109 protein-coding genes, 1 tRNA gene, 2 pseudogenes and 1 other annotated feature (1 of these 113 running past the window's edge) are annotated in these 115,343 nt (G+C 36.6%); of the genes and pseudogenes, 29 read left to right on the forward strand and 83 right to left on the reverse strand.

Annotation, left to right across the window (positions count from 1 at the left end):
• Window positions 1-108: 108 nt before the first annotated feature.
• Window positions 109-1,076: pseudogene (locus ACHUE4_RS06675) on the forward strand (IS3 family transposase); the annotation flags it as partial.
• Window positions 1,077-1,216: 140 nt separating this feature from the next.
• On the opposite strand, the gene ACHUE4_RS06680 reads toward ACHUE4_RS06675, so the two are convergent.
• The 9 genes from ACHUE4_RS06680 to ACHUE4_RS06720 all read right to left on the reverse strand — a co-directional run bounded on the left by ACHUE4_RS06680 (window position 1,217) and on the right by ACHUE4_RS06720 (window position 13,659).
• Entirely contained in the window at window positions 1,217-3,817 is a 2,601-nt protein-coding gene (locus tag ACHUE4_RS06680; RefSeq protein ID WP_394188599.1) for a VWA domain-containing protein, read from the reverse strand.
• Window positions 3,801-5,570, reverse strand: coding sequence for a vWA domain-containing protein (locus tag ACHUE4_RS06685; RefSeq protein WP_394188600.1), 1,770 nt, complete (start codon window positions 5,568-5,570; stop codon window positions 3,801-3,803). Before ACHUE4_RS06685 ends, ACHUE4_RS06680 begins: the two co-directional genes overlap by 17 nt.
• A 12-nt stretch (window positions 5,571-5,582) precedes the next feature.
• Complete coding sequence (locus ACHUE4_RS06690; RefSeq protein WP_394188601.1) at window positions 5,583-6,458, reverse strand: DUF58 domain-containing protein; 876 nt, start codon at window positions 6,456-6,458, stop codon at window positions 5,583-5,585.
• On the reverse strand, window positions 6,455-7,447 hold the full coding sequence (locus ACHUE4_RS06695; RefSeq protein WP_394188602.1) for an AAA family ATPase: 993 nt from the start codon (window positions 7,445-7,447) through the stop codon (window positions 6,455-6,457). The genes ACHUE4_RS06690 and ACHUE4_RS06695 overlap by 4 nt, the downstream gene beginning before the upstream one ends.
• A 10-nt stretch (window positions 7,448-7,457) precedes the next feature.
• A complete protein-coding gene (locus ACHUE4_RS06700) occupies window positions 7,458-8,924 on the reverse strand; it encodes a hypothetical protein (protein ID WP_394188603.1) in 1,467 nt (488 codons plus the stop codon).
• Between the two features lie 13 nt (window positions 8,925-8,937).
• Window positions 8,938-9,792, reverse strand: a complete 855-nt coding sequence (locus ACHUE4_RS06705; protein WP_394188604.1) for an ABC transporter permease — start codon at window positions 9,790-9,792, stop codon at window positions 8,938-8,940.
• Window positions 9,789-10,724 carry an ABC transporter ATP-binding protein gene (locus tag ACHUE4_RS06710; RefSeq protein ID WP_394188605.1) on the reverse strand — a complete coding sequence of 312 codons (936 nt, stop codon included), beginning with the start codon at window positions 10,722-10,724 and terminating at the stop codon, window positions 9,789-9,791. The genes ACHUE4_RS06705 and ACHUE4_RS06710 overlap by 4 nt, the downstream gene beginning before the upstream one ends.
• Complete coding sequence (locus tag ACHUE4_RS06715) at window positions 10,724-13,138, reverse strand: DUF7408 domain-containing protein (protein ID WP_394188606.1); 2,415 nt, start codon at window positions 13,136-13,138, stop codon at window positions 10,724-10,726. Before ACHUE4_RS06715 ends, ACHUE4_RS06710 begins: the two co-directional genes overlap by 1 nt.
• A gap of 113 nt (window positions 13,139-13,251) precedes the next feature.
• Window positions 13,252-13,659, reverse strand: coding sequence for a phage holin family protein (locus tag ACHUE4_RS06720; RefSeq protein WP_394188607.1), 408 nt, complete (start codon window positions 13,657-13,659; stop codon window positions 13,252-13,254).
• 365 nt (window positions 13,660-14,024) lie between these two features.
• Between ACHUE4_RS06720 and ACHUE4_RS06725 the strand changes: the two genes are divergently transcribed.
• The 3 genes from ACHUE4_RS06725 (at window position 14,025) to ACHUE4_RS06735 (ending at window position 16,104) form a co-directional block, all read left to right on the forward strand.
• Entirely contained in the window at window positions 14,025-14,390 is a 366-nt protein-coding gene (locus ACHUE4_RS06725) for a hypothetical protein (RefSeq protein ID WP_394188608.1), read from the forward strand.
• 258 nt (window positions 14,391-14,648) lie between these two features.
• Window positions 14,649-15,026, forward strand: a complete 378-nt coding sequence (locus ACHUE4_RS06730) for a hypothetical protein (RefSeq protein ID WP_394188609.1) — start codon at window positions 14,649-14,651, stop codon at window positions 15,024-15,026.
• A 298-nt stretch (window positions 15,027-15,324) separates the two neighbouring features.
• A complete protein-coding gene (locus ACHUE4_RS06735; RefSeq protein ID WP_394188610.1) occupies window positions 15,325-16,104 on the forward strand; it encodes a hypothetical protein in 780 nt (259 codons plus the stop codon).
• 56 nt (window positions 16,105-16,160) lie between these two features.
• Here the strand turns inward: ACHUE4_RS06735 and ACHUE4_RS06740 are convergent, their stop codons facing one another.
• The 9 genes from ACHUE4_RS06740 to ppx all read right to left on the reverse strand — a co-directional run bounded on the left by ACHUE4_RS06740 (window position 16,161) and on the right by ppx (window position 26,838).
• A complete protein-coding gene (locus ACHUE4_RS06740; protein ID WP_394188611.1) occupies window positions 16,161-17,279 on the reverse strand; it encodes an N-acetyldiaminopimelate deacetylase in 1,119 nt (372 codons plus the stop codon).
• Between the two features lie 8 nt (window positions 17,280-17,287).
• Window positions 17,288-18,001, reverse strand: a complete 714-nt coding sequence (gene dapD / locus ACHUE4_RS06745; RefSeq protein WP_394188612.1) for a 2,3,4,5-tetrahydropyridine-2,6-dicarboxylate N-acetyltransferase — start codon at window positions 17,999-18,001, stop codon at window positions 17,288-17,290.
• A 72-nt stretch (window positions 18,002-18,073) separates the two neighbouring features.
• Entirely contained in the window at window positions 18,074-18,964 is an 891-nt protein-coding gene (locus ACHUE4_RS06750; protein WP_394188613.1) for a LysR family transcriptional regulator, read from the reverse strand.
• An 87-nt stretch (window positions 18,965-19,051) separates the two neighbouring features.
• Window positions 19,052-19,495 (reverse strand): cyclic-di-AMP-binding protein CbpB, encoded by a 444-nt coding sequence (gene cbpB / locus ACHUE4_RS06755; RefSeq protein WP_394188614.1) that lies wholly within the window; start codon window positions 19,493-19,495, stop codon window positions 19,052-19,054.
• A 135-nt stretch (window positions 19,496-19,630) separates the two neighbouring features.
• On the reverse strand, window positions 19,631-19,867 hold the full coding sequence (locus ACHUE4_RS06760) for a hypothetical protein (RefSeq protein ID WP_394188615.1): 237 nt from the start codon (window positions 19,865-19,867) through the stop codon (window positions 19,631-19,633).
• 61 nt (window positions 19,868-19,928) lie between these two features.
• Window positions 19,929-20,699, reverse strand: a complete 771-nt coding sequence (gene fadH, locus ACHUE4_RS06765) for a 2,4-dienoyl-CoA reductase (protein WP_394188616.1) — start codon at window positions 20,697-20,699, stop codon at window positions 19,929-19,931.
• 278 nt (window positions 20,700-20,977) lie between these two features.
• The gene (locus ACHUE4_RS06770; RefSeq protein WP_394188617.1) at window positions 20,978-23,038 is read right to left on the reverse strand and encodes a putative bifunctional diguanylate cyclase/phosphodiesterase; all 2,061 of its coding nucleotides are present in this window, start codon (window positions 23,036-23,038) and stop codon (window positions 20,978-20,980) included.
• Window positions 23,039-23,186: 148 nt separating this feature from the next.
• Window positions 23,187-25,295: an RNA degradosome polyphosphate kinase gene (locus ACHUE4_RS06775; protein WP_394188618.1), complete on the reverse strand. Its 2,109-nt coding sequence runs from the start codon at window positions 25,293-25,295 to the stop codon at window positions 23,187-23,189.
• Window positions 25,296-25,299: 4 nt separating this feature from the next.
• Window positions 25,300-26,838 (reverse strand): exopolyphosphatase, encoded by a 1,539-nt coding sequence (gene ppx / locus ACHUE4_RS06780; protein WP_394188619.1) that lies wholly within the window; start codon window positions 26,836-26,838, stop codon window positions 25,300-25,302.
• Between the two features lie 138 nt (window positions 26,839-26,976).
• On the opposite strand from ppx, the gene ACHUE4_RS06785 reads away from it, so the two are divergent.
• Complete coding sequence (locus ACHUE4_RS06785; RefSeq protein ID WP_394188620.1) at window positions 26,977-27,444, forward strand: YkyB family protein; 468 nt, start codon at window positions 26,977-26,979, stop codon at window positions 27,442-27,444.
• 55 nt (window positions 27,445-27,499) lie between these two features.
• Here the strand turns inward: ACHUE4_RS06785 and ACHUE4_RS06790 are convergent, their stop codons facing one another.
• From ACHUE4_RS06790 to ACHUE4_RS06825, 8 genes are all read right to left on the reverse strand, one after another.
• Window positions 27,500-28,405 carry a chemotaxis protein gene (locus ACHUE4_RS06790; protein ID WP_394188621.1) on the reverse strand — a complete coding sequence of 302 codons (906 nt, stop codon included), beginning with the start codon at window positions 28,403-28,405 and terminating at the stop codon, window positions 27,500-27,502.
• 58 nt (window positions 28,406-28,463) lie between these two features.
• Window positions 28,464-29,783: an MFS transporter gene (locus ACHUE4_RS06795; protein WP_394188622.1), complete on the reverse strand. Its 1,320-nt coding sequence runs from the start codon at window positions 29,781-29,783 to the stop codon at window positions 28,464-28,466.
• A gap of 24 nt (window positions 29,784-29,807) precedes the next feature.
• Window positions 29,808-30,680, reverse strand: a complete 873-nt coding sequence (locus ACHUE4_RS06800) for an NAD(P)-dependent oxidoreductase (protein WP_394188623.1) — start codon at window positions 30,678-30,680, stop codon at window positions 29,808-29,810.
• 326 nt (window positions 30,681-31,006) lie between these two features.
• Entirely contained in the window at window positions 31,007-32,254 is a 1,248-nt protein-coding gene (locus ACHUE4_RS06805) for a hypothetical protein (RefSeq protein ID WP_394188624.1), read from the reverse strand.
• Window positions 32,224-33,408, reverse strand: coding sequence for a DUF58 domain-containing protein (locus ACHUE4_RS06810; RefSeq protein ID WP_394188625.1), 1,185 nt, complete (start codon window positions 33,406-33,408; stop codon window positions 32,224-32,226). Before ACHUE4_RS06810 ends, ACHUE4_RS06805 begins: the two co-directional genes overlap by 31 nt.
• On the reverse strand, window positions 33,405-34,343 hold the full coding sequence (locus tag ACHUE4_RS06815) for an AAA family ATPase (protein ID WP_394188626.1): 939 nt from the start codon (window positions 34,341-34,343) through the stop codon (window positions 33,405-33,407). Before ACHUE4_RS06815 ends, ACHUE4_RS06810 begins: the two co-directional genes overlap by 4 nt.
• Window positions 34,344-34,501: 158 nt before the next feature.
• Window positions 34,502-34,690 carry an aspartyl-phosphate phosphatase Spo0E family protein gene (locus ACHUE4_RS06820; RefSeq protein WP_394188627.1) on the reverse strand — a complete coding sequence of 63 codons (189 nt, stop codon included), beginning with the start codon at window positions 34,688-34,690 and terminating at the stop codon, window positions 34,502-34,504.
• 97 nt (window positions 34,691-34,787) lie between these two features.
• On the reverse strand, window positions 34,788-34,976 hold the full coding sequence (locus ACHUE4_RS06825) for a hypothetical protein (protein ID WP_394188628.1): 189 nt from the start codon (window positions 34,974-34,976) through the stop codon (window positions 34,788-34,790).
• 184 nt (window positions 34,977-35,160) lie between these two features.
• Between ACHUE4_RS06825 and ACHUE4_RS06830 the strand changes: the two genes are divergently transcribed.
• Together ACHUE4_RS06830 and ACHUE4_RS06835 are read left to right on the forward strand one after the other, a co-directional pair.
• Window positions 35,161-35,775, forward strand: a complete 615-nt coding sequence (locus tag ACHUE4_RS06830; RefSeq protein ID WP_394188629.1) for a CPBP family intramembrane glutamic endopeptidase — start codon at window positions 35,161-35,163, stop codon at window positions 35,773-35,775.
• A 48-nt stretch (window positions 35,776-35,823) separates the two neighbouring features.
• Window positions 35,824-36,525, forward strand: coding sequence for a hypothetical protein (locus ACHUE4_RS06835; RefSeq protein ID WP_394188630.1), 702 nt, complete (start codon window positions 35,824-35,826; stop codon window positions 36,523-36,525).
• A gap of 738 nt (window positions 36,526-37,263) precedes the next feature.
• Here the strand turns inward: ACHUE4_RS06835 and ACHUE4_RS06840 are convergent.
• Together ACHUE4_RS06840 and ACHUE4_RS06845 are read right to left on the reverse strand one after the other, a co-directional pair.
• Window positions 37,264-37,710 carry a MarR family winged helix-turn-helix transcriptional regulator gene (locus tag ACHUE4_RS06840; protein ID WP_394188631.1) on the reverse strand — a complete coding sequence of 149 codons (447 nt, stop codon included), beginning with the start codon at window positions 37,708-37,710 and terminating at the stop codon, window positions 37,264-37,266.
• 104 nt (window positions 37,711-37,814) lie between these two features.
• Window positions 37,815-39,257 (reverse strand): ATP-binding protein, encoded by a 1,443-nt coding sequence (locus ACHUE4_RS06845; protein ID WP_394188632.1) that lies wholly within the window; start codon window positions 39,255-39,257, stop codon window positions 37,815-37,817.
• Between the two features lie 188 nt (window positions 39,258-39,445).
• On the opposite strand from ACHUE4_RS06845, the gene ACHUE4_RS06850 reads away from it, so the two are divergent.
• Entirely contained in the window at window positions 39,446-41,197 is a 1,752-nt protein-coding gene (locus ACHUE4_RS06850) for a B12-binding domain-containing radical SAM protein (protein ID WP_394188633.1), read from the forward strand.
• A gap of 22 nt (window positions 41,198-41,219) precedes the next feature.
• Here ACHUE4_RS06850 and ACHUE4_RS06855 read toward each other — a convergent pair whose 3' ends face one another.
• The 11 genes and pseudogenes from ACHUE4_RS06855 to ACHUE4_RS06905 all read right to left on the reverse strand — a co-directional run bounded on the left by ACHUE4_RS06855 (window position 41,220) and on the right by ACHUE4_RS06905 (window position 57,459).
• Entirely contained in the window at window positions 41,220-42,569 is a 1,350-nt protein-coding gene (locus ACHUE4_RS06855) for a TrkH family potassium uptake protein (protein ID WP_394188634.1), read from the reverse strand.
• A 215-nt stretch (window positions 42,570-42,784) separates the two neighbouring features.
• Window positions 42,785-43,900, reverse strand: a complete 1,116-nt coding sequence (locus ACHUE4_RS06860; protein ID WP_394188635.1) for an anti-sigma-I factor RsgI family protein — start codon at window positions 43,898-43,900, stop codon at window positions 42,785-42,787.
• A gap of 2 nt (window positions 43,901-43,902) precedes the next feature.
• Window positions 43,903-44,658: an RNA polymerase sigma-I factor gene (sigI, locus tag ACHUE4_RS06865; RefSeq protein WP_394188636.1), complete on the reverse strand. Its 756-nt coding sequence runs from the start codon at window positions 44,656-44,658 to the stop codon at window positions 43,903-43,905.
• A gap of 99 nt (window positions 44,659-44,757) precedes the next feature.
• Window positions 44,758-45,534 (reverse strand): hypothetical protein, encoded by a 777-nt coding sequence (locus tag ACHUE4_RS06870; RefSeq protein WP_394188637.1) that lies wholly within the window; start codon window positions 45,532-45,534, stop codon window positions 44,758-44,760.
• A gap of 257 nt (window positions 45,535-45,791) precedes the next feature.
• Window positions 45,792-46,469, reverse strand: a pseudogene (locus ACHUE4_RS06875) (TerC family protein); the annotation flags it as partial.
• Between the two features lie 229 nt (window positions 46,470-46,698).
• Window positions 46,699-47,784, reverse strand: coding sequence for an SDR family oxidoreductase (locus ACHUE4_RS06880; RefSeq protein ID WP_394188638.1), 1,086 nt, complete (start codon window positions 47,782-47,784; stop codon window positions 46,699-46,701).
• 343 nt (window positions 47,785-48,127) lie between these two features.
• Window positions 48,128-51,196: an efflux RND transporter permease subunit gene (locus ACHUE4_RS06885; protein WP_394188639.1), complete on the reverse strand. Its 3,069-nt coding sequence runs from the start codon at window positions 51,194-51,196 to the stop codon at window positions 48,128-48,130.
• A gap of 196 nt (window positions 51,197-51,392) precedes the next feature.
• Entirely contained in the window at window positions 51,393-52,415 is a 1,023-nt protein-coding gene (locus ACHUE4_RS06890; protein WP_394188640.1) for an EAL domain-containing protein, read from the reverse strand.
• 809 nt (window positions 52,416-53,224) lie between these two features.
• The gene (locus ACHUE4_RS06895; RefSeq protein ID WP_394188641.1) at window positions 53,225-54,799 is read right to left on the reverse strand and encodes a peptide chain release factor 3; all 1,575 of its coding nucleotides are present in this window, start codon (window positions 54,797-54,799) and stop codon (window positions 53,225-53,227) included.
• A 108-nt stretch (window positions 54,800-54,907) separates the two neighbouring features.
• Window positions 54,908-56,392: a UDP-N-acetylmuramoyl-L-alanyl-D-glutamate--2,6-diaminopimelate ligase gene (locus tag ACHUE4_RS06900; RefSeq protein WP_394188642.1), complete on the reverse strand. Its 1,485-nt coding sequence runs from the start codon at window positions 56,390-56,392 to the stop codon at window positions 54,908-54,910.
• Between the two features lie 11 nt (window positions 56,393-56,403).
• Entirely contained in the window at window positions 56,404-57,459 is a 1,056-nt protein-coding gene (locus ACHUE4_RS06905; protein WP_394188643.1) for a M42 family metallopeptidase, read from the reverse strand.
• 102 nt (window positions 57,460-57,561) lie between these two features.
• On the opposite strand from ACHUE4_RS06905, the gene ACHUE4_RS06910 reads away from it, so the two are divergent.
• Entirely contained in the window at window positions 57,562-59,163 is a 1,602-nt protein-coding gene (locus ACHUE4_RS06910; protein ID WP_394188644.1) for a two-component system sensor histidine kinase NtrB, read from the forward strand.
• A gap of 538 nt (window positions 59,164-59,701) precedes the next feature.
• Here the strand turns inward: ACHUE4_RS06910 and ACHUE4_RS06915 are convergent.
• The gene (locus tag ACHUE4_RS06915; RefSeq protein ID WP_394188726.1) at window positions 59,702-61,093 is read right to left on the reverse strand and encodes an aldehyde dehydrogenase; all 1,392 of its coding nucleotides are present in this window, start codon (window positions 61,091-61,093) and stop codon (window positions 59,702-59,704) included.
• A gap of 85 nt (window positions 61,094-61,178) precedes the next feature.
• A complete protein-coding gene (locus ACHUE4_RS06920) occupies window positions 61,179-62,117 on the reverse strand; it encodes a Gfo/Idh/MocA family protein (protein WP_394188645.1) in 939 nt (312 codons plus the stop codon).
• Between the two features lie 118 nt (window positions 62,118-62,235).
• Between ACHUE4_RS06920 and ACHUE4_RS06925 the strand changes: the two genes are divergently transcribed.
• Complete coding sequence (locus tag ACHUE4_RS06925; protein ID WP_394188646.1) at window positions 62,236-62,379, forward strand: hypothetical protein; 144 nt, start codon at window positions 62,236-62,238, stop codon at window positions 62,377-62,379.
• Between the two features lie 46 nt (window positions 62,380-62,425).
• Here the strand turns inward: ACHUE4_RS06925 and ACHUE4_RS06930 are convergent, their stop codons facing one another.
• Window positions 62,426-63,703: an MDR family MFS transporter gene (locus ACHUE4_RS06930; protein WP_394188647.1), complete on the reverse strand. Its 1,278-nt coding sequence runs from the start codon at window positions 63,701-63,703 to the stop codon at window positions 62,426-62,428.
• Between the two features lie 173 nt (window positions 63,704-63,876).
• A complete protein-coding gene (locus ACHUE4_RS06935; RefSeq protein WP_394188648.1) occupies window positions 63,877-64,722 on the reverse strand; it encodes a DNA-3-methyladenine glycosylase family protein in 846 nt (281 codons plus the stop codon).
• A 60-nt stretch (window positions 64,723-64,782) separates the two neighbouring features.
• Between ACHUE4_RS06935 and ACHUE4_RS06940 the strand changes: the two genes are divergently transcribed.
• The 6 genes from ACHUE4_RS06940 to ACHUE4_RS06965 all read left to right on the forward strand — a co-directional run bounded on the left by ACHUE4_RS06940 (window position 64,783) and on the right by ACHUE4_RS06965 (window position 67,736).
• Window positions 64,783-65,481 carry a thermonuclease family protein gene (locus ACHUE4_RS06940; RefSeq protein ID WP_394188649.1) on the forward strand — a complete coding sequence of 233 codons (699 nt, stop codon included), beginning with the start codon at window positions 64,783-64,785 and terminating at the stop codon, window positions 65,479-65,481.
• Between the two features lie 276 nt (window positions 65,482-65,757).
• Window positions 65,758-66,291: a 2'-5' RNA ligase family protein gene (locus tag ACHUE4_RS06945; protein ID WP_394188650.1), complete on the forward strand. Its 534-nt coding sequence runs from the start codon at window positions 65,758-65,760 to the stop codon at window positions 66,289-66,291.
• A 76-nt stretch (window positions 66,292-66,367) separates the two neighbouring features.
• Window positions 66,368-66,440: transfer RNA gene (locus ACHUE4_RS06950), tRNA-Val, on the forward strand.
• Window positions 66,441-66,646: 206 nt separating this feature from the next.
• On the forward strand, window positions 66,647-66,802 hold the full coding sequence (locus ACHUE4_RS06955; protein WP_394188651.1) for a hypothetical protein: 156 nt from the start codon (window positions 66,647-66,649) through the stop codon (window positions 66,800-66,802).
• A 113-nt stretch (window positions 66,803-66,915) separates the two neighbouring features.
• A complete protein-coding gene (locus ACHUE4_RS06960; protein ID WP_394188652.1) occupies window positions 66,916-67,098 on the forward strand; it encodes a hypothetical protein in 183 nt (60 codons plus the stop codon).
• Between the two features lie 515 nt (window positions 67,099-67,613).
• Window positions 67,614-67,736, forward strand: a complete 123-nt coding sequence (locus tag ACHUE4_RS06965; RefSeq protein WP_394188653.1) for a hypothetical protein — start codon at window positions 67,614-67,616, stop codon at window positions 67,734-67,736.
• A 34-nt stretch (window positions 67,737-67,770) separates the two neighbouring features.
• Here ACHUE4_RS06965 and ACHUE4_RS06970 read toward each other — a convergent pair whose 3' ends face one another.
• The 3 genes from ACHUE4_RS06970 to ACHUE4_RS06980 form a co-directional block, all read right to left on the reverse strand.
• Window positions 67,771-69,309 carry an AMP-binding protein gene (locus ACHUE4_RS06970; RefSeq protein ID WP_394188654.1) on the reverse strand — a complete coding sequence of 513 codons (1,539 nt, stop codon included), beginning with the start codon at window positions 69,307-69,309 and terminating at the stop codon, window positions 67,771-67,773.
• On the reverse strand, window positions 69,296-70,156 hold the full coding sequence (locus ACHUE4_RS06975) for an SDR family NAD(P)-dependent oxidoreductase (RefSeq protein WP_394188655.1): 861 nt from the start codon (window positions 70,154-70,156) through the stop codon (window positions 69,296-69,298). Before ACHUE4_RS06975 ends, ACHUE4_RS06970 begins: the two co-directional genes overlap by 14 nt.
• Window positions 70,157-70,301: 145 nt before the next feature.
• On the reverse strand, window positions 70,302-70,496 hold the full coding sequence (locus tag ACHUE4_RS06980; RefSeq protein ID WP_394188656.1) for a hypothetical protein: 195 nt from the start codon (window positions 70,494-70,496) through the stop codon (window positions 70,302-70,304).
• A gap of 263 nt (window positions 70,497-70,759) precedes the next feature.
• Here ACHUE4_RS06980 and ACHUE4_RS06985 point away from each other — a divergent pair, with 263 nt between their 5' ends.
• Both ACHUE4_RS06985 and ACHUE4_RS06990 read left to right on the forward strand, forming a co-directional pair.
• Window positions 70,760-70,930 (forward strand): hypothetical protein, encoded by a 171-nt coding sequence (locus ACHUE4_RS06985; protein ID WP_394188657.1) that lies wholly within the window; start codon window positions 70,760-70,762, stop codon window positions 70,928-70,930.
• Between the two features lie 120 nt (window positions 70,931-71,050).
• On the forward strand, window positions 71,051-71,218 hold the full coding sequence (locus ACHUE4_RS06990; protein WP_394188658.1) for a hypothetical protein: 168 nt from the start codon (window positions 71,051-71,053) through the stop codon (window positions 71,216-71,218).
• A gap of 24 nt (window positions 71,219-71,242) precedes the next feature.
• Here the strand turns inward: ACHUE4_RS06990 and ACHUE4_RS06995 are convergent, their stop codons facing one another.
• From ACHUE4_RS06995 to ACHUE4_RS07025, 7 genes are all read right to left on the reverse strand, one after another.
• A complete protein-coding gene (locus ACHUE4_RS06995) occupies window positions 71,243-71,368 on the reverse strand; it encodes a hypothetical protein (RefSeq protein WP_394188659.1) in 126 nt (41 codons plus the stop codon).
• 642 nt (window positions 71,369-72,010) lie between these two features.
• A complete protein-coding gene (locus tag ACHUE4_RS07000; protein WP_394188660.1) occupies window positions 72,011-72,253 on the reverse strand; it encodes a hypothetical protein in 243 nt (80 codons plus the stop codon).
• Window positions 72,254-72,463: 210 nt separating this feature from the next.
• Window positions 72,464-72,835, reverse strand: a complete 372-nt coding sequence (locus ACHUE4_RS07005; RefSeq protein ID WP_394188661.1) for a hypothetical protein — start codon at window positions 72,833-72,835, stop codon at window positions 72,464-72,466.
• Between the two features lie 154 nt (window positions 72,836-72,989).
• A complete protein-coding gene (locus ACHUE4_RS07010) occupies window positions 72,990-75,020 on the reverse strand; it encodes a TRAP transporter permease (protein ID WP_394188662.1) in 2,031 nt (676 codons plus the stop codon).
• Window positions 75,013-75,525: a DUF1850 domain-containing protein gene (locus ACHUE4_RS07015; RefSeq protein ID WP_394188663.1), complete on the reverse strand. Its 513-nt coding sequence runs from the start codon at window positions 75,523-75,525 to the stop codon at window positions 75,013-75,015. Before ACHUE4_RS07015 ends, ACHUE4_RS07010 begins: the two co-directional genes overlap by 8 nt.
• 133 nt (window positions 75,526-75,658) lie before the next feature.
• Entirely contained in the window at window positions 75,659-76,606 is a 948-nt protein-coding gene (locus ACHUE4_RS07020; RefSeq protein ID WP_394188664.1) for a TAXI family TRAP transporter solute-binding subunit, read from the reverse strand.
• A 110-nt stretch (window positions 76,607-76,716) separates the two neighbouring features.
• Entirely contained in the window at window positions 76,717-77,301 is a 585-nt protein-coding gene (locus tag ACHUE4_RS07025; protein WP_394188665.1) for a phosphatidylglycerophosphatase A family protein, read from the reverse strand.
• Between the two features lie 109 nt (window positions 77,302-77,410).
• Between ACHUE4_RS07025 and ACHUE4_RS07030 the strand changes: the two genes are divergently transcribed.
• The 3 genes from ACHUE4_RS07030 (at window position 77,411) to ACHUE4_RS07040 (ending at window position 79,165) form a co-directional block, all read left to right on the forward strand.
• Window positions 77,411-78,133: an alpha/beta hydrolase gene (locus tag ACHUE4_RS07030; RefSeq protein ID WP_394188666.1), complete on the forward strand. Its 723-nt coding sequence runs from the start codon at window positions 77,411-77,413 to the stop codon at window positions 78,131-78,133.
• Between the two features lie 81 nt (window positions 78,134-78,214).
• The gene (locus ACHUE4_RS07035) at window positions 78,215-78,733 is read left to right on the forward strand and encodes a YjcG family protein (protein WP_394188727.1); all 519 of its coding nucleotides are present in this window, start codon (window positions 78,215-78,217) and stop codon (window positions 78,731-78,733) included.
• Window positions 78,734-79,165: a GNAT family N-acetyltransferase gene (locus ACHUE4_RS07040; protein ID WP_394188667.1), complete on the forward strand. Its 432-nt coding sequence runs from the start codon at window positions 78,734-78,736 to the stop codon at window positions 79,163-79,165.
• Window positions 79,166-79,350: 185 nt separating this feature from the next.
• Here ACHUE4_RS07040 and ACHUE4_RS07045 read toward each other — a convergent pair whose 3' ends face one another.
• The 7 genes from ACHUE4_RS07045 to ACHUE4_RS07075 all read right to left on the reverse strand — a co-directional run bounded on the left by ACHUE4_RS07045 (window position 79,351) and on the right by ACHUE4_RS07075 (window position 82,415).
• The gene (locus ACHUE4_RS07045) at window positions 79,351-79,656 is read right to left on the reverse strand and encodes a hypothetical protein (RefSeq protein ID WP_394188668.1); all 306 of its coding nucleotides are present in this window, start codon (window positions 79,654-79,656) and stop codon (window positions 79,351-79,353) included.
• A gap of 70 nt (window positions 79,657-79,726) precedes the next feature.
• Window positions 79,727-79,984, reverse strand: coding sequence for a stage VI sporulation protein F (locus ACHUE4_RS07050; protein WP_394188669.1), 258 nt, complete (start codon window positions 79,982-79,984; stop codon window positions 79,727-79,729).
• Window positions 79,985-79,995: 11 nt separating this feature from the next.
• Entirely contained in the window at window positions 79,996-80,109 is a 114-nt protein-coding gene (locus tag ACHUE4_RS07055) for a YjcZ family sporulation protein (protein WP_394188670.1), read from the reverse strand.
• A 70-nt stretch (window positions 80,110-80,179) separates the two neighbouring features.
• Window positions 80,180-80,542 (reverse strand): stage V sporulation protein AE, encoded by a 363-nt coding sequence (spoVAE, locus tag ACHUE4_RS07060; protein ID WP_394188671.1) that lies wholly within the window; start codon window positions 80,540-80,542, stop codon window positions 80,180-80,182.
• Between the two features lie 9 nt (window positions 80,543-80,551).
• A complete protein-coding gene (locus ACHUE4_RS07065) occupies window positions 80,552-81,553 on the reverse strand; it encodes a stage V sporulation protein AD (protein WP_394188672.1) in 1,002 nt (333 codons plus the stop codon).
• Entirely contained in the window at window positions 81,550-82,008 is a 459-nt protein-coding gene (gene spoVAC / locus ACHUE4_RS07070; RefSeq protein ID WP_394188673.1) for a stage V sporulation protein AC, read from the reverse strand. The genes ACHUE4_RS07065 and spoVAC overlap by 4 nt, the downstream gene beginning before the upstream one ends.
• On the reverse strand, window positions 82,008-82,415 hold the full coding sequence (locus ACHUE4_RS07075) for a hypothetical protein (RefSeq protein WP_394188674.1): 408 nt from the start codon (window positions 82,413-82,415) through the stop codon (window positions 82,008-82,010). The genes spoVAC and ACHUE4_RS07075 overlap by 1 nt, the downstream gene beginning before the upstream one ends.
• A gap of 129 nt (window positions 82,416-82,544) precedes the next feature.
• Here ACHUE4_RS07075 and ACHUE4_RS07080 point away from each other — a divergent pair, with 129 nt between their 5' ends.
• Complete coding sequence (locus ACHUE4_RS07080; RefSeq protein ID WP_394188675.1) at window positions 82,545-83,069, forward strand: CotY/CotZ family spore coat protein; 525 nt, start codon at window positions 82,545-82,547, stop codon at window positions 83,067-83,069.
• A 559-nt stretch (window positions 83,070-83,628) separates the two neighbouring features.
• Here the strand turns inward: ACHUE4_RS07080 and ACHUE4_RS07085 are convergent.
• From ACHUE4_RS07085 to mgtE, 3 genes are all read right to left on the reverse strand, one after another.
• Window positions 83,629-84,009: a hypothetical protein gene (locus ACHUE4_RS07085; protein ID WP_394188676.1), complete on the reverse strand. Its 381-nt coding sequence runs from the start codon at window positions 84,007-84,009 to the stop codon at window positions 83,629-83,631.
• 43 nt (window positions 84,010-84,052) lie between these two features.
• Window positions 84,053-84,823, reverse strand: coding sequence for an enoyl-ACP reductase FabI (fabI, locus tag ACHUE4_RS07090; protein WP_394188677.1), 771 nt, complete (start codon window positions 84,821-84,823; stop codon window positions 84,053-84,055).
• A 408-nt stretch (window positions 84,824-85,231) separates the two neighbouring features.
• Complete coding sequence (mgtE, locus tag ACHUE4_RS07095; RefSeq protein WP_394188728.1) at window positions 85,232-86,569, reverse strand: magnesium transporter; 1,338 nt, start codon at window positions 86,567-86,569, stop codon at window positions 85,232-85,234.
• 152 nt (window positions 86,570-86,721) lie between these two features.
• On the opposite strand from mgtE, the gene prpE reads away from it, so the two are divergent.
• On the forward strand, window positions 86,722-87,468 hold the full coding sequence (gene prpE / locus ACHUE4_RS07100) for a bis(5'-nucleosyl)-tetraphosphatase PrpE (RefSeq protein ID WP_394188678.1): 747 nt from the start codon (window positions 86,722-86,724) through the stop codon (window positions 87,466-87,468).
• Here the strand turns inward: prpE and ACHUE4_RS07105 are convergent.
• Genes ACHUE4_RS07105 through ACHUE4_RS07120 form a run of 4 tightly spaced genes read right to left on the reverse strand, consistent with a single transcriptional unit; the run spans window position 87,453 to window position 90,221 of the window.
• Entirely contained in the window at window positions 87,453-88,340 is an 888-nt protein-coding gene (locus ACHUE4_RS07105; RefSeq protein ID WP_394188729.1) for an RluA family pseudouridine synthase, read from the reverse strand. The genes prpE and ACHUE4_RS07105 overlap by 16 nt on opposite strands.
• A complete protein-coding gene (locus tag ACHUE4_RS07110) occupies window positions 88,333-89,130 on the reverse strand; it encodes an NAD kinase (protein ID WP_394188679.1) in 798 nt (265 codons plus the stop codon). Before ACHUE4_RS07110 ends, ACHUE4_RS07105 begins: the two co-directional genes overlap by 8 nt.
• On the reverse strand, window positions 89,127-89,804 hold the full coding sequence (gene yjbM, locus ACHUE4_RS07115) for a GTP diphosphokinase (RefSeq protein WP_394188680.1): 678 nt from the start codon (window positions 89,802-89,804) through the stop codon (window positions 89,127-89,129). The genes ACHUE4_RS07110 and yjbM overlap by 4 nt, the downstream gene beginning before the upstream one ends.
• 30 nt (window positions 89,805-89,834) lie before the next feature.
• A complete protein-coding gene (locus tag ACHUE4_RS07120) occupies window positions 89,835-90,221 on the reverse strand; it encodes a UPF0738 family protein (RefSeq protein WP_394188681.1) in 387 nt (128 codons plus the stop codon).
• 106 nt (window positions 90,222-90,327) lie between these two features.
• Between ACHUE4_RS07120 and ACHUE4_RS07125 the strand changes: the two genes are divergently transcribed.
• The 4 genes from ACHUE4_RS07125 to ACHUE4_RS07140 all read left to right on the forward strand — a co-directional run bounded on the left by ACHUE4_RS07125 (window position 90,328) and on the right by ACHUE4_RS07140 (window position 93,151).
• On the forward strand, window positions 90,328-90,906 hold the full coding sequence (locus tag ACHUE4_RS07125; protein ID WP_394188682.1) for a CYTH domain-containing protein: 579 nt from the start codon (window positions 90,328-90,330) through the stop codon (window positions 90,904-90,906).
• 5 nt (window positions 90,907-90,911) lie between these two features.
• Window positions 90,912-91,553 carry a lytic transglycosylase domain-containing protein gene (locus tag ACHUE4_RS07130; RefSeq protein ID WP_394188730.1) on the forward strand — a complete coding sequence of 214 codons (642 nt, stop codon included), beginning with the start codon at window positions 90,912-90,914 and terminating at the stop codon, window positions 91,551-91,553.
• Window positions 91,554-91,940: 387 nt separating this feature from the next.
• Window positions 91,941-92,339, forward strand: a complete 399-nt coding sequence (locus tag ACHUE4_RS07135; protein ID WP_394188683.1) for a globin domain-containing protein — start codon at window positions 91,941-91,943, stop codon at window positions 92,337-92,339.
• Entirely contained in the window at window positions 92,336-93,151 is an 816-nt protein-coding gene (locus tag ACHUE4_RS07140; protein ID WP_394188684.1) for a ClpXP adapter SpxH family protein, read from the forward strand. The genes ACHUE4_RS07135 and ACHUE4_RS07140 overlap by 4 nt, the downstream gene beginning before the upstream one ends.
• Window positions 93,152-93,559: 408 nt before the next feature.
• On the opposite strand, the gene pepF is transcribed toward ACHUE4_RS07140, so the two are convergent.
• The 10 genes from pepF to ACHUE4_RS07190 all read right to left on the reverse strand — a co-directional run bounded on the left by pepF (window position 93,560) and on the right by ACHUE4_RS07190 (window position 106,104).
• The gene (pepF, locus tag ACHUE4_RS07145; protein ID WP_394188685.1) at window positions 93,560-95,377 is read right to left on the reverse strand and encodes an oligoendopeptidase F; all 1,818 of its coding nucleotides are present in this window, start codon (window positions 95,375-95,377) and stop codon (window positions 93,560-93,562) included.
• 55 nt (window positions 95,378-95,432) lie between these two features.
• Window positions 95,433-96,539: a competence protein CoiA gene (locus tag ACHUE4_RS07150; RefSeq protein ID WP_463510138.1), complete on the reverse strand. Its 1,107-nt coding sequence runs from the start codon at window positions 96,537-96,539 to the stop codon at window positions 95,433-95,435.
• Window positions 96,540-96,693: 154 nt separating this feature from the next.
• The gene (mecA, locus tag ACHUE4_RS07155) at window positions 96,694-97,362 is read right to left on the reverse strand and encodes an adaptor protein MecA (RefSeq protein WP_394188686.1); all 669 of its coding nucleotides are present in this window, start codon (window positions 97,360-97,362) and stop codon (window positions 96,694-96,696) included.
• Window positions 97,363-97,623: 261 nt separating this feature from the next.
• Entirely contained in the window at window positions 97,624-98,019 is a 396-nt protein-coding gene (gene spxA / locus ACHUE4_RS07160) for a transcriptional regulator SpxA (protein WP_162920212.1), read from the reverse strand.
• Window positions 98,020-98,429: 410 nt separating this feature from the next.
• Window positions 98,430-99,644 (reverse strand): putative glycoside hydrolase, encoded by a 1,215-nt coding sequence (locus tag ACHUE4_RS07165; protein WP_394188687.1) that lies wholly within the window; start codon window positions 99,642-99,644, stop codon window positions 98,430-98,432.
• 579 nt (window positions 99,645-100,223) lie between these two features.
• Complete coding sequence (locus ACHUE4_RS07170; RefSeq protein ID WP_394188688.1) at window positions 100,224-101,165, reverse strand: ABC transporter ATP-binding protein; 942 nt, start codon at window positions 101,163-101,165, stop codon at window positions 100,224-100,226.
• Window positions 101,165-102,220: an ABC transporter ATP-binding protein gene (locus ACHUE4_RS07175; RefSeq protein ID WP_394188689.1), complete on the reverse strand. Its 1,056-nt coding sequence runs from the start codon at window positions 102,218-102,220 to the stop codon at window positions 101,165-101,167. The genes ACHUE4_RS07170 and ACHUE4_RS07175 overlap by 1 nt, the downstream gene beginning before the upstream one ends.
• A gap of 15 nt (window positions 102,221-102,235) precedes the next feature.
• A complete protein-coding gene (gene opp3C / locus ACHUE4_RS07180) occupies window positions 102,236-103,261 on the reverse strand; it encodes an oligopeptide ABC transporter permease (protein ID WP_394188690.1) in 1,026 nt (341 codons plus the stop codon).
• Window positions 103,261-104,193 carry an oligopeptide ABC transporter permease gene (opp3b, locus tag ACHUE4_RS07185; protein ID WP_394188691.1) on the reverse strand — a complete coding sequence of 311 codons (933 nt, stop codon included), beginning with the start codon at window positions 104,191-104,193 and terminating at the stop codon, window positions 103,261-103,263. The genes opp3C and opp3b overlap by 1 nt, the downstream gene beginning before the upstream one ends.
• A gap of 204 nt (window positions 104,194-104,397) precedes the next feature.
• Window positions 104,398-106,104, reverse strand: a complete 1,707-nt coding sequence (locus tag ACHUE4_RS07190) for a peptide ABC transporter substrate-binding protein (RefSeq protein ID WP_394188692.1) — start codon at window positions 106,102-106,104, stop codon at window positions 104,398-104,400.
• Between the two features lie 243 nt (window positions 106,105-106,347).
• Here ACHUE4_RS07190 and ACHUE4_RS07195 point away from each other — a divergent pair, with 243 nt between their 5' ends.
• Entirely contained in the window at window positions 106,348-106,692 is a 345-nt protein-coding gene (locus ACHUE4_RS07195) for a DUF3899 domain-containing protein (RefSeq protein WP_394188693.1), read from the forward strand.
• 57 nt (window positions 106,693-106,749) lie between these two features.
• Window positions 106,750-106,972 (forward strand) — a binding site (T-box leader).
• A gap of 44 nt (window positions 106,973-107,016) precedes the next feature.
• Entirely contained in the window at window positions 107,017-108,003 is a 987-nt protein-coding gene (gene trpS, locus ACHUE4_RS07200; RefSeq protein WP_394188694.1) for a tryptophan--tRNA ligase, read from the forward strand.
• A 528-nt stretch (window positions 108,004-108,531) separates the two neighbouring features.
• Here trpS and ACHUE4_RS07205 read toward each other — a convergent pair.
• The 6 genes from ACHUE4_RS07205 to fabF form a co-directional block, all read right to left on the reverse strand.
• Window positions 108,532-110,352, reverse strand: coding sequence for an oligopeptide ABC transporter substrate-binding protein (locus ACHUE4_RS07205; RefSeq protein ID WP_394188695.1), 1,821 nt, complete (start codon window positions 110,350-110,352; stop codon window positions 108,532-108,534).
• Between the two features lie 74 nt (window positions 110,353-110,426).
• Complete coding sequence (locus tag ACHUE4_RS07210) at window positions 110,427-111,338, reverse strand: ABC transporter permease (protein WP_394188696.1); 912 nt, start codon at window positions 111,336-111,338, stop codon at window positions 110,427-110,429.
• A gap of 31 nt (window positions 111,339-111,369) precedes the next feature.
• Window positions 111,370-112,332, reverse strand: a complete 963-nt coding sequence (opp4B, locus tag ACHUE4_RS07215; protein ID WP_394188697.1) for an oligopeptide ABC transporter permease — start codon at window positions 112,330-112,332, stop codon at window positions 111,370-111,372.
• 1 nt (window position 112,333) lies between these two features.
• Window positions 112,334-113,281 (reverse strand): ABC transporter ATP-binding protein, encoded by a 948-nt coding sequence (locus ACHUE4_RS07220; protein ID WP_394188698.1) that lies wholly within the window; start codon window positions 113,279-113,281, stop codon window positions 112,334-112,336.
• On the reverse strand, window positions 113,278-114,291 hold the full coding sequence (locus ACHUE4_RS07225) for an ABC transporter ATP-binding protein (RefSeq protein WP_394188699.1): 1,014 nt from the start codon (window positions 114,289-114,291) through the stop codon (window positions 113,278-113,280). Before ACHUE4_RS07225 ends, ACHUE4_RS07220 begins: the two co-directional genes overlap by 4 nt.
• Window positions 114,292-114,609: 318 nt before the next feature.
• Window positions 114,610-115,343: the 3' portion of a beta-ketoacyl-ACP synthase II gene (gene fabF, locus ACHUE4_RS07230; RefSeq protein WP_394188700.1), read on the reverse strand. It continues 502 nt past the right edge of the window; only the last 734 of its 1,236 coding nucleotides appear in the window; the start codon falls outside the window, past its right edge; the stop codon is at window positions 114,610-114,612.

Genomic DNA, 115,343 nt, shown 5'->3' on the forward strand with positions numbered 1-115,343 from the left:
CATTTGGATAAAGAAAACGAGTAATTTTGTGCATCTTTAAACAAGCGAAAGTGTACATGTTTAGATTGACATTTACACATGGAAAAAGAAGTGAAGAAAATGACATTTGTAGAGGATTCAAAAGAAGCGTTATTAGCCGAAAATGAACGTTTACGTATGGAAAATGACTATCTAAAAAAGTTGAATGCCTTAGTTCAAGAAAAGGAGAGATTACAGAACAAGACAAAGCACAAGTGATTCTTGAATTAAGGCATAAGTATAAAATTATTAACTTAGTCAAGGTCGCGGACCTTCCTCGCAGCACGTACTATTACTGGGTCGAGAAAATGAAGCGTCCTGACAAGCACAAGCTAGTTAAGAGTGTAATAAAACAAATATTTCACGAACACCAAGGGAGATATGGATACCGCAGAATTACGATGGAGTTACGAAATCAAGGTTATTTACTTAATCATAAAACTGTCCTTAAGTTAATGAATCAACTTGGACTAAAATGCCTGGTACGGATGAAGAAGTACCGTTCCTACAGAGGAAATGTCGGAACGGTTGCACCAAACATATTGGAGCGTGATTTCAAGGCTTCTAAACCGAATGAAAAGTGGGTTACTGATGTGACAGAATTCCACCTCCATGGTGAAAAGCTGTATTTATCACCTATTTTAGACCTATACAATGGGGAAATCATTGCCTATAATCTAGAGAATCGTCCAGTATATCAATTAGTATCCAAGATGTTAGATAAAGCATTAGAGAGAATCAATGACGGAGACTCTCCTATCCTCCATTCAGATCAAGGATGGCATTATCAGATGAAAAAATATAATCACGTATTAAAAGAAAACAATATTGTACAAAGCATGTCCCGTAAGGGAAATTGTCTTGATAACGCGGTTATAGAGAGTTTCTTTGGTTTATTGAAATCTGAGTTATTATATCTCAAAGAGTTTGAAAGTATCGGTCATCTCAAGCAAGAATTAGAACAATATATTGATTACTACAACCACAAGCGGATTAAGGCAAAATTAAAAGGCATGAGTCCGGTTCAATACCGAATTCATACCTTATCAGCCGCCTAATATTCGTGTCTAACTTTTTGGGTTCAGATCAATTGCAGTGCCAATTTAATGCTATTAATAAGCGTTTTATTGTGTTATTTCGTTTTTTGTACTTCAAAACAGAACCCGTTACCGATTCGGATCTACCTTTTTTTCTTATTTCAGCGTTTCCGCTTTCCTTTTAAAAGCTGTGAGACATTTGTTTGAACAGGTGTTTCTAATTCATTAGACTTTTGTTTGATTAACATGAAAGGAATTCTTGATAACATGCGATAGCCGAATCTTCTTAACGTTATATCGATAAAAAATAGCAACATGGCAAGGAGTATTAACCATTGTTGAATACTCTTAGACTCTGTACTCACGTATTGAATATCTCGCATAGCTTGTTCCGGTGACGATACGACTTCTCCTCCCGTGCGGTTTGCTATATCTGACAAGAGTCCTGCGTTTGGAGGTTGAATTTTATATTCGTCGCTATATGGAATTGAAATGCCTGCTTGATACAAACCATTTTGTTCATTGGAAATACGAAGGAATATGAGCCCTGGATCTGCTTTAAAAGATACCCGACTTTTTCCTGGTGCAATCGGTTCAGACAAACTCTCTATTTCCTCACCCGATTCATTCACAGCGACAATATCCAAAAAGGCTGATTGTCCTGAAGGATCTAATACCGTATAGGAACCATCTTCAGATTTTCGAATATCAAACGGAACTTCACTATAGGATGGCAATAATCGAGATACGGACGTATTCCAAAAGTTCCCCCACTGATCGAAGCGTGCAAAATCTCCGCTCCATGCACCGCTTGAATCCGATGTATAAGCAATTGTTCTTCCGAGTCCATACATCCATTCAGCTAGAACGGGATCTTCTTTCGTACTTTCTGCAATAACAGATGCTGTTTGTTTTGCAGTAGTTGCAATGTAGGCATTTATTTGTGGAACTCCTTTCTCAAATAAACTCATCCACGCTGGATCGCCTTGAATCGTAGGATAGAAAGGATTGTCTTCGATATAAGTTCTTGAGATCATAACGGTTTCTCTTGATAAAATTGCTGGAATCGTACTTTCATCCATTACATCATAAAATCGGCCAGTCCCCATTTGCGATAACCCTTCTAGTAAAGAACGATCTGCGTCTTGACCAATCGCTACAGTGGACAGTGTAATGTTATCGGCTAAACCGTCAGCTATAAGTGTTTCATAGTCATTTTGCGTAGCTGACTGTCCATCCGTCAATAAAATAATGTGCTTACGCTGAAGTTTCAAATCACTTAGCCTTTCATAAGCGAGTTCTAACCCTGGATAAATTTCGGTACCTCCACCAACACTAACCGATAAGATTTTTTCAAGTGCTTCCTCTTTGTCAGTGAGTGTTTTTGCCTCTATGATTTCCCAAGGTTTATCATCAAATGCAATGAAACCTAATGTATCGTCTTCTCGTAACAACTCTACTGAGCGAGCAGCAGCTTCTTTGGCTAACTCGAATTTATTCCCCATCATACTGCCTGATCTATCCATCACAATTATGAGTCCCAGTGAAGGCAATTGTTGCTTTCCTTTCACTTCCATTTCTACAGGAAGTAACTTTTCAATAGGTGTTTTAAAATACCCACCTAATCCAAAGCTATTGTCTCCCCCAACCATCATGAAGCCAACACCGAAGTTTTTAACTGCTTGTTCGATCACTTTCATTTTGTCTTCCCCAACTAAATAACCCGGTACGTTATCAAAAATAATGGCGTCGTACTTCAAATAATTGGACAAATCATAAGGTAAATCTACAGCTGCAATATTATCTGTGTTAATGACTTGCTGATCAATAAAGTCTGGAATTGGTGAGGTCACTTGATCGTTACTGACTACTAACAAACTTGGTGCACGCTCGACCATTGTGACACTAGTCAATTCATTATTTTCCAATAAAGCATCGTTCGTTAAATTCAATTGAACCTCATATTTTAATAATCCTTCACCAGTTGAGGCATGACGAAGTGTAAAGGTGTTCGTTCCAGCTTGGATTTCTACTTGTTGGGTCAACAAGAATTCATCATTTTCAGATAGAATGAGTTCACCTATCACATCTTTTGAAGACTCCACTTCAACAACAAGTTGCTGTTGCTCCCCTTCAAACGCAACTGGTGGAGTTTCAAAACTTGTAATCGCGGCATCATCCGATTGTGGCCGGTTCAACATATACGTATCAATTTCCACATGACTTCCCGTCATTCTAGCAAGTTGTTCTTGCACTGAGCCGCTATTTTCTAATCCATCTGACAGTAATACTACTCTCGTGGCTTTTTTTTGGTCTGCCAAATTTGTGGCTAACTGAATACTTTCAGCTATGTTTGTTTTTCCATCTTGATTCGAACCAACAAGTTCTGGCACATCTTTTGTGTCCAATGATAAGGGTACCTGCGTTTGAAAGGAATCATCAAATGTATAGATCCCTATTGCCTGATGATCTTTCTTTTTTGCAAGGGATTGTGTCAAAAATTCAGTTATTTGCAGTTCAGTTCCTGCAGTTGATGCAGATTGATCAACCACGAACAAAATTTGCTCTTCTTTAATGGGCAATAAAATCATTGGCCCCGTCATCGCAAAGATAAGTAAAAAAATAACAGTCGCTCTGATACCGACGATTATTTGTTGTTCTCGAGTTTGGTACTTCTTATGTTTCCATCTGTCATAGATGAAATAAGCAATTGGCAACAAAAAAAGAAGTAACCAAATGGGTGATTCAATTCGTAAGTCCACGACGTCTTTGCACCTCCCATTCTGCTAGTAATAATAAAATAATGAGAAGTAAGAACCATGAGACCATTGAAGTTTGAATGGTTTCCTTTAAAGTTGTGTCAGAAGATGTTCCAATCGAGTAGGAAGATCCGGTTCGGATTTCTTTCTCTTGTTGTTCTAACAAAACGACAAATTGTTTTTCGACATCCCCAGACCTTAATGAATACATGCCTGGTTTTGCAGGTGCTGTGAATTGACTTCCTTGTTGCAGGGAGGAGATGTATTCATTTTCTTCAGAAAACACTTCCCATTCTGCATCCTCTTCGTCCGCTACTAATGAAATTGACTTTTTTTCCTTAGGAGAGAATATCCCTAGATAATCACTGTTTGTCGTCATTTGCTCTGCTGTACTCCACAAAAATAAAGGAAAAGAAGGGTGCAACGGCCAATCAGTCATTTGGACATCGGCTAAAACGATTAGATCGCCTTTTTGGCTTCGTTGAATAAAAGGTTCTTCATTCACGCGAGCAATCGTTTCGTAATTTTCGAAAGGTGGATATAGGCTACTGACATATAGGTCGTCCAAACTAGCATAGGCAAAAACATCATCTCTTTCAGTCATGACAACACCATTCACCTCATGAGCTTTTTCATCATTTCGGCCAATTAATAACACAGGTGATGTCGCTGTTTCGAGTAAAGAAGTTTGATTTGTCACGATTATTCCCTCTTCTGAAAGATCACTTAATTGTTCAGAAGGTACTGAACTCACAGGAATAGACATCGCTTGAAAAGCTGCTGTTACCAACTGATGTAACTGATTATCAACAAAAGTTTGGGATGTTTGTGACTGTAGTAAAACAGTGGATTCGTTATCAATTTGATAATCATCGTCAATTTGAAGAATAGCTTTTAAACCAGAAGCTAGTGGTAATTCTTTCATTGATAACGACAATGTTTCTTTTGCAGGGATACTAACAGGTTCTGAGTAAATCAGTTCATTATCATCGATTGAAGTAATAAGAAATCGACCTGTTTTTTCCTTAGATGAATCATTAACCAATTGAGCAAGGGCAGAAATTTTTTGATTGGTTTTGTTGGCACCAAATCTAAGAATCGATACATTTTCTAATGGTCCTTCAGATCCTTTAACAACCCAAGAAAGTCTTTCGTTTTCTAATGGGAGTCCAGTTCGATCTACATGATCTGTAAATAAATAAACAACAGTATCTTCACCTTTAACTAATGACTGTGTAAAATCCAACATTTTGGGTAAATGCTCTTGTTCATATTCAACTTCTAATTTATTAATAGCAGATTGAATTTTTGAGAGATCGCGTTCTTCCCGCAAGAGAATGGTAGGTTCTTCACCCATTTTCAGTAACGTGACAGGTTTACCTTCTAATTGCTCTGATAAAACCAACATGTCTCTTTTGTGTTGTTTAAAAATGCTTTCATTTTTCGAACCCGCAAGCATACTTGCTGATGTGTCGACCATCCAAATAATTTGCTCACCAGCAAGTGCACGAGATTTTATATAAGGCTGAAGCAAAGCAAAAGCGAGCAAAATTAAAGCAAGTATTTGGAGATAAAACAACGCATTTCGTTGCAAGTATTGTAAATAAGGAGAAACCTTTGTTTCTTTCATGACCGTTTCCCAAAAAAGAGTTGAAGAAATCGGTTGGTCTGTATATTTCTTTCTGAAAAAATAATAAAGTAGAACGATAAAAGGAATGAAAAATGCCCACAAAAATCCTAGTTGTCCAAAGCCCATGAATGGCTCACCTCAATTTATCCAGTTGGCACGAATCATTTGATGAAAAAAAATGTGGCTAATATCATCCTTCGTTTCAACTTTTAATGTATGAATGCCATAGCGACGGCAAAGAGAATCTAGCTCTTTAAAATGTTGAATTCTTTTCTTTTCGTATTCAGCAATTATTGTTTGAGAGACCGACACATTTACCCGTTGCTCTGTTTCTGAATCAATTAACTGTAAGTCTCCTGTAAAAGAAGGGTTGATATCCTCGCTAGACTGAATCAGCAATAAACGAATGTCTTGTGAAAACTTGGGCATTTTCCGAAGCATTTTCTCCCATTCCTCAATTGGCTCTAATCCATCAGTTAGGATAAATAACACTGTGCAATCCTTCGCAATATGCTGAGGGGTGATGGAAGTAAACAATTGAGTACTTGTCGGATTCGGAAGTTTCGAAACATGAGATGAAAAAGCTTTTCGATAAACAGCCCCTTTTCTTCTAAAAGGAATTGTCTTCTCCTCAGATACCAAGGCAAATGATAATCGATCATCTCTCCCAAGTACCAACTGACCTATGGAACTAGCTAATTGTTTAGCCAAAGTCCACTTTTTCTCGTTTTTCATAGATTTAGATCCATCAAGTACAATATGGACACGCATTTCTTGCTCATCCAAAAATCGTTTAATGAAATATTTATCTGTGCGTGCAAAAACATTCCAATCAATTTGACGCACATCGTCCCCTGGGTAATACTCTCGAAAATCGGAAAAATCAAGTGAGGAACCAAAACGCATCGAGCGATGAGATCCTTTGTGCTGACCGCGCAATTTAGATTTTGTTGCAATCTGTAGTCTTCCTATTTTAGAAGACCAATCTTCAGGTAAAAGTGAAGTAGTATTCATGTCAACTGACCTTGTTTAATCGTCAGAAGTAATTGATCTAAAATAGAGTCAGCTGTTTTTCCTTCTGCCTCCCCTTCGTAATTCAATAACATCCGATGTCTAAGTGCTGGTTTTGCTACCGATTTAATATCTGCGATCGACACATGATATCTTCCAGCCATCAATGCTCTAGCTTTTGCTAAACGTATTAAGCTTTGTAACCCCCGTGGACCACTGCCATATTGTACAAACTGTCGCACCTCTTCAGTAGCCTCTTCATTAGGGTGAGTGGCTGAAGTTAAGTCGATTGCATACGAAAGCATATCTTCAGCAATCAAAACTTCCTTAACCATTTGCTGAGCTTCCACTAACTCATTCGTGTTCATGATTTTCTGAAGTTGAACAGAAGTTGCGCCAGTCGTTCTTAAAACAATTTCTTTCAATTCTTCTTTCGTTGGGTAGTTCACCAAGATTTTGCATAAGAACCGGTCCATTTGAGCCTCTGGAAGAGGATATGTACCTTCCATTTCAATCGGATTTTGTGTTGCTAACACAAAAAATGGACGCGTCATTTGTTTTGTCTCACCTAATACGGTAACTGTTTTTTCGCCCATTGCTTCTAATAATGCACTTTGTGTTTTAGGCGTAGCACGATTGATTTCATCTGCAAGGACCATTTGACTAAAAATAGGACCTTGTTTAAAGGAGAATTGCTGTCTCCCATCCTCGGATTTTTCAATAATACTAGTACCTGTAATATCGGAAGGCATTAAATCGGGTGTAAACTGAATACGAGAAAAAGACAAATCCAACACGTCAGAAATTGTTCGTATGAGCATTGTTTTCCCTAAGCCCGGTAATCCCTCTAACAGTGCGTGCCCATCTGCTAATACAGAGTAAAGGGTGAAATCGACTGCTTCATTCTGACCAACGATAAACTCGCTTATTTCTTGTTTAACTAATTGTAATCGCTTGCTCATTTCTACATAATTCTCTGGTGTAAATGACATGTAATCCTCCTCATTCCTCACGTGTTTCGATTGATGAAAAATAATCTTGAACGATTCTCTGTAAGTCTGGTGGTAACTGCATGCGTTTGGAACTGTTTAAATAGGAGTCCTTGTAATTGCCGATTACTTCACCATATGGTTTCACAGTTCCTCTAGCTATTGGAGCATCCGTTTTTTGCTCCTCTGCAGAAGAGCCTTCTCCTAGTTTTCCACTATCCGTACTTGATTGGCTCGATCCACCTATTCGTGAAGGAACAGATAGGAGGTCTCTACTACCCGATCCTTGACCTGCACCAAGTCCTTGGCCTTGACTTTGCCCTTGCCCTTGGCCTTGTCCTTGACCTTGTCCTTGACCTTGACCTTGACCTTGGCCTTGTCCCTGACCTTGGCCTTGGCTTTGTCCCTTTCCTTGGCCTTGTCCTTGGCCTTGTCCTTGTCCTTGTCCCTGGCCTTGGCCTTGGCTTTGTCCCTGTCCTTGTCCTTGTCCCTGACCTTGGCCTTGACCCTGACCTTGGCCTTGACCCTGACCTTGGCCTTGGCTTTGGTTATTACTTTGTGTTGCGGATTGGCCATTGCCAGTTTGTGCATTTGAATTCGTTGCTTGAGATGCTAGTTGGTTTGCATCTCCAGAGGCTTTACCTATTTGACTAAGCACAGTCTGAGTTTCGCCAACTTGTTCTGCTAATTCTTTTGTTGCTTTTTGCAAAGCAGCCAACTCTTCTTTTTCTTCAGAAGTTAATGTTTTAGAATCACTATTTCCATCTGACGTTTTTTGTTTATTAGCTAATTGCTGTTCTCGCAATTGGAGTTCTTTTTGTTTTTTTACTAACTCCTTTAATGCCTCTTCTGAAGAATTCATTTTCTTTAATTGTTTTTCAAGTTGCTCCAGTTCTTTTGTCACTTTTTCGGATTTCGTTTTTTTCACTAATTTAGCAACATCTTTTTTTAATTCTTTCACTAATTCTTTTTCTACTTCAATATCCTTTGCAACGAGTTGAGTTTCTGAAGGAAACGTAAGTAGGATCACAAGAAAAATGCTAGCTATCAATATTCCGATTAAAGATTTCTTTTTCCATAAATTCTTTTTACGAAGTTTAAATAAATCAAATGCTGGATTTACTAATTGGAGCGTGCGATTTCGCAAAGCAGTTAGTAATAACGAATCCTGTTTAAATGAATTCAAAGCTGTGAGTAAAAGATTCTCCGGAAAGTAATGATCAAATAAGGATATGGAATCCTTGAATTTTGGCCTCTTCCATATGGTTAGTAGTAAGTAAATCAAGAAAATTAAGACGGCTGAAGCAATAGCCCAAAGTTGATAATGAGGAAACACAAATAATCGAGAAACAACATGAAATAAAACCATCGTTAAAATACTAAGGAGTATGCCCGTTTGCACCATTCTAAACATATACTCGCTTATTAAATGCCTATGTGTCTTGTTTACAGCCACGAGTATTTTGTCTCGACTATTCATGCTAAAAACCTCCTTATTTTAATTTTTTCATATTGACTCTTAATTTCTTGATTGAGATTGTGATAGCTCCAAAAGATAACAGAACATAAAAGATTATATAGCTAGCCCACACTGGGAAATCGATTTTAGTTTGCATATTCACAAAATTTTCAGTAACAGGATTTAATAATGTATACATGAGTATACCTGGATTAATACTTGCCCAAAAATAAGCAAATGGCGCTGGACTTTGAGTTAAGCCAGGATTTGGTCCGCTCATTTGGTTTACTTGTATAGAAATTAGAAAGAAAAATAAAGTAACACCTGATAAAAAAATCATCGTGCCATATGTTGCAATCATGGACACAATCGTTTTTCGAGTCAATGTAGAAAACATGACTCCAATACTTCCTACAGCAATCATTGTTAAGATGAAGAATAAGAAGATAACGCCTAATTGGCCAGGAGAAATCCCGCCAAAGAGAAAGACTAAGCTGTAAATCGGTAAGCCTGCTAGAAGCATTAATAACAAAAATGCGATGGAAGAACTTAATTTTCCAATGATGATCTGCAGGGAACTTTGAGAAGTTGTCAAAAGCATATTTAAGGTTTGTTTTTCGCGCTCGGAACTAATCGTACCTGCTGTTAATCCGGGTGTAATAAACAAGATTAGACCTAATTGAATGAATGTTAATAAGCCAAACAGGAAGAAACTTTGGTCTGGTCGGAAAAATCCTTTGCCTGTAAATTGAGTCGTTAAAAAGATGAAACCAAAAACAAAAATGCTCATCGCGATTAAGTAAAACAAAATACCTGTAAAGCTTTTCAAAGATCGGAAGCGGAGTTTTACTTCCTTAATGAGTACAGGATTATTCATGTTCACTCTCATAAAGTCTCCACTCCTTTCGTTATTTCCATAAAGACATCCTCTAAGTCTGTTTCCATTTCAGCAAAGGACAAGATGGAGAGGTTTTCTTCTACCGCGTGTTTTAATAATCGAAGTTGGTCTTCTTCTGATCCTCTGTATTTAAATGTAATCGTATGAAGGTCTTCTTTTTGTTCCAATCCAGTGACAAATGGATCTTCCTCAAAAAACCGAGTAGCTCGATCAGTTAACCCTTTCAATTTAACGGTTATTAGGCGTTCCCCTTTTAGTTGAGCTTGAATATCGGAAACAGATCCATGTGCGATTAATTTACCTCCATCTATGACACCGATTTCATCACACATTTCTGCAAGCTCAGGCAAAATATGAGAAGAAATTAAAATCGTTTTGCCCATACCTTTTAATTGTTTTAAGATATCTCTCATTTCCACTCGAGCTCGAGGATCTAATCCTGAAGCAGGTTCATCTAGTATCAAAACTTGCGGATCATGAATCAATGCTCTAGCTAAACATAACCGTTGTTTCATTCCCCGTGATAATAAATCAACATACTCATATCGTTTATGCGATAAATTCACTAGTTCTAATAATTGAGGAATTAACTCAGCACGTTGTTTTTCAGGAATTCCATAGCTCGCACCATAGAAATCCAAATACTCGTCTGCTTTCAACTGATCATATACACCAAAAAAGTCGGGCATATAGCCAATTTGCTTTCTCACTTCATGAGGCTCTTTACGAACACTTTTCCCATTAATAATGGCGTCTCCAGCTGTTGGTTGAAGAAGAGTGGCCAATATCGAAAACGTTGTTGATTTACCCGCTCCATTTGCACCAACAAAACCAAAAACTGTTCCTTCACTTAAATTTAAATTCAAGTTATTTAAGGCATAAAAAGAACCATATTTTTTGGTCAGTCCTACTATTTCTATCATTATTGGACCTCCCCTTTTAATCGTAATTCTGGTAGTCGTGTATAATCGTCACCATTTATTCCTTGTTTGTCTATTTTAAATTGGACCATTCCTTCAGTTGAAACATACTCACTGACTTTTTCTTTAATTGAAAAACGACTACCTTTTACTTCTTCAAATGCTTTTGTGTTCCAATTAAAGATTTCAATTTGCATCGTTGCTGAATTCGTATTAGCAAGCATTAGTTCTGTCCATTTAACTTTTTCCAAAGGCATATTGGCAGGTATTTTCCAATCATAAATATACGTGCCATTGACCATAATCCATTCGAATTTACTCGTACCCATCTGTTCAAAATAAGCTGACGGGTCATCGGAACTAACGTTTATATCAAAGGATGTTGCGGGCAATGTAAAGTCTCCTGAAAATATGGTTGTTGGTGAAAATCTTTGATAAACCATATTAATGGCAGAAATTTCTGCTCGTTCGTTCGCCATTTTTATTGGAACAATAGGATCTTCTGTATGAGCCACAATAGCTGGCTCTGTTGCTCTGTTACCTAACATTTGAGACATACGTAGCAAGCTATTTTTCCGTTCCTTAGGGAGGTCAGCAGCGTTCATAATTGCTGTATTTCCCATGTAAGATGAAGAGGCAGTGATAGGAGATAAAACGGCAGCTCCGATTGGTTCATTCACTTCAATGGACTCGTTTGGATCGAGATTACCTAACTCAATCATTTTTGTGCCAGACCAAATCGCTACATCTTTTAGTGCAAATGAAAATTCATTTTTTACGGTTCCTCGTACAATTCCTTTTTCAACCGTTAAATCGATATTAAAATTCCCACCTTCTTTAATGGTTGATTCACCTAAAACAGATGATACCGACCAATAGCCAACGTCACGAACAGTTAGCTGTGTTTTATTCGCCTTCTCTTCTAAGATGGAGAGTCCTTGAACACTGGCTACTGGACCACCGTAACCACTATTCATCCCTTTTGACCCGACCATCGTTGTACCTGGTTCAGATTCAAAGGTGAAATTTCCACTTCGATTTGATAGAAGAGATTCTACATAATAACCTGTTAAGCTTTTATCTTTTTGGACTTCGTAAAAACTGACTTGTTGAATTTGAGGGCGCACTAATCGATCCTTCGCACCATAAGCAAATATGGCAACAGAAGCTACGATAGAAATCACCGGAATAATCCACCATGCATATTCCCTTTTATCTTTGCGTTTTAGGAAAACGTACAAGAGAGGACCTACTAGTAAAATGTAAAAGACAACAATGACCAGCATGAGAGTCGTAGAAATCTGAAAAGATGGAAACAGTTCATTTATTGAACCCAACTCATAGGTCATTTGTTCCTTTATACCTTGATGGTTCATATACATGCCGTAATTTGTTGTTAGTCCAACATTTGCTTTTTTAATAATGTCTGCAAGGAACACGGTTGCATTCGTCTCTTTTGAAAAAGGTTCATCTCCTAATGAAAATGATGTTTGGATTATGGCCCCTTTCCCAACATTTTTCATTGCTGCAAGCGGATTGCTTTCTGATTGAAGTAAAACTCGTGAGCCTTCATTTTTTGAAGCAACAAACGAACTAATCGGGTTTTTAAATTCTTTATTGGAAATAAAAGATGACAGAACTTCTTTCGAAACTTCCTGTCTTTCCTTTGATAATGTTAAAGGCAAGTGAGTTGCGAGCATGCCAACTTCAGCAGTTACATTGTCAGATGCCCCAATCATGACAACCCCACCAGTTTGAATCCAATCCAATAATGCTTTTTGTGCATCCTCGGATAAATCAGCTAAAACATATTCATCGACAATGATAAAATTCGCTAGTCCATATGAAGATGCAGCCGTTGGAAATTCAAAATTCTTTATTTGACCAAGATGAATCGTTTGCTGGTCGCCCATCGAATTTAGCTTCATAGAAGAAAACGGACGAACTCGATCAGCACTTTCAGATAAGGTTAAAACAAAAGTAGATTCTGGTCCGTAAAAATTGGGACGGACCGATTTATTTCCCTTATAGGAAATTTCTTTCCCGCTTTCCCAATCCCCTTCATAAAAATAAAACATTTGTGAGTTTGTTCCTGAATACATAAATTCATCAGATAAACCAGGCAATGATAAGGTAATGGTTTTCATTTCACCTGAGCCGACCGTAATGGGAAAGGCTTTTGCAGAACCTACACCGTATGATTCAGAGGAATCAATGACTAAGTCCCCTGAAAATTCATCCCCTTTGTTTGTAATGGTTAAAGTTAAAGGTAATCCTTGTCCATGTTTAACTTTGTTTTGAAACCCTGCTGTCGCTTTTACATCTAATTGGGATGCTGCATACGCTTCTGAATAAGTCATATTGCTTAGAATATATAATAAGCTTAATGCAAAACACCACCGTAAAAATTGCTTCATTTGTACTTCCCCCTTCTCTCTATATTAATTAGTACGAAACAACTAAATATAAGTTGCGGGAAAAATGAAAATAATAACATTTTTTTGTAAGAAAGAAGGATTGTTCTTTATCATTAATCTTTTTCGTTTTCATTGTTTTCTTCGTCAGCTAAACTAGCCATATATTTTGAAATAACTTTGGGAATTGGTACTCCAATTTGATGTAGATTTTCGATAATCGATAATCCTTCCATCCCAATGTAAAAATAGAGAGCAATTGTTTTAAATGCAGGGACATCAGTGGTAGTTAGCGCATCCAACCAATTTGCTAAAATGATGACTAACATAATGGTGGCTTTCTTCAAAAATCCTTTATAGCCAATTTTTGAGTTTACTTGTCGTTTGATTGCCGCTTTGATTAATCCCGTAAAAATATCAATACACATAAAAACGATTAGTACCGTCATTAACATTTCCCAGCCTCCTACGATATATAAAAACCATGAGCTAACAAATGTTGTAGACAATAGTATTTTCCCCATTCCTCTCACCTCCTGTAATTTAGACCTAAAATAAAAACCCTTCTATTTGAAGGGTTTTACGTAAACACATTACTAGGTAAATTCGATTGAGAAGACTTTCTTAGGTTGAACGCTAGTAATATTTATTTTTCTTAACAATCCTTCTATTTAATATATGTTTCTTAACCTATTATTGACTCACGCATTTTACTAATTGATAGAATCATTGTTTCACAATGCATGTAATTCTTTCTCAACCTCGTGTAAAATTCATTGAAATTTGTTTTCAACTAATTTACTAGTCCAGCCACACTCATTGTATATACTGAACAAAATTACAGGTTTTCGCATTAAATAAAAGAATGACATGTAGAAAGGAAATGAAATTGCCAAAAAAACCTCCTAAATATAACCATCACCTTAAGCCACATCAACCTGATCATTCGTCAAATGAATCTGCCATTCATCAAGCAACTGCTTTTTTAAATAAAGAATTATGCGTTGAAGCAAAAGTAACTGTTAATCCTGATGTATCGATAGGTCCAGTAATGGTGGAATGTTATGAAGCAGAAGTAGAACCAATTTCAATAACTAAAAACAAATCAGACGAGTGCACCGTTATTGTAAGTCAATTAATTCGCGTTAGAATACCACTTCAATTTAGTGCGAAAGTTGATGCAGAGAAAAACAAGGTTGGTTGCAAGAAACTTTCAAACAAACCTTGTGGCTGTGATTGTGACTGTGACTGTTGATGAATATTAATGAATAAGACAAGAAAGCATCCTTTTATACAGAGATGTTTTCTTGTCTTATTTGCATGTGAAATAAATATAAGTATTAAATTTAATAATTTGGGACCTCAATTCATATGATTTCAGTTCTACTTCATAAATTTAAATGATTTATTACTAGAGACTAAAATCTATATTTTTTCCAAATTAGGTAGAAAGCTCAGACTTTTATTTACTATATGAATCTACTAGAAGGAGTAACAAAGAGGAGGTGATATTATGAGTGAACAAATACCATGTGGTTGTGGTGAAAATGGTTTAGCTGCTTCAGCTTTTGATACACCTGAAGTCTTAGCACCTGGATGTACACGAACTGTAAGTAAAGAAGTATGTGTTGAAGCGAATGTAACAATCAGACCTACCGTTGAAGCAAGAACTCCAATCGTGACTTGTGTTGGAGGTCCTTCTCTAAGAAGTTGTGTAGCACAGGGCTTTATCCCAAGTGAAACCGGTTTATGTACATTTACCGTCTCTCAAGTTCTTTGTGTGAATGTTCCAATTCATTTTGATGCACAAGCTCGTGTTGTAAGAGGAACTGTAGCGTGTGGAGCATCCTTCCCAAATGAAAACTGTCGTACGACACCCCCAGCTGTGTAGCTTTTAGATTTTAACTTTTGTGCACCATAAGTGAAATCCTATGGATCTTCCAAGTGATGTACATTATTTGTCACGGTCTTTGTTAATGAGAGACGTTCTGCTATTCAGAACGTCTTTGATTAGTAGAAATAACATAGCCGACGATCAAAATATTTTTCATTAATATATCCAGAACAATTTGATTCACCTTTATTTAGTAGGAATTAAATTCTATTCTTTTCTCTAATTAGGTAGAAAGCTCAGACTTTATTTTACTATATGAATCTATTAGTAGGAGGAACAAGAAGGAGGTGATTTTATGAATGAACAAAAACCATGTGGTTGTGGTGGAAATAATATAGCAAATTCCGCTTTGGATCCATTTGAAGAAGTGCTCGCTCCTGGGTGTGATCGAACAGTTAGTAAAGAAGTGTGTGTTGAGGCAAACGTTACAATTAGACCTACAGTAGATGCGAGAACTCCAATTGTGAATTGTGTTGGAGGTCCTTCTCTCCGTAGTTGTGCAGCACTGGGTTTCATCCCAAGTGACACCGGTACCTGTACATTTTCAGTATCGCAAGTTCTATGTGTGAATGTTCCAATTCATTTTGACGCAGAAGCTCGCGTTGTAAGAGGAACAGTAGCATGTGGAACAACTTTCCCCGAAGGAAATTGTCAAGATGAACCAAGCACAGCTTGTACCTTCTCGCAGGGAAGATTTCGAACCGATGAAGAGTTAACAGCGGAATTACTTGCATCTGCTCCAGGAGGTCAAATTGTTCTTGGAATTGGAACCCAGGGATTTAGCTTCACTGTGGATTCAATGGATGATGTAGATACTGTGTATAATAACGAAGTGCCGACAAGGCCGATGGGACCAGGTTTGGCTGCATATAACAATTTATATATTCAATTATTGGCAGCAAACTTAAATGTATTGAACAATGCTACTTGTCCATTTGCAGAAACTGCTATAGCTGCAGCAAATGCTTTCCTTGCATCTGGTGTTGTAAGTAATGATACAGCATCAACTTTAGGTACGGCTTTAGATACCTACAACAATGGAAATGCAGCAGGATGTCCGGAACACTGTGAATAAACGTTTAAAACACGAAAGCCGTTCTGAATTCAGAACGGCTTTTTCCTTTTAGAATTTTATAATGATCTTAAATACGATTCAATAAAAGGAACCAGCGTATCGATGACTCTTTCGTCTGGATTAAGCTTCGCATGGTGAAGACCATATGATGAATCAACACCTGCCCAAAATAACAAGCCAGGGATTTCTTGTAGGAAATATCCAAAGTCCTCACCCGTCATTGCCGCCTCGCATTCTATGGCAATAGTGGAATCGTCTTGATTAGCAAATGATAAAAAGTTTTGAGTGATGTCTTCTGTATTATAAACTTGATAATACGATGAACCATAGTCAATAAGCACTTTACAGTCGAACGCTAATTCAGTGGCTTGGCAAAATACCTCAATTTTTTCTTTAACATGGGTCATTGTGTATGCATCCAATGTTCGAATCGTACCTTCTAATCTTGCATGACCTGAGATAATATTTTGCACAGTGCCTGATGTCATTTTTCCGATCGTCACAACAGCAGAGTCGAGTGGATTAATCGATCGACTCACAATCGTTTGTAATTGCATCAGTAAATTAGCTGCCGCAACGGTCATATCTCTCGTTTTATGTGGGAAAGCCGCATGTCCTTCAATCCCCTGTAGATCTATAAACAATTCGGATGTATTGGCGAATAATAGACCTGGTCGTGTTGCAATTGTCCCAACGGGATATTCAGGTGCAATATGAAACGCAAATATCATATCCGGAACTAGTTCTGGATGTTCCTCTATTAACCATTCTCTCATCGGCAGTGCGCCACCAGGACCTTCTTCAGCAGGCTGAAATAGAAATACCATGGAATCATGAATAGGAGATTCGATGATTCTTTGTAAAATACCTAAAGCTACTGTCATGTGAATATCATGTCCACATGCATGCATAAAACCTGAGTGAATCGATTGAAATGGAAGTGATGTTTGTTCGTTTATCGGCAAACCATCTATATCCGTTCGCCAACCAATTGTCTTTTGCGGATTTAATCCAGTTACATGCACAACGATACCCGTTTTCCATTTAACGATTTTTAAACGCTCTTGATTAAAAGAAGAGATAATCTCCATTAAATAAGCTTGTGTTTTAAACTCTTGAAAACCGATTTCTGGAATCTGATGTAGCTCTCGTCTAATTTGTTGAAGAGTTTTCATACTGGCTCCTACAATTGGCGAAGTTCTTGCATAATTTCTGTTTTCGATTTTGTTTGATCATCTATTTCTTTAATAACTTTCGCTGGTGTACCTGCAACTACGGTATAAGGAGGAACATCTTTTGTCACAATAGCACCTGCCGCAACTACTGCTCCCTTACCAATTTTCACACCTTCTAACACAACTGCATTTGCGCCTATTAAAACGTCATCCTCAACAATTACAGGCATAGCAGATGGTGGCTCAATAACGCCTGCTAATACAGCTCCTGCGCCAATATGACAGTTCTTTCCTACTGTCGCACGTCCTCCAAGTATGGCACCCATATCGATCATCGTACCGTCACCAATTACCGCACCGATATTAATAACAGCACCCATCATGATGATACAGTTATTTCCGATTTCAACTTGGTCACGGATAAACGCACCTGGCTCGATTCGTGAATTGATTCCTTTTAAATCTACTAAAGGTATTGCTGAATTACGGCGATCATTTTCTACTACCACATCTGTTATTTGATTTTTATGATCTTCTAAAGCTTTTTCGATTTCAGTCCATTCACCAAATAAAACAAGTGAATTCCCTTCACCAAAAATCTTAGTATTTTCACCAAAAGATAAATCTTTTAAGTTTTCACCATTTACATAAACTTTTACAGGTGTTGATTTTTTCGCATGTTGTATATACGAGATAATTTCATAAGCATCCATTTGTTTCATTCGAGTTGAACCCCTTTCAATCTTGCAAAATATGGACTAATTGTACAGGAAAACGAACAATAATACACGAATTTATTTTGAATAATCATGCAAAATTGATGCATGTTCTTTCACGACTTTGACAAAAGCCTCAACTTGTCTTAATTCAAAAGCGGAATCATAACCGATTAACCAGGTATCTCGTGTTAATTCAAATTCCTCAGCTTGATTTGTTAAAGGAATTTTATTGATCGGTTCAAGTCCATTTAAAGTGATGGACGGTAAAATCGCATAGCCAATACCATTTAAGGCCATTTGTTTACATGTTTCGATTTGGTCTACCGTAATTTGGCGTTTTGGACTTGAAGAAAAATGTCGCTGCCACCAAGCTTGAATCTCTTGATAATAATTTGAATCACTTTTAAATTGTATAAACGGTCGATCTGTAGACAAAACATCTTGAACCGAGGTAAGTTCTTGGTCAACTAAATATAAAGTATCTCGGAATAAATGGATCTTTGTTCCCTTCCATTCTGTATGTCCACGAACGATTCCAATATGGGCATCTCCATCATATAACGCCTTAACAATTTCTGAACTCCAACCAGTGATCAGTGAAATTTTTGCTTCTGGATATTGAGTGACGAAATCTTTTAATACCATTGGCAGCCAGTTTTGACCAACAATTGATGCACATGCAATTTTTAGAGTGCCATGTACTTTAGAGATTAATGACTGAATCGTCTCAAATACTTCTTCCTGCTTAGCCAATTGATCGATTGAATATTGAATCACAAGTTCTCCCGCTGATGTGGCGGTTAAACCTTTTTGGGAACGAATAAACAGCTGAGTACCCCACTCTTTTTCAATCGATTGCAACCTTTGCGAAAGTGCGGGTTGCGATAAAAAAAGCCGTTCTGCAGCCTTTCTCATATTACGTTCTTCAGCTAATATTTTTATAATTTGAGATTCATTTGACGTCATTTTTTTCACTCCAATGAACTTGCTAATATCATGAACATTTCGAAAAAAAGAAGACCTCACAAGGAGATCTTCTATTATTCTTTCATATTACTGATTATTTTGATAGATATGTTTTTTTAATTGTTTCAATACAACTCTACGCGTTAAAATTCCTACAAATGTTTCCTCATCATCAATAACACATAAAAAAGGATTATTAATTAATAAATCAAGTCCACGTTTAAATTTCTCTGAAACATGAATGGAGGGAACAGGTTGTAACATCACTTCATCTACTTTAATGTCATGTAAACGTTCATATTCAATATGATCAAGTCCTAATATCGCATCAGTTATCATTTGAGTACTTACGAGCCCTTTTAGACGATATTTAGTATCTAAAACTGGAATGGATGAATAACCGGTTTTAGTTAACACTAATAATGCATGTTCTGCACTATTTCCTAATTGAACATGAGCAACTTTTTCAGATGAGATGATGAATTCTTCGATTTGCATATCCAAAAAATCTCTGCTTGTAACCGAAATCATACACTTCTACTCCTTCTTATGTTCTTTAAAAGAACAACAAACTACTTCTTTATCATATCACAAAGTCACTCAAAAAAAGAGAAAGACAACTCAATATAGCTTCATCAATATGTAAAAAAAATACTTCTCCACGAATTATCGCGAAGAAGCAACATAATAAAAGATAATAACAAACATGAAAATCATAGCTACCAGATATGACCAAATAACTGGATTAAAAAGCGCGGGATGTTCTTTGATTTCACCTGAAATTGGTGCATCATTCACACTTTGTCTCTGTCTTTCAAACCTCATCACTTTAAGTGTTGCATACAAACTGATTCCACCAACAATAATAATCATGCCGACTAACGGCCATGTCCACATACCCATGTCAACTTCATCCTTTCAAGATTGTATGAAGTAGTATGGGCATCTTAAATAGAATCATTCATCAAAATGGAAATTTATTCAACCATTGACCACCATCTAATGTGACAATTTCGCCATTCATATAAGCTGCTTTTTCAGACATCATGAACGATGCTAGGTCTGCAATTTCTTCTGGTCTTCCAAGACGACCTAACGGCACTGAGTTCAACGTTCTTCTTGCAGCTTCTTCGGATTCCCAAAGTTTTTCTGCTCCACCAGTTCGTTCGATTGGTCCAGGTGCAATCCCGTTTACTCGAATACCATATTTTGTTCCCCACTCAACTGCTAAAGTGCGGGTAAGAGACATAACGCCTGCTTTTGCTGCTGCTGAATGAGCAATTCCCGCTCCTGCATTCCAAGCATACGTTGCAATAATATTAAGAATTGAGCCTTTTTGTTCCTTTTCAATCCAATAGTTCCCCACTGCGTGAGAACAGAAGAACGTTCCATTTAAAACGATATCTATAACTGACTTCCAGCCATTTGGTGTTAATTTCTCTGCGTGTACAATGAAGTTTCCAGCTGCATTATTAACTAATCCATCAATCCGGCCAAACCTTTCATCCGTATAGGCAACCATTGCCTTCACATGTTCTGGTTCACGAACGTCCATTTGAAAAATCCCAACACAGCTATCATCATGCGAAATTGCTTTTTGAGCCGTCTCTAATCTTTCCAAATTTCGTCCTGTAATGACTACGTTTGCACCCTCTTCGACAAACCGTTTTGCCATATAAAAACCCATTCCACTTGATCCACCCGTTACGATAATTGTTTGGTCTTTTAATAACATATGATTCAGCCCCTTTTATTGAATGAATATTCACTCATTATCGTATCATGACTTTATAATTCTGTCTTTCTAAATGAGATGTTTATTGGAAAAAATTCTTTCCGAAATTGTGTGAAAAAGATGAATTTTAGAAAGTGCCATCTGAATCCTTGAATAGGCACAATGAATTCTTGAATACACCGATCGAATCCTCGAATGACCCCCACCAAATGGAGAATACAAAAAAAGCCATAAAAAACCGATGTGACTTGTGTAAGCTCACATCGGTTCGGTTTTGATTAACTCATATATTTGGCGGTAATTTCGTCAATTGGTACAGGACGACTAAAATAGAAGCCTTGTGCTTTTTGACACTTTGCCTCTTTTAGGAAGTCTACTTGTTTAAGTTTCTCAACACCTTCAGCTATAACTTCCATTCCTAAGTTATGGGCTAAGTGAATAATCGTTCTAGCAATCGCTGCATTTTTCGTATCGGTTTCAATGTCTCGAATGAAAGACTGGTCAATTTTAATAATGTCGATTGGATAACGCTTCAAATAGCTAAGTGACGAGTATCCCGTTCCAAAATCGTCAATTGATATAACCACACCAATTTCTTTTAGATCATTTAAAACAGATAAGGTCTCACGCATATTGGTCATTGCACTTTCGGTTATTTCAACCTCTAGAGCATTCGGGTGCACACCATATTTGTCTAAAATTTGTTTGATTTGATGAGCAAATGTCTCTTGCTTGAATTGTTTAGGTGAAATATTAACTGCTACCCGCATTGGACGGAATCCTTTTTGTTGCCATTCACTTAATTGTAAACAAACTTGATCAAGAACCCACTCGCCAATTTGAATGATTAAACCTGACTCTTCCGCAATCGGTATAAACTGTGCTGGTGTCACAAATCCAAATTTACGATTATTCCATCTAAGTAGCGCTTCAAAGCTATTGATCATTCCTGTATTCAAATCCACCTGTGGTTGATAATGAATAGATAGCTCATCCATTTCAATTGCTCGTCTTAAATGCGATTCCATTAAAGCTTCATTGGGAAATGAATGATTCATATCTTCTTGATAAAAACGATAATGTGCTCTTCCTCGATCTTTTACGTAGAATAACGCTTGATCGGCTTTTTTCAAAAGGACATCCATTTCTTTGCCATCAGACGGATAGACAGAAATTCCCATTGATGCTGAAACAAAATACTCTTGATGATCGACATAGAATGGTTTGTTTAATTCTTTAAGTACGATATTTGCGAATTCTTCTGATGTTTCTTTTGAAGAATGTCTAAGTACATAGACAAATTCATCTCCACTGTGTCGATACAACTTACTCGTCCGGTCGGAAAGCATGTTTAAACGGTCCGAAATACGTTTTAACAGTTCATCACCTGAATTGTAACCAAGAGAGTCATTGATTAATTTAAAACGATCTAAATCGATGTAAATGATGGTGATTTCTTCATTATGAAGTTCAGCAAAGCGAGTGTCTTCTCTTAAATGCTCTTTTAAAGCACGTCGATTCCATAATCCGGTTAAATGATCATGGTAGGATAAATAAAATAATTTTTCCTTATTCTCAATATGGGGAGATGTATCCCTTATTAGAAAATGGACACCCGTAACTTCATTATGAACAACGATCGGAATGGTTTTCATGTAAACCGGTACAAAATGGCCGGACCGATGTAAAAATGAGCATTCTTCTAGATCAATCGATTGCCCTAAAAAGGCTCTCTCCATTAATTGTGAAAAGCTTTTTCGACTCATCTCATCGACAAAACCGATTAACTCTTTGCCAATAACCTCGTGTGAATGAAATCCAAAGGAATTTGATAAAGCAGGATTTGCATATTCAATTTCCCCTTTATTGTTAACAGCCACTAATGGGTCTAAATTATGATCTAAAATCGATTCGTATTTCTCTTTCGTTTCTAATAACTTTGTCCGCTCTGCTTCTTCAACCGTTCGATTCGTTAAAGTCATTCGAATAATTGGTTCTTCCGTGTTTATTTCCACAAGTAGTAAGCTAAGATCAAAGACCTCAAGTTCTTCGTAAACAGGTAAAAAGATTTTGGTTTTATAACCATCTTTATGAGTCGACAACTGATTCATAAAGTTTTTTAAAGTCACCCATATATCCTCGGTGAAAAAATCTGAAGCAAGCTCAGAATTCTTTCCTTCTCGACGGAAATGTGTCGCTCCCTGCTGATTTGCATATGTTACGCGATAATCCGAATTAATTGTTTTGTGTAAGATAAACGTCATGTCGAAAGGATTAATTGTTGCAAACAAATGCATATAATCGCGTGTTTCAGACGCATCCGCAGATGAGTAATTCATGATTTCCTCCAATAATTGCACATATACTTCTATACAAGTTCTATTGTAGTTGGTTTTAACTAGTTTGAACATCATTTTTTTATGATAAACGACAACTTCCTAGTTATATCGTCACGATTCTGTGAATTTGAAGGAAATATTCATCAATTTATTCTCCATCATGCGTTACACGATAAGTCAATTTCAATAACTCTTCCTGACTGTTAAATGGTTTTTCATGTTTCTTAGGCTTTATATACGAATATTTACCATGTTCATTTTGAATTCGCGCTTTCATTGTATCTTTCATTTGCAAGTCTAAAACGTCTAGAATACGTGTTTTAATACCGTCATCATTTATCGGAAATAAAAGTTCCACACGTTTAATCATATTGCGGGTCATCATGTCTGCCGATGATAAATAGAGTAACTTCTTACCGTGATGATGAAAATAATAAATGCGGGAATGTTCAAGAAATCTCCCCACAATGCTGATCACTCGAATATTTTCACTGACCCCTTTTATTTGTGGGCGAAGGCAACAAATTCCCCGGACAATTAAATCAATTTTCACGCCAGCTATAGAGGCTTCATACATCTTGATAATCAATTCTTTATCCGTTAAAGAATTCATTTTTAATTGAATATATCCATCTCCATGCTTTTGATGAAATTGAATTTCTTCTTCTATTAACCTGACAAATTCATCGCGAATTGTATAGGGAGCCATGACTAAGTGATGGAATTTTGGTTTCTCGGTATATCCACTTAAGTAGTTAAAAAAGTTCGTTGCATCTATTCCAAACTTTTTCTTCGTCGTAATTATGCTCATGTCCGTATAAACTTTTGCGGTTTGATCATTATAATTTCCAGTTCCAAGATGTACAAACCGTTCAATTACACCATTTTTACTGCGTACAACTAACGTAATTTTGGAGTGTGTCTTTAAATTATTCATGCCATAAATGACAAGACATCCAGCTTGCTCTAACTCCTTCGCCCAATGCACATTATTCTCCTCATCAAACCTTGCTTTTAACTCAACCAACACGGTAACTTGTTTACCATTTTCAGCTGCTCTTTTCAGGGCATGAATAACAGGTGAATTCCCACTCACGCGATAAAGTGTTTGTTTAATGGCTAAAACCGTTGGGTCATCTGCTGCTTCAGACACAAAGTCTATAATTGGCGCAAATGATTCATACGGATGGTGGAAGAACAAATCTTGCTGAATCGCCTTTTCGAATAAATTCTCTTCTGAAGCAAGATCAAAAGGTGGCTGAGCAATATAACTCTGAAATTCAAGATGCTCTCTCCCCGTATTTATTTCTTTCACGAATGAGAATAAGCAAGTTAAATCTATTGGACAATCAATTTCATAGACATCATCCTCATGAACTTCTAATTCTTTCAATAAATACTCCAGTACATGAGGGTCAATCTCATTCTTTCGGACTTCTAATCTGCTAGCTGCGCCCCATTTTCTCTTTTTAAGTTCTTTCTCAATTTCAACTAATAAATCTCGTGCACCTTCTTCATGGATAGTTAAATCAGCATTCCGCGTCATTCTAAATGTACTAACTGATTTCACTTCATAACCATAAAACAATTGATTAATTTCATGAATGATTAAATCCTCTAAATAAATCAGTATTTTTTTCTCATCGCTAGTAGCAATCGTGACGAACCTAGGTAATACAGAAGGTACTTGAACAATCGCTACTTTTTCGACTAACTCATTCTCTTGCGTTTTTTCTAACAAGACCATAATGTTCATGGTTTTATTTAATAATGTTGGAAAAGGTCGATACGCATCTACTGCTACTGGCGTAAGAACAGGGAATACTTGTTCCTCGAAATAAGCTTGAGCAAATTCTTTTTCAGTAGACGTCAATTCCTTAAAGGATTGTACGAAAACATTTTCTTTTAATAGTTGTTTTTCAACCAACTTTTTGTAAATCACCGTTTGTCTTGCAACTAACATTTGAGTTTCTTCTGAAACATGTTTTAATTGTTCTTTTGGTGTTAGTCCCGCTTTGTTTTCAGGCTTTTGAAAATTAGCTCTCACCTGATCTTGAAGACCTGCCACACGTACCATAAAGAATTCATCTAAGTTCGAACTAAAAATGGCTAAGAACTTTAATCTTTCTAATAATGGATTTCGTTCATCTTCAGCTTCTTGTAAAACGCGCTCATTAAAAGCTAACCAACTTAACTCTCGATTATTATAATACTTGGGCTTTTCAAGTTCTTTTAAAATATCGATTTTGTCAGTCATCTACTTACTCTCCCTTTGTGTGGAACGATAAGGTCACATCACACTTACATAAGCGTTCAATATGCTTTTTTTGTTTCTCAGCTTGATATTTTTCAGCCATTGCATTGCCATTAACGTACAAATCAATATGATACCCAGTCGTTTTTTTAGACATGTCAACCTTTTCAACTACATGTCTCTTTGAACCATTTAAACCATAAGAGAATTTTAAGATTGCGCCAAGATTACGTAAACGCTTTAATTCATCTTTCGATAACCAGGATTCAAAAGGTTCAGCAAAATGTTTAAAGGTGTCTTTATTTTTGTAAGAAGCTACTAACGCAAGCTTTAGGCGATCTAGATGGGCAATTCCATCGATTGAACGATTAGCTAAAATGTAAAATGTATGCTGGCTGACGGAATCCGCATCAATATATTCCCCTAAGTAAAATAGCGCGGAAGCACGTTTCAGAATTTCTAAATCTTCTGGGTGGAATTCAACAACGTTGTGTTGGATACACTCCTCATACAATTGCACGGCTAGAAATTCTAAATGATGCGCATTATTTTGGTCGATTTCATACTCCTCTGATAATGCCAATTTACTCTGTTCAAACACTTGGTGTTTATTCAGTGAATTCGGGTGACTTTGTAAAACTCGATTGAGCATAATTCCTTCTCGTAAACCTTTACGGCTAAACATAAAATCCTTCGATTGAACAACCTTCATTAGTGCTTTAAAGACTTCTAAAGCCGGAATAATAATGTCAGAGCGATCACTCGACAAGCCATCAATTTTTTTAAGTTCGTCTATTGTTAAATCTGAAAGTGTGTCACTTAATGAATCAATATCATTTACTTTCATTGTGTACTGATGCACACTCGAAAGGGGGTATTGCTTACGTTGTTGATCAATTTGAGCAATATTACGAGCACTCCCCCCAATTCCAATAACAGTTTCTTGAACGCCCTGCAACCATGATAGAGATCTAAATTGAGCTTCGGCAAAAAGAGCTAATTGTTCTTTTTCTGCATTGGTCATACGATTTTCTTTCATGAATTGTTGTTTTAAAGAAACGACACCAAACGGAAAACTATGTGTTTTTTGTAATTGTTTATTTATATAATAAGTAACCTCTGTACTTCCTCCGCCAATATCAATGGTCACAGCATTTTCAGTTGGAACGGAATGAACCACAGCTAAAAAGCCAAAATAAGCTTCTTCTTCCTCAGATAATAAATCAATATCAAATCCAGTGTTTTTTTTCATTCTTCTTAAGATTTCATCGCTGTTTGTTGCTTGTCGAATGGCAGCTGTTGCTGTAGCTAGAACTTCGTCTACTTGATAATCTTCAAGCATAAGTTGAAATGAAGTTAATACATCCTCTAAGAGCTGAATTCCCTCTGTACTCATTGAACCATCTTTAGACAAATATGTACGAAGTCGCGCTACTGTTTTTATATTTTCAAATTCCCTTAAACCCCTTCGGTCATCAAATGAATAAATAACTAATCGAATTGTATTAGACCCTATGTCCAAAATAGCAGTTTTAGTTGACTTCATAAAATTCACCTTTTTCCTATTAATTTGGATTTCTCTATACATGTTGAGTAAATATTGGTATTATAATAGTTAATTGAATGCTCTGAATTTTCCTTATTTCTAGGTATAAAAGCTGAGTCACAAGATGGGTGGGATAAAATGAAAAACAATTTGAATGATGAACAATTAGCAACGGCGATTTTCGTTGTAAATAAACATGCGAAAACTGCTACAGATAATAAATACTTGTATGAGTTAAAAAGATTAGCCATTGAAAAAATGATTGCTACTGGTAAAGCTAAAAAACTAGGTTTGCATTTCGTTAAAAATCCTAAACTCAGTCAACAACAATCTTCTGTGTTGGTTCAATGTGCAGATTACTTTTTTCATTTATTACCCAAAAAAGAAGATTTTAAAAGCCTTCCCCATTTAGGTGATTTAGACGACACTTACAGAAATCCACAAAGACGAATGAGTTTGAATTCCGCGAAACAATTATTGAGCTCCTATACAGGACTTCATCATACAATCATTTCTAAGAAATCCACTTCTAACTCCCCTTCTGCGAACAAGCGGAATGTCTCATCCAAACGATCATTTACGTTTGGCAGTTCTTATTTAGATTAATAATTTTTATAAAAAGCCGGAACCCTTCAAAAGGTTCCGGCTTTTCTAATGAATACTATAAAATATACTGATCAGCTTTTAATACTAACTCAGCTATTTCAGGTTTACTAATTTGAACTTGTGCGCCAACTTGATCACCTTTGTGTCTTAAATCATCTGTGATCAAACTAGAGAAAATAATAACTGGAAGTTTGGCTAATACTGAATTTGACTTGATTTGTTTCGTTAAATGATGCCCGTCCATTTGTGGCATCTCAATATCAGTTATAACAAGTTGTACATGCTCTTCTATATTTTTAGTTGATTTCGCAATATTTTCTAAGTATTGCAATGCATCGTATCCATTCTCAAAAAACTCAAGATTCATATACCCAGCTTCACTCATTGTTTCATGCAATAATTTTCGTAATAACGGAGAATCCTCTGCTATGACAATTTTTTTGTCTGAGCGTTCTCGCTTACCTAATTTTTTGACTGCATCCACTTGAATTCCTGATTCAGGATTGATATCCACCATGATTCGCTCAAAGTCTAATAAGAGAATCATATCTTCTCCTTTTTTCACCACGCCAATAATTTGAGAATTGCCTCCTTGATACATTTCTGAAGGCTTCTCAATTTGGTTCCAAGAAATTCGATGAATTAAGGAAACATGGTCCACGTGGAATACAACTCGCTGCTTATTAAATTCTGCAACAATAAATTTTTGTTCATGAGCACTGCCTTTTAATTCCGTTCCTAGCACTTTGGCCATGTTAACCACTGGCAATACTTCTCCTCTTAATTGAACAATCCCTTCAATATGAGGATGTGAAAGAGGAATAATCGTAACAGGTAGTGGTTGTAAAATTTCTTTCACTTTAATTACATTAATACCGAATTTATTTGACCCTACTTCAAATTCAACGATTTCTAGTTCATTTGTTCCACTTTCCAATAAAATCCCTTTTTGACTATCCATATAAAGCACCCCTTACTGATTGACTACATGTACTACGATTGTATCATAGCGGTCGCCTTTAACCTATATTCACTTTTGGTGACTCATGTTTAACTTTTAGATGAATAATTAACCCAATAATAGTCATCACGATTAAGGTCGATAACGCAATGCGACTTGCAAGCGGACCATAGTCTTGAAGCTGATACGTGATCGTACCATATACTGCTGGACCAATAATGGATGATACTTTACCAGAAAAGGCAAATAGCCCGAAGAATTGTCCACGCTTATGATCAGGTGTCAATTCAATAATGAGAGTTCTAGAAGTTACCCACATCGATCCTAAGGAAACCCCAAACATACTACCAGAAATCCAGAACATCCACTGGTCAACAGCAAAGACGGAAATAATAAGTGAAACGATCATTAAAATCGCCACAATGGTAACACCGTGTTTTGCTCCAATTCGCTTAATGATATAGCCAAAAATAAAGGAACCAATTACGGCTGAAATAGTTGAAACTAAATATAAAATAATGAATTGTCCCGAAGAAAATCCAACAATTACAGTTGCATAGATCGCCATCATTGCAATCGTGGTAGCGATAGCATCATTAATAAAGAAATAAGCAATCATAAAAGTAAATACCGATTTATACGATTTCATTTCTTTAAATGTTTGAATGATATCTTGATATCCTTTAAAGAAACTTCCTTTTTCTCGAAGTTCTTTTGGAATCGGTTTGTCTTTATTAATAAAAAATAAGGGCAGCGAAAATAATAAATATAAAATGGCTGTAGGTATAAACGCTTTATAATAATCTCCCTCGGATACAATTAAGTACACAAGTAAACCGACAATTGTTCCTAAGTACCCAACGGCCACTCCAAATCCTGAAATCAAAGGCATTTCCTGCTTCGTTCCTAAATCACTCATCATCGAATCATAAAAGACAAGACTAGAGTTAAAGAAGAACTTGGCAATGACAAAACTTATGACGACGAGTGCGTATGATAGAGGGACGCCCCATAATAATGACTCGCTTTGAATGCCTCCAAAAATCCCCATCATGAAAGTAGCAGCAATCGAAATCGATGCAAACCAGACAATAAATCGCTTTTTATAACCTGTGCGATCGATCCACACACCGAACAATGGTGAAAATATAACCAGTAAAAAACTAGCAACTGCATTTGCATACGAGACGAATGTGCTCGCTACTTGCTGACGAGCCTCATTCGTTCCGATGACTTCATCAGTATAAAACGGGAAAAACACGGTATTGATATTCGAAGAAAATATCGTATTAGCAAAATCGTAAAAAGCCCATGATAGAATTGGAATTGTTAAATACAGTGCTAAAGGACTCCGTGGTGCCTCATTTTGACCGTTCATCTCATTTCCCCCATAGTGAAGTCTCTATTTTACATAAGCTTTATATAAAGCTTGTGTTCCTTCATTTTCTAGACCTTGTTTCGCTAATTCTTGATACGTTTCATACGCAAGTTCTAACCCAGGTAATGATAAATTCATTCGCTTAGCTTCATCAAGTGCGATACCCATGTCTTTAATGAAATGCTTCATATAAAATCCTGCCTCAAAATCCTCTTTTAACATACGCGGAGCTAGATTAGTTAATGACCATGATCCAGCTGCCCCTTTCGTAATTGATTTTAAAACATTTTCAGGATTTAAATTTGCTCCTTTTGCATAACTTAAAGCTTCACATGCAGCAATCATGGAAGAAGCAATGGCGATTTGATTACACATTTTCGTATGTTGTCCTGCACCAGCTTCTCCTTGGTAAACAATATGCTCACCAAATAACTCAAACAACGGCAAAGTTGAGTTGAAAACGTCTTCGTCTCCACCAACCATGATGGAAAGTTTACCTGTTTGAGCACCAATATCTCCGCCAGAAACCGGCGCATCCAACGAATTCATTTGATACTCCTTCGCTTTTTCATATAGTTCAATCGCAAGTGTCGGAGTTGAAGTCGTTAAATCAACCACGATTAAATTCTCATCTCCATGTTGATAAATTCCTTGCTCCCCGTAATAAACCTCTTTTACATCTTGGGGATACCCTACCATAGTGAATACAACACTTGAGCATGCCGCTACTTCTCCAGGCGTGTCCTTCCAAACAGCACCCATTTCGATTAATTCAAGTGCTTTCGCTTTCGTACGTGTATAAATAGACACTTCATGTCCTGCTGTTAATAAATGCTTTACAATGCTTTTACCCATTACTCCTGTACCTACAAATCCAACTTTCCATTTCTTTTCCATGTTAAAACCTCCAAGTACTGTATTAATCTCTGTGATATTAGTTTATCAAAGTTCATTCACTTAAACATCGAAAGATTCCGATAATGTGCATATTTAATTTTGTAAGAATGTTTTGCTAACCAGAGGGGTTAACTAAAGACGCTTGATATTCATGTGTACGCAAATCAATGTAACTTTAAAATTCTAGAAAAATGAACAATAATTTTCTGAGGGGAAATTTAGACAAAAAAAAGTAGGACACTTTCCATTATGGAAGATGTCCTATAAAAAGGGGGAAATGAGAATGTTGCTGTGTTCAAGATTAATTTCCCCCTTTTTTCAAAACTTTAAACCTCATTTGAAAAATATTTTTCAGAAAACAATTCTAATTGGGTAATAAACCATTCACCATCTGCACCACTCATTTGAGTTTGACCATAGCGAACCGTGTCATAAATCGAAAAAAATCGTTTGTCGCCTTGCCAGTTTTGTCTACTAAACCATTCACGAACAGTTTCATCTTGAAGTCTGGCTAAACCAAATTCCCGTGCTTGCTTTTCAAATGACCGGTAAGCTTCACGAACGATATTGGTCTCCATCGAATATGCCCACGGAACTTCATTACTTTTAGAAACCGTCGAGGTCAAAATGGGTTCTCGACTAATGGAAATTTCCATGTTCTTTTTAGGTGTGTTTTTTTCCAATCTCTTTTTAGATAATTTCCACAGCAAATAAATAACAAGAATTGTTGCAACACCTATGAAAATCATCATCCATGGAAAATCGATTGATTGTGTACTCTGATCTTGAAGAGGCTTTAGTTCATCTAAGGCTTCACTAATTTGCTGAACAGCTTCTTTTTGCTCTTCTTCAGGTGGGCTAATCGATTGGAATCTTTCTTTGAACCAGTTTAAAACAGTGCCTAAAGGAACAAAAAGGAGCATCAATAAATCACCAAAGAGTGCAACAAATAAAATTCTCGTTTTTTCAGCAAATAATGAAACAATGAAATATACACTACTTGCTATTCCCATAATTGCACCAAAAAAAATCACAATATAATAAAAAGGAATCTGATTAATTGTTTTGGTCATTAGCCAGTGCACGATAAGTCTGTGAATGATATATACGATGACACCGGAAATGACTAGAAAATAACTATCGCTAATCGCTTCGTTATTTTGCATAACTATAGAAACAAAAATGCTGATTGAAAAGAAAAGAATAAGCAACATATAGAACATTCCATCATGAGTTAAGTCATCTTGTTCGGTTGCAAACCTCTCCTGTATTCTCCATACACTTACAAAAACAACTGCAAGATAAAACCAAAATGGAGCTCCAAATAGAAATACTAATAAGGTTATTAATAATGAAATTAGTAATGGCACCGCTATCTGGTAGCCTGTTTTTCGGAAAATGAATAATACACTTATTAAAATGAGTGTATGCATGACTAACCAGATCATCGTTAGTGAAATACTGGCACCGTCAGGAATCAATATAAAGAAAAAAGCGATTAACCAAATATCCTGCACATATTTCCCTATTGATTGACTAGTGATTAACGAGTTGGAATCAAATCCTTTTTCCATTGGATCTCTCCTCCTTTCCGATCATCACCATAAACCAATACTTTCGTTTTTTGTTTCCACTTTGCTATATAAGGGGCAGCTTCTTTTTCATCGTGAGTGAAAATGATAACGGACATTGGAAACTCTTCATGAATTTCCAAATGGCTTAACATCCGATTAAAAGGCATAGTTAAATCATTTTTAGAAAGAATCGATAAAAGTTCCATTGATTTTTGTCGTTGCTTTTGTCCATCACCTGTAGGAATAAAAAGGTAAGGAGATTGTCCAAATGCTCGAACATTAATAACAATTGAATAAGGAATTCCTTCACGATAATAAAAATCAATAAAGGATGCAATTACTTCAATCTTTTCCTCTAAATCAGAAATGATCGAATAACCTTGTGCAATATTGACAATGAGCATGACAGACTCATTTGCAATCTGCGTAAATACTTTCGTTTGTAGTTTTTGTAGTCTTGCACTAGCTTTCCAGTGAATATGATGAAATTGATCAGACGGGACATAATCTCTCGTACCTATTGGAGAAAATACATCATTAAATATGGAGTGTTTCATTTCAAAAGAACCAGGCTTTAGTGGTGATGGGTGTCTCAATTCCTTAACAGGGAAAATATTTGGGAATACCATTTGGTCCATTAAGATGATTGGTTGATAGGTCATTACAATTGAACCTTCGCCAAATAAATGTGGAATTGTCAATTCTACATCTTTCAGTTTTGATATGCCCCTCTTAGCGCCTTGAACCGGTATATTCAAAACTATTTTTTCTTTGTAGCCAATTGTAAATGGAACTAAGACTTCGTTTAATTGACCATGGGCGTTTGATTGTGGATAGATGGGATTGACGGCATTTTGAAAATGAAGTCTTAGTTGACCATTCCAAATGGGCAGACCAGGATTCTCAAATTCCAATGTCCACGAAGATGGACCATGTACTAATAATCGACTTCTGTTTTTCTCATTTTGCATAACCAGTCTTTTTCCAACCTGCCTAAAATACCAAAATTGCAAACTAGCAATTGTCCCTAAAAAAGCAAATACACCAGCAACTACATAATTCATTAGAAGCAATGAAAACACAAACAAAAACCCTAAAACCACTAAGGCCCACTTTGTTTGTGCAGCACCATAATAATCTCGTTTCCAAATCATTTGATAGCGGCCTCTACAGGCGTTTGAACCGATTCAATGATTTGGTTAAGTAAATCTATTGGATCATGAATAAGCATCCCTTCAGCTGTCAGCATAAGACGATGGGAAGCAAGTGGCGAAAAGACATATTTTACATCGTCAGGCGTAACAAATGATCGGTTTTGTAAAAATGCAATCCCTTGAGATGCATGTACAAGAGCAAGTGTAGCTCTAGAACTTAGACCTAATTCAATGTATGGATGTTGTCTCGTAGCTTGTACTAGTTGAAGTATGTAAGTTTCCACATCTTCATGGACAGTTATGGATTTAATTTCTTTCTTCCATTCCAAAACGTCTGAGATGGTCAAAACAGTAGATGAGCGAACCTCTCCTGGATTTTCATTAAAATCGCGTAAGATCTGTCTTTCTTCTTCAAAGGTTGGATATCCAATACTAATTTTAAATAGAAAACGATCTAGTTGTGCAGCAGGTAAAGAAAATGTCCCTTGCTGTGATTCCACTGGATTTTGTGTAGCGATGACCATAAATGGATTTGGCAACTTCAAGGTTTCCCCATCTATTGTTACTTGCTTTTCTTCCATTGACTCTAACAAACTCGACTGAGTCCTCGGAGTCGCGCGGTTTATTTCATCAGCCAATAAAATATTGGTCATGACTGGTCCAGGTCTAACAATAAAGTCTTGTGATTTCGGATCGAAATAACTGATTCCTGTTACGTCAGAAGGTAAGACATCAGGTGTAAATTGCAAACGTTTAAAGTCGCCTTCAAATGCATGCGCAAAGGTTTTAGCCATCATTGTCTTCCCCGATCCTGGGACACTCTCAAGAAGAACATGTCCACCTTGAATCAAGGCAATCAACATAAAATCAATTTCTTTCTCTCTTCCTATTATTGCGTTGTTTAATGTTTCTTTTATCTGTCTAAGCTTGTTCATATACATCCCCCTATATAAGTAGCTTTTTCTTTACAATGTTCTTCCAAATAAAAGTAAAATGTAAAAAAATCACCTTGAAATCATGAGCTTCACCGGCGTAATTTTTTCAATTGAACGAAAATTTCAAAATTCAAATAAAAAACTAAACTGCTAAGAGTTTAGTTTTTCAGAACAACTGATTTTCCTTTAGAATGCTTTAACTTTTTAGGTAATTGGTAGATATTTAATAACTGATCTAGTTTTTTACTGAGTTGAATGGTTTTCGAATTACTAAACCCATTTTCAATAGCCGATTGTATCATAGCTTCTCGTGTGATTTCTACTTGCTTTAAAAGTGATTCAGTCACGATAACGGCTCCTTTAAAAAAACTTCATATTATCCATTATTATACACGAAAAGTAAATTTTCTACAGAGATAATTTCCGACAAATTACGACATCAACTTAACTTCTTGCAACCTTTTCATATGTGTAGATGACCGATCCACCTTGATGTGCAATTCCACGAAAGTGTTTAAAATCAATTTGTTGAATTAATATTTCTCTAAATTCAAGAAAATCTTCTTTTGAAATACTTAAAGAATCGATTTTTCCTTCCTTAAGATCTTGTATGGCCTTTTCAAAATTTCCCACTCTATTCTCCCCTAGCTTCTTATTGTCATTTTTACTAAAAAACCTTTACCTTCTTACCTTTTTGATGCAAACTATAAGGTATGCATACTCTTGTTATACGAAAGTATACAATACATTAATCAACTCTTCACGCTCAATCTTATTCGATCATTATCGAAAGAAATATTATTTAGGAGGTGTATAAATGAATTGGATTGCATCAACCCAACGTTGGGTTCTTTATATTCCAGCTGCCTATTTGTTATTATATTTCACATTTTCAAATAGCAACATTTTTTGGTATATGTACACCTTTACAACATTGTTATTTATAGCCGCCTCATTTGTCCATGGAAAAATGGAAGACGAAGTTCAAACATGGGAATTCCTCGTGTTCGGTGTTGGGTATGGTACATTAACGTACGGTTTAATAGCAGCCGGATTTCATTTATTCTCCATTTTTTCAAATCAAACCATTCTCTCTGTAGAGAATTTTCTTGAAAGTTATGGACCTACCACTGTTTGGCATTATCTTTTATTAATGTTAATCATCGCACCAGGTGAAGAATTATTTTGGCGAGGCTTTATTCAACAAAAACTCAAAGCCTATATGAGTCCATTCTTTGCAGTTGTAACAGCTGCCTTATTATTCGGCTTCTCGCTATCATTTAGTGGTTTTTGGTTAGGTGTTATTGCAGCTTGTTTCTCAGGATTCATTTGGGGACTTTTGTACGAGTGGAAACGTAGTATGCCCCTCATTATAATTGCTCATATCACAATGACCATACTCCTGTTTTTGGTCCTACCACTAACTTCTTGAAACAAATCACACGACATCACGTCTACTTACTTAAAGGGGGATTTTAACATGCAGAAATATTGGTTATTAATGGCATCAATTACTCTATCAATTTCAATGCTAGCAGCTTGTAATACTTCGGAAGATACAAACTCAGGTCAAGGAAATACATCATCAGATGTAGAAGAAGTTGACCAAGAAGAAACGACAGCACCAGAAGAAACAGTTGAAGAGACAGAAGACGAATCAACTGAAGATACAAATTCAGAAGAAGTTACAGAGGAAAGAGGTCCTGAAAAAACTTTATCCTTCAGCGTAAAAGGTGAAGCAAAAGAAGAGACTGCTACTCTTACGAATAGTGACGAACAAAACTATTCTATTTATAAATTAGAAGGTTTCGAATTAACAGGTGAAGAACCGAATAAAGATTCACTTTATTTAACAGAAAATGATGCGGTCTTTATGCGTATTGAAACGCTTTCCAAGGCTGATGCATCCATTGATTTTGTTCGTGAAAACATGCTTCAAACTATGGCTGCAGTAAGTATCGGGAGTGAACCAGTTACAATTGAAGATGACGCAAAACTTCCTCAAGGAGCTGGGATTTCTAATCAATCAGGTGTGGAAGTCGTTACGGATCTTGGAACTGTTTCAGGGATTGTATTTGAACAAGGTGACCTAATTGTTCGATTAACTATTTTCGATCGTAAAAATGAAAGCATGACTGATGCATTCTTAAAAATGGGCGAAACTATTGGAATGAAAGAGTAATTAAAAATTGGACCGTCTCCTAGTCATTAAATGACTGAGAGACGGTCCTTTTTTGTATTGATTTTCACACCCTGGCTCGAAGTTAGCACAACAATGAATTAACATTCGTAGAGGTCTTCTAATGTTGATTTTCATTGCGGTGGACGCTTTCTGCGGGCAAGACTTCAGACGCTTCCTTCGCGCCGCTCAGTCCAGGGTCTTCAGTTCTTGCTGATTCCGCTGGAAAGATTAGAACCATAGTTCTAATCTTTGCGACGAAGCTAGTGCAGCGATGCAACGTACTTTCATGTTTCGAAGCTAGCGGAGCGATGCAGAAACAGGAGCAGTTGTTTTACGCCACCTCCATTGCAATCAACTAAAATCGTGGTAGTTGTAAATTCAATATTATAAGGCATTCCTTATATAAGAATAAACACATTTGTTTAAGAGATTTTCATCTACAACATTTTGTGTTTTTTTTACTTGGAACATTTATTTTCTCAACTATCTTGTAATTTCAACAGCCCAATCAATGACTTTTTATCATGCTAAAGCTATCATTTTATCAATCCAAGTAATTTCAAATAGGCAAAATTTTTATAAATAATTATTTAGACAATCACTTTGGTGCATCATAAAAAATTGATAATGACTTTGCAACTTTTGTTAGATAGTGGGCGGCTTTTTCTGAAGACTGTTTTCACAAAAAAAACATAGCTTGCACCATTTTGGATGCAAGCTATGTTTAACGAACAAGTTTTAATAAGATAAATCCTTTATTGATAAACCTAATTTCTTAAGCAGGTAGATAGCTTGGTCTTTTTCTTCAGCTGTTAATGCATTCATAATTTCATGAAGTTGCTGCTCATGCTCTGGGAATAATTTAGCCATAAAAGCTTCACCCTCTGGCGTTATCTCAGCGAAAGTAACTCGACGATCGGACGGACAATTCACACGGTGAATAAATCCTCGCTTTTCTAATTTATCAATCACGTACGTAATTGATCCACTTGCAAGTAAGATTTTATTACCGATTTTTTGAAGTGGTTGACGTCCTTTGTGAAACAACAGTTCCATCACGGCAAATTCAGTTGGATTTAATCCATTTGCTTGAAAGAATTGATTAGTACATTCATGCAGAGCCTTGTTTGACCTTGATAAAACTATAAATAACTTTAATGATTGCGATATTTCTTCAGATTTCAACTTAATCACCTTATTCCCAATGTCTTGAATTACCACAAGTATATAGGGAATCAAAGAGTTTTGTCAAAATGACTCATTTGTTCTTCCGTCCTATGAATATAAAATCACCTTCCACTAGGTGAATTTAATAGTATTGGGTTACTCTCAAGTTTATTTCCAACGGTACTTAGTGGTAAATATAAATGGAAGGTTGTCCCTCGATTTAGTTCACTTTCAATTTCAATAAACCCACCATGCTGTTCAACAGTTTGAATGGCGTGTGAAAGTCCTAAACCAGTTCCATTTTGCTTAGTCGTGAAGAAAGGTAGAAATACTTGATCTATTTGTTCTTTCGTCATTCCCCTCCCTTGGTCGCTAATGGATATTTTCACTTTATTGTCAAAAGTAATTGATTTGTAAATTCGAATAACACCATCGGAAGTCATTTCTTCAATGGCATTTTTAAGGATGTTAATAAACACTTTCTTCAATTCATAAGAATCACCTAGGATACAAGTCTCTTCCATTTCAGACAAATCATCATGAATCACGGTGTTATACATAATCGCTTGCGGCTGCATAAATTCTATGACTTGGTTGAGCAAGGAATTGATACACACAATATCTTTGGAACGATTTGTTGGTTTTGAAAGTACCAGGAATTCATTTAATATTTCATCCATCCGGTTCAATTCTGTTTCTATTACTTGAATATATCTCGTTCCATCTCCTGATACCGTTTGACTTAACAACTGGGTAAACCCTTTTAAAGAAGTCATTGGATTTCGAATTTCATGAGCAATACTTGCTGCAAGTTGTCCTAGCGTTGAAAGAGAATCCGCATGAGCCGCTTTCTTTCTTAGACACTCAACCTCTGACTCATCTTTAATAACTGTTACATACAAGTTATTCAGTTCATTAAAGCTAGTTTTAAAATGATAGTATTTTTCCGTGTTATTTGATTCATATCGTCTTAATATCATTTCTGCAAAATTGTTAACTTTCAATTGTTGATAAAAAGTCTCAATTTCTTGTGTCGATTCTTTAAAAAGGAAATGGATGTGCATGACTGGTAAACCCAATACTTGATCTTTTTTTATTGAAAAATAGTCTTCAGCTTGATGATTAATATCAACGATTGTTCCTGCTAGGTCAGATAGGATTAGACCATGTTTTGCGTGTTTGAAAAAATCAACATATGAGATGTTATCTTCAGGAAGACTCTTGCACTCTTTCATACAAAAGAACAATTCTTTCACTTCAGGATCATAGTACCCTGTTATCGTAGATGATAAGTATTCTTTTTGTGATCTAGGACGGAGCTTTAATTGGCAGGAAGCAGTTGAATGTATTTTGACTTCATCGAGAAAATCAATCCATATGTTTTTCGATTCCTTGTCCAACATTTCATGAAAAGGAATTTCCGAGGATAGTAAAAAAAGCTCTTTTGCAGCGTCATTTAAATCAATCCAATTTTGATCTGGATTTAATATGAACACTGGACTTTGACTTTGTTGAAACAAAAATTCGAAGACTTGATTTCTTTTACTTCCAATCAAACTGTTCACCGAACCTTTCACTTTATTTAATACTTTCATACTATAATTATTTTTATATTCTGAATAAACAAAAAATATACACGCGTAACTCCGATTATTCCATACTAAAGTATTAAACTGAATAGGTATATAGTGGGATATTGTTTGTATGTTCTAACCCTGTTAAAATAAACAAATGTAGTAAAGGAGAATGTTAAATGAACATAGTAATTGCAACACTTAATGCGAAGTTTATTCATACAAATTTAGCTTTGCGATGTCTTAAAGCAGCAGCTCAACCAGATTTTAATCCGGAGATTGCTGAATATACGATAAAAGATCCTGCCTTTTCGATTGTATCCGACATTTTTTTGAAAAAACCGCAAGTTGTCGGATTTAGTTGTTATATATGGAATATTGAAGAAACGTTAAAGGTTGTCCGTATGTTAAAGAAAGTAAGTCCTGAAACTGTCGTTGTTCTTGGCGGTCCTGAAGTATCTTATGATGCTAACTATTGGTTAAAGGAAAATAAAGAAATTGATTTTATTGTCATGGGTGAAGGTGAAGTTTCCTTTAAACAGCTACTTCATGCCTTACAAGGTGATGTGGAATTAAAAGATGTCCCTGGAATATGTTATGAAAAAGAAGACAAGTTTATGCTAAATGCAATGGGACCAAAAATTGATTTACGTGAAATGCCCTCTCCATATCGATTTACAGAAGATCTTGCCGATTTATCTAAAAGGATTGTGTATGTAGAAACAAGTCGAGGATGCCCTTTTTCCTGTCAATTCTGTTTATCTTCCATTGAAGTAGGCGTTCGCTACTTTAACAGAGAAAAAGTAAAAGAAGATATTCGCTATTTGATGGATCATGGTGCTAAAATAATTAAATTTGTTGATCGCACGTTTAATATTAGCCGAAGCTATGCCATGGAAATGTTCCAATTCTTAATAGACGAACACAAACCGGGCGTTGTATTTCAATTTGAAATAACTGCTGACATTATGCGCCCGGAAGTCATTCAATTTTTAAATGACAATGCACCTGTTGGCTTATTCCGTTTTGAGATTGGTGTTCAATCGACAAATGACTTAACAAACGAACTTGTTAAACGAAAACAAAATTTCGCCAAATTAACTAGAACCGTCACAATGGTTAAAGAAGGCGGCAAGATAGCTCAACATTTAGATTTAATTGCTGGCTTACCTGAAGAAGACTACGCTTCCTTTAAACAAACATTTAACGATGTATTTGAAATGCGACCAGAAGAATTACAACTTGGCTTTTTGAAGCTTTTACGTGGGACTGGACTACGGATACAAGCTAAAGAATACGGATATGTATTTGTTGATCAAGCTCCATACGAAATTTTCTCAAATAACGTGTTAAGCTTTGACGATATGCTACGTATTAAACAAGCTGAAGATGTTTTAGAGAAGTATTGGAACGCCCACCGTTTAGACCGTACGGTTGAATACTTAGTTAAACATACCTTTGAAACTCCTTTCGATTTCTTCCAAGACTTTGGGTCGTACTGGGAGAATAAAGGGTGGTCTAGAATTGGTCATCAATTAGAAGATCTGTTTAAACGTTTGGAAGAATTCCTACTTTATGACGGACGCGCACATATGGCGACTGTCCGTAGTTTAATGAAATTAGATTACTTAAGTCATCAAAAGTTCCAACCAAGAAAACCTTGGTGGGAAAAAGAAATGGCAAGAGAAGAACAATCGATGATTTATAAAAAAATAATCGAGAATCCTTTAATTGCAGGACAACAATTTGCACAGTTATCTTTGCATGAACGTGAAGTTCACAAACAAACCTCACTGGTCCCATTCTCATTGGATTTAACTGCACTTGAGCACGAAAATACCCTACAGTCAAAAGATGGTTATTTATTAACTTACTATAAGCCAGGTCAATCCCCACAATTTTCATTTATTCAAAAAGAGCAAATATCCTGAGTACAGGATATTTGCTCTTTTTTTATCCGATTATTACGCGTTCTTTTGGGAACTGATATTTCGTTTTTGTCGCTCTTCCACCTATTGTAAACAAAAAGGAAATCAACCCAACTCGACCGATAAACATCAGAATCATAATTAACACTTTACCGAAGTTCGATAAATCATCCGTTATACCTAAAGACATTCCACATGTTCCGAATGCTGAAGTTATTTCAAAGACAAGTGCTGTTATCGGTAAATTCGGTTCAGATATTGATAATGCCATTGTAGCAACTAAAACCATGAAAATAGCTAGAATGATGACAGCATATGAACGAAAAACGTCGATCAGTTCTATTTCTCGATTAAATATCTGTATTTCACTTTTACCTCTAGCGAAGTTAATTAAAAATAATATGGCAATGGCAAACGTTGTGGTGCGAATCCCCCCACCTACAGAACTTGGGGAAGCCCCAATGAACATCAAAGCACTCATAAAGATGTTTGTTCCTTCGCTGAATTGCGTAACGTCGAAAGTGACAAGGCCACCTGAACGGGATGATACCGAGTGAAACATCGCTGTGAATAATGCCTCGTGCCAGGACATGCCTTTAAAAGAATTAAACATCTCTAAAGCTAATATCACAACAGTCCCAACGGCTAATAAAACACCAAATGTGACAGTCGTAATCTTTGTGAATAAAGAAAATCTGAAGTTTTTATTTTTGTTAGATAAAAACGCTTTAACTTCTATTAACACAGGAAATCCAATTGCACCTAAAATAATGAGAATCATGTTGATAATTTGAACAAAGTAATCGTTATGATACATCATTAAAGACTGTCCAGTAATATCAAAACCACCGTTGGTAGTTGCAGATACTGCAGCGAATAGTCCATGGATAAATGCTTGTGAAAACGATTCATAAAACTGAGTGAAGTAAAATGATAAAATCAGTGCGCCAATTGCCTCAATTAATAATAAAATTTTTATAATTTCAATAATCAAACTCACGACACCAGATAAAGAGTGTTGATTATGATCCATCATAATCAACTGTCGTTCACGTAAACCAATTTTTTTACCAACAATTAACCAAATAAAAGTACCCAGTGACATAATGCCAATTCCACCTAATTGAAGAACAAGCATCAGCATAAAGATACCAAACGTTGAGTAGGTTTGTGATACGTCTATAACTGTAAGACCAGTTACACTGACAGCACTAACAGCAGTAAAAACACTGTCTAAAAAAGGGACTTTCACGCCATCTTGATGGACACCCGGTAAACTTAATAACAAGACAGAAAAAGCAATCGCAAGAAAATAATAAGAAACGATAGCTTGTGCGGGTGTCAGTCTTCGTATTCGTCGAACAATTGGATTCATAAATCAGTCAAGTCCTTTCAACAGACACGAGAGTCATATTCCTATTCTAAGAAAAAAAACGATAAAAAGAAAGGATTACTTATATAGAAAAACAAATGGTGCCATCAAATTAGCGCACTCAACGCTATTCCTAAACAGATCCCCTTCTACTTATTCACATACATCAGTAGAACAAAAGAAAAACAAGCTTTTCATATGAAAAGCTTGCAAGGTTTTCATCGATCATTCTTTTTACTGTTAGAATTTTTTGATGGATGGTCATTTTTGTTCTGTTGACCGTTTTGATTGTTATGCGATTTATTATTTGATTGCTTTTTATAGTCATTCTTTTTTTGCTTTGAATCTTGGGATTTACGTTCATTTCTTTCATTATTTCTTGTTTGGTCCGACTTATTTGATTGAGAAGAATTTGACGCTTTTTCTTTTTTGTCGGTCTTATTTTGTTTTACTCTGTTTTTTTGCTCATTCACTTCTTGTTTAGTATTGTTTATCTTTTGGTTTCCATTTTTACTTTGATCGTTTTTATTTTCGTTTTTATGATTATTTTTCTTTTCTTTTTTTGGTTGTTCTTTATTGTTTTGTTTAGCTTTACCTTGATTTGATGAATTCTCTTTTTCTTTAGCTTTCTTTTCTTTTGGAAGAGTAACTGGTTGATTTTCTAAAGATTTTTCTTTCTCATTCACTTTTGCTTGTGATTCTTTATAAGATTCAACAGATACGCCTTTTTCATTTGCTTGAAGACGTTCCTCGATAGTGGCTTGCTTAATTCTAATTTTTTCCGGAGCAACTTTTACAGTCGTTCGCGTTACAGCTGTTGTAATAATTTTTTCGAGTGCCACTTGATTTTGACTTTCTGAAATGATTGTTGTAATTCCAAATTTACTTTCGTCTTCAAATGAAACATTGGATTCACTTACGATTTTAGACATAACCCATGTTAACGACTTACCTTTCCAAAAAGAGATATCTCTTTTTAAGGCAACTCCATCTTCATTTAAACCTCTAAATACTTGTACATCACCTTTTCTATCAATTCCAAGTTCAACACTTGGATTGAAATCCATCTGTACATACGCTGATACTTTCGATTGTGACGGTATCAATACAGAGAAAAACATAAATACGATAGCCACTGCAGCAATAAGCGGTGCCATGTATGCCGTTCTCTTTGGCTTTTTAAATGCAACCATTTCTACATAAGGACGAAATGATACTTCTTCCCCAACGTCAGACAAAGAGTCGGGAATCCCTTTTAGGAATCGACCATCATCTGTTAAAAAAATACTATATGAAGACGTATTTTCAAATACGATTCCCTTTTGTTTGTTCATTTTTACATCCGTCCTTTTAAATAATCTTTTAAATAATCTAAATCACTTTTTAATAAAATCACAATGGCCACAATATATTTCCTTTGTCTCTCAATCGTTTTACGAGAAACCATTACTAACTCTTCTAATTCTTTCATTGGAAGTTGTTTTTTTTGTAGGAATGTTTCATAGAATTCGTCAGACTCCGCGATAATCTGAGCGATTTGAAACGCTGTTTGACGTGTATCTTCATGTGAAGGCGAGACCTTCACTAATTCTTGAAATGATAATCCGTATGGTTTTAGCAACTGTTCATATGCAAAAATCTGTACTCGTCTTTCTGCAGCTTGCTGCTCCGCTGTAAACTGTTCGAATGAATGAGAGGATTCGAGTGTCCCAAATGCATCTAATTCATCTTCTGAACTATCTAGTCCTAACCCAACTGGTGAATCTTTACGTCGAGCTTCTTTGCGAATATGATCGATCAGTTTACGCCGAATCAGCAGATGAGCAAAAGTTAAAAAGGAAGCATTTTTAGAAACTTCATAGTGTTGAATGGCTTCATGAAATGCTGATAATGCAATACTGTATTCGTCGTCTTGTTCGTGAATATATCTTTTACAAACAAATGAAGCTGTTTTTTTCATATAAGGTGCATAGGAAAGAAGAAGATCATTTAGAACTTCTTCATCCCCATCCTTTGCTTTAGCCACTAGCGGCTCAATATTTGAGTTATTACTTTTGCGTACAAATAAACCTTGTATTGACGCTAGTAGCATATGCAATCACCTTCCGTTCATTCGATAGACTAATTCTTATCGATTGTAACGGGTTCTTATTAAAATGAAAAGTAGTTTTATATGTCAGTTACCTAACAATTACTCTTTGTCTTTTTTACCTTTATCTTCATGCTTAGCTTTTTTTGCTTCAGCTTTAGCTTGTGCTGCTGCTTTTTTTGCTTCAGCTTTAGCTTGTGCTGCTACTTTTTTCTCTTCGGCTTTTGCTTTGGCAGCAACTTTTTTCTCTTCAGCTTTTGCCTTTACTGCTGCTTTATGAGCTGCAATTTCAGCTAATTTTTCAGCTTTTTTTGCTGCAATTTCAGCTTTTTTCAAAGCTTTCTTTTCAGCATCTTCCAACTCTTCTTTTTCTTCAACAACTGGTGTTGTAGCTTCCGTTTCTGGAGTTGTTACTTCTTCTTCTTCTTCAGTTTCAGGCGTTGTTACAACATCCTCAGGAACAGTTACTACTTCTTCAGGTGTTGTAGTTTCTTCTTCTGTAGGAGTTGCTTCCTCTTCAGGAGTTGTTGCAACTTCTTCTGCTTTTTGTTTAGCTTCCCATCTTGCAATAGCACGTTCAATATTTTTTTGAAGCGCTTCTTTCGCTCTAGGGTTACTAATTTTTTCTAAATTCATTGATAATGCAAAAATGTTATTTGCTAAATATCCGACTGGTACTACAGATGAAATAACTTCTAAATCTGCAGATGATGCATTTTCTTCTTTTACATTTTCTAATGCTTCTTGTAAGTTTACTGTTTCATAAGTCGTGTCAACTTTTTCAGTGTCATTTGCTAATACTTGTGCAGATGTTGATGTTACTAATGTTGCAGCAAGTAATGTAGCACTAATCGATTTCCAAGTTTTTAAGTTTTTCATTTACTTCACCCCGTCAAATTTTTAGCATCTTTCATTTAAAATTGATGCTCGACATACTATACGTTTAGTCCCTATTATTTTTGGGGGGTAATAAAAAAAAAAACTGGAAACATCTTTTAGATGCTACCAGTTTTTGGACATTAAATTTTGTCGTTTTTATTTTCTAGTTCGTTTTCAATAACTACTTCTTCTTTGTTTTCGATTTCGTTTTCATTTAGGACTTCTTCTTTGTTTTCGATTTCGTTTGCATCGTCGACCTCATCAGCAATCTCAATCAATTTACGATTTTTGTACTTACCTGCTAAAAGTACCGCAATTGTAATGAACGCAATCATTGACCATGTAATAAGTGGATTCGATTCAAAGAAATCTTTTAAAAATCGTTCATGTGTAATCATACGTGCAGCTGTAAATGCTAATACACCAGAACCAATATAAATAATGATTGGGTAACGGTCGATTAATTTTACAAATAACGTACTTCCCCATACCATGATCGGAATACTAATAATTAAACCAATTACAACTAATAAGAAATCACCATGAGCAGCTCCTGCAACAGCAAGAACATTATCTAGACCCATAATTGTATCGGCTACAATAATTGTACCAATCGCTGACATAAGAGTGGTTGAACTTTTATGATCACCAGCATCTCCATCTTCAATTAAAAGTTTATAAGCAATACCAATTAAAATGATACCCCCAACTAACTGTAAACCTGGGATCTTCAATAACCATACGATAGCTAATGTAGCTAAAACACGAATTACGACTGCCCCAGCAGTACCCCACATAATTGCTTTACGGCGGTGATGAAGAGGTAAGTTTTTTGCAGACATACCAATAACAATGGCATTGTCTCCTGCTAATACTAAATCAATCATAATAATTGAAAGTAAGGCCACAAAAAATTCTGCTGATAAAATTTCCATAATTATCTCCTTTAATCATGTATTGAAAACAAAAAGACCCCTGCCTTTAAAAAAGGCAAAGGTCTTGCTAAGCACATTAATAAAATGGCTATCATAACCGATGGCGAAAGCCATGTAATGACGACTATGAAGTAGGTTTCCCTATAGCTACTCCCCTTTGACAACAGTCAAAAGTAGATAAAGTTTTCATTTGTTATTATACCACAATCGAATTCACTGTAAACAAATTCTATTCAATGACGACATGATATTGTTTATCTTTTTTATGAAGTTCATAGAACGCCAACATCGTGGGAAGACTTTCAATGAAATCTTCACACCGAATCTCACTATCCTTTAGCAATGAATTCGCGACGGTCGTATCAAATTGAGCAGACCAAGTTAAGTAATCCAAAGTTTCCTTTTCAACACCTAATGTTTTCCTTAGTAATTTTGAATTTAATCCTACTTTCGCTAATGTCAGTGGTACTCTACCTTTCGGTTGCTTGCCGGTTATTTGAGCAACCATATGACGATAAACTTCTTTAACTGGATGAGATGACGGATCTGTTAAATGAATCGTTTTCCCGTCCGCCTCTTCTTTCTCGCTTAAATACACCACTGATTTTACTACATAATCAATTGGTACGACATTAATATAAGCCTTTGATTTGCCGACAAATGGAATGAACGGTAAAAACTTTAATCGATCGATCATATTAATAAAGAAGTACGGTCCATCAAACTTAATGGTTGATCCAGTTTTTGAATGTCCTCGAACAATTCCAGGTCGAATAATCGTTACGGGCAAATCTTCTTTTAATTCCTCAACTAACACTTCAGCATCAAATTTAGTTTCTTCATAGAAATTCTTAAATGACTCCGGACGAATTAATTCATCTTCTCTTAATAAGCCTTCTCTAGTTCCAGCAACGTAGGCAGTACTAAAATAGATGTACTTACGTAAATTGGGCAGAGTTTTCACAAAATCATTCACCATAGCTGTTCCTTGGACATTTACGGTTACTGCTGCTTCTTTTGGGACTGCCAAATCGTATATAGCAGCTAAGTGCCAAACTGTATTGATGTCCTGTTGAATTTTTTCTAATAGATTCACATCAATATTTAAATGAGGTTTCGTAATGTCACCTTCAACAAGATAGATGTTCACTTCCTTTTGTTGACTCATCATCGAATCAGCTATGGTTTGAGCATGTTCCATTTGACTTGGTAAAACAAGAGCATACATCTCTTTTACTTTCCTTTGTTCAATCAGTTCATTCATTATTTGCTGGGCAATAAAACCTGGAAAACCTGTGAACAATGGAACCTGCATCTTCATTCCTCCAAAATATGTATTAATTGAATTTTACAAAAACATTGACTAAATAACAATGTAATATTTTAAAATGACGAGACGTTAGTGACTGGTGATAAGTGAGTAATAGTTTAATAAACATCAGAAAATACGACTTTTTGAGTGAAAAAGAATAAAGAAGATGGTCAGCTAATTCTTTCGTTTTCTTCGCGTGAACTTGTCTCTTGCAACTGCACTGTGGGGTCTATCCCTTAAAGCAAATGATAATTAGAATTCGAGGCAATACGAAACAAAAATGATGGCATGAAAAAAGAGACCATCTCCTAGTCACAAAATGACTTAGAAGATGTCTCTTATCTGTTTATGCCTTTGGTTCTTTTGCTCTTTTTCGTGTTTCTTTATCAAGCAGACTATAGAGTACAGGGATTAAATATAACGTTAGCAATGTCGAGCTGATTAAACCACCAATCACGACAATTCCCATCGGCTGATTAATTTCCGTTCCTTCACCTATTCCGATAGCTAAAGGCATTAGCCCTAGAATCGTTGTTAAGGCTGTCATTAAAATTGGACGCACGCGATCTCGAGCCGAAGAAACGATTGCTTCGTAAGAACTTAAACCTTCCCCTTTACGTTGGTTAATAAAATCAACCAACATAATTCCATTGTTCACAACAATCCCTACTAAAACAAGAATACCGATAACTGCGGTAATACTAATTGGTGTTTGAGTAACGAACAATCCAAGAGCAACCCCAATAATCATAAGTGGAACTGAGAACATAATAACAAATGGGTATTTAAAGGATTCAAACTGAGCTGCCATCACGATATAAACTAAGGCTACTGCTAGTAATACAGCGAGCATCATATCATTGATTGCACTTTCAAATAGTTCTCGATCTCCTCCAAAAGTAATGTCAACTTCATCAGGTATGTTCGATTCGGCAATCGCTTCATCTACCTGATCAGACATTTCTCCAAGTGAAAGCGATGATGCATATTTAATAGTAAAATCTACAGAGTTTGCTTGATTTACCCGTCTAATCGATACTGGACCTTCTGCAATTTCAATCGTTGCAAGTTCCTGCAATTCTACAAATTGACCAGAAGGTGTTCGTAACTTCAATAACTTTAATTGCTCAATACTGCTTCGATATTGTTCATCGAATTGAACAAACACACCATAAACATCATCGTTTTCTGAAATAATTTGTGTGGCGAATACACCTCGAGTAACATTGTTAACGATTTGTGCAATTTGAGCTGGAGGCATACCGAACTCAGTTGCAGCTTCTTTATTTATCGTCATTTGTATTTCATCAACTGTATCTTCAAGATCATTTGTTATTTCTGTAACTGATTCTAATTTTGATAATGAATCTTGTATGTCACTGACCGCACTTTGTAATCGTTGATTATCAGAATCAGTAACTGTAAACGATAGTGAATTTGGAGTAGAACCTGCAGCCGTTTGTAAGTTGAAACGTACGTCGACGTCTTCTCCTACTTCTTTTAGTACGAGTGGTTGCACATCATCTACAAACTCAAAGATTGATCGATCTCGATTATCTAAAGGAACTAATTTCACATAGATTTCTGCCCGATTAGCCTGAGATGATCCTTGAGCTTGCCCTTGTTGTGTTCCGCCAATTAAACTCACATATACATCCACTTCAGCTTGTTCTTTGAAAATGGATTCAATATCGCTTACTACTTCTTTTGTTGCTTCTAATGAAGAACCATTTTCAAGGTCCACATTTACACTGACAAATCCTTCATCTGTAGCAGGTAAAAATTCCGTCCCTACTTGGAATAAACCTAGCGCACTTAGTCCAAGCATTACCGTAGTTACGATAATGACTACTGTGCGGTGACCTAAAGCCCATTTTATAGATCTTTCAAAATTATTATAAGCCTTCGAACGTCTTCTTTTTGCTTCCGAATTTCCTTTTGGTTTCTTTAACATACGACTACCTAGCATTGGAATTACCGTCAAAGCAACAACTAATGAGGCAATTAAACTAAAGGAAATCGTAAGGGCAAATTCAGTAAAGATTTGTCCGATTAGTCCGGTAATGAAGATAACCGGTACGAAAACGGCTACCGTCGTTAAGGTTGATGCGGTAATAGCACCAGAAACTTCTTTCGTTCCGTCAATAGCTGCCCTTTTAGAATCTTTGCCCATTGCTAAATGACGTTCAATATTTTCAATAACTACGATGGCATTATCGACTAACATCCCGATTCCCAATGCCAGAGCACCAAGTGTCATAATATTTAAAGCAAAGTCCGCAAAATACATAAGGACAAACGTTACAATCACGGAATATGGGATAGCAATACCGATAATAATCGGGCTTTTTATTCCTCTAAGAAAAACAAATAGAACAAGCATGGCAAATATAGCACCATAACCTAATGAAGAACCGATATTACCTATTGCTAATTTTACATAATCTCCTTGGTCAAAGAGGATATCTGCTTCAACACCTTCGTATTCCTTGTCTGCTAGTAATTCTGACAAAGAGTCTTTAAATGCTGTTGAAACATCAGCTGTATTGGCACCTGACTCTTGAAGTACAGACATTAAAACAGCTGGTTCCTGATTAGCCGTTGTTTCAGTAGATGCTTCTTGTTCGCCTAGTGAGACGGAAGCGACATCCGCGATCTTAATAGACGAACCATCTAAAGGATTAACCGTCACGACAAGTTGTTCAATGTCCTCAACTGTCGTCAGTGTACTTATAATACGGGTCGTTAATTTTTTTCCATCCTCTGTATCAATCGGATCTCCCGGGAATGAAATGTTGTTAGATTGTATAAGTTGAACAATATCAGATTGAGCAAGTCCCTTTTCTTCTAACTTTTTAGGGTCAAGTAAAATTTGAACTTCTTCCACTAATGCACCGGATACATTTACACTCGCAACTCCGTCCGTTCGTCGAAGTTCTTTTTCGAGTTGTTCCGCTATAACTCGAACATCTCCACCATTCTCTGGCGCGCGGAGTGATAATTGAATAATCGGAAATTGTGCTGGATCAAATTTCAAAAACCTTGGTTTTTGTGCTTCATCTGGTACCGGAGTTTGGTCAATTCGTTGCATTATATCACTTTGGACATCATCGATATTGGTTGTCCAATCGAATTGCATGAGAATAAAATTCGCACCTTCTTGCGAAGATGATTGCAAAGATTTTATTCCAGGAAGGGTCGACAAACTCGTTTCAAGAGGCTTCGTCACTTTTTCGCTAACTTCAGTTGGACTAGCACCTGGATAACTAGTTACGACAACTCCAATCGGGGGGTTCAATTCTGGAATTAAGGTAACAGGAATTCTAAAAAAAGAAACCGCTCCTAAAATTAATACTAAAAACATAATGACAGTCGTAAATACGGGGCGGTTAATAGAAAAATCGCTAATTTTCATTGTGTGTAAATCCTCTCCTACAAAAGCTTCTATGTCTATCATATGCTCTACTGTATCTTTGTTCAAATATGAATATTAGAAATGTTTAACAGTTGTGTAGGAATCATGAACAACTTTTTAATTTATTCGAATTCGCCTAACGAAAAACATAAAAACCCCTTAATTGTTCATAAAGAACTTAAGGGATTTCAATGATTTATCTTGATGATGATTTAGCAAGCCAACTAGCATCGAGTGTGGGTTGAGCGGCTGGTTTTCCAACAAGATAACCCTGTGCTAAGTTGTATCCTAGCGATTTACATAACTCAAACTCTTCAATTCGTTCAATTCCCTCAGCTAAAGTTTGAATTCCTAAAGCTTGCGCTCTTTCGTTTGTTTCTTTTAAAAACTTCTGTTTCTCCACATCTTGATCACAAAAACTGATATACGATCGATCGATTTTCACATAATCTGGTTGAAGTAATTCCAACATATCAACCGTTGAGAATCCTGCACCTACGTCATCAAGCGCTACTTTCATTCCTTCCTTTTTATAGCGATCTAACACAGATCTTAAATGGTCCACATCTTCAATTTTTTCGGTCTCTACTACCTCAAAGATTAAATCAGCTGGATCAATTTTATATTTTTCGACAATACGGAATGTATGTTGCAAACAGAAATCAGGATTATAAATAGTCGAAGGTAAAAAGTTAATAAAACTTTTAACACCAGGAGAGATTTTGCCATTACGTGCTTTAATTGCTTCTTCTCGGGCACGTTGATCTAAAAGAGAATGTAATCCTGTTTGTGATGCCACTTGAAATAACTTCCCTGGTGACATAAACATGTCAGGACTTGTTGCTCTCAAAAGAGATTCATATCCAAAAATCTCATTCGATTTCATATCAATAATTGGTTGTAAATGACTCATCATTTCACCATGTTGAATGAAATTCACGGTTTCTTTTTCTTCATATCTCAATTTGAAAGTTTTCACATCTATTAAGCGTTCGACTCTCTTCGATCTCGATAATCCAATTCGAATTCCATCCTGATTATCTAAATCTTTCAATTCTTGCTCAATTTCAAGCAAAGAATCATATATGAAGTATCCTAAATAATCATTAATCATTTCATACTTTTGAGGCAAATTTGGTTTTGGTGTATTTGATTCTATAAAGAAAAAACCTTTCTCATAAAAATCAAATGAAATACCACAGTGGATGCAACTATTCATCTAATTCTCCTCAATTCTATTTATTTATATATCCTAATTTTATCGTATTAGTAGACAAAAGAAAACTATTTATACAAAAATCACTCTCTATCACAGGCCTTTTTTACCACTATTTAATTTGACCAATGGTCGCTCAGTTAGAGATTTGGCGATCTCAGTTAGAATTTTGCCGTTCTCAGTTCGAAAAATCGCATTCTTGGTTAGAAAAATCGCCATCTCAGTTGTAATTGTCCTCATAGTAAGATCTCAGTATAAGGCTAGTCCAACAGCAAACGGCTGCGAAATTGAAACGGTCAGCCCCTATTTGCCCTGCCCGCTCCGCTTGGCAGGTGTTACTGTTGGTAAATGGTCGCTCAGTTAGAGATTTGACGATCTTAGTTAGAATTTTGCCGTTCTCAGTTCGAAAAATCACATTCTTGGTTAGAAGTATCGCCATCTCAGTTGTAATTGTCCTCATAGTAAGATCTCAGTATAGGGCTAGTCCAACAGCAAACGGCTGCGAAATTGAAACGGTCAGCCCCTATTTGCCCTGCCCGCTCCGCTTGGCAGGTGTTACTGTTGGTAAATGGTCGCTCAGTTAGAGATTTGACGATCTTAGTTAGAATTTTGCCGTTCTCAGTTCGAAAAATCACATTCTTGGTTAGAAGTATCGCCATCTCAGTTGTAATTGTCTAATTCGAGAATTGATTTTAAAGAAGAATTCTTTTACAAATGCAAAGTCTTAGCTTCATTAAGAATACAAAAAACGAGACGAAGCAAAATACACTTCGTCTCATCTAAACATTCATTTTGAATTAGGAACAACATTTTTAAAGCAAACTATACAATTCGATGCCTTCATTCTTATCTTGGAACCATCTCATCGCAAAATCATTTTCAAATAAGAAGACATACCTGTCAAATCGATCTCTCACCAACATACTTCGTGGACTAGACATCGATTCAGTAACCTTCTCTTCATTCATAATCCATCGAGCAATTTTGTTACCAATTGGTTCCATTCGAACTTCGACGTTGTATTCGGCTCTCATACGATGTTCGAATACTTCAAATTGAAGTTGACCAACTGCACCTAAAATAACATCTTCGGTGTGCAATGTTTTGTAGTACTGTATTGCGCCTTCTTGTACGAGTTGCATAATTCCTTTGTGGAAATGCTTTGATTTCATAACGTTTTTAGCTGTTACACGTACAAAGAGTTCAGGGGTAAATTGAGGTAACTTTTCATACATGAATGATTTTTTGCCACCAGTGATTGTATCCCCAATTTGATAACTTCCTGTGTCGTGGAGACCAATTATGTCACCAGCGACCGCTTCATTGACTGTTTCACGATCATCAGCTAAAAACTGAGTTGATTGAGTTAGTTTAAACGTTTTACCAGTTCGAGCCAAGGTAACCGTCATGCCACGTTCGAATTTACCAGAAACAATTCTTACAAAAGCAATACGGTCACGATGAGCCGGATTCATGTTTGCTTGTATTTTGAAAATAAAGCCTGAAAACTCGTCAGATACTGGATTGATTGTTACATCATTATCTGTTTTTCTTGGTTGTGGAGTTGGTGCAAATTGCAAATAGGTTTCTAAAAAGGTTTGAACACCAAAATTAGTTAATGCACTACCGAAGAATACAGGTGTCATTTCACCATTTTTAATTTTCTCAACATCGAAATCGTTACCCGCTTCATTTAACAACATAATGTCGTCCATTGCTTGTTTGTAATAAGTCGATTCCTTCATTGGATGATCAACTGCAAGCTCTCCAGTATCAGTTACTGGCAAGAAGCGATCTTTTTCTTCTGTTCTAAATTGTTCAATGCGGTTATTGTAACGATCATATATTCCTAAAAACTCTTTCCCCATACCGATTGGCCAATTCATCGCATACGATTGGATACCTAAAACTTCTTCTAACTCTTCCATTAATTCTAAAGGTTCTTTACCTTGTCGGTCCATTTTATTAATAAAAGTAAAGATTGGAATTCCACGAAGTCGACAAACTTTAAATAGTTTAATCGTTTGCGCTTCAATCCCTTTTGCAACATCGACGATCATCACGGCACTATCAACAGCCATTAATGTTCGGTACGTATCTTCACTGAAATCTTGGTGACCAGGTGTATCTAAAATATTGATTCGGCAATCATCGTAGTCGAATTGCATAACAGACGAGGTCACAGAGATCCCACGTTGTTTTTCAATTTCCATCCAATCGGACGTAGCGAATTTACCCGTTTTCTTTGCTTTTACAGTGCCTGCATCACGAATAGCGCCGCCAAAAAACAACAATTTTTCGGTCATCGTTGTTTTCCCAGCATCGGGATGGGAAATAATTGCAAAGGTTCTTCTGGATTCTATTTGGTCTTGAATTTGGTTATTCATATATAATGATTCTCCTTCTTTTACCTTATTCATCATATGGAAAAATTCATAAAAATACAAGTGCAGGAACATCGAAAGAACCGACCATGAAACTGATCGGTTCTTTCTTTAAGTTCGTGATGTAGAATCTTGGAATTTGAGCTTTCCTGCTGCGAGTGCAATATCCCCGTCACTATGAGGATACTTCGTACTTCCGATAATTTGATAATCTTCGTGACCTTTACCCGCAAAGATAATCATATCTCCTGGTTCGGCAATTGAAATGGCATGTTTAACCGCTTCTTCACGATCTCCAATACATGCATATTGGTCATGCTTCATGCCTTTTTCTAAGTCCGATAAAATCGAATCGTATGGCTCATTTCGTGGGTCGTCCGTCGTTAAAATTACATAATCAGCTACAGATGCCTTCTCTGCCATAATTGGTCGCTTAGAACGGTCACGATTTCCACCAGTTCCAACCAAGAATATTAAACGTTTCTTTTTAAACGCCAAAACAGATGAAATGGCTTTTTCAATTGCATCAGGTGTATGTGCATAATCAATAAAAATAGAAATAGGCAACTCACTCTCGAGTTTTTCCATTCTTCCTTTTACAGGTGGAATTTTTTCAAGTTCTTTTAGAATAGAGTCTAAAGGAATGCCTTTTGTATACAGAGCAGCAACCGCTGCTAATGCATTATAGACATTGAATTCGCCTAATAAATTCATTCGAACTGGGAAGGTACCTTCTGGAGATTTCAAATTAAATTGTGTGCAATCTGCATGTAATTGAATATCTAATCCCTCAAAATGGGCATGTTGTTTAATTGAATAAGTCCAAACAGGAAAACTTGTTAATTCTTTTAATCGATTAGACCAAGGGTCATCAATGTTTAAAATGGCATGTTTAGACTGCTCTAAATCCTGACCAAGTTGTGAGAACAATAATGATTTAGCTTGACCGTATTGTTCCATCGTCCCATGAAAATCTAAATGATCATGTGTTAAGTTAGTAAAAATAGCGATATCGAATTCCACGCCAGCTAGTCGGCCCAAAACAAGACCATGCGAAGATACTTCCATAATCATGGTTTCGCAACCTTCAACTTTAGCACGATGAATCATTTGTTGCGTGCTCAACGCATCACTAGTTGTATTAGCCGAATCATATAATACTCCATTTAAATTAAATCCAATTGTGCCAGTTAATGCAGACTTTACCTGTAAGCCTTGTAGCATACTTTGTATAATACCACTTACACTCGTCTTACCATTTGTCCCTGTAATCCCAATCATCGATAAAGATTTGGAAGGGTATTGATAAAACTTTGAAGCAAGGAGGCCAACAGCACGTGTCGTATCATCGACAATCACAAGTGCAACTCGTACTAAATCAATCTCAAGATCTTTTTCCGAGATAATGATTCGAGCACCATTTGCTATTGCTTGTTCCACAAAGTCATGTCCATCCACTGTATATCCTTTTATACAGATAAACACACAGTCTGGCTGAACACTTCTTGAGTCTACAGCAATATCCATTATTTCATTAGGTAAAGTTCCTTTAATTTGTTTAACTGGCAAACAACTGATTAAGTCAGCTGCGCGCATACTTGTTCCTCCTATTCCAAAACCATCGGAGATTTTACATATGCTTCTAAGAGTGAAGCAGAATGTTTTAATGAATCGATATGAGTTCGCTCAAAAGCATGTGATGATTCGATGCCTGGCCCAAACAATGCGTGTTTAACATCATATCCAGCTCGAATTGCAGCAGACGCATCAGAGCCGTAATAAGGGTAAATGTCTAACTTATATCCGATATTATGCTCTTTAGCTAAGTTGACTAAGTGACGAGTTAACTCGTAATGATAAGGACCGGATGAATCTTTCGCACAAATGGATACAGTATACTCATCAGAAGTTTGACCATCTCCAAGCGCACCCATATCAACTGCAATATACTCTACTACTTCACTTGGTATGTTTGAGTTACCACCATATCCAATTTCTTCGTTATTAGATATGTAAAAATGTGTCGTGTAAGGTAATTGGATATTCGATGATTTGATATTTTTCATTAATTGTAATAAAAGTGCTGTACTAGCTTTGTCATCTAGATGTCTTGATTTGATAAAACCAGATTCAGTTTCTTCAAATCGTGGATCGAATGAAACGAAATCACCAACATCTATCCCAAGTTTACTTGTATCTTCTTTCGAAAATACCTTTTCATCAATACGTATTTCCATATTCTCGGCATTTCGTTCAATGGAGCCTGAGTTTTTATAAACGTGAACAGACGATTGATGCAGTAAAATTGTTCCACGAACCTTTTTCCCTGAAGAAGTATGTATAAAACATGATTCGCCTTCCATCGCATTCCAACTAAATCCGCCGATTAATGAAAGTTTGACTCTCCCGTTACTTTTAACTTCTTTTACCATTGCCCCTAAAGTATCCGTATGAGCTGTTAATAATCTATGATTAGAATTGTTATCGCCCAATATAGTTGCTACAATAGCACCTTTATTTGTTTTTACATAGTCTACGCTTAACTCATCTAAATAAGAAGAAATGACCTTCATCACTTCGTTTGTATAGCCTGAAGGACTTGGTGTTTCTACTAATTTTTTAAGAATGTTAATTGTCTCTCTTTCGTTAAATGAACCATACATTCATAAAACCCCCTATATATATACATCTTAACAAAATTCGGCATTTTACGACACCGGCAAATCATGTATGATAATGGTACTACCTATTCAATGAGGTGAACTATGGAAAATACATTTATTTTACGAAAACGTAATCGATTATTTCTAAATATATTTGCGGTCGCATTATTCATACATACATTCTCATCCATTTTCGTTCATTTTGAATTATCCATACATATCCCTTTACTTGCTATTGTCTATTGGATTCTTTTATCCATGCTGCAAAAGATGGATGTAAATGAAAAATGGATACAATTTTTATTACTGTTTGGATTAAATGGGTACATCGTGTTAATTAATATTGATACTCCTTATTATATCCATGTTTTATTATTCATATATCCACTATTTGTCGCTTCATTATACCATTCTGTCATCCCTAATATCATTCTTTTAGGAATTACTTTAATGGAAATCATCTACTTTTTTAATCGATCTTTTAGCACGTTTAAACAAACTATCGATTACGCTGATTTATTTGAATTACTTTTTCTATTTTTCTTATTAGGTTTAACTGCAATCTTTCACTCAGTTTTCATTCAAAAAGCTTGGAAAAGGATGGAGGAAAACCAGTCATCGATGGAACGTGCACTCGAATCAAAAGAAGGCTATCTTCACCTGTTTTTTGAAAATGCAAAAGACAGTATTGCTGTTTTTGACCTAGAAGCTCGTGTAATCGAGGTCAATCCTGCATTTGAACGAATGTACGGATGGACTCGAGAGGAATGCATTGGTAATCAAATCCCATTAATCCCTCCTGAGAATATTGAGGCATCAATTGAAAGAGTCCAAAGAGTGTTCGCGGGTGAAACGTTTCATTTCCTTGAAACAAAAGATATGAGGAAAGATGGAACCTACTTCGATGCACAACTTACTCTCTCACCCATTTATAATCGAGATAACGAATTAGTAGCGATGTCCGTGATTTCTCGTGATATTTCTTACAAAAAAGAAGCTGAGCGGATGCTGGTGCAATCGGAAAAGTTAAAACTAGCGGGTGAAATCGCTGCAGGTGTAGCACATGAGATTCGTAACCCAATGACGGTTATTTCTGGATTTATTCAAATGATGAATCAAGATACTAAAAGTCCCTATCACTCTTACACACAGCTCATTCAGTCTGAACTCGGGCGAATTAATTTAATCATTAGTGAGTTTTTAGTATTAGCAAAACCTCATGTCACTACCTCAAAAGAATTTATAGTTGAAGATATTCTAAATGATGTTGTGATGTTATTTAAACCAGAATTAAATTTGCAAGCAATCGAATTAAAAGAACATATCAATTCATCGAAGACTTTTGTTTTAGGCGAACCCAATCAGATTAAACAAGTATTTATAAACATTGTTAAAAATGCCATTGAAGCATTAGGTGAAAATGGTCAATTGAATATATCTACGGAGGTTGCGGTCCAGAATGATCGAGAGATCACCATTAGCTTTAAGGACAATGGGCCTGGTATGTCTCCCGACGTTGTTCAGCAAATTTTCGAACCTTTCTTTACAACAAAACAATCTGGAACTGGTCTTGGCATGATGATTTCTGAAAAGATCATTAAAGAACATGGAGGTTCCATCCGAATAAGTAGTAAAGTTGGAATCGGTACGGAGGTGTCCATTTCACTTCCCTATCGAGACCGAAAAAAAATCAGTTCTTCCTAATGGAAGAGCTGATTTTTTCATACTGTGGATAAAAGAGTAATGGTTTTATATAACATTATAAAAATTTGATTTCTGATGTGTTGAACTTGAATGATAAATTAGGTGGTCGGGTAGTACTTTCGCTTCCCGCGGACGAAACACAAGCCTGTGGGGCCTAGCGTATTTCGTTATTCTGCAAGAGTCTTCAGAAATACCCGACCATTATCCTACTAAAAATGCTAATTAGTCGATCATCTTCATCTTACAACTTTCGTGGCATGAAAACGTTATAATTTCTTAATGTCTAAATATTACTTTACTGATATGGCTATAATAAATTCAAATGTGTATATGATTAAAAATGCAATAATTATTTTTATATGTTCAATGTAGTTGATTGGAGTGGAGACGGCGACTCCGGCGGAATGAGCAAGAACTGAAGACCCTGCACTGAGCATCGCGAGGGAAGCGGCTGAAGTCTTGCCCGCGGAAAGCGACCGTCGCAATGGAAATCAACATTTTTTATGTTAGTCAACAATACAAAGAAAAGCCGTTCTCCTTAACGGAGTAACGACTTTACTAGCTTCACTTTGTTTTTATATGGTGGAAATACAATATTGATTGGCAGCTTCGTGCTTTTCTTTAATATTGATTTGGCGTGTGTAAATGCTTCAAAACTTGCTTTCCCATGATACGCATTCATACCTGAAGGTCCAACACCACCGAAAGGCATATGGGCACTTCCTACGTGCGAAATGGTATCGTTTATACATCCTCCACCGAATGGTAATTCTTCTAAGAAATAAGAAGTTGCTTTTTCATTTTCACTAAAGAAATAAGCCGCTAATGGTTTTGGTAACTTGCGAACTTGTTGAATCGCAGTTTCCAATCGATCGTAGGTCATCACGGGTAAAATCGGTCCAAATATTTCATCTTCCATTGAAGGACTTTGCCAAGAAATGCCGTCTAAAATAGTCGGTTCGATATATAAATCGTTTGCATCCACTTTTCCTCCGAATACGATTTGAGAAGATTCCTTTTGGAGTAATTGTTCCAATCGATTAAATTGACGAGCATTAATGATTCGGCCGTAATCCGGAGTGCTTTGACGATCTTTTCCGAAAAACTCTGTAATGGTTTTCGACAATAATTGAATGAATCGATCTTTCACATCTTTGTGCACGAGTAAATAGTCAGGTGCGACACATGTCTGCCCTGCATTAACAAATTTACCCCAAACGATTCTTTTTGCCGCAACTTCTAAATTTGCTGTGTGATCAATGATGGCCGGGCTTTTTCCACCCAGTTCTAAAGTAATCGGTGTTAATCTTTCTGAAGCAGCTTTCATAACCACTTTTCCAACCGCAACGCTACCAGTAAAGAAGATATAATCAAATGGCGCATGAATTAAAGCAGAAGTCTCTTCTTTCTCACCTTCAACTACACGTATATAATGTGGAGCGAATGTGCTTTCAATAATTTTGCGTATAATTTGAGCCGTGTGATAAGCAGATTCAGATGGTTTAACAATTGCACAATTCCCTCCGATTATTGCCCCGATTAATGGTTCCATTACTAGTTGAAATGGATAATTGAAAGGTCCTACGATTAAAACAGAACCATAAGGCTCACGTAAAATAAAACTTTTCGCTGGCATTAAATGAAGAGAAGTTTTTACTGGTTCAGGTTTCATCCATTCATCTAGATTTTTCAACATAAATCCAATGCTATCTAAAACGAAGCCAACCTCTGTTGCATATGCTTCGAATTCACTTTTTCTTAAATCTTTATACAAAGCTTCTATTATTTCTGCTTCGTGATGCTGAACAGCTTGTTTTAATTTCACCAATTGTGCTTTACGAAATTCAGCGGACTTTGTCATCCCTTTATAGTAAAAATCATGTTGTACATTGATCATTTGTTCCACATCTTGAGCTGTAAAATTCATTATCTCACTCCATTTCTTATAGCCTAATAGTAGTCTTTCGCATGTTAATAATCAAAAGATTAAGAGGCTTAAACTATTCGCTTAAAATCTACTCTAGTAATTGATCAATCCATTTTTGTACGATTAATCCTTCTTCAAAAGTTACGAGGTAAGCATCTTTATTTTGCATAATGGAATGACACTCTTCAAATAAGGTGGAGGCTTTGACCTTAGGCTCTATTCTTCTAGCTTCTTGATCTATTTCTGCTTCCCATAATTCCGACCAATTTTTTAAGGTCATCACTTTTTTTGTCCCATAAATTTTAAAGGACAACATTTCTTCTTGTGCTATACCAGACTGGCCATTTATTAGGATTGGAATATTTTCATTCGTCTTACCAAATGCAATTGTACTAGTTTCACACAATTCTATATTTTCAGGATAATTGGTTTGAAATGCCTGTATGGAAAAATGATTAAATAGTCTATACATGATTTGAAAGTAATGTGGAAATACTTCTCTTATAAAGCCACCTTGCTCGCGTGATGCAATCCATGGATTTTGCTGCCACAGTCTCGGCCAATGTGGAAAATAGGTTTGAAGCTCGATTCTTTGGATGCTTCCGAGTGTACCATCATTTACTGCAGCCATCATGGATTGAACTGCATCACTATACATAAGCGGAAAATGCATGGCAGAATGGACATTCATTTCCTTTGTCACTTCGACCATCCGTTCACCATCGCTTACGTCATGGGCAAGAGGTTTTTCAGATAATATATGACAGCCGTGTTTTGCAGCTAGCTCAGTCAGAGGAGCATGTTGATTAGGAGGCGTTCCAATATACACCCAGTCAGGTTTTAAAGCCCATAACTCATCTAAAGAATTCAAACTATGTAAATGATATTTTGACTTTATTTCCTGCAATCGTGTCGAATTTTCATCATACACTGCCACGATTTCACATGTAGAATGTGCCAAAATCTGATTAATAATACGTTCTCCTACAATGCCAGTTCCAATTAGTGCAAACGTTGTTTTCTTCAAGTGAATCAACACTCCTTCTAGAAAATTTGTTTCATTTTTTAAAAACTTTGTTTCAGACTGTAACTTTTACGGGTAAAGAACTGTCAAACAATTAAGAAAAATAAGGGAGGAAATACACATGTTAAAAACAGAAACTTGGTGGGAACCCATCTTTTCAGGAAGCTTAAGCTTAGGAATTAACAAAGATCGCTTAAACGAGTTAGAGGAAGAAGCGTTCATTTACTTTGATGATACTGAAGAAGTCGAAACATTGGAACAATAAATTTGAAGAGAAATATCCAAACATGTCATACATAAACAGCTTCCCCTTAAATCTCAGGAGAAGCTGTCTTTTTTTGTTCATATAAATAAAACATTAAATAATACACAAAGGCACTAAGTAAGGATAGAATGGCAATAATAGTGAACGTCCAGAAAAACCCGAACCAAACCGTCATTGGAATTGATAATGGCGCAATCATTCGCCCGACCGTATAGCGTAAACTAGCTGCTGCAAAATATTGTCCTCTCATATGTTCAGGTGCCAACTTGGAAATAAAGCTTTGAGATAAGCCGACAATCATTAATTCGCCAAATGTAAAAATGGCCATCGCTAATACGAAAATCCAAAACAATTCATAATAAGCGAAAACCATCATCGCGATTGTGTATAGAATAGAAGATATAAAGAAGACATTTTTTTCACTGAATTTCAGTACATAACGTGTAACAGCTACAGTGAGTAATGCAACCAATAAACCATTCTCTGAAATAAGTACACTAAATGCCAACTCGCCTGTTAACTTGAAATCCCATCCAAAAACAGACATCAGTTGAGGATTTGCAATCACATCCTTCACATACACAGGAAGTAACAAATCAAGTTGCATAAAAGTTTGTGCACTTAAAACTCCTGCAATGATAAATAGTAAGAAGAGCTTATCCTGCATAATCACTCCGTAATCCTTTACTTGCATACGAATGGCATGCATCGCCCCTTTAGGAGTATCCGTTGCCAGGTTATCAACATTCGTTGGTAATGTTTCTTTCGTAAATTTAATTAAAATCCATGCTAATAATAAACACACTAAGCCTGCTACAACCATTAAACCAAAACGTGCACTAAAGAAGAAAATACCACCTAAAATTGGTCCAACAACGACCGCAATATTGATAGATGTATAGAAGACTGCAAATACTTCTCCTCTATGCTCTTCTGGAACGACATCAGCGACCATTGCTTGACTGGCTGGCCAGTATAAAGAACCAAAAACACTAGCAATTGTAAAAGCAATAAATCCTAATCCAGGTGATTCTAAAAATGGTGAATTAGCGAAAGCAAATAAGAAAAATGCTGCTCCCTGTCCAAATGACGAAATGACCATCATCGTTCTGCGACCAAATTGATCAGCGCAATATCCACCAACTAAATTTGCAGCTACCGAGAACACTTGAGACAAAATGAGCAAAAAGCCCGCTGTTGTTTTCCCGAATTCCTCTGCAAAGTAGATCGCAAGGAACGGGAAGAACATCCAAAACGTGATGTTCATAAATGCTTCACCGATTAATCTTGCTTTTAAACTTTTATCCCAATCTTTAATCTTCATGTTGTTTCTCCCTAGATGACTTGCTCAATACACTAATCCTACTTAGGTTAAGTCGAAATAATAAGCAGTACAACTGTTTCTCTAATTTTTTATAATTCATCTGTTCAAAGTTTCAGCAATTTCTTTTTTGCTAATAAAGCCTGTGAGATAGAAATACACATTTTAAATCGAACCTATTCAATACTTCTCCACAAATAAAGCGATGCATAACTTAAAAATGGTGACCACTGTGGGAAATGTGAAGACATTTCTTCAGCTTTTGGTTTTTCAGTGGATCCCCACAATTTTTTCAACGCATTTTGAAGTCCGATATCCGCTAACGGAAATAAATTAGGTCGACCTAGTCCAAATAATAAAAAGCTTTGGGCAGTCCAAGGTCCAATCCCTCTATATTTAATCAAGGTTTGTGTAATCGTATCATCATCTTCAAGTGCCAATTTTTCAAGATTTAATTCCCCACTCGCTATCGCTTGAGATACACCAATCACATATTCAGCTTTGCGCGTACTAAATTGAAGTTCTCTTAGTTCTTCCACTTGAAGCCGTGCAATCTTTTCTGGTTTTGGATAAAACCATACCCCATCGATTTCATGGCCATATGTATGCACAAATCGAGTCGTTAATGTATGAGCAAAAGCTAAGTTTAACTGTTGATGAATAATACTTTTCATTAACGTTGCGTAAAGTGAAAATTCACGCACAATCGGTGTACCCTTATGTTCGTCAAAAACAGCCGATAAATTAGTAGAAGCAAAATGTTCATGTATCGGATCTAACGAACGGTCGAAGTGAAAAATCTCTTTTACGAAGTTCATTTGCTCTTCAGATTCAACACCATCCAATTCAAATACAGGTTGATTTGTAGTTCCGGTTGCACGGAGTGTCAGTATTTTTCCTTCTTCAAGTGGAATATGAACACTTCTTTTGTCTTTATTTAATGAAATAATGGGGTCCATTGAAAGACGATCCAATACTCGCTCAAAATCGTAGGCAAAATCTAATTCAATTATTCGTTTCATAATATAACCCTTTCTACATAAAAAAATAGAATATGATACCATATGTACAGGTGATGAAAAATGAAAAAATGGCTACTCTGTTGTTCAATCCTTCTTTTATTAACAGCATGTGAAGAACAACCAAGTAAAACGACAAAAACAACCGGCACGACCGAACAAATTCCAGTAGAATTAGTCGACGTAATCGACGGTGATACCATTAAAGTTAAGTATAACGGAAACACCGAAACGATTCGCTACTTACTTTTAGATACTCCGGAAGTCAGACATCAAACGCTAGGTAAACAACCCGGTGGCGAAGAAGCGAGTGCACGTCACAAAGAGATTATGAAAACTGGACAAATTTCGATTGAATTTGATGTCGGAGATCGAATGGATGACTACGGTAGACTTCTTGCCTATGTGTATATCGATGGAAAATCCGTTCAAGAAATGCTTTTATCTGAAGGGCTAGGACGTGTAGCGTATATCTATCCTCCAAATACTCGTTATTTAGATCAGTTTGAGGAAGCTCAAGAAATTGCCAAAGATGCGAAAAAAGGCATTTGGGAAGTCGAAAACTATGCAACGGATCGAGGTTTTAATCAAGCCGTATTTGAGCAAAATAGTGACTGTTTAATAAAAGGCAACATTAATCGTGATGGGGACAAAATTTATCACGTACCAGATAGTCAGCACTATATCCAAACAAACCCAGAAGAATGGTTCTGTTCAGAGAGAGAAGCGAAAGCCGCTGGTTTTAGAAAAGCCGGCGGATGAATGGTGTGATTTGAAGAAATAATGGCTGAGTGATTTTGCTAACGAGGTGTTGTTCTCGATTTCATGAGGAGTATTCTAGGATTGACTGGGCGTATTCTAGGACTCGTTAGGTCTATTCTAGAATTCGTTAGGCACATTCAAGGATTCACCTCCCCTATTCTAGAATTCACCCGCTTCATTCAAAAATTCATGATTTCCAAACAATTAATTTAAAAGAGGAAATTCACTCTTTTTCAACGAAATTACATATCAAAAATCCGCATCATGAAGAAGGGAATGAATCAGATGCAAGTACTTGTACTTCGATTTGACTATAAATTGTCCACTAAATTAGAACAAGATCAAAGTAATCTCGCAGGGGCTGCCCTTCGTGGGAAAGAAACGTTAATTCCTCCTCATATGAGTTTGTTTACTTTTGAACAAGTTCATCCTGGAATTCTTGGCGAAATCATTAAGCCGTGGAGTGAAAAGCAAAAACAATTGCTTATCTCTCTCGCTTCACTTGGCTTTTTTAAACAAAAGGGAACGTTTTTTGCCGCTCCTGTGATCACGAAAGAATTAATAGAATTCCATACAGATTTGTATAATTTAATTGCCGATTTACATACAACAGAGATATCCCCTTACCTGCCAGGAAAATGGGTACCTCATGCTACTTTATTAAACAACACAGCACTTAATACGTGGGGACCATTGTTCCAACGTGCTGCCCTAGCATTTGAGCCGATGGATGGTAAAGCAGTAGCCATCGAATGTTGGACCATCGTCAACGGTCGAGCTCAAACTGAATGGACTCACTTCTTAAGCTAGTAATGCATGAACACCTATCCTAGGGCATTGACTATTTAGTCCACAGCGATATAATAGAATTTGTCCTAGTAAAAACGATCTTGTAGCTCAGCTGGGAGAGCGCCACCTTGACAGGGTGGAGGTCGCTGGTTCGAGCCCAGTCGGGATCATTGGGTCTAGAACCCGTAAGAAACCTTTATAAACAAGGGTTTCTCTAAAAAGCATCATCTCTTCGGAGGTGATGCTTTTTTCTTTATTGACCATGCCTTCCACAATAAAGTAGTTCAGCTCTTTTGAATTAATTTTTTAAAAAGGACTATTTAACATAAAAATGGGTATGTATATTGTTAGGAGTTAAAAAAAGGAGAATATTCCTATGAACCTTATTTCTTATGAATTAACTAAATTAGTCGACGATTATTACAAATGCGATAATCATAATATAAGAGAACAAATACTAGATGATATTCATTTCCTAACTGAAGCTGTAACAATGGGTTTTGATCAAGAATATAAACAATTACGTAATTGATTTAATTCTTAGAGTCATTTTATTTACTTAATAAAAAATTGATCATTAGTTTCAAAATCCTAAATGTATAGTTCGCCCTTCACTTCTCATAATAAAAAAAAGGAGTGATGAATATGGCGAAACGGACTAAGAAAAATGATGCAGACCAAAAGAATAAACAAGGTTTTGACTCCAGCAAAACAGATTCTGAATTCTCTAAAGAATTTGGCAGTGCCAATGCAAATCGAGCAAAAAAAGAAAAGGCTAAAAAAGAAAAAGCATCCAAAAACCAAGGAGAATGGAATGGAATGCATTGATTGCATTTAATGCATCGAATACTAAAATAGCTATTTAATATCTTTTAAAATTAATCAGTACAATTCAAAAGGGATCATCTTTAGTTTAGATGATCCCTTTTTCTCCTACTTACCTTAACCATCACAGTTTCATTCAAGAAATCCTTCTTAAAATCAATCCAATAATACTCTTTTAAAGATGTCTTAAATGATAATAATAGCGGTTTCATACGATAGTCTATTGCTTCGTATCTACTCCCATGCTATACTACGATAGCAAACGTGATTCAACGTTTCGTAATTAGTTTTGACATCCAATTATGTCGATTGTTATATACGCCAAAACCTAGTTAGGGTGGAAGGTTGTTTGTTCTAACCCAGTCGGAATTATTGGGTGCCAAACCCACGAGAACCCTTAAGGAACGAAGGGTTCTTCCAAAAAAGTCGTTCACTTCGGTGATCGGCTTTTTCTTATGATTAGGTAGATGGTGTGCAAAAAGAGATAATTTCATTAGAATTTGATGGGAGTGTATTCAATGATCTCACGTAAGGTAAGATATCGTATGTATCAACCTAAGTCTAAATCTAAGCATACATTTATTCTATTATTAATAGCTATTATGGGACTCATTGTTTTATCTATTCTTTATTTCAAATAAGACATGTAATTAAGGCAAGATTAGTTGAATCAACTTATTTTATTTTCAATAATTTCTTATCAATCTTTCCAAGCGAAGTATAGGGCATTTCCTCAACCATCATAATTTCTTTTGGCATTTGGAATCGAGCTACTCTGCTACTTAACCATGTTGTAATTTCCTCATTTGTTATTGTCGCGTTTTTTATTGGAAGAATGAATGCTTTTAGTCTTTGCCCAAATTGTTCATCCATCACTCCAATGACAGCGACATCTTCAATTGCATGATGTGTAATCAGCACCTGCTCCACTTCAATAGGGTAAACATTCTCTCCACCTGAAACGACCATATCATCTGTTCTTCCTAGTAAAAAATAGTAGCCCTGCTCGTCACAGAATCCTACATCCCCTGTTTGAATCCATGCATTCTTTTCATTTCTGATTGACCAATCATTCGTTATACAGAAGTGGCCGATCTCTCCTACGCTCACCTCCTTCATGTTTTTACTCATCACCTTTAATTGGACACCATTAATTTTTTTGCCAATTGTCGTTGAAGAAAAGCGTAAATCATGTGGCGTGGCTATTACATTTAAACCCGCTTCTGACGTTCCATATAAATTAAATAACACATCACCTAATTGGTTCTGAGTTTCTTCAATTAGTTTCGAACTAAGCTTTGCGCCTCCTGAGGCGATACATTTCAGTGACTGTAAGCTTTCAACAGAATGATTCAACATCTTTTGTAACATCAATGGAACCACCGTTACCACTTCTACTTGATGGGTAAGAATGATTTCACACGCTCGATGTGAATCAAATCCTTTACTGACCACGATTTTTTTACCCAATGCTAGGAATAAAAGAAGAACTCCAAGTCCATATCCATGGTAAATCGGCGTCGCAATATAAGCTGTCTGACGTTCTAACATATTAAATTTATTGAACAACGCTAAAAAAGGATTTAAATAGTTAAAGACTGAAGGTTTATGTGCTGCTTCTTTCGATATCCCTGTAGTTCCACCTGTTTGAAGGACGATTTTACTCATTGTTGTTCTTGGAATTTTTTTGTTATCACGGTTTCTGATCTGTACAATTTGATTAATGGCTGGTAATTGATTGTGGGTACTTAAAATTTTCGTGTTGTTAAAACCTGATTCCTCCACTAATGCGGTCAGTTCAACATCAAAAATTAAAACATCTAACTTTTGTTGCGACAAAAAACCGCTTAACTGACTACTACTAATTTCAGTGTTAAGTAAATACAAATCTGCTCCTAAACGAGACACAGCAAACATCGATTTAATGAATGAAGTATGATTGTGACAGAGGATACCTACTTTTTGACCACTGCCTATATGCTTTTCCTTTAAAGAAACTGCTAGGTTTTCTGACTCCAATAAAAGTTCTTTATAAGTCATTGTCTCGTTGTCATCTACCAATGCGATTCGGTTTCCATATGTACAACCAGCAAAATGCAATAAAGTCATAAGATTAATGCCACTCTTATAAAAAGCAGACATTAATCGGAATACGCCTACTGGTGAGAGTAATTTAATTTTAGATAGAACATGAAGAAGTTTAATGATCCTCATGGTAATTTCCTCTTTTTCTTAAATTCTGTGTCACGAAAAATCCAAAACCGCTTCTGAAAAACAGAGAACCGATTTGACCAAAAATGAGCCACCACGGTTGGTATCTCTTCCTTTTTGTATAAAAGGATTTGCTAATAATTTGGGCGACATGATTCGAGGACATAGCCGGTGCTTTTTTATATGCAGCTGTTGGCTCAATCATCGGAGTTTTGACTAATGGCAAATAAATAGATGTTGTTGAGATTCCCATTACGTTTAATTCAGGTTCAGCTGAACGGAACCACACATCAAATGCTGATTTAGAAGCTTGATAGGCTGCCCAAAAAGGAACTGGTGTTAATAAGGCATTTACAGTCGAAACATTAATGATATGTCCTTGATTCTTTTTTAAGGCTGGAATTAATGATAACAACAATTGTACCGGTGCAAAATAATTAATAGCCATGGTTCGGTTAAAATCATGGGATCGTTCTAACGAATCTTGAATGGACCTCTTAATAGACAACCCTGCATTGCTAACAACCATATCAACCCCATCTGGTATATGGAGAAGAAATGATAATAAGCCATTAAGCTGTTCCGCATTTCGAAGATCCGCATGATATACACTTACTTTAGCTACGGATTTTTCAATTTCTTTTTTCATTGTTACTAACTTTTTTTCTCTTCGTGCCACTAATATTAAATGACAATTTGCATCGGCTAAATCGTAAGCTAACTGTTCGCCTATGCCTGAACTTGCACCAGTGATTAACACGGTCTTACCATTAAGTTCAGCTAATAACTTTGCTTTATTAACATAGGTAGGTGTAAATAAAAATCTTTCTAAGAGAGTATATGTATACATGTGAATACCTACTTTTCATGACATATTTTATTAACAAACTAAAAATTATGAAACTATACATATGTTAGCATAAATATCCATTTTCTGAAGTGACTGTTTCCTAAATAACTTCAAGAAAGCCCCACTCAAATGAGCAGGGCTTCTTTTAATTACTATTTTGTCGCCTTTCTGCAACCCACCAATCAATATGAGCTAAGTTAAAAATAATCATATTTCGAATAGGAATGGTATGCGGTATAGCTCCATTCTGTACTAGGGAACTTAGCTTTTCTTCAGATAGTGGATAGTCAACAGAGTCAAGGTAGACCATAAGGCTTTTAATTCCTTGAACTTTTCTCATTTAACACCTCCCATTAAGTCTTCTTAATTCCTGATAATAAAGGAAGAAGACTTAACGTTAGTCGTTAAATCGATGTGGCTATTTATTTCTTACCCTCATTTCTGAAAAAGTATGCATTTTTTATAAAGTTTTTTGGTTCAAACTGCTTACTATAAAATTCTTTATTTAAATAGAAAATACCAGTTAGTTGGAAAAATGTTTTAATTGCTGTTAAAAGGGAAAATAGTCAATAGGAATTCCATTAATAATGAGGAGGAATTATTATGGGTCAAAAAGGTCAAGATAATGATAATCAACAAAACAAACATCAACGGATCTATCAGCAACAAAACAATCAGAATAATCAAGGTCAAGAGAACGAACAAGATCGTTTAAAAATGGAACAAAATCAACTTCATGCGAATCAAAACCTTGAGAACGAAAAAGAAGATTAGAAAAAGTTAGAACCGCTTCGCCTATTGGCTAAGCGGTATTTTTAAATCTAAAGTGTATGAAAGTATGGTAGTTGTACATACCATTAATGGTTTAATTCATAATTGAAAGGATGAGATGAAATGGAAAAGAAAACGAATGAGTCTAAAGAAAAACACACTCAAACCAACATTCATGAAGTAAATACGGCTCAACCTATTGGGAACGGTTTGTCTGACGAGAAAAAGAAAGAACTACATGTGAAGGACGGTCAAAACAATCACCATGTAGATGAACGCGGCGGATTTTAAATAAAAAAAATCTGGCAAGGGATTTTAAAATCCTTGCCACATTCCTTTTTCCCATTTATCAATAAATTGTTCGAACGTTAATCCGCATCGTTCTAAAACGCTGTGATAAACAAAATATTCTCCTAAACTTTCTAATAATCGGTCATTCATCTTCATATCCCCTTTGAATAAAATCCTTTACCATTTAACTTATTCCCTAAGTGGTTGTCCACAACACTAGAATGAGCAACTTTTCATAATAAAATACATGAACCATTCATTTGGTCTATTTTGCCCTAAATCACCATGGTTTAAACTGATGAATCAATTTCACAGATCACAAAAAATGCTGTAATTAATAGATATGCTACATTCTACTCGTTCGCTACAGCTGGACGCTTTCCGCGGGGCGGTCTGTGAGCCTCCTCATTCGCAAAGCTCGCTGCGGGGTCTCACCGAGACACGCTAATCCCACTGGATTCGCCAACTTCCGCTAAAATAAAAATAGCTCATATATAAATTAATCAAATGCTTATATATTCTTTTGAATTTGATTAGAAAAGGTAAATAATTTCCGATATGAAATTTTTCTCATCTAAGATATATCCAATTGAATTAATTACTTGACATGAAAATTTTTTAATATGTATTGAAAACCAATTTGTACATCTAAATTTAGATTTAATAAGTGTAAATCGGATTTTTAATAGGAAAGTGGTCGGCTATTTCTAAAGTCTCCTGTGGAGAAACAAAAGAAATACCCGACCATATTTATTCTTTAACCACAGGGAAATACTTACTAATAATAAGTGATTATTTCCCGCTTCCTTGCATAAAGTTTTTAGATCCACTATATAATCCACTCGCAGATAAACCTAACATAAGTCCGATAATGATTCCTTGCTTAATATCTGTCGTGATATAAAAAATTCCAGCTAACACGCCTAAAATAACAGCTATAAATGGTGAGAATCTATTCGATACTCCCGCACGTTTAAACAATTCGACTAATCCAAGAATCAATGGAATAATGGCGATATTGTAAACTTCAAACAACGCTTTCCCTCCTTTCCTACTAGCTTTGTACTATTGTATTCGCAGTGTTTCTTATTCATTCCAATGCAATTAGAAAAACATAGCCTGCACAAAAATAATGGTGCAAGCTATGTTTTTTTTAGACTTATATCTAAAAACCCTTAGACATTTTTTCAGTATAAAAAAACAATTCCTCTCTAATTGTTCTAGAGAGGAATTGCTCATTATGTATTAATTACTTTTTTGTATTGCTCCCATGCCTTCTAGTAATATTCTAGCGTCTTTATTCAAATAAGGCGTAATGTCTTCTCGAAGTAGCAACTCACTATGGTTTTTAACAGCAATCTTTAAGCCTCTAATATCAAACCTAGTAGCGTATAGGTTGATGGCATTGGTTGCTGCTACCTCTTCTCTCGATAATGGCTTTGAATTAGATTCAGAAGCATTTAAAAGAAAATCGAACAATTCTCGGGCATTTCTTTTTAATAAACTTTTATTGTCTTTCAGCAGCTCTTTGTTTTCTTCCATATACTTACGAGCTGCAACTAAGTCAACATCTTCTACACACGCATTAATTTTTGTAGCTAATTCTTGTAGATTCATGCTTAATCTCCTTTTACCTAAAAATGGTAATATTATGATAACTTGATAATTAAATCATATCATATTTGAAAACTATTTTGAGTAGCTAAATAAAATTATTTCAAAAAAAAACCGAATGCATCGGCAACTTAGCCGTTACATTCGGTTTTTCCTTTTAAGCTACTGGTGCAGCTTTTACTTTGTCATGACTTTTATCACGTGTGAAATATTGGAATGCAAAGATTGATACAAACATAATTAAACCAATTGTGTCTGAAATACCTTCAGGGTAAATAAGCAATAGTCCGGCGATAACAGCCCAAATACGCTCATACCACTTCACATCACGGTACCAATATCCAATCATTCCAGCACCAATTGCGATCATACCTGATATAGCTGTGATTAATACCCATATCAATTGAGGAATGGTCGTATCAATCATTAACAACTCAGGAGAAAGCACAAACATATATGGAATAATGAATGCGGCAATCGCGAGTTTTGCAGAAGTTACACCTGTTTTGATAGGATCGCCTCCAGAAACACCCGATGCTGCAAATGCTGCTAATGCAACTGGTGGTGTAATATCGGCAATAATACCAAAATAGAATACGAATAAATGAGCTGACAATGCAACAGCGATAGGTACCACTGCACCTTCAGGTGAATCCAGCATTAATAATGTAATAATGGCTGGCGCTGCTATTGTCGACGTAATAACGTAGTTCGCTGTAGTTGGTGATCCCATACCTAAAACAATCGCAGCTAACATCGTAAAGAATAGCGTTAGCAATACGTTTCCACCAGATGCAGAAACAAGTCCATTAGCTAAACTTAATCCTAGTCCTGTTTTTACAACAACACCTACGATAATACCTGCAGCTGCAGTTGCGGCTGCTACAGCAAGTGCTGTGCGGGCTCCATCTACAAGTGCTTCGATAATATCTTTAAATCCAAGACGTGTTTCTTTATTGAATGAACTTACAATGATCGTTAATAAAATACCGTACAAAGCTGCTTGCATCGTAGGGATATTGTTAAATAACATAACGATAATTCCAACAATCGGCAGCAGTAAGTAAATTTTCTTTAAGACTGCTTTGCGGTCTGGCATTTCTTCTGGTTTTAACCCTCTTAATCCAACTCGTTTGGCTTCAAAGTGAGTCATAATCCAAATACCTGTGAAATAAAGCAATGCAGGAATTGCTGCTGCTTTTGCAATATCCCAATATTCAATTCCACCAATGAATTCAACCATTAAGAATGCTGCTGCACCCATGATTGGAGGCATAATTTGACCACCAGTAGAAGCAGCTGCTTCTACCCCACCGGCAAATTCTTTTTTATAGCCAAGTTTTTTCATCATTGGAATCGTATATGATCCTGATGTTACTACGTTCGCTACAGAACTTCCTGAGATTGTTCCTTGCAAGGCACTTGAGAAAATGGCTACTTTAGCAGGTCCACCAATTAAATGTCCTGCAAAAGCAACGGCTAAATCATTAAAATATTGACCCACACCGGTCTTCACTAAAAACGCTCCAAATAACAAGAATACGAATATGAACGTAGCAGATACGCTTAACGGAGTACCTAGAATACCATCCGTTGTAAAGAACATCAGTTGAACAACACTTTCTAAATCTTGACCACGGTGAGCCAAGAATCCTGGGAAATAACGACCGAAGAACGTGTAAAGAATAAATACAGTTGAAATAATCGTGATTGGTAGACCAACCGCTCTTCGAGTTGCTTCCAAAACAAGCAAAATTGCTAATACACCGACAACTAAATCTGGAGTAGTTACATTACCTACTCGGAATACTAAGTCGTTGTACATAATTGGCCAGTATAAACCGACACCAATGGATAAAATCGATAAAATGTAATCATAAAAGGGAATCCGGTTTCGTTTGCTACGATCGCCTTTTTTAATTGCTGGGAACAGCAAGAAAATTAATGATAAGGCAAAGCCTAAATGGATGGACCGCTGAATATAGGCTGTGTATTGGCCAAAAATGGCTGTGTACACTTGGAATAAAGAAAAGGCTAGCAATCCAAAGAATACAACTTTCAACATAATGCCTTTTAAATCTCGTGTATTCGATTCCGGATCATACTTCTCTAATATTTCACGTTGTTGTTCGTCAGTTAACTGTTCGAACTGTTCATCTTTTTCTGGATGTTTTGTTTTATCACTCACGAATCCTCGCTCCTCTCAGTTGGTCCAATAGGGATAAGCGCGCAACTTGGAATGTATACGACTCACCTCTTATTAAGTAGTCCTTTAAATTATATTCGTTGTTATCGTACTTAAAAGCAAGGTCTTTATTAATATCCCCTACCAACATACTAATAGATGGAAATACTTGTGACATGTTGGTTATGTAATACTTCCCATCTAATTCGAAAAATTTCTCTCCTTCACCAGCACCTGAGGGCATTCCGATTGCAAAATCCTCATATTCAAGAGAGAAAATTTGGATTTGATGGTCATTTGTTATTTTATACGTTTCGAAGACATCTGATAAATGAATTGAATGGGTATAGCGAATGTGAAAGGTCTTCTCATCATTTAGAGGAAGATAGGCAACAGGATTTGTTGTCCGTTGCTCGAAGAATACAAAGCTCCAACGATATGGAACCAGCAAAATGAATAGGGTAGTCAAGAAAATAATTACTCCAATTATTAATTTGCTCTTTTTCATTGGAATAACCTCATTTCATGAGAAAAACCCACCTTGTCCAATTTTAGGACATGAGTGAGACATTTTCTTCTTGTTCAAATACTTTCTAGAAGAAAGAACGATGAAGCAATTGCTTCATCGTCTTATTTGAATCTTATTTATTTACTTCATCAAAGTACTTTTGAGCACCTGGATGTACATCGATATCGATCCCATCTAACGCTGTTTCAGCTTTGATAAATGCACCTTTAGGATGTTGAATTTGATCCGTATTTTCGTAAATTGCTTTAGTAATATCATAAACTAGATCTTCAGGAAGATCCTTAGTTACAGCTAACATAGCAAGAACAGAAACAGTTGGTACTTCACCAGCCATACCATATGTTCCAGCAGGAATTGTTTCTTTAGCGTAATAAGGATACTTTTCAATTAGTTCATCAGCTTTTGAATCTTCAACAGGAACAATGACAACTTCAGTCGTTGCGTTTAAGCTTTCAACTGCACCAGTTGGCGTTCCAGAAGTAATGAAAGCAGCATCAATTTGACCTGATTGCAAACTTTCTTGAGATTCACCAAAGTCCAAGTTTTGAGCATCAATATCATCCATCGTCATACCGTGAATTTCTAAAAGTTGTTCAGCATTAGCGAATGTTCCTGAACCAGGAGCACCTACAGATACTTTTTTACCTTTAAGATCTTCATAAGATGCAATGCCAGTATCAGCAGTTGTAACTAACTGAATTGTTTCTGGGTAAAGAGCACCGATAGCTGCGATTGAATCAATTGCATCGCCTTCAAACATTAATTCCCCAGCAGTTGCATAGTAAGCGATATCTGTTTGTACGAAAGCAATTTCAGCTTTTCCATCTTTAAGCGCTGTCATGTTAGCTGCAGATGCTTGAGAAACTTCAGCAGTTGTTTCCACACCAGCTTCTTCAGAAATAATGTTTGCCAGTGTTCCACCAAGTGAATAATAAGTACCAGTCGTACCGCCTGTAACGATACTGATAAACTTGTAATCTCCGCCTGAATTACATGCGCCTAATAATAGAGTCGCAGATAACCCTAATGCTGCAAGAATTCCTACTTTTTTCTTCTTCATAAATGGTTGTCCCCCTTAAATATGATTCGTCTTCCAATTTATATTCTAGCACGAATTATCTCATAATAGGTAATAGTTCGATAAGTCAGAAGACATTTATTACCATTAAATTAAGTTGTTGTACCCTCAACTTTTGTCTCAGGTGCAGTTTCTTCAGGTGTAATATCCGCAAATGTTTCATTATGTTCTTCTAAATCACGCGTTCGATGTGCAATACGAGAAGAAGCACAAGCTGCTACACTCGCTACCAGATCATCTAAAAATGTATGGATTCCATTACCGATTTTTGTATCCAACTTTTTGATAATACCAATTTTATTTTTATCCAAATGCCCGAACGTAGTGACGGCTATACTTCCATATGTAAATACAGATCCGAGGGCGATTGTTTCATCTACTCCAAATAATCCTTCATCGGCTTCAACGATTTGTTGAAGTGGAGCAGATAACATTTTTTTCTCAGCCAGTTCATCTAACTCTACACCAACTAAAATCGCATGTTGCATTTCTCGTTTTTTCAATACACTTTCCACTGATTCGATACAATGCTCAATTGTTAGTCCAATGTTATAAGCAATTTGCATCTCAAAAACGATATTTGCAATTTCTTGAATCGTGACACCACGTCTTAATAATGCTTCCTTCGTAGCTTCATATACTGCATTCGAATGTACTCTTGGTTGTAATTGATCCATCTTTTCATCTCCATTTCTGTAGAACATTCATTTCCCTACTCATTATTATACCTTCCGACTGCATTATGTTACAATTTCTTTACCGTTAATACCTAGGAGGACTTGTCATATGTCAAAAGGAACAATCCAAGATATCACACTATTTAGTGAAGCTTTACAAGAAGATATGCAACTACTTATTTACATACCCTCTAACTATTCACCTCTTTATAAATATACAGTTTTAATTGCCTCAGACGGCAAAGACTATTTTCAATTAGGACGAATTCCTCGTGTTGCTGATGAATTACTTGAAAATAACGAAATCGAAAATATTATTGTCGTTGGCGTTCCTTATAAGAGCGTCGAAGATCGTCTAAAAAAATATCATCCGGACGGCGAACAGCATGATGCTTATTTACGATTTTTAGCACATGAACTCGTTCCCTATTTAGATGCTACGTATCCAACTTACCAAATTGGTATGGGACGAGCTTTAATTGGAGATTCTTTAGCAGCTACTGTTTCTTTATTAGCGGCAGTCAAATATCCAAATATTTTTGGGAAAGTTATTCTTCATTCACCACTAGTAAATGAAGCGGTTTTAGAAAAGGTTGAACATGCTCGTGCCCCTCATGCTTTCTCGGTTTATCACATCATCGGCTTAAAGGAAGATGAAGTGAAAACGACTCGTGGAGAAGTGGAAAACTTCCTAAAACCGAATCGTGTTTTGAATTCATTGATGGTAGAAAGAGGTTTTTCAGTGTTCTATGACGAATTTAACGGAGACCATACTTGGAAACATTGGCAACCGGATATGAAACGTGCACTTCAAATGAATTTTGGTCACTAATAAGTTAATTGAATGCCAATTCCGAAATCTTTGCTATACTATAAGTATGTATTCATTCAACTAAGAAGGAGGTTTTTGATGATGAAATACGGAGTCGTTGCATTCCCATCGAAAAAACTACAAGATTTAGCTAACTCATACCGTAAACGTTATGACCCACATTATTCACTTATCACACCACATATGACTGTCAAAGGCGTATTTGAAGCGAGTGATGAAGAAATCGAAACACTATCAACTCAAATCGGAGAAGTTGTAAAACGTCATAAACCCTTTTCTTTACAGACGTCCCGTGTGAGCTCGTTCTCACCAGTTACAAACGCCATTTACTTTAAAGTAGAACCTACTCCTGAACTTCTAGAACTTCATAAAGATTTGCACTCAGATGTTTTAGGAGCTGAAGCTGAATATGCCTTTGTTCCGCATATCACCATTGCTCAAAAAATGGCATCAGGTGAACACGATGACATTTTTGGTCAATTAAAAATGGTTGGTGTAGATCATGAAGAAATCATTGATCGCTTACATTTGTTGTATCAATTAGAAGATGGTTCTTGGACGGTATATGAAACATTCCGTTTGTCTGGAGCTGGAGAATAATTGATTTCGGCAAAAAGAGTAGAAACCGAACAAGAACGAAACGATGCTTTTCACGTAAGACAACTCGTATTCGTCGAAGAACAAAATGTTCCTGTCCATTTAGAACTTGATGAACATGATTCTTATGCGACTCATTTTATAGCTTATGATGGTTCCCAACCTATTGGAGCAGGTCGCATACGTGAACCTGAAACTGGCATTGCCAAAGTAGAACGGGTTTGCATCTTACCAGACTATCGAGGAAAACATCTTGGAAACTTGATGATGGAGAAGATGGAAGAGTATGCATTACAAGCTGGTCTTTCAACTGTAAAATTGAATGCACAATCCTATGCCATTCCATTTTATGAAAAGTTAAATTATAAAATTACTTCGCCTGAATTTTTAGATGCTGGTATTCCTCATCGAACAATGGAGAAAATATTAAATTAACCAAATAAGAAGCGCACACATTTTGAGGTTGAATGTGTGCGCTTCTTCTATGTTCCAGGAAATATAGTGTTCTCATAAAAATGGTAATTTCTTTGTTTGTCATTAGTAGTCTACTAAAAATGTAATCTACTAACTTCAAAAAAAAAAAACGTTTTCTCATTAAAATGAGAAAACGTTATGAGCGACTAAATATATGCGTTAATTTGATTTCCTTTACCGCTAACTTTAGCGATTTCAGGAGATAGATTGACAGGGTTCGGTTGAATGAATCCCTTATATGGTACAGCTTGTCGGAAAGAATGCGATGAGACAGATATTGATTCATCTTCCTCTTCAAGTTGTTTTGAACGTTCTTCCAACTGATCATCAAATATCGATTTCATTTTAATTGGTTGAACGGCATTAATATGCGCAAAGTCATAATTGCTCATTTGCAATCTATTTGCGTATTGTTGAGATTGAACTGGTTGAATTGGTAAGATGTAACCCATCGTCGTCATCCTCCTTTTGTTACCATGTTATACGATACTTTACCCGCTTTTATGTCCGTCAAAACCAAAATTAATTATTTTTATTTATCATTGAAGATATTTCATTCAAATCAATTTTGTTTCCTTTTTGAATAACAGACTCAACAATCTGTTGCTCAAACTCTTTAGTTAGTGGTTTTCCAGCTAGTTTAGAAACTTTGCGAACAATTTTCTTTACCTGTTTTTCATCTGAAAAGTCAGCGAACTGAATAGCGTTGGCTAAAGTGAAAACTTCATCCATTGAAACGCCCGTTTTTTGTTCGATTTTCTTAAAAAATGAATCATGCATACGATTCCCTCCTAACAAAAACTTTTACCAACTATGATTAATAGGATGAAAAGTACGACGATTAAAACAAACGTAGACCCGTTATTAGACTTGTAGTCATCATAAGGATTACAGCATCCGTACATGTTATTTCCCCCCTTTCCTATTCGACCTAGAATATGCGAACAAATAGGATTGAGGAGGGCAAATACCTTATTAGATGTTTCCTTTTGACTTAAATAGTAGTGCACCAATGACCCCAAAAAGAATAGCGGCACTAATTCCTGAACTTGTGACTTCGAACATTCCTGTTAAAACACCGATTATGCCATGCTTTTCCGCCTCTTGTAATGCACCATGGGTTAGTGAGTTACCAAAAGACATGATGGGAACCGTGGCCCCTGCACCAGCAAAATCGATAAACGGTTCGTATAATCCAAACCCATCTAGAACGGATCCTACAACAACTAACAGGCTTAATGTATGTGCAGGTGTTAACTTTGCTACGTCAAATAACAATTGACCTACTACACAAACAAGTCCACCAACTACAAACGCGATAATGGTTGAAAGTATCATCCCTACACCTCAATCTATGCAAAGTTCAACAGCATGTGCAATGCATGGAATCGTTTCCCCTTGTTGGAAGGAGAGCGGCGATAGCAAAGCTCCTGTTGCAACTAACAGTACTTTTTTTATTTTTTTAGCTAATAAATCACTATATATCGGACCAAAATACACGGAAGCAGAACATCCAGCTCCACTTGCACCTGAGCGGAACTCAGATTTATTGCCATAAAATTCAGCTCCAGCATCACGGTAGACTTTGACTGGATAAGAATTAAGTCCACTTTTTTTCATAAGTTCTTGTAAAATTGCAAACCCCGTTTTCCCTAAATCCCCTGTCATAATGAGATCATAAGGAACGTCATTTCCGTTTTCATTTAAATGAGTTTGAATTGTATCAAATGCTGCAGGTGCCATCGCACTTCCCATATCTAGTGGGTCTGTGCATTCACAGTCAACAACTTGTCCTATTGTTGCAGAGTGAACATACGGTAGATTACTTTTTGAGTGAGATAAAACACCGAACCCACCTGCCGTAACCGTCCATTGACCTGTTGGAGGCTTTTGTGCACCATATTCAATTGGATAGCGGAATTGTCGTTCAACCGCATTATGCTGACTCGAAGATCCAAATAGCACGTTTTCTACAAGGTTAGATTCGATTAAAACACTTCCAGTTATTAAAGATGAAACAGATGTTGCACAAGCAGAAAACATCCCCATAAATGGGATAGCAAGTTCTCTCGCTGCAAAATTAGTCGGCGTCATCTGATTTACTAAATCTCCACTAAGTAAAACATCAATATCCGCTATTTCCAATCCCGCTTTTCGAACGGCAAGTAAACATGTATCTTCTATTAATTGTGCATTTCCTTGTTCATTCGTCTTTAAATGTGTTCGTTCGTCATCATAAATGACATCAAAAGAAGAATGGAATACACTTTGTTTTTCCAGAGGACCTGCCGTAACAGCAGTTGAAAGAATCGTTGGTCTTGATAGAAAAGTTAGAAGGCGTGATTTCATGACCACTCTAGCACTCCCATCGACACTAAAATCGTCTTAATTAAAGCAACGACAAAAGCAGAAAATACGCCATACACAATAACAGCGCCAGCTAATTTAAACATATTGCCACCAACACCTAAAATAAATCCTTCTGATTTATGTTCAATTGCTGCTGAAATCACAGCATTCCCAAACCCTGTAACCGGAACTGCAGATCCTGCCCCGCCAAATTGACCTATTTTTTTATAGAGTCCGAAACCTGTTAATAACATGGCGATAAACACCATCGTAGCGACAGTTGGATTGCTGGCTGTCCGTTCGGTGAAATCGAAAAAGTACATATACACATACGAAATGAGCTGACCGATTGCACAAATAATACCTCCTGTTAAAAAGGCTGTCATACAATTTTTCAAGACAGGACGTTTTGGTGCAATTTGGTCTACAATCGGTTGATATGACTTCGCATCCATTATGTTGCCTCCTTAGCTAATGACTGGATGTCGGCCAACGTTTTTTTCAACGTTTCTTCAGATGGGTTCTGGTCGACTAAGTCTTTTAATTCCCACATGATTTTTAAGTCGCTCGAAACAAAGATCTCATGATCCGGAAATTTTTTCTTTAACTCATCAGAAATTCGCTTCTCGATTTTTTCTTTTCTGAATTTCGATAGCGGATGCACTTGAACAGCCACAATGACTTGATGATCGAAAAATACCCCAACAGATTCACTCATTTTCTCCTCGTCTTCTAATATGAACCGTAAAGTTTCTAACTCTTGTTCATCCTGCTTAGCATGAAGCAAATCAATCTGTGGATCACTTGAACATCCACTTAAGAGCAGAGATATAGCTAAAATCAACCAACCTAATTTTTTCATGGATATCACCTTTTTTCTTAGTATGAGTTGAAAAAGAAAGTTTATGTAATAAAGGTCGAATAGCCCTGTTTCTTTATCAACATCGACATAAATTATAAAGACTTTGAAAGAAAGCGAGGTGAAAACAAAATGGGATGTGGACGTAACTTGGAATCAACATCTACCGTAGCTGGAATCACCACAGGTCGCTGCATTTGTGACGTCGTACGCGCGATTAAAGACATTCAAGATGCTGTAGTGGAAAATGATTGTCCGGTTTGCCCTACGAATTGCTTTTTAGAACCACTAGGTGGTCTTGTAAGTCCTTCACGTCACCAAGCTGATACTCGCGTATTCATGCTTTTGACGAAAGAAGGTACACCATTTAAAGCATTCTTCCGCGATAACGATTATCATGACTGTGATTGCTTCTCCGTATTTTTCCGTGTCGAGGACGTATTTGATGGTTGCTGTGCAACTCTTCGAGTACTAGAGCCACTTGATCGACATAACCACGAAGTAAATCTTCTAGATGAATGCGGTACTAAACTGAAACTCAGCCAAATTTGTAAGGTTCGTAATTTCCGACCTTCTGATAGCTGTATCACAGTTGACTTAAATTGCTTCTGCGGCATTGAGTGTGTAGCAGACGTATTTTTAGGGGTATGCGAATAAAATAAGTACTTCAAGCTTGCAGTGTCTAATAAGCCCAATCTCTATTATGAGATTGGGCTATTCTGATTTTAAATAGTGTGCTTCTGCCGTAGCAGAAGCTTCATTCTTGAAAGATTTTTGTTTAATTTAATATGGTGTTATCTTTTGATAATTTGTCGTTTGGTAAGAGGAATACTGCGTTATGTAGTGATAATAATATGGCGTAATCGATCGATCTATTATGCTTCTGCGCAAGCAGAATCATCCTTCAAAACAAATAAAAAAACATTTCATCTTTTCTGAAATGTTTTGACTCACATTATTTTCCCCAAAATATTTTCACATATTCTCTATTATTTTCGTTCCAATTCTAAAATAAATCGATTGACTTCAATATCCTTTTAAAACGTATATATTTTTACGATGTGAAAAATCTTCCACGTTCTATTTTTGAAATATTCATCTTGAAAAAATATAAATAGTACCCAATGTTTTAGATGAGCATCCGCTGTTTCATTATCATTCGACGATGTCGTCGACAAAAAAAGACACCCATCTCTGGGTATCTTCTTCTAACGAATCATCTAAAACGCACTGGAAAGGGTTTTCCTCGCCAGTTAATTTCTTGAATGTCGTTCATATCTATGGAGATGATGGTACCGTCAACTAATCGAAGGGTGGCACTTTCGTCGTCAAGCTTGTCGACTAAACCTTGGAGGCTTTCACCATACTTCATTTGAAAAGTTAAAGGTTTGTATACGTGTTGAGCAAATGGCGAAGTGAAGTAATTCAGTCTCTTCCACATGGTCGATTCAGTCTTCACTTCAGATTCTACTTTTACTTCTACTTCTAATTGCCGTTCTGGAAAGATCGATGTACTTTCTTCGATCCATTTTTTGATTTTCCTGTGATGTCGATATACTGGAGGTCCACTAACAAAAAGGAGAGGATCAGTTTCCAATGATACAGTCACGTCCTTTTTTGAGTTAGTTTATGCAGACCTTTTACAGAATGTGATATCCGCTGTCGCAGTGGATGGTTTCGCCAGTTATACCGCGCGATAAGTTGCTAAATAAGAATAACGCTGTGTCGCCAACTTCTTCAGGAGTTGTATTACGACGCAATGGTGAACGCTCTTCGATTGTTTTTAATATGCTATTAAAGTCGCTAACACCTTTTGCAGACAATGTACGAATTGGTCCTGCTGAAATAGCGTTAACACGAATATTGTATTGACCAAGGTCAGCAGCTAAATAACGAACCGACATATCAAGTGATGCTTTTGCAACACCCATAATGTTGTAGTTAGGCACGACTTTTTCCCCACCGAGGTAAGTTAAAGTTACAATGCTTCCGCCTTCAGTCATTAAAGGTTTCGCAGCTTTCGCAACAACTGTTAATGAAAATGAGCTAATGTTATGAGCTAATAAAAACCCTTCTCTTGACGTGTCAGAGAAATTACCAGCTAATTCTTCAGATTTAGCGAAGGCGATACAATGTGCCAAGCCATCAATTTTTCCGACTTCTTTTTCAATTGTAGAAAAACAGTTTTCGACATCTTCATCAATCGTAATGTCACATGGTAAAACAAGTTCATGTCTTCCTTCAAGTGTTTCAACTAAATCACGAACAGGTTTTTCAAATCGTTCACCTGCATATGTGAAAATTAAATTTGCGCCAGCTTTATCAAGTGATTGAGCAATTCCCCAAGCAATACTTCGTTTATTTGCAACACCCATAATGACATACGTTTTACCTTGTAATGATAAAGACATCTATGTTCCCCCTAAGTTATAACTAATTATTAATACCTGGTACTAATATTACCTCACAAAAAAGAAAAGTGCAATTGCACTTTTCTCAGTATGGTGTTTATATGAAAATTATTTTTTGTTATTTAGTGGTCGCCTATTTCTTGTTCCACAGACGACAATGTGGAAAAATGCACATTATATCTTAATGATTACAACCATTATAATTGATTGGAATGGAGGTGGCGACTCCGAGGGGAACAGCGCGAGCTTTAGACCCTGGAGCGGGTTTTAGAGGAACAAAGACTAAGAACGCCACGTCCTGTGGCAACGTCTTTGAAACCAACATCCTGTTGGCCTCCCCGGAAAGCGTCCACTGCAGTGGAAATCAACGTTTATATTTATACAGACTTTTTGAAAAGGCCATTGTCATCAAAGCTGAGTTAAGAACATGCTTGCTAACCCGAGATAGATTAAGATACTGATAATATCATTAAGTGTTGTAATAAATGGACCTGATGCTACGGCTGGATCGATATTCATGCGGTGGATTAATAAAGGCACAAATGATCCTGCCAAAGTTGCAACAAAAATCGAACCAAATATCGCTGCTCCAACTAATAATCCGAGCAATAATTGATGCTGCCAGAAATAAACGATTGCCACTACAACAACTCCACAAACTAACCCAGTTATCAAGCCCGTTCCCGCTTCACGAATCAAGAGTTTCATCTTACTCTGTTCTTCAATATCCCCTGTCGCAATCCCGCGAACAGCTACTGCGAGCGCTTGTGTTCCACTATTACCAGCCATCCCTGCAATTAATGGAATAAAGACAGCTAAAATAGCGACTTGATCGAGCGTTTTTTCAAAGATTCCCATCAAATTCGCGGTAATCATTCCTAGGAATAAAAGAATGATAAGCCATGGAAGACGCTTCTTCGCAGCAGTTAATGGACCTTTGTCGAACGTATCCATTTCGGATACGGCAGCAAGTTTCGAGTAATCATCATTTGCTTCTTCTTCTAATACATCCAAAATATCATCGACTGTAATAATCCCAAGCAAATGATTTTGGAAATCAACCACTGGTACAGCAAGGAAATTATAATCTTTAATCATTCGTGCGACTTCTTCTTGGTCTTCACTCACGGACACGCTCACTACACGTTCATTCATAATCGAACGGATCAACGTATCTTCATCGCAAATAATTAAGTCACGAAGTGACACGACACCCGTGAGTTTATTTTCTTCATTCACAACGAAAATGTAGTAAATGGTTTCGGCTTCTGGTGCTGCGTTTCTCAATATCGTCATCGCCGAACGGGCGGTAGAGTTTTCAGGAATGACCACATATTCTGTTGTCATGATGGAGCCGGCTGTATATTCTTCATAGTGCAGCAAGTCTTTGATTTCTTGAGCAGACTCGTTATCCATGATCGTCAAGTAACTTGCCACTTGGTCTTTGCCAAGTTCGTTTAGAACATCTACTGCGTTATCGGCGTACATTTCCGATAACATATCAGCAGCATACGTGTTTTCCATTTCCTTTAGGAAAGGTTCGTATTCATCGTCATCTAACTCGATGGACTGAAAAATTTCAGCCATTTCTTTAGGCGATAAGTATTCAAAGATGATTTGTCTCATCTCAGGATCGATTTTCTCAAAAAATTGTGCTTGATCATACGGGTGCAAAGAAAGGAATTCTTCACGGAATGTGTCAAAATCACGATTGAATAGTATGGCTAATAACTTTTCGTCGTCCATTTCGTTTTCTTCTCGGTTGTATGGTTGGTCTGCCATGATCGTGTCCCCCTTTCATTGCTTTACATAAAGACAATGACTTTCATTCATATGTAGTTATTTTATGGGTTACACTGTACACATAGCAACATAATTCATGTGAAGAGGTGAAAAACATGCCATATGACATCATTGGTGATATACACGGCTGTTATGAAGAACTTCTCGAATTACTTAAAGTACTTGGATATGAACAAAAAAATGGGACGTTTATTCATCCAGACGGTCGAAATTTAGCATTTGTAGGAGATGCAGCTGACCGAGGTCCAGAGTCACTCGCAGTATGGCAATTCTTATTCAATATGGAAGATGCAAAAAAGTTATTTTATTGCCCGGGAAATCACTGCAATAAATTCTATCGTTACTTAAAGGGCTCTAATGTTCAAATTACCCATGGTTTAGAAACAACTGTGGCTGAATTCAAGCAATTGACCAAGTCAAAACAAGAGAAATTCCGCAAAAGATTCATCGCGTTTTATGAGAAGCTTCCTTTCTACAATCGACTTGATAACGAAAAACTCATCATTGCTCATGCCGGAATTCGCGAAGATATGATTGGTCAACCTATTCAAAAAAACATCATCACTTTTGTCTTATACGGAGATATTAGTGGAGAAAAACATCCTGATGGTAGACCTGTTCGAAAAGACTGGGCGAAAGCGTACCATGGAGATGCGTTAATCGTATATGGTCACACGCCTGTAAAAGAACCACGCAAGAAAAACGCGACGATTAATATTGATACAGGCTGTGTATTTGGCGGGAAATTAACAGCTCTTCGCTATCCTGAAATGGAGACGGTCTCCGTTCCTTCTAAACAGCCGTACATCGCTGAAAAATTTCACGATTATGGGGATGATTGAAGTGCCAAAAACTCGCTCATGTCTTTTGGTAACGGTGCTTTCAACTTCATCACTTCTTTAGTTAATGGATGTTTGATGGTAAGACTTGAACAATGAAGAGCGGAGCGTATTAAATCCTTTACTGATCCTCCGTAGAGTTCATCTCCGACCAATGGATGCTTGATATGAGCTAAGTGAACGCGTATTTGGTGAGTTCTGCCTGTGTGCAATAAACAGCTAACATGCGTGAATCGCTCGAAACGCTTCAAAACCGTAACATCTGTATGTGCATATTGGCCATCTGCTTGAACTTCACGCTCTATAATACTCGATCCTTTTCGCCCAATTGGTGCAATAATGGATTGTTGATTTAACTCTACATTTCCTTCAACAAATGCTTCATACGTTTTTTCCAATAAATGATTTGAGGTCATTAAATGATGGATATGCCTATTTTTCACGAGACAAATTAGCCCTGAAGTATCACGATCTAGACGAGTTAAAATATGAACGGTCGATGAAATATAGTTCTGGTCATAATAGTATGCGATGATGTTCGCTAAACTCCCTGTCGGATGTTCTTTCGAAGGAATGGTCACGAGTCCAGCGGGTTTATTCACAACTAAAAGCACGTCATCTTCATACACAATATCGAGTTCCCCTGCCTGCAATAAAAGGCCTTCACTGACCTTTTCAGGCGGAAAAATAACGGTCACCATATCTCCTTTTTGGAGAATATGTCTGACCGTTTTTTCCTGTCCATTTACAAGTAGTGATCCACCTTCATATTTGATGGCGGTTAATGTTCGTTTTGAAATATCCCATTCAGCTAAAGCCTCTCGCAATATTTGTTCTTTAGTCGAAATGAATGGCAATTGAAATTGATTAGACATCGCTGTCAATGAACGAGTCGTGAACGCGCGTCCAAAATGGAAACGGTCTAAAGCGTGCGAAACGCACTTTTTCTTTTGCCACACGATACTCAATCGATTTGACATCTTTATGTAAAAGCTGAACATGATCGACTGTGACCATGAAGTCGGGTGCTTTTACCGGTTTCAATACGCATGTATGGTGTGCAGGTAATACGAGAGGTGCACCTACTGTACGAAACACTCGGTTGTTGATGGATGCCATCTCCGTCAATTGCATCGCATCTAACGACGGGTGAATGACCGCTCCACCTAAGGCTTTATTGTAAGCTGTACTGCCTGACGGTGTTGACATACACAAACCGTCTCCACGGAATCGTTCAAAATGAGTGCCGTTGAGTTCAACATCCATTACAAGCGTAACATCTGGCGATTTGATCGTACTTTCATTTAAAGCTAAATACTTTGTTTGGTCATCATTGCGATAATGAATCGTTGCTTCCAAAAGCGGATACTGAATTACTTCAAATTCTTTTTTAGCAATTGAAATGACCAACTTCTCGATTTCAGCAGGCTTCCAGTCCGCATAAAATCCTAAATGCCCTGTGTGAATACCTACGAAAGCTACCGTCGCTAATTGTTCACGATAGCGATGAAAAGCATGAAGGAGCGTGCCATCTCCACCAATAGAAAGAACGATGTCAGGAGATTCTTCATTCCATTCCAAGCCAAAATCCGACAAATACGTTTTGGCTCTATCCATCAATTCATTTGATAAATCATCATTACGTGATTGAATGAAAAATTTCATAAGCGTTTCGTCCTCCCTCCACTTGTTTTCGGGAAATCAGCAGGTCCAGTTTCCTTGTAATCGCTGAAATATTTTTGAGCTTCTTGAATTTCATTGCGAATTAAAGACATTTCCTCATCTAATCGAAAAGCGGCTTCAGCAGCACTTTGAAGACGATTCTTTATTTCCTCTGGAAATACACCCTTATATTTATAGTTTAATGAGTGCTCGATGGATGCCCAAAAATTCATGGCTAGCGTACGAATTTGGATTTCGGCTAAAATCGTTCGTTCCCCGTGAATGGTTTGTACTGGGTATTCGATAATCATATGATACGAGCGATAACCACTCGGTTTTTCTTGTGAAATGTAATCGCGTTCCTCGATTATTTTCAAATCATGTCGGCTTCGTAAGAGCTCGACCACTGTTTCGATGTCATCTACAAACTGACACATCATACGAAGTCCCGCAATATCCGGAAGTTCATGTGCAAGTTGCGAAGATGGTTCAAAAGATATCCCTTTTTCAAGAGTCTTGTCATATATACTTGCCAACGGTTTGACGCGCCCCGTTACAAATTCAATGGGTGAATTGGTATTTTCTATTTCGAATTGCATTCTCATACCTTTTAGTTTCACCTTAAGTTCGTCTACTGCTTGCTTATATGGTTCTAAAAAACGTTCCCACTGCCCCATGACCCGTCCCCCTCATCATCAACAAAGCATTTATTGTGCTGCTAAATGCTCTTTAAATAGATCTTCAACGGCACTTGAAAATTCTTCACCGTAGTTATGATTTCCTTCAATATTGAAAATAAGCATTTCTAGTTCTTCTCTAAAATTAGTTAAACGAACATCTTTGGCACCCCAAGCCAAGATAGGTTCTTCCTCACTCGTTAACGAAATCACTAAAAGTGGCCAAACCGTTTTAGGGAATAACACATATGTATAACCTTCTGCAGAATCCATTAAATAGACGAATGCCATTTCGTCCGAATCCGTAATTAATTGACCTCCAGCATTCACGTCAAGTTCTTCAGGCAATTCTTGTAGTAAAAAACGGATTTCTGCACCATTTTGTACACCACTATCAACATTATAAGTTTTACGCAAAGTAACTTCTTCCTTTCAAACAATACTTACTCATATTTTATCACAGCTTAGCCCAGCTTGCAGTTTGCAAATTTTCTAGGATAATAAAGTAAAGGTGGTTGATACAATGAGCAGTCAAACAGAAATCGAATTTAAAAATTTATTAACCGAAGAAGAATTTAATTCATTGCGTGATGCATTCTCATTAAGCGACACCGATTTTCATTCACAAACAAATACGTACTTTGACACTGCCGATTTTCAATTAAAAGAAACCAAAAAAGGTTTTCGTCTCCGCGTGGTAGGTGACCGCAATGAATTAACATTAAAATCACCAGGGGACAACCCCCACACGATGTTAGAAATAACCGAGTTGATTTCAAATGAAAAACGCGATCAAATTCTATCTCAAGGCTTTATAGATACTGATCTCTATCAAGCCTTTTCCCAACTTCCAAATCAAGTAAACGCTTTTGGGTCACTGAGAACCGAACGCGCGGAGGTTCCATATGAAGGTGGTCTACTCGTTTTCGACCATTCTTACTATATGCAATTGGAAGATTTTGAAGTAGAATACGAAGTAGAAGATTTAGAAGCGGGACGCACACATTTTTATGATTTACTAAAAAAACACAATATTCCTACTCGACAAACCGACAAAAAGATTGCCCGGTTTATGAAAGAAGCGTTGCGGCAGAAAGGCTGATGACTTTGAACTTCCAATCGATCAAAATGTTAATGGAAATTAATGCACTACAATCGTTTGGAGCTGTCCAAACATTCGCTGAACAAGGTGGCCAATCCTCCATGTTTACCGAAATGATGCAAGAAATGATGAACGAACAATCACCTGCATCTCAAGTCACTTCTGTTTCTCAAAATTTACTCGGTCAATTAAGTAGTGGATATAGTGGTTCTAACATCATGCAGCAGTTAACACCGATCACTTCAACTGTAAATAAATCCACAACTCAAACAGGCGACATTGCTGACATCATTCGCAAAGCCGCAGAAAAATATAACCTGCCAGAAAAACTAATCGAATCTGTTATTAAACAGGAATCGAATTTCAATCCAAACGCAGTCAGTCATGCAGGAGCATCAGGATTAATGCAACTTATGCCTGGCACAGCTAACTATCTTGGAGTAGGCAATCGATTTGACCCTACCGAAAACGTCATGGGTGGATCCAAATACTTACGCCAAATGCTCGATCAATTCAACGGCGATATCGACGTAGCCCTGGCAGCCTACAACGCTGGTCCAGGAAACGTAAAAAAATATGGTGGCATCCCACCATTTAAAGAAACTCAAAACTATGTCCAAAAAGTACTTGGCTACTATCAAGCCTAATCTGACCATGTCGCGTTTGCGTCATGGTTTTTTGTTTGGAGATTTTTTTAGAAGAAGCTTCTGAGGGATGCGATAGCCCTCTTATTTTAGCTCTAACGCCAATAAAACTGAGATAACGCCATATTATTGGTTAATAACGCCATATTATCAGCTTCACTCGCTATATCTGAGGGCCTATCGCCAAATAATTCACCAGTTACGCCAAATTGTTAAGTCAGAGAAGAAATTTTTTAAGAAGGAGGCTTCTGCTGGCTGCAGAAGCTACACCAAAATCCCCTCCCCCCTAATATCTTTCCTAATTGGCAATCTTCGTAAAATCGATTTGTTTGAGTAAATAAGGGAACGTTGATAGAATAGGATTACAGCGAAAGCAAAGGAGTTCTCAAGATGACCCGAAAGCCTATTATTCCTTACGAGGAAATTGGTCCGGAAAAATTGTCGCAACTAGTTGATGCATTTTACGAGAAAGTCGCGGCACACCCAAAGCTTAAGCCTATCTTTCCTGATGACTTAACCGAAACTGCTCGTAAGCAAAAACAGTTTTTAACACAATATTTAGGTGGACCAAACCTTTATTCACAAGAGCACGGACATCCTATGATGCGTGCTAGACATATGCCTTTTCCAATTACACCTGATCGAGCACAAGCTTGGCTTGAGTGTATGAGTATAGCGATGGATGAAGTCGGACTTGAAGGAAAAATTCGAGACGATTTTTATCACAGGCTTGTATTAACGGCTCATCATATGACGAACCGTCCTAATCAAGAGGAGGAAATCGAGTGACAAACTTGCAGATTCCGCCTACCGCGTATGTTTCTACGAGTTCGACTAAGCCAATTGAGTTGTATGCATTCTTAGATCCAATGTGCTCATCCTGTTGGAATTTACAGCCGATTTTAAGAAAACTTCAAGTGGATTATGAGCAATATTTTACACTTAGAATTGTTTTAAGTACTCAACTTTCTTCATTAAATAGCAGATGTACACATGTAGAGGAGGATGGTTTTTCCCATCCAGCACTACCTTCTGTTGCTGTGAAAGCAGCAGAATTGCAAGGTAAACGTGCGGGTGTGCGTTTTCTACAACAATTGCAAGAACAAGTATTTTTAGATACTAAAAATGTCTCGACTTATCAAGTGTTAATGGATATCGCTGAGAAAGCTAATTTAGATATAGCTGAGTTTGAATCAGATATTAAATCGAAAGAAGCTTCTCGAGCACTTCAATGTGATTTATATATTAGTCGTGAAATGGATGTTTCAGAAGTCCCGAGCCTTGTGTTTTTTAATGAACGAATCGAGGATGAAGGGTTAAAAGTTTGTGGTGTATATGATTATCAAGTATACGAGAGCATTTTGGAAGAAATGTTAGAAGAAAAAATCGTTCCGCAAGAACCACCTGCATTAGAGGATTTATTTAAAAGGTATAATACACTCTCAACAAATGAAATTGCAGCGATTTATGGTGTCACAAGTTATGCGGCAGAACGCGAACTTAAAAAGCGGATGCTTTTGCAAGAACTTGAAAGGATCCCTGTTGCAAATAACGTTCAATGGAGGCTTAAGCAATATACTAATCAGTATAAAAATTCATAAAATTTACCGCACGGTATGTCTACACAATAGACATATCGTGTTTTTTGTTTCTTAAAACTTTAATCCATTTATTTTGAAGATCAAGACACATGAAATCATAGCATCTGTAACCAGACAACAAAAAAGAACCGTCTACTCCTATTACAGAGTGACGGTTCCTAACACAAAGGGGATGGGAGAAATGTTCACGTTCAAACAAAGGGGTGTATGTTCGTATGTGATGTATTTCACCTCTAAACAATATCATGACATAACGAATAAATCAATCCTTCACAAACTTTTTCACAGAATCGCCATACTGTAAACGTTTTCAAGTTAATCTATACCTTTTCCGGAAACCAATTGTTATTTTTAAATAATAAAACCTTCACCCGTTAATGGATGAAGGTTTTATTTTTAATGAAGTTTTTAGCCTAATAAAAGCTTTTCTAATTCATTTAGTTTTTGCTCAAATACTTTACAAGCTTCTTCGATTGGACTTGATGATGTCATATCTACGCCTGCTTTTTTCAATACTTCGATTGGCGTGTCTGAACAGCCTGCTTTCAAGAACTCATTGATGTATCGATCGACTGCAGGTTGACCTTCAGATAAGATTTGATTGCTTAACGCTACAGCAGCGCTGTATCCAGTTGCGTATTGATACACATAGTAATTGTAGTAGAAGTGAGGAATACGAGCCCATTCTAAACCGATTTCTTCATCTACAACCATGTCTTCACCGAAATATTTTTTATTTAATTCATAATAAACTTCCGTGTACTTATCAGCATTTAAAGCAACACCATCTTGATCAAGCTTGTGGATTAAGTGTTCGAATTCAGCAAACATGGTTTGACGGAATACCGTTCCACGGAACCCTTCTAACCAGTAATTTAGTAAATAAATACGTTTTTGTGGATCATCAATTGTTTTCAACATGTGGTCATTCAGCAAGGCTTCATTACATGTAGAAGCTACTTCTGCTACGAAAATCGAGTAGTCACCATAAACAAATGGTTGATTCGCACGTGAGTAATAACTGTGTAAGCTATGACCAAATTCATGAGCTAACGTGAATAAGTTATTCACATTATCTTGCCAATTCATTAAGACATATGGATTTGTACCATATGCTCCTGATGAGTAAGCACCAGAACGCTTCCCTTTATTCTCAAGAACATCTACCCAACGATTTTCAAGTCCTTTTGTAGCAATTGATACATATTCCTCACCAAGTGGTGCGAAGCTTTTCAGCATAATATCTTTCGCTTCCTCGTAAGGTACTTCCATTTTCGACTCTTTCACAAGTGGTGTATACAAGTCGTACATATGAAGCTCATCTAATTCTAAAACTTTCTTACGAAGTGACACATATCGTTGTAGCAGATGAAGATTTTTATTCACCGTATTAACTAAATTATCATATACGTTCTCAGGAATATGATTGTTAGCCATCGCTGCATGACGAGCAGATGAGAAGTTACGAATTCTCGCATTCACATTATCTCGCTTAATATTTCCTGTTAGCGTCGTCGAGAAGGTGTTGCGGAACTTACCGAATGTCTCGTACATCGCGTGGAAAGCATCCTTACGTACTTGTCGGTTATCGCTTTCTAAGAAGCGACTGAAGCGGCCGTGCGTTAACTCTACGTCTTCCCCGTTTTCATCTTTAATTGTTGGGAATTGTAAGTCAGCATTATTTAACATTGAGAACGTTTCTGAAGAAGAATTCACGACTTCTGCCATTTGAGCTAGCAATGCTTCTTGTTCAGCCGGTAAAACGTGGGGACGCATTTCGTTAATTTCTTTTAATACTTGTGTATATAACTTTAATCCTTCATGTTCATCTAAGTATTTAGCCAATTCAGCTTCATCCAATGATAAAATTTCAGGTGTCATAAACGATAAACCAGTTGAAACTTTTACATACAATTTTTTAATTCGGCTGTCCATCGCTTGATAATGGCTATTAGCTGTATCTTGATCGCCACGCATATGTGAATATGCATATAAACGGTTAATACGTTCTAATATCTCATCTTGGTAAGTAAATGCTTGGAATAAAGCATCTGGACCATTAGATAGCGTCCCTTGGAACGATGATGCCTTCTCTGCAAGAGTACTTACTTCTTTATATTCATTTTCCCAATCTGTATCCGTTGCAAAAATATCTTCGAGTTTCCATGTTAATTCAACCGGAACTTCATCACGTGTTAATATTTTGTTTTTTGTATTTGTAGTCATTAATGTTTTCCCCCCTATTTCAATGTCTAACTAATGAAACAACTTCTATATTTTCTCAATATTCAGTCCGTTTTGCAACTATAAGCTGGAGAAAGATTTCCAATAATTTCTCCTCAGGAACTTTTTGTTTAAGAAGTGATGAATTTACTTTTAAACTTAATTGTTTCAAGATATGCAGATAAGACAAGCATAGTTCTCTTGCCAATTTAAACTTATTTTCTCTCAAGTTCTGCAACAAAAAGACCTCAATTTGTTCATTTGAAATATCTTGAAATTGAATTCCCTGTTCCATGCACATATGAATAAATGCGAGTTGCCAGTCAGCATGTCTGCCATTTATATGCTCCACTGTTCCTAAAGGAACGCCAATAAAAAGTGGCAATTCTATAGGCTGTAATTGATTAAAATAACAAATTCTTAAAAAAGGATCCTTCACCCCTTTTTTACTTGTTAATACAGCGTTCGTTAAAAAGCGCTTTCGATACCGTTGGAAAATGCCCCAATACACTTTTCCTTCTAAACTTGTTAAAGGTTTTAATTGCCTAAAGGGAAAGCTCTGCAAATGCCTAGGTAGCATACCTATTTTGGCAATAAAACGAGTTCCTTGTAAATGAATGAGATGTGAATAGTAAATAAATTGTTCAGTGTTCGGATTATAAGCGATAATACTCGCATCTCCAAAATCATCGTGCTGAATAAAGGCTTGCCGGAAATGAGTTAGTTGAATAATGACGATTCCATTTGGCGGAACCTCAGGATATTCAAATGACCGAAGTATCCATACTGGTTCTATATTTGATTTCAAATAGCCTCTAGATCTCAAATCTCGAACTTCAATAGGAATTGTACAGCATTGGAATTCAATAGCGTAGGCTTGGTGTGGGCTTTTTACAAGTATATCCGGTCTTTGGCAAATATCAGGCATATAGCTTTCTACGAAAACTTCTAAACTCTTTTCTTTAAAGAACTCAGCTAATTGCAATTTACCTTTTAAATGAATGGGAGATTCTCTTTCTGAAAAGGAAGTAAGACAGTCGCTTAATACAATATGCGCGAAATGGGGAATCATGACTTGTCCTATTTTTAAACGAACGGGGTTTTCGCATTGGGGACAGAAGAATGTCATCGTTTTACGTAACTGAATTAGGATTTCAGTCGGCACATGAGTGGTGATTGTAAAGATTTCTTTTTTGTCATTAAGTGCAGTTAATATATAAACACCTCCCGGAAATAATTATACGAATTTTCAGAAAGTAAATCAAATGAAAATTTTTATTGAATGACTAACAAAAGAAAATCCTCCCAAACTGGGAGGATTAACTAAAGTGTTGATTAACTTGTTCAAATACATGATCGGCCATTATTTCTTTGCCGTACTCCTGTAATCTGTGTATCGTAACTGTTGATAATGAAACATATTCAGAAAGAATACTGACGAGATTAACGATTTCTTTTTCATCCATCTCTTCTTCATTCACACCTATATTTAAATAGTAGTGATTGTTTAATACATACAATGAACTGTTAACAGCTTCAGGAAGTTTTACACGTTTTGCTAACGGAATTAAATCATCGAAATCTTTAACATAGAATGTATATTCACCTACGATTCCTTCGTCGGCAGCAAATATATCCCCATACTCATCAAACGAGGGTTCATCAGTAGAACTTTCACTCATATTTGAGAAGAAATGACCCTTGTCATCAACATCGTACGGTGAATCTACACGTTTACCGTCCTTGTTGATCTGGGCACGAGTAACTGTGACTTCAAGACCTTTATCCATAGCATGGACTTGTATCCATAAAGGACCTTCTATTTCAAAATCTGATTCATCATTAATTTCATCCATCATTTCCCAAAAAAGTTCTTCACTCTTATCGCGATTAAACCAAATTTCATCACGGCTGAAGCCTCTTTTTTCAATGTCGATGTATGAAATGTAGAATTTTACTGTGTTTTCATTTATACGTTCGATATCCATTTTACACATCTCCCTTCAATTACATTCAAGGGAAAGCCCCTTTTTCTAGCAACACTTCAAGCCATAATGAACAGTGTCTTATCTCTATTGTATGATGGGCTTTGCGAAAATGAAAAGGATATGCTTTCACTCATCATATTTTACAATGTATAAGCATTGTAGTAGACAAAACCAAGGAAAGCAAGGGATATAAAAGAAAATGACCGTCAACTCACCTTCATAAATTTGCGAAGGGATTGATCAGTCATTTTTCAGTCGAATTTAGTTAACCATACGTTGAGCTTCAAGTAATTGATAAGCTCGAACTTTTCGAGGTAAAAAACGACGAATTTCATCTTCGTTATACCCAACTTGTAGACGCTTTTCATCAAGAATAATTGGACGTCGTAATAACCCTGGATGTTCTTGTATTAATTCATATAGACGTTGTAGCGGTAAACTTTCCACATCAACATTTAGTTTTTGGAATATTTTAGAACGAGTCGAGATAATTTCATCTGTCCCGTCTTCAGTCATACGTAAAATTTCTTTAATTTCGCTAATACTTAGCGGTTCAGAAAAGATGTTGCGCTCAGTATAAGGAATGTCATGTTCTTCTAACCATGCTTTCGCTTTACGACATGATGTACAGCTAGGTGAAGTAAACAATGTAACCATCATAGGAACACTTCCTTTCAAATGTGTAACAAAAACTATAATTTTAATCTAGGTTTAATTAGAATGAATTTAATATAGGTTGCTAAAAATTATTATACACCTTTTTTGACCAATTGAATATAGATTCTCAACAAAAAGTCAAGTAATTTAAATACCCGTCACAATTCTGCAATAATATGTAGATAAAGACTGTGTTTGCATATGTCTTATTAAATCTTACACTATTAATATACCCGCAGTAACTCCATAATAAACGTAAAATTTTAACTTTTTTTCATTCTCAATTAGCTCTAGAAAATGAAAATACAAATTATTCTCATCTACTAATAATACGTATGAGCAGCTCAAAAGGTTTCATTTCTACATAAAAAAGATTCCTTCTCATATTCTGAAAAGGAATCTTTTTTATATTATGGAGTATAGTCAACACCAGGCGTATAACGATTACCCGCATTCCAAAGTAAATATTCATTAATACCAGCTTCATTTAATGCTTTAATCTGAGCTTCTACTTCAGCTTTGCCATATCTCAAATAATTACCAGCACCTAGATAAGAAGCAGTGAAATCTTGAATCCAAGGTCGAGAAATTGGAGGATTTTCAAGTTTTGATAAAGTTGCATTCTCAGCTTTTGCATATTCTTGTACAAGACGATACGGTTCTAAATCAGGTTTTTTAATACCGAAATAAGACGTCCAGTGACTTGGATAGATCATGGATGAAATGACATCGACATTTGAAGAAATTTTGCTAAAGTTCTGTCCAATCCCTGGCGCTTCAGGCAATGTCGCAGAGTATCCAAAGATATCAACCGATACTTTAACACCATACGGCTTTAATTGCTCACGTGCATAAGCTACAAAGTCCGTAACAGCATTTACACGTTGTTGTACATCATCTTCTTTTGAAGTCGCGTAATCACCTTTACCGTATTTTAGCGTGTCTGAACGCGTTTCAAAACCTTCTGGGAAGCGTACATAATCAAATTGGATTTCTTGGAAGCCCATTTTAGCTGCTTCAATCGCAATTTGAACATTATAATCCCACACTTCTTTCATGAATGGATTAACAAAAGCTTCTTTTCTACCATTCTTCCAAACGCTTGATCCTTCAACAAATGAAAGTTCTGGTTTAGCCTCTGCTAATGCAGTATCTTTAAAAACAACAACACGTGCAATTGGGTAAATTTGCTTTTCCTCTAATACTTCTAATACTTCACGAGGGTTTTTCATGTATTTATTGCCAATATTTAAAGCTGCTAAAGGTGAATCTTCTGCTGGGACATATGTTAAATCACCAAAATCGTCTTTAATGTCGATAACCATGGCATTTAAATCAGTAGTATCCATTAATTTTAATAAATCATTGAATCGTGCCCCACCTGCACTATGTCCAGTTACGTAAACACCACGGATTGCATCTGGGTATGTAAAAGTTAAACCTGAATCATATGTAAAAAGTGTCGATGCTGAAACCATTTCCTCATCTACTGCTACAAATCCATATGTACGTTCCGTAAAATCTGCTGAAGTCGCCTTTTTTTCTTCTGCAAAAGTTGCTTGTGATGTAGTTAAAAGACTAGTTGCTACAAGTGCGCTTATGCCAAACCATTTCATTGCTTTCATTCTAATATGAACACCCTTTCTACTATACTCATATTTTAACAAGGTTATATCTGTAATAACAGGTCATATTGTCATAAATTATAGAAATATGTATGAATTTGAAGATTCTTTTTTTAATACTAGAAACAACATTGCTTATCATATTCTATTTAATAAAAAATGATAGTGTTTTGAAGAAAATTAATACATGTTGATTTACATTGCAGCGGACGCTTTCCGCGGGCAAGACTTCAGCCGCTTCCTTCGCATGGCTCAGTCCAGGGTCTTCAGTTCTTGCTGATTCCGTCGGAGTCGCCGCCTCCATTCCAATCAACTGAAACCACATTGAATATAAAAATTTGAATCTGTATTTAACTCATTTAAGGAAATTCAAATAGACAATTTGTACATATTCAAAAAATGACATGTAGTGGCTACAATTGAATTAACTTCTCACTTCCATCTGTTTCTGCATCACACCTCTAGCTTCCAAACATGAAAGTGAGTTGAAACGAAATTTATGTATGGAAATGATATTTCATTAGCAATCTGCTTTATATAAAAAAAGCCACCCTATAAAAGGATGACTTTAATTACCTATTATACTCGTGATGCAGAAGTTAGTTTTAAAGATTCAAACTCACGTTCTGAACAGAATACAAAGTGTCCAGGCGTTACTTCACGCATTGCAATTTCTTCTCCGTCAGCATAGTTATGAGACGTCGGATCATACGATTTACGTACGCGTGTACGCTCATAGTTTGGATCTGGAAGTGGAATTGCTGATAATAACGATTGTGTATAAGGATGTAACGGATTGTTGTATAGCTCTTCAGCTGGTGCAAGCTCTACTAATTTACCGAAGTACATTACGCCAATACGGTCAGAAATGTATTTAACCATCGATAAATCATGGGCAATAAACAAATACGTTAAACCTTTTTCTTCTTGTAATTCTTTAAGTAAGTTAACTACTTGAGCTTGGATTGACACGTCAAGTGCAGAGATCGGCTCATCCGCAATGATAAATTCTGGATCTACTGCTAGTGCACGAGCAATACCAAGACGTTGACGTTGTCCACCTGAGAACTCATGTGGATAACGGTTAGCGTGCTCTTTATTTAACCCTACTGTTTCTAGTAATTCATGAACACGATCTTTACGTTCTTTAGCAGATTTCGTAATACCGTGAATATCCAAACCTTCTGCAATGATATCCATAACTTTCATACGTGGATTTAATGATGCGTATGGATCTTGGAAAATCATTTGCATTTTACGATTGAAAATCTTCAAATCACCTTTAGATTTTTTACCATGCACATCAACGCCGTTGAATAATACTTCACCGTCAGTTGCATTGTAAAGACGAATAATTGAACGTCCAGTTGTAGATTTACCACAACCTGACTCTCCAACTAAACCAAGTGTTTCTCCGCGGTAAATATCAAAACTAATATCGTCAACCGCACGCACTTCGTTTGGTTTGCCTTGATTGAAATATTGTTTTAAATTTTTAATTTCAAGCAATTTTTCAGCCATCAGTGCGCACCTCCTTCATAGTAGCGACTACCAGGGAACTTTTTCATACGTTCAATAATAGCTGCTGGTGGTTCAACTTGTGGTGCATCTGGGTGTAATAACCAAGTAGATGCGAAATGAGTATCGCTTACTTGGAATACAGGTGGTGCTTGTTCGATATCAATTGCTAGTGCATATTCGCTTCGTATAGCAAATGCATCCCCTTTAGGAGGATCTAACAAGTCCGGTGGTGTACCTGGAATTGCATATAGTTTAGCATCCTCTGTATCTAGTGATGGCATAGAACTTAATAATCCCCAAGTATAAGGATGTTGTGGGTTATAGAAAATTTCATCTACTGTACCCATTTCAACAATTCGTCCACCATACATAACTGCTACGCGGTCTGCTACGTTTGCTACTACACCTAAATCATGTGTAATGAAGATAATTGAAGTATCAATTTTCTTCTGTAAGTCTTTCATCAATTCCAAAATTTGAGCTTGGATAGTAACATCAAGTGCAGTTGTAGGCTCATCCGCAATCAAAATTTGTGGGTTACATGCTAGTGCAATCGCAATAACAATACGTTGTCGCTGTCCACCAGAGAATTGGTGTGGGTATTGCTTAATACGCAATTCAGGTTTAGGCATCCCTACCATACGTAGTAGGTCAATCGCAATTTTACGAGCTTCTGTTTTACCAACACCTTGGTGTTTTAACAACGGCTCGGTAATTTGTCTACCAATTGTCATTGTTGGGTTTAATGAAGTCATTGGATCTTGGAAAATCATCGAGATGTCTTTCCCACGAATCTTTTGCATTTGTTTATCTGAAAGTTTTGTTAAATCTTTTCCATTAAATAAAATCTCGCCACTCTTAAATTCTGAACTTGATTCTGGTAAAAGACGCATAATTGCTTTTGTAGTAACGGATTTACCTGAACCCGATTCTCCAACAATCGCTAACGTTTCCCCTTTTAGCAAGTCGAAGTTAACACCACGGATGGCTTTAACTTCACCTGCAAAAGTATGGAAGGAAAGCTGAAGGTCTTTTACTTCTAAGATTTTTTCCATAGTCGCTTCCCCCTATTAGTCTTTCATTTTCGGATCAAATGCATCACGTAATCCGTCACCCAGTAAGTTAAATGCAATCATTAATATACTCAAAACTAATGCTGGGAAGAACAAGATATGTGGCTGGAATTCAAGCAATTGTATACCATCATTGATTAATGTACCAAGTGATGCAGCTGGTGCTTGTAAACCTAGACCAATAAAGCTTAGGAATGCCTCGAAGAAAATGGCACCTGGGATCGTGAACATTGTATTGATGATAATAATTCCTAAAATGTTAGGAAGCAAATGTTTTAGTATAATTCGATTGTTACTAGCACCTAATGTGCGAGATGCTAAAACGAATTCCTGGTTTTTAAATCTAAATACTTGACCACGAACAATTCGCGACATGCCTATCCAACCAGTTAAACTGATCGCGATAATAATCGCGGTTACACCTGGTTCCATAACCATGATCATTAAAATAACGACAATTAAGTTAGGAATACCGATTAAAATCTCAACAACACGTTGCATCATATCATCAACACGTCCACCGTAATAAGCAGATATGCCTCCGTATGCTACACCAATAACCATGTCAATTAAAGCAGCCATAAACGCGATGAATAATGAAATTTGAGTACCTGCCCATACACGAGAGAACATATCTCGTCCTAAACCATCAGTACCAATCCAATAATAAACTTCAGGATCAACATTCTTCAATTCATATAAATCTACTTCTTCACCAGCAAGTAGTCCGTGACCATCTAAAATTCCTAAGTTTTCAAATCCAGGCACTTTTGGAGGAAGATTTGCGTGAGTAATTGTTTGTACTTCCCCATCATGAGGACTAATCATTGGTCCTATAAACGCCATTAAAATAATTAATAGTAAAACGACCATACTAATGATCGCAGCTTTGTTTTTACGGATACGCAACCAAGCATCTTGCCAGAAACTTAAACTTGGTTTTGAAATTCTTTCAGCTTGACTTTTATCTATCGTAACTCTTTCAAAAGAGCCTTCAGGTAGCTTATCAAGATTTTGTGTCATTAACTATCTCCTCCTGATAAACGAATACGTGGATCAATAATTCCGTAAAGAATATCTACTAATAAAATAATACCGATAAGGAATACAGAGAAGAACAAAGTAGTTCCCATTATGATTGAAAAGTCATTTACCATAATAGAACGAACAAATTGTTCACCAATTCCTGGTATTGCAAAGATTTTTTCGATAACAAGTGAACCAGTCAGTAACCCAGCAGCTAAAGGCCCCATTACAGTTACAAGTGGAATCATCGCATTACGGAAAGCATGTTTAAATGCAACTTCATATCCGTTAGCACCTTTAGACTTAGCTAAAGTAATGTAGTCTGAGCTTAATACTTCAATCATTTCTGTACGAATGAAACGAGCTGAAATTGCTAATGGACCCATCGCTAAAGCTAGTGACGGTAACACACTGGATTTAAATCCATCATTCCATAAAGCTACCGGGAAAAAGTCAAATCGTACTGCTAACCAATATTGTAACATCGCAGCAAATACGAACGACGGTATGGATATTCCAAGAATAGATACTATCGTACTTCCATAATCCCAGAAACTATTTTGTTTAAGTGCGGCGATCATACCTAATATGATTCCGATTGTTACACCGAAGAACATAGCTTGGGCACCTAATTGCATAGATGGTCCTAAACGTTTAATAATTAGATCGGTTACGTCTGCACCTTTAAAAGCAAACGAATTCCCCAAATCACCTTGCACAAGATTAAGCATATAAATTCCATACTGAACTGGAACGGGTTTGTCTAAACCATATTTCGCTTCAACTATTGCTAGTTGCGCAGGGGATAGTTTTTCAGCGGAGCTAATAGGGGAACCTGGTAGTGTTTTCATTAAGAAAAATGTAGCCGTCGCAATCAGGAAAAGAGTAATAAACATGTAAAACACTCGTTTAATAATATACTTTGTCATCTTCGCACCTCCTAAAAAATAAAAACATTTTAAATATACTTTAAGTCTATTATCTATATAAACAGATTAAACTAGTTATTTGCAACATTAATTTTTGAAAACAGGAAATTTTTTGTGAATTCACACTCATTTAAAAAGAGAGTATATGGGCCCTATTGGAATCCATATACTCTCTAACTATGAGATTTTTAAAAGATTAAAAAATTATTCTTTACCTTCGATGAAAGCCCACTTGTAGCTATAGTCTCCACCGAATTGGTGAGATACAACACCTTTTACGTATGGTTTTACAAGTTGCATAGTACCACGTTGATAGTTAGGTGAGATACCGAAATCTTCTCCAACAAGAATTTTTTCAGCTTCAGCCATTGCGTTCCAACGAGCTTCAGCATCAGTAGCTAATTCACCAGCAGCAGCAGTGATTAACTCATCGTACTTAGGATTTGAGTAAGACATCATGTTGTTTCCACCATCAGTCACGAACAAGTTCATGAATGTGTATGGATCTTGGAAGTCAGGACCCCATCCAGCACTTTGAATATCGTAATCTTGAGCAGTATCAAGGTCTAAACGTACAGCGAATGGTACTTGTTTAAGGTTAAGAGTTAACCCTTCAAGAGTACCTTCCATTTGTGATTTGAAGTACTCGTCCATTTTCTTAGAAAGATCCGAGTCTCCACCAAGTAATTCAAGTGACAATTCAGTAACACCTAGCTCAGCTAAACCTTTTTCCCAAGCAGCTTTCGCTTCTTCTGGGTTGTAAGCAACTAAGTCGCCGTTGATATCACGGAAGTCATTAGCGTTCTCATCAAAAGTGAATTCAGCAGGTACTAAATAGTTAGCAGCTACAGAACCATTATTTAATACTACGTTTACTAAATCTTCTTTGTTGTAAGATTTAGCGATTGCTTCACGAATATTTTTGTTAGCAAGAGGTGTTGGTTTACCATTACGCTCTTGGTTAAATTTGAAGTAGAATACTACTGAATCTTTTTCTTTTAGTAATTCTGGGTCATTTGCATATTGTGCAGCAAACTCACCTGAAAGACCTGTGCGGTCAACTTCACCAGTTTTGTAAAGGTTAACTGCAGTTGCAGTTTCTTTAACTACGTCGTAGTTAATTTGAGTAAGTTTTACATTTTCTGCATCCCAGTACTGATCATTTTTAACTAATGACCAAGAAGATCCTGTTCCATCCCACTCAGTAAGAGTGAAAGGTCCATTAGAAATCAAAGTATCTGAGTTTGTAGCATAAGCGTCACCTTGTTCAGTAACGAATTTTTCATTAAGTGGTAAGTAAGTTCCGAAAGCCATTAAAGATAGGAAGTAAGGAACTGGTTTTTCTAAAGTTACTTCTAAAGTTTTTTCGTCAAGCGCTTTAACACCTAGTTCGTTAAAGTCAACTGAACCTTCAGAAATTTCTGTAGCGTTTTTAAGTACGCCAGCCATCATGTATGGACCGTACTCAGATGCAGTGTCAGGGTTCATTGCACGTTTCCATGCGAACTCGAAATCACCAGCAGTTACAGCATCACCGTTAGACCATTTAGCGTCACGGATTTTGAATGTGTAAACTAAACCATCTTCAGAAACTGTTGGCTCTGCTTCAGCCATAGCTGGAACAGCAACATTTTCTTGGTTCAAACGGTATAAACCTTCAGCTACGTTGTTTAAAAGATCAAATCCTACTGAATCTGTTACAAGTGAAGAATCCATTGTTGGAATCTCTGAACCTGCGATAAGATTAAGAATTTGCTCCTCTTCAACTTCAACTACATCTTCTGAACCATTGTCTTCACCTTTATCAGATGGTGCAGCTGGTTCGTTGTCTTCGTCGCCGCCACATGCAGCTAAGAAAACACTAAGTACTAACATTAGGCTTAATAGCCAAACTAACTTGCTCTTCTTCACAAAGTTGACCCCCTTAAGTTTTCTGAAAAATTGGTACAATGTTTATTATACATAATCTAAAAAATCTGTACAGTCTTTTTTTGAATATTATTTACACTTATGTAACAGAAAGATTACAGAAAGATAACAGAACCCTTGGCATAAAGGGGTTTTTTAAGAATTGTGAATATTTAATTCCTTGTGGAAATTTTTGATTTTTTCTATCAATTCTAATACAATATTAAAAGGATTGAGGTGTATAACTTGAAAAAGAAGTTCGTAATATTTGTTGTTTTGCAAATATTGATTGTGACAATCATGTTTCTGTACTACCAAAAGGTGGGTTTAACTCCATATATTAATTCATCGTTTTTCGTTGGAGGAATACTTGTTTTTATTGGACTAATTATTTATGTTGTTTCAAATGGATTTTTTGATATCTTCACGATGAGCATGAGAAAAGCATTTACTCCTAAACGTTATCAAAAAGAAACGGAATCAATGCGATCTCCATCAGATATTTTAGATTTTCCTTATATTCCATTTTTCCAACTAGGTGGGTCCATTTTACTTTGTATGTTCGTGGCTTTAGCAATTTATTTCATGTAATTTTTTTTACTTGATTTTGGAGTTTCTTCTATAATATAATAACAATCAAAATATACGTTAATTGCTAAGACGAAGAGTAGTACATTTGAACGGGCAGTTTAGAGAATCTGTGGATGGTGAAAACAGATCTTCCCTTCAAATCGAATGGACTTCAGAGCATATTCGGCGAACTTGAACAAGTGTAGTCGAATACGTCCCCTTCACGTTACGAAGTTAAAGAGGTCAAGAAACTTTGACAATCTGGGTGGTACCACGGATTCACACATCATTCGTCCCTTGTTAGGGAGATTGATGTGTTTTTTTATATTTAAGGAGGAATTAAACATGAAAAAGATTTTTTCAGGTGTCCAACCGACCGGAGTTGTTACGATAGGGAACTATATCGGCGCATTCCGTCAATTTACAAAATTACAAGATGAATACGATTGTTTATTTTGTATTGTAGATCAACATGCGATTACTGTTCCGCAAGATCGATTAAAGCTTAGAGAATCTATCCGTTCTCTTGCGGCTCTTTATTTAGCAGTTGGCATTGACCCACAAAAAGCTACGCTGTTCATTCAATCTGAAGTTCCAGCACATGCTCAGGCGGGTTGGATTATGCAATGTATTTCTTACATTGGCGAACTTGAGCGTATGACTCAATTCAAAGATAAGAGTGCAGGAAAAGATGGCGTATCTGCTTCTTTATTAACCTACCCTCCTCTTATGGCAGCTGATATTCTTCTTTACCAAACAGATATTGTTCCAGTTGGAGATGATCAGAAACAACATGTTGAGTTAACACGTGATTTAGCAGAACGTTTTAACAAGCGTTATAACGATATTTTAACCATTCCAGAGATTCGCTTACCGAAAAATGGCGCTCGAATTAAATCACTTCAAGATCCGTTAAAGAAGATGAGTAAATCAGATCCAAATAAAAAATCTACAATCACATTATTGGATACCCCTAAAGAAATCGAGAAGAAAATTAAAAGTGCAGTTACAGACTCTGAAGGTATTGTTGCTTTTGATGTTGAGAATAAACCAGGAGTATCAAATCTGTTAATCATTGAATCAGCTTTAACGGGAACGTCAATTGAAAATTTAGTTACACAATATGAAGGTGTTGGATATGGAGATTTTAAAGCATCAGTCGCTAAAAGTGTTATTGATCATCTAACTCCGATACAAGAACGATATGAAACTCTTCTCCATTCAGAACAATTGGATAACATATTGGATGAAGGAGCGAGAAAAGCAAATGCCATGGCGTTGAAAACTCTTAAAAAAATGGAGAACGCGATGGGCTTGGGAAGAAAACGATAATCGCTAAAAGTACAAAAGAACAAACGAATACGAAAAAATCGGGTGTCTGGAAGATAAATAGCCAGACACTTTTCCATGAGTACCCTAGAGATCGATAGTTCATATATAGCAACACATGTGTGCAACTAATTACGACGAGAATATAACAAGCAACAAAAGCCATCCATTTAGCCAAGTACCGCATCCTTTTGTACTAGCATATGATTGGTTCTATACCTTCATACAAAATTGGTTTTTTGTTTATATGAAATCCCCACAACTATGAGAAGTTGTGGGGATTTTAAATTCTAATGGAAATCATCAATTAATGTATTTTGTGATGAGCTTTCACTTTCAAGTGACAATCTTTCACTTTCAAAGCCTTATCTTTCACGTTCAATCGTAGATCTTTCACTCAATTTCGTAAAAGCCGTGCCCCCCGGAACGCGTCCGCCAAAATGAAAATCAACCGCATACACTCACTTTATTTACTCAATCAAAAATCCCCACAACAGCTTTCGCAAAGTTGTGGGGATTTTCTATTATGAATTATTTAGAAGATTTAACTGGATCTTCAGAAATTAATTCAACTTCGTTCCAATCAAAGTTACCAGAGTAGTCAATATCATAGTACTTCACAGCATGGTTAACTGGACGAAGTTCTAAACGGTATTGAGTTGGAATGATTGGAACATTTTCAGACATATATTCTTGCCATTCGCGGAATTTACCTGCACGGTACTCAGAATCGAATGCTTCAGGAGAGTCGATAGCAGCTAAAAGCTCTTCTAACTTCTCAGAAGTGTAACGGCTGAAGTTATATTGTGCAGTTTTTGAGTAAAGACCTGATGGAGATGGGTTAGTACCTGTACCCCATGCAGCCATGAAGATATCGATTTCTGGATCATCAGCTTGAACTTTATCGTAGAAGCTATTGAATTCGATTGTACGACCTGTTGTAAGAGTTACATTTAAACCAACGTCTTTCCAGTTTTGCATGTAGAATGACGCGATATCTTCAGCGATATCTCCACCAGACATTGTAGCGAATTTAATTTCAAGTGGCTTGCCATCTTTATCTTCACGAAGTCCGTCACCATCAACGTCCTCATATCCAGCTTCGTCTAATAATGCATTAGCTTTATCCACATCATATGTGTAGCCTTCTAATGTATCATCATAGAATGATTGGAATACTGGTGGAATTAGAGATGTTGCACGTTCACGTAAATTGTTGTAATACACTTCAGAAACTTGTTCTACGTCAATTGCGTAACCCATTGCTTGACGAAGTTTTACATCGCCCATTTTAGCATTTGGATCCATTACAACTTCGCTCTTATCCATGTCGTATTTACCAAGTTTGAAACCAATGTATTGGTAGTAAAGTTCATTACGGCCAAGTACAGTTAGGTTGTCAAAATCTTTGATTTCTAAATACTTGTCTGTGCTGAATGTGTTAGCAGTCATATGGTATTCCCCTGTTTGCAATGCAACAGAGATAGATGTTGAAGGAACTGTTTTTACTAATACGCTATCAAGTTTTGGAGCACCTTTCCAGTAGTTTTCGTTTTTCACGAATTGTACTGATTCACCAGGTACGATTTTATCAAATTTGAAAGCACCTAAAGTTACAATGTTTTTACGTACTGCATCTGATTCTAGTAACTCACCTACTGGAATGTCCTTAAGTACGTGACTTGGTTCTGCAGTAGTCCAAATACCATCACCACCACTGAAAATAGCTGGAGATAATTTGTTGAATGAAATTTCTAAAGTCTTTTCATCCACTTTCTTTAAACCAGAAATTGTATCAGCTGTACCCGCATTGTACTCAACAGCACCTACGATGTTTTGGAAATCAGCATCGTAACGTACTCCTGTGTAGTCTGGAGAACCGATAATTAGGTAAGGCTGCATTAAATCTTCAATTTTAAGTGGCTCACCATCAGACCATTTAACTCCGTCTTTGATCGTGATTGTTACTTTATTATTATCTTGATCAACTTCCATACCCGCGATACCATCGTTCGTTAATAGGAAGTCACCATCTGTTTCAAAAATTGCGTTACTAGCGAATTGCATGATGTCTGCATCATACGCATCCTCATATAGAACTGTAGAGAAAATCCCTTGGAAAGGTGAGTCATTTACTAGAGCTACTTTTAAAGTACCTCCTTCAATAACATCTCCTTCATTTTCAACATTCAATGGGAAACTTGCAGTATCAACAACTTCTTCAGTATCACCATCATCTTCATTGTCTTTTGGAGCATCGTCTCCATCATTTGTACTTTCTCCATTACATGCACCAAGTACAAGTATGAAAGCTAAAAGTAATGCTAATAACGACCAAAACTTTTTGTTCATTCCTTTTCCTCCTTTTTTTATCTCTTGTTCTATATATCAAACGGTAACCGTTTAATACCAATTATAATTAGGGATTACCCTAAGCGTTGCTTCGCATCTGCAGATCGGCGAATTGCTTGACCCACATAGTTGATGCCTAACATTAATAAAAGAATTAATAACGATGCTGGTAGCCATACCCACCACTTATCTTGTAAAACGAGTGGGTTATTTGCATAACTTACTAAAGTTCCTAAACTCGGAGTTGAAGGTGGTAAACCAAATCCTAAATAAGAAAGACCTGTTTCAATTCCTACATTCCCAGCAAAGGAAAGAGTAAGATCAACAATTATGATCGAACTAAGGTTTGGCATCATTTTCCCGAAAATAATGGTCGCATCACTTGTACCCATTGTTTTCGAGGCATTGACATAGTCTCTTCGACTTTCAGATAGTGCTTTGCTTCGGATTAGACGAGCTGTACCTGGCCATATAAATACACTGAGAATTAATACGAAAATTGGAATATTATATTTTGGGACAATTGTTACGAAAACGATAATAATCATCAATGATGGAATCGTTATGAAGAAATCAATGATTCTCATAAAGATATTGTCAATCCAACCGCCAAAGTATCCGGTAGTTAATCCAATAATTAGACCAACTGCACCTGTCAAAAGTGTTACTGCGATTGCAATAGAAATCGAATTTCGGGCTCCAATAATTAATTGCCCTAAAATATCTCGTCCACCTTGATCGGCACCAAGCAGGAATTTCTCACCCGGCTCTGCGAACTTATCTCTTAAACTAACACGCATCATTTCTTGTTGATCTATAAACATAGCCAATATATAGATACCTAAAATCACGATAATCAGTGCGATAAGTGAAAACATCGCGAGTTTATCTTTTTTGAATTCACGCATGATAACTTGAAATCCAGTCGGCGGAGAGCTTTCTGGATGTTCAGATTGAATTACTACATTGTCTGTCTGCTCTTTCATGTATGTACACTCTCCTTAACCATTATTTTCATCAATCTATCCTGATTCGTGGATCTACAATGCTCATAATAATGTCAGATAATAGACTGCCTAATAACGTTAAGAATCCGTACAGCATAACCAAAGCAGTAATTACACTATAATCACGTCCAGCAATGGAATTAATAAATAGTTGACCCATTCCAGGATATGCGAAAATTGTTTCAATAAAGATGGAGCCGGTAAGTAAACCTGTGATTGTAAACCCTAAGAAAGCAGCAATTGGCAATAAAGAATTTCGGAAAATATGTCCCGAATATACTTTATTCAAAGGAATTCCTTTACTACGAGCCGTACGAACATAATCCGCAGACTTTGAATCAATTACTTCTGTTCTTAAATATTGAATAACCCCTGTTGTACCTAAAACGGCTGCAGTTAATGCTGGTAATAAAATATGATAAATTTTACTCCAAAGGTAACTTAAGGAACCATTATCATATTTAATATCTACTGTTCCACTCGTTGGGAACCATTGTAGTTTGTATCCAAAGAAGAAGAGGAATATTAACGCCAATACGAATACTGGAATTGCATAACTGATAAAACTATATAAAACAACGGTTTTATCTAAAAATGTATTCTGATACCGCCCTGCAAGAACCCCTAATGGAACGGCAATTAAATACAGTAAGAATGCACTTAGTAAGGACAACCACAATGTATTCATTGCACGGTCGCCAATCAAGTCGGCTACTTGTACTTTATATGTGTAACTTTTACCAAAATCCCCTTGGAAAGCATTTCCCATCCACTTAGCATATTGGACATACCAAGGATCGTAGAATCCTGCTTGCTCACGTAATTGTTCAATACGTGCTGGGTCAGTGTCTGGTGTGATCATTCCTGTAAAAGGATCTCCAGGCATAAATTTCGCCATCACAAAGATTAAAAGACTTAAAACTAATAATTGAGGAATCATGACTAATACACGACGAAAAATTGTTTTCCACATCTTAAATGACCCCCTCTACCTTGTCCGTCTTCGCAACAGCATGCGTATCCGAAATAGATTGAAGATCATAAACCCGACCATTTGAATCAAAATACTGATGGTGATCAAGTTGATAATTCTTTTCTACATTAATGCGCTCTATCTTACGTTCCACACGACTTTCTGGCTCTATGTTTGGAATAGCCGACAATAGACGTTTCGTGTATATATGTTGCGGATTTTGATAAATATCTTTTTTAGATCCCGATTCGACAAATCGACCTTTGTACATAATCGAAATATGGTCACACATATGTTTCACAACGCCAAGATCATGTGAAATGAACAAGTAGCTCAATCCCAATTCATCTTGAATATCTTTCAAAAAATTCAACACCTGTGCTTGAACGGATAAATCTAGTGCCGATACCGGTTCATCTGCAATAATCAATTTCGGATTAGTTGCGATGGCACGTGCAATACCGATACGCTGCTTTTGGCCACCCGAGAATTCATGTGGATACTTCAATTTTGCATCTTCAGGCATTCCAACAATCGCTAACAATTCATTAATTTTTCTGCGCTCTTCTAAATCTGACAGACGCAAGAAATTACGAATTGGTTCAGACAAGATATCTTGTACACGTTTTCGTGGATTTAAACTTGAGTGAGCATCTTGGAAAATCATTTGAATATCTCGATTGTAAGAAGAATTACGCTGACGACGTTGATTCGTCACGTTTTTTCCTTCGTATATGATTTGTCCTGATGTTATTTTTTCAAGTCCGATAATGGCTTTACCTGTTGTGGATTTTCCACAACCAGATTCACCAACTAAACCATATGTCTTTCCTTTTTCGAATTCCATATTAATACCGTCAACAGCATGAACATGGTCAACGATTGTATTAAAGAAGCCACCGCGTACAGGATAATGGACGCGTAAATCTTTTATTTCCATAAAACTCATGTCAAGCTTCCCCCTTCTTCACCTTCAAAGTGAAAGTGGTTCCAGCAGGTACATCGCACAAAATGTCCTGGTGCTATCTCGTGAAGTTGTGGTTCTGTTTCATGTGCTTCAGCAGGAATCCAAGGAATCCGAGGAGCAAAGCGGCAACCATCTCGCGGTAAGTTTACTAATGATGGCACGATGCCTTGAATGACTTCTAATTTTTCGTTATCGCTATGTGTTTGTGGAATTGAGTTTAATAGTGATCTAGTGTATGGATGTACAGGATTGTTGAACAATTCATCAACAGGTGCTTCTTCAATTACTTGTCCTGCATACATTACCGCAACACGGTCTGCAACTTCAGCAACGACACCAAGATCATGCGTGATTAAAATAATGCCAGACTCAGTCTCAGCTTGTAAGTCTTTTAAAAGATCTAAAATCTGAGCTTGAATGGTTACATCTAAAGCAGTCGTTGGTTCGTCTGCGATAATAATGGCTGGTTTACACGAAATAGCAATTGCGATGATTACACGTTGACGCATACCACCTGAAAGTTGATGTGGAAATTGTCGTACTACTCGTTCCGGTTTAGGAATTCCCACTTGATTTAGCAGTTCAATCACACGATGAGATCGCTCTGTTTTTGACAACTTCGTATGATAAATTAATGCCTCTGCGATTTGATCTCCAATTCGCATTAAGGGATTTAATGCAGATAATGGGTCTTGGAAGATCATTCCAATATCATTCCCGCGGACTTTGTTAAGTTTGTCATCCGTTAATTTGGCTAAGTTAAGACCTTTAAATTGGATTTCACCTGAAATTTTGGTGTTGTTTGGATCGTGGAGTCCGATGATTGATGTTGCTAACGTACTTTTACCACATCCTGATTCTCCAACGATGGCTAAGATTTCATTTTTCTTTAAATGAATCGAAACGCCATCTACTGCATTAAAATATGTATCTTTTACTCGGAAACCAGTATGTAGATCGTTAATCGTTAAAAGATCTTGAGTCGGATTCAAATGATTACTCCTCTCATGCATATACTTAGATGTTATGAAACTTGTACTCTTTATAAAATTTAAATTATTCTGTTAATTGTTTACCTAGTTTTAAATTCTATTACAGAATTATTACAACCGCAATATAAATTTTGCAAATTTCCTAAAATTCGCTAATTTTGTAAAGACGTTTGCCACTATAACCCTTTAATATCAACGATTCGTTAGTTGATTGAAATTTCTTTTTTTTCAGTTAAAGGTAATTTTTGAAATAGAATTTCTTAATGCTTAAATTCATTCAAAAAAAAATCTCCTCAAAAAGAGGAGATATTCCAAACATTATATTTTTTTGAAAACCAACGTTGCATTATGACCACCGAATCCAAGTGAATTGCTCATTGCATACTCAATATCTTTTGGACGAGCAGCATTTGCCACATAATCTAAATCACAAATTGGATCTGGATTTTCTAAATTCATTGTTGGTGGCATAATTCCTTCATGAATCGCCAGAGCTGTGAAAATTGCTTCAATTCCGCCTGCCGCACCAAGTAAATGGCCTGTCATCGACTTCGTAGAACTCATTGCGAGTTTATTAGCATGATCACCAAAAACAGATTTTACAGCTAATGTTTCGAATTGATCATTGTACGGTGTGCTTGTTCCATGTGCATTGATATAGTCAATTTGAGAAGGATCGATTCCTGCACCTTCAATGGCTTGTTTCATTGCACGTGCTGCACCTTCTCCTTCAGGAGCTGGAGCGGTAATATGATGGGCGTCACCAGTTGAACCATAGCCAATAATTTCGGCATACATTTTCGCTCCACGCGCTTTCGCATGTTCGTATTCTTCTAAAATCAAAATACCCGAACCTTCGCCAATGACAAATCCATCGCGATTTGCATCGAATGGACGAGATGCTGTTTTAGGGTCTTGATTTAACGTCAAAGCTGTATTCGCACAGAATCCTGCTACAGACATATTCGTAATTGGCGCTTCTGCTCCACCTGAAATCATCACGTCTGCTTCTCCACGTTCGATAACTTTAAAAGCATCACCAAGCGAATTCG

The sequence above is a fragment of the Paenisporosarcina quisquiliarum genome (assembly GCF_043641925.1).
In the GTDB taxonomy this organism is placed as follows: Bacteria; Bacillota; Bacilli; order Bacillales_A; family Planococcaceae; genus Paenisporosarcina; species Paenisporosarcina quisquiliarum_A.

What these genes read in the sequence shown, in the direction of transcription:
- ACHUE4_RS06685 (WP_394188600.1), bottom strand. Translation starts at nt 5,570, where the DNA reads ATGGGCTTTGGACAACTAGGATTTTTGTGGGCATTTTTCATTCCTTTT.
- ACHUE4_RS06690 (WP_394188601.1), bottom strand. Translation starts at nt 6,458, where the DNA reads ATGAATACTACTTCACTTTTACCTGAAGATTGGTCTTCTAAAATAGGA.
- ACHUE4_RS06695 (WP_394188602.1), bottom strand. Translation starts at nt 7,447, where the DNA reads ATGTCATTTACACCAGAGAATTATGTAGAAATGAGCAAGCGATTACAA.
- ACHUE4_RS06700 (WP_394188603.1), bottom strand. Translation starts at nt 8,924, where the DNA reads ATGAATAGTCGAGACAAAATACTCGTGGCTGTAAACAAGACACATAGG.
- ACHUE4_RS06705 (WP_394188604.1), bottom strand. Translation starts at nt 9,792, where the DNA reads ATGAGAGTGAACATGAATAATCCTGTACTCATTAAGGAAGTAAAACTC.
- ACHUE4_RS06710 (WP_394188605.1), bottom strand. Translation starts at nt 10,724, where the DNA reads ATGATAGAAATAGTAGGACTGACCAAAAAATATGGTTCTTTTTATGCC.
- ACHUE4_RS06715 (WP_394188606.1), bottom strand. Translation starts at nt 13,138, where the DNA reads ATGAAGCAATTTTTACGGTGGTGTTTTGCATTAAGCTTATTATATATT.
- ACHUE4_RS06720 (WP_394188607.1), bottom strand. Translation starts at nt 13,659, where the DNA reads ATGGGGAAAATACTATTGTCTACAACATTTGTTAGCTCATGGTTTTTA.
- ACHUE4_RS06730 (WP_394188609.1), top strand. Translation starts at nt 14,649, where the DNA reads ATGAGTGAACAAATACCATGTGGTTGTGGTGAAAATGGTTTAGCTGCT.
- ACHUE4_RS06735 (WP_394188610.1), top strand. Translation starts at nt 15,325, where the DNA reads ATGAATGAACAAAAACCATGTGGTTGTGGTGGAAATAATATAGCAAAT.
- ACHUE4_RS06740 (WP_394188611.1), bottom strand. Translation starts at nt 17,279, where the DNA reads ATGAAAACTCTTCAACAAATTAGACGAGAGCTACATCAGATTCCAGAA.
- dapD (WP_394188612.1), bottom strand. Translation starts at nt 18,001, where the DNA reads ATGAAACAAATGGATGCTTATGAAATTATCTCGTATATACAACATGCG.
- ACHUE4_RS06750 (WP_394188613.1), bottom strand. Translation starts at nt 18,964, where the DNA reads ATGACGTCAAATGAATCTCAAATTATAAAAATATTAGCTGAAGAACGT.
- cbpB (WP_394188614.1), bottom strand. Translation starts at nt 19,495, where the DNA reads ATGATTTCGGTTACAAGCAGAGATTTTTTGGATATGCAAATCGAAGAA.
- ACHUE4_RS06760 (WP_394188615.1), bottom strand. Translation starts at nt 19,867, where the DNA reads ATGGGTATGTGGACATGGCCGTTAGTCGGCATGATTATTATTGTTGGT.
- fadH (WP_394188616.1), bottom strand. Translation starts at nt 20,699, where the DNA reads ATGTTATTAAAAGACCAAACAATTATCGTAACGGGTGGATCAAGTGGA.
- ACHUE4_RS06770 (WP_394188617.1), bottom strand. Translation starts at nt 23,038, where the DNA reads ATGAATTACTCATCTGCGGATGCGTCTGAAACACGCGATTATATGCAT.
- ACHUE4_RS06775 (WP_394188618.1), bottom strand. Translation starts at nt 25,295, where the DNA reads ATGACTGACAAAATCGATATTTTAAAAGAACTTGAAAAGCCCAAGTAT.
- ppx (WP_394188619.1), bottom strand. Translation starts at nt 26,838, where the DNA reads ATGAAGTCAACTAAAACTGCTATTTTGGACATAGGGTCTAATACAATT.
- ACHUE4_RS06785 (WP_394188620.1), top strand. Translation starts at nt 26,977, where the DNA reads ATGAAAAACAATTTGAATGATGAACAATTAGCAACGGCGATTTTCGTT.
- ACHUE4_RS06790 (WP_394188621.1), bottom strand. Translation starts at nt 28,405, where the DNA reads ATGGATAGTCAAAAAGGGATTTTATTGGAAAGTGGAACAAATGAACTA.
- ACHUE4_RS06795 (WP_394188622.1), bottom strand. Translation starts at nt 29,783, where the DNA reads ATGAACGGTCAAAATGAGGCACCACGGAGTCCTTTAGCACTGTATTTA.
- ACHUE4_RS06800 (WP_394188623.1), bottom strand. Translation starts at nt 30,680, where the DNA reads ATGGAAAAGAAATGGAAAGTTGGATTTGTAGGTACAGGAGTAATGGGT.
- ACHUE4_RS06805 (WP_394188624.1), bottom strand. Translation starts at nt 32,254, where the DNA reads ATGGAAAAAGGATTTGATTCCAACTCGTTAATCACTAGTCAATCAATA.
- ACHUE4_RS06810 (WP_394188625.1), bottom strand. Translation starts at nt 33,408, where the DNA reads ATGATTTGGAAACGAGATTATTATGGTGCTGCACAAACAAAGTGGGCC.
- ACHUE4_RS06815 (WP_394188626.1), bottom strand. Translation starts at nt 34,343, where the DNA reads ATGAACAAGCTTAGACAGATAAAAGAAACATTAAACAACGCAATAATA.
- ACHUE4_RS06830 (WP_394188629.1), top strand. Translation starts at nt 35,161, where the DNA reads ATGAATTGGATTGCATCAACCCAACGTTGGGTTCTTTATATTCCAGCT.
- ACHUE4_RS06835 (WP_394188630.1), top strand. Translation starts at nt 35,824, where the DNA reads ATGCAGAAATATTGGTTATTAATGGCATCAATTACTCTATCAATTTCA.
- ACHUE4_RS06850 (WP_394188633.1), top strand. Translation starts at nt 39,446, where the DNA reads ATGAACATAGTAATTGCAACACTTAATGCGAAGTTTATTCATACAAAT.
- ACHUE4_RS06855 (WP_394188634.1), bottom strand. Translation starts at nt 42,569, where the DNA reads ATGAATCCAATTGTTCGACGAATACGAAGACTGACACCCGCACAAGCT.
- ACHUE4_RS06860 (WP_394188635.1), bottom strand. Translation starts at nt 43,900, where the DNA reads ATGAACAAACAAAAGGGAATCGTATTTGAAAATACGTCTTCATATAGT.
- sigI (WP_394188636.1), bottom strand. Translation starts at nt 44,658, where the DNA reads ATGCTACTAGCGTCAATACAAGGTTTATTTGTACGCAAAAGTAATAAC.
- ACHUE4_RS06870 (WP_394188637.1), bottom strand. Translation starts at nt 45,534, where the DNA reads ATGAAAAACTTAAAAACTTGGAAATCGATTAGTGCTACATTACTTGCT.
- ACHUE4_RS06880 (WP_394188638.1), bottom strand. Translation starts at nt 47,784, where the DNA reads ATGCAGGTTCCATTGTTCACAGGTTTTCCAGGTTTTATTGCCCAGCAA.
- ACHUE4_RS06885 (WP_394188639.1), bottom strand. Translation starts at nt 51,196, where the DNA reads ATGAAAATTAGCGATTTTTCTATTAACCGCCCCGTATTTACGACTGTC.
- ACHUE4_RS06890 (WP_394188640.1), bottom strand. Translation starts at nt 52,415, where the DNA reads ATGAATAGTTGCATCCACTGTGGTATTTCATTTGATTTTTATGAGAAA.
- ACHUE4_RS06895 (WP_394188641.1), bottom strand. Translation starts at nt 54,799, where the DNA reads ATGAATAACCAAATTCAAGACCAAATAGAATCCAGAAGAACCTTTGCA.
- ACHUE4_RS06900 (WP_394188642.1), bottom strand. Translation starts at nt 56,392, where the DNA reads ATGCGCGCAGCTGACTTAATCAGTTGTTTGCCAGTTAAACAAATTAAA.
- ACHUE4_RS06905 (WP_394188643.1), bottom strand. Translation starts at nt 57,459, where the DNA reads ATGTATGGTTCATTTAACGAAAGAGAGACAATTAACATTCTTAAAAAA.
- ACHUE4_RS06910 (WP_394188644.1), top strand. Translation starts at nt 57,562, where the DNA reads ATGGAAAATACATTTATTTTACGAAAACGTAATCGATTATTTCTAAAT.
- ACHUE4_RS06925 (WP_394188646.1), top strand. Translation starts at nt 62,236, where the DNA reads ATGTTAAAAACAGAAACTTGGTGGGAACCCATCTTTTCAGGAAGCTTA.
- ACHUE4_RS06930 (WP_394188647.1), bottom strand. Translation starts at nt 63,703, where the DNA reads ATGAAGATTAAAGATTGGGATAAAAGTTTAAAAGCAAGATTAATCGGT.
- ACHUE4_RS06935 (WP_394188648.1), bottom strand. Translation starts at nt 64,722, where the DNA reads ATGAAACGAATAATTGAATTAGATTTTGCCTACGATTTTGAGCGAGTA.
- ACHUE4_RS06940 (WP_394188649.1), top strand. Translation starts at nt 64,783, where the DNA reads ATGAAAAAATGGCTACTCTGTTGTTCAATCCTTCTTTTATTAACAGCA.
- ACHUE4_RS06945 (WP_394188650.1), top strand. Translation starts at nt 65,758, where the DNA reads ATGAATCAGATGCAAGTACTTGTACTTCGATTTGACTATAAATTGTCC.
- ACHUE4_RS06955 (WP_394188651.1), top strand. Translation starts at nt 66,647, where the DNA reads ATGAACCTTATTTCTTATGAATTAACTAAATTAGTCGACGATTATTAC.
- ACHUE4_RS06960 (WP_394188652.1), top strand. Translation starts at nt 66,916, where the DNA reads ATGGCGAAACGGACTAAGAAAAATGATGCAGACCAAAAGAATAAACAA.
- ACHUE4_RS06965 (WP_394188653.1), top strand. Translation starts at nt 67,614, where the DNA reads ATGATCTCACGTAAGGTAAGATATCGTATGTATCAACCTAAGTCTAAA.
- ACHUE4_RS06970 (WP_394188654.1), bottom strand. Translation starts at nt 69,309, where the DNA reads ATGAGGATCATTAAACTTCTTCATGTTCTATCTAAAATTAAATTACTC.
- ACHUE4_RS06975 (WP_394188655.1), bottom strand. Translation starts at nt 70,156, where the DNA reads ATGTATACATATACTCTCTTAGAAAGATTTTTATTTACACCTACCTAT.
- ACHUE4_RS06980 (WP_394188656.1), bottom strand. Translation starts at nt 70,496, where the DNA reads ATGAGAAAAGTTCAAGGAATTAAAAGCCTTATGGTCTACCTTGACTCT.
- ACHUE4_RS06985 (WP_394188657.1), top strand. Translation starts at nt 70,760, where the DNA reads ATGGGTCAAAAAGGTCAAGATAATGATAATCAACAAAACAAACATCAA.
- ACHUE4_RS06990 (WP_394188658.1), top strand. Translation starts at nt 71,051, where the DNA reads ATGGAAAAGAAAACGAATGAGTCTAAAGAAAAACACACTCAAACCAAC.
- ACHUE4_RS06995 (WP_394188659.1), bottom strand. Translation starts at nt 71,368, where the DNA reads ATGAATGACCGATTATTAGAAAGTTTAGGAGAATATTTTGTTTATCAC.
- ACHUE4_RS07005 (WP_394188661.1), bottom strand. Translation starts at nt 72,835, where the DNA reads ATGAATCTACAAGAATTAGCTACAAAAATTAATGCGTGTGTAGAAGAT.
- ACHUE4_RS07015 (WP_394188663.1), bottom strand. Translation starts at nt 75,525, where the DNA reads ATGAAAAAGAGCAAATTAATAATTGGAGTAATTATTTTCTTGACTACC.
- ACHUE4_RS07020 (WP_394188664.1), bottom strand. Translation starts at nt 76,606, where the DNA reads ATGAAGAAGAAAAAAGTAGGAATTCTTGCAGCATTAGGGTTATCTGCG.
- ACHUE4_RS07025 (WP_394188665.1), bottom strand. Translation starts at nt 77,301, where the DNA reads ATGGATCAATTACAACCAAGAGTACATTCGAATGCAGTATATGAAGCT.
- ACHUE4_RS07030 (WP_394188666.1), top strand. Translation starts at nt 77,411, where the DNA reads ATGTCAAAAGGAACAATCCAAGATATCACACTATTTAGTGAAGCTTTA.
- ACHUE4_RS07035 (WP_394188727.1), top strand. Translation starts at nt 78,215, where the DNA reads ATGAAATACGGAGTCGTTGCATTCCCATCGAAAAAACTACAAGATTTA.
- ACHUE4_RS07045 (WP_394188668.1), bottom strand. Translation starts at nt 79,656, where the DNA reads ATGGGTTACATCTTACCAATTCAACCAGTTCAATCTCAACAATACGCA.
- ACHUE4_RS07050 (WP_394188669.1), bottom strand. Translation starts at nt 79,984, where the DNA reads ATGCATGATTCATTTTTTAAGAAAATCGAACAAAAAACGGGCGTTTCA.
- ACHUE4_RS07055 (WP_394188670.1), bottom strand. Translation starts at nt 80,109, where the DNA reads ATGTACGGATGCTGTAATCCTTATGATGACTACAAGTCTAATAACGGG.
- spoVAE (WP_394188671.1), bottom strand. Translation starts at nt 80,542, where the DNA reads ATGATACTTTCAACCATTATCGCGTTTGTAGTTGGTGGACTTGTTTGT.
- ACHUE4_RS07065 (WP_394188672.1), bottom strand. Translation starts at nt 81,553, where the DNA reads ATGAAATCACGCCTTCTAACTTTTCTATCAAGACCAACGATTCTTTCA.
- spoVAC (WP_394188673.1), bottom strand. Translation starts at nt 82,008, where the DNA reads ATGGATGCGAAGTCATATCAACCGATTGTAGACCAAATTGCACCAAAA.
- ACHUE4_RS07075 (WP_394188674.1), bottom strand. Translation starts at nt 82,415, where the DNA reads ATGAAAAAATTAGGTTGGTTGATTTTAGCTATATCTCTGCTCTTAAGT.
- ACHUE4_RS07080 (WP_394188675.1), top strand. Translation starts at nt 82,545, where the DNA reads ATGGGATGTGGACGTAACTTGGAATCAACATCTACCGTAGCTGGAATC.
- fabI (WP_394188677.1), bottom strand. Translation starts at nt 84,823, where the DNA reads ATGTCTTTATCATTACAAGGTAAAACGTATGTCATTATGGGTGTTGCA.
- mgtE (WP_394188728.1), bottom strand. Translation starts at nt 86,569, where the DNA reads ATGGACGACGAAAAGTTATTAGCCATACTATTCAATCGTGATTTTGAC.
- prpE (WP_394188678.1), top strand. Translation starts at nt 86,722, where the DNA reads ATGCCATATGACATCATTGGTGATATACACGGCTGTTATGAAGAACTT.
- ACHUE4_RS07105 (WP_394188729.1), bottom strand. Translation starts at nt 88,340, where the DNA reads ATGTCTAATCAATTTCAATTGCCATTCATTTCGACTAAAGAACAAATA.
- ACHUE4_RS07110 (WP_394188679.1), bottom strand. Translation starts at nt 89,130, where the DNA reads ATGAAATTTTTCATTCAATCACGTAATGATGATTTATCAAATGAATTG.
- yjbM (WP_394188680.1), bottom strand. Translation starts at nt 89,804, where the DNA reads ATGGGGCAGTGGGAACGTTTTTTAGAACCATATAAGCAAGCAGTAGAC.
- ACHUE4_RS07125 (WP_394188682.1), top strand. Translation starts at nt 90,328, where the DNA reads ATGAGCAGTCAAACAGAAATCGAATTTAAAAATTTATTAACCGAAGAA.
- ACHUE4_RS07135 (WP_394188683.1), top strand. Translation starts at nt 91,941, where the DNA reads ATGACCCGAAAGCCTATTATTCCTTACGAGGAAATTGGTCCGGAAAAA.
- pepF (WP_394188685.1), bottom strand. Translation starts at nt 95,377, where the DNA reads ATGACTACAAATACAAAAAACAAAATATTAACACGTGATGAAGTTCCG.
- mecA (WP_394188686.1), bottom strand. Translation starts at nt 97,362, where the DNA reads ATGGATATCGAACGTATAAATGAAAACACAGTAAAATTCTACATTTCA.
- spxA (WP_162920212.1), bottom strand. Translation starts at nt 98,019, where the DNA reads ATGGTTACATTGTTTACTTCACCTAGCTGTACATCATGTCGTAAAGCG.
- ACHUE4_RS07165 (WP_394188687.1), bottom strand. Translation starts at nt 99,644, where the DNA reads ATGAAAGCAATGAAATGGTTTGGCATAAGCGCACTTGTAGCAACTAGT.
- ACHUE4_RS07170 (WP_394188688.1), bottom strand. Translation starts at nt 101,165, where the DNA reads ATGGCTGAAAAATTGCTTGAAATTAAAAATTTAAAACAATATTTCAAT.
- ACHUE4_RS07175 (WP_394188689.1), bottom strand. Translation starts at nt 102,220, where the DNA reads ATGGAAAAAATCTTAGAAGTAAAAGACCTTCAGCTTTCCTTCCATACT.
- opp3C (WP_394188690.1), bottom strand. Translation starts at nt 103,261, where the DNA reads ATGACACAAAATCTTGATAAGCTACCTGAAGGCTCTTTTGAAAGAGTT.
- opp3b (WP_394188691.1), bottom strand. Translation starts at nt 104,193, where the DNA reads ATGACAAAGTATATTATTAAACGAGTGTTTTACATGTTTATTACTCTT.
- trpS (WP_394188694.1), top strand. Translation starts at nt 107,017, where the DNA reads ATGAAAAAGATTTTTTCAGGTGTCCAACCGACCGGAGTTGTTACGATA.
- ACHUE4_RS07205 (WP_394188695.1), bottom strand. Translation starts at nt 110,352, where the DNA reads ATGAACAAAAAGTTTTGGTCGTTATTAGCATTACTTTTAGCTTTCATA.
- ACHUE4_RS07210 (WP_394188696.1), bottom strand. Translation starts at nt 111,338, where the DNA reads ATGAAAGAGCAGACAGACAATGTAGTAATTCAATCTGAACATCCAGAA.
- opp4B (WP_394188697.1), bottom strand. Translation starts at nt 112,332, where the DNA reads ATGTGGAAAACAATTTTTCGTCGTGTATTAGTCATGATTCCTCAATTA.
- ACHUE4_RS07220 (WP_394188698.1), bottom strand. Translation starts at nt 113,281, where the DNA reads ATGAGTTTTATGGAAATAAAAGATTTACGCGTCCATTATCCTGTACGC.